This is a genomic window from Pseudomonas sp. HC1(2025) (assembly GCF_058742075.1).
The window spans coordinates 4,449,129-4,562,774 of sequence record NZ_CP196017.1 but is presented as its reverse complement, the minus strand read 5'-3'; the positions used below and the strand labels follow the sequence as shown (position 1 = coordinate 4,562,774).

Genomic DNA, 113,646 nt, shown 5'->3' with positions numbered 1-113,646 from the left:
TGCTGGCGCTGCTGGCCGACCCGCAATGGCAGCCCTACATCGTCTTTCCCGGCGAGTTTGTGGCGCCGCAGCGGGTGGTCAGCGAGGTGAAGGTGGCGCAGGGCAAGCGCCCGTTGTTTATCCTGCTGGACGGCACCTGGAGCGAAGCGCGCAAGATGTTTCGCAAGAGCCCGTATCTGGAGCACCTGCCGGTACTGAGCCTGGAGCCGGAGCAGCTTTCGCGCTACAAATTGCGCCGCTCCAAGCGTGATGACCACTTCTGCACCGCCGAAGTGGCCGCGTTGTGCCTGGAACTGGCCGAGGACCAGCAGGCCAGCGAAGTGCTGGACGCCTACCTGGATGTTTTCAGTACCCATTACCTGGCGGCCAAGTTCCAGTTGGCGTTGGATCCGACGGACAGTGTCCACACGCGTCTGGCACCTTATCTGTAGGACTTCGGTGTCAGATGACCTTTGCATGATGGCACTGCATCGCCTGAGCCGGCTAAAATGCCATCAAGCGTAACTGTTCGTGACAGCCGCTGGCTGGCACCTTGTACGTTGGCGAGCACTGAACCCATCGGTGCTCCCATAAAAAACAGGATCATTTAATAAATGGCCACATACGAAATCCTGATTGCCGATGACCACCCGCTTTTCCGCAGCGCGCTGCACCAGGCCGTCACACTGGGCCTGGGCCCGGACGTCCGCCTGGTGGAAGTGGGCAGCATCGCTGAGCTGGAAGCCCGCCTGACTGACAAGACCGATTGGGATCTGGTGCTGCTGGACCTGAACATGCCCGGTGCCTACGGGTTTTCCGGCCTGGTGCTGTTGCGCGGGCAATACCCGCAGATTCCGGTGGTGATGGTGTCGGCCCAGGAAGAGGCAGACGTCGTAGTGCGTTCCCGCGAGTTCGGGGCCAGTGGTTTTATCCCCAAGTCCAGCTCCATGGAGCAGATTCAAGCAGCGGTGCGCACGGTGTTGGACGGTGATGTCTCATGGCCGCCGCAGGCATTCGAAGAAATCAACGTGTCCGCCGAAGCCAAGGCCGCCCAGGAAGGGCTCGCCAGCCTCACGCCACAGCAGTTTCGTGTATTGACCATGGTCTGCGAGGGCTTGCTGAACAAGCAGATCGCCTATGAGCTGAGCGTGTCTGAAGCGACCATCAAGGCACACGTTACCGCGATCTTCCGTAAGCTGGGCGTGCGCACCCGCACCCAGGCGGCGCTGCTGTTGCAACAACTTGAGTCAATTTCCCACTCATAGGCCTGCTCGATTCACGCTTTTTTGACTTGGCGTGCTCTAGCTTCCTTCCATCTTTTTTGCTCAGTTGCCTACCTATGTCGCCTTTCAAGGGTCAAACCGGTATCAAACGTATCTTCAACGCCGGGGGCTATTCCCTCGATGGCCTGCGTGCCGCTTTCACCGGCGAGGCGGCTTTTCGTCAGTTGGTGTTGCTCAACGTTATCCTGATTCCGTTGAGCTTTTTCCTCAGCGTCAGCCGTGTAGAGCGCGCACTGTTGATTGCCGTGTGCTTGCTTGCGTTGATTGTCGAGTTGCTCAACTCGGCGGTGGAAGCGGCCATCGACCGGATCTCCCTGGATCGCCACCCCTTGTCGAAAAACGCCAAGGACATGGGCAGCGCCGCGCAATTCGTCGCGCTGACCATGATTACCGTGGTGTGGGCCGTGATCCTGATCTAGGCGATATTCGGCAGCACGATCTCGTCGCTGCGCTGCACCCCGGCGGTAAAGGCGCGGCACAGTTCGAGGAACTCGCGCATGGCCGAGGTCTGGTACTTCTGTTTATGCCAGATAAAGTAGAACTGCCGGGCCAGGTCCAGGTCCGGGGTCTCGACGGGCACCAGGCTGCCGCGCCGGAACGCATCCCGTAGCGCCAGGCGGGAAATGCAGCCAATCCCCAATCCCGACTCCACGGCGCGCTTGATTGCTTCGGTGTGCTCCAGCTCCAGGCGGATATTCAGCGCGCTGCGATGATGGCGCATGGCCTGATCAAACGTCAGGCGCGTCCCGGAGCCCTGCTCCCGCAGGATCCAGGCTTCATGGGTCAACTGCTCCATGCTCGCCTGGCCACGCAGGGCCAGGGGATGCTGGGGCGCACAGAACACCACCAGTTCATCCTCGACCCAGGTTTGCACCTCAATGTCCGGGTGGCTGCAGTCACCTTCGATTAGACCCAGATCAATTTCGTAATGCGCAACCTGATGCACGATATGCGCAGTGTTCTGTACATGCAGCTTCACCTGGCTCTCGGGATGCTGCTGCATGAAACTGCCGATCAGCAGTGTGGCCAGGTAATTGCCGATGGTCAGGGTCGCGCCGACTGCCAGGGAGCCGAAGCCGGACTTGCCGTTGAGCAGGTCTTCGATTTCCTTGGCCTGGTCCAGCAGCGCCACCGCCTGGGGCAGCAACTGATGACCCAGGGCGTTGAGGCTCAGGCGTTTACCGGCGCGGTCGAACAATTGGCAGCTGGATTGGCGCTCCAGCTCGGTGATCGAGGTGCTGGCGGCGGATTGAGATAAGGCCAGAAGGCCAGCAGCGCGTGACACACTTTCCTGCTGGGCGACGGCGACGAAGACTTGCAGTTGACGGAGAGTAAATCGCATATCGATATAACCGATAACCCTTATCTTAATAATCCAGTTAACAGATATTGTCGCCGCCATTAGAATACTGTGCAATTGCGCACCTATCATTTTGGCGCAGACCCATTTCCAGGAGTTCCCCGTACATGAGCAACATGAACCACGAGCGTGTCCTCAGTGTTCATCACTGGAACGACACTCTGTTCAGCTTCAAGTGCACCCGCGACCCGGGCCTGCGCTTCGAGAACGGTCAGTTCGTGATGATCGGCCTGCAGCAGCCCAACGGCCGCCCGCTCATGCGTGCTTACTCCATTGCCAGCCCGAACTGGGAAGAGCATCTGGAGTTCTTCAGCATCAAGGTCCCGGATGGCCCGCTGACTTCCCAATTGCAGCATTTGAAGGAAGGCGACGAGATCATCATCAGCAAAAAACCGACGGGCACCCTGGTGCTCGACGATCTGAAGCCGGGCAAACACCTGTATCTGCTCAGCACCGGTACTGGTCTTGCGCCATTCATGAGCGTGATCCAGGACCCGGAAACCTACGAGCGCTTTGAAAAAGTGATCCTGTGCCACGGCGTGCGTTACGTCAACGAAGTCGCTTACCGCGAATTCATCACCGAGCACCTGCCACAGAACGAGTTCTTCGGCGAAGCGCTGCGTGAAAAGTTGATCTACTACCCGACCGTGACCCGCGAGCCGTTCGAAAACGAAGGCCGCCTCACCGACCTGATGCGCAGCGGCAAGCTGTTCAGCGATATCGGCCTGCCGCCGATCAATCCTGAAGACGACCGCGCCATGCTGTGCGGTAGCCCGAGCATGCTCGACGAGACCAGCGAAGTGCTGAACAGCTTCGGCCTGAAGGTTTCGCCACGCATGCGTGAGCCGGGTGACTACCTGATCGAACGTGCGTTCGTCGAGAAATAAACGCGGTCAAAAAATGTGGGAGCTGCCCGGTGTAGGAGCTGGCTTGCCTGCGATATAGGCACCTCGGTGTATCAGTTACACCACAGTGATGCCATCGCAGGCAAGCCAGCTCCTACACCGGCCAGCTCCCATATTTGTTTTTGGCGTTTATTCGGCCGCAACCACTTCAAGCACACAAATCATCCCCGCCTCGGGATAGTGCCAACGCACATCCACATCCCAGAAGCGCACACCATATTCGCGCTCCGGCCCTGGCGTCTGATACGCCGGCCGTGGATCCTGCGCCAGACACTGCTCAATCAGCTCTACCAGCGGCTCGTCCAGGCGCTGGGCGTGGCTGTGAGCCTGGTGCAGGGCGGTCTTGAGCCACTGCACAGGAATCAGCGGTGGTGCGCTGCTGGCGATGCTGTTGGTGGCGGTGTCGATGATGTCGGCATAGGGCACATACGGCTTGATATCCAGGACCGGCGTGCCATCGAGCAGATCGATCCCGGAAATCCACAGCCGGCCCGGCTCTACCTTGTCCAGCTTGACCACTGACTGGCCAATGCCATTGGGGCGATGGGTCGCGCGGGTGGCAAATACGCCCATGGACGTGTTGCCGCCCAGGCGTGGCGGGCGCACTTTCAAGCGCGGCTTGTCTTCCAGGGCCTGATGAAACAGGAACAGCAGCCACACATGGCTGACCTGCTCCAGGCCCTGTACTGCCTCACCCTGGTCGAACGGCGCGACCAACTCCAACACGCCGCGGGCGGCGGGCGCCAGTTGAGGCTGGCGCGGGATGGCGAACTTCTCCTTGAAGCAGGAGCGTACGAAGCCGACGGGCGAGACGTTGTAACTCATGGTTTACGCGCGAACCCGCAGGGTCAGGCCCTTGAGGAAGTTACGCAGCAACTGGTCGCCACACGGGCGATAGTTGGTGTGGCCGAACTTGCGGAACAGCGCGCTCAGTTCCGGCTTGGACACCGGGAACTCGGCTGCCTTGAGGATGGCGTGCATGTCGTCTTCCTTGAGTTCGAAGGCCACGCGCAGTTTCTTGAGGATGATGTTGTTGGTCACCGGGGTTTCGATCGGCTGCGGTGGACGGCTTTCGTCCTTGCCGCGCTTGAAGATCACCAGGCCATCGAGGAAGTGCGCCATGACTTCGTCCGGGCAGAACACGAAGCCTTCTTCCTCGTCTTTCTTGAGGTAGGTCAGCAGGTCGTCCTTGGACACTTCCATGCCGCCGATCTTGATGATCTCGACCATCTTGTTGTCGCTGATGTCGAGCATGTAGCGCACGCTGCGCAGTACGTCGTTGTGAATCATGGTGGGCAATCCTGGTATTCGACTGTAGACCTCTCCCGGGCGGGCGAGGTCGAGAGATAGGGTGGCTTAGAACTTTTCTTTGCCGGACATGTAGCGCCACTGGCCGACCGGCACCTTGCCGATGGACACGCCGCCAATGCGGATGCGGCGAATGGCCACAACCTTCAGGCCAATGGCTTCGCAGAACAGGGCAATGATGCCGGGCTGCGGGTTTTTCAGGGCAAAGCGCAGGCGGTTCTCGTTCTGCCAGCTGGCTTTGACTGCAGGCAACTCCTTGCCTTTGTACATCAGGCCGTGGGCGAGGCGGTTCAGGCCGTGCTCGGCCACGTCGCCTGAGACTTCAACCACATACTCCTGCTCGATCTTGGCGGCGTCGGCCGTCAGCTTGCGCAGGATCTTCCAGTCCTGGGTAAACACCAACAGGCCGCTGGCCTTGGCTTGCAGGTCGGCGCTGGCGGTCAGGCGCAGGAAGTGGCCCTTGAGCGGGCGCTTGCTGAAGCGGTGCTCCTCGGACAGGGTCTCGGCGCTGAGGGACTGCATCGCGCTGTCGACGTCCATGCCGGCCGGCGCATGAAACAGGATAGTCACCGGCTCTGGAGCGGTGGCCTTGGCCTCGGGATCAAGTTCGACTTTTTGTGTCGTGACCTTGAACTGCGGTTCATCGATCACTTCGCCATCCACCGAGACCCAGCCGCCTTCGATGAACAGCTCGGCCTCCCGACGGGAGCAACCGACCAGTTCGATAAGGCGTTTGGAGAGGCGTATGGGGTCAGTCATGACAAGGGCCGTAACAAAAGGGGGCAGCTATTGTACCTGCCTGGAGCCGGTTAATCCCGGCCCCATTTCGCCGCAGTTGCTTTTTGTGGGAGGTGTCAGCCACTGCGTGTTTGCTGGGCCTGGCGCAAACGCATATGCAGCAACGGATAAGGCTGCCCCATGCCGTCATGCTCGGTGCGCCCGATCACTTCAAAACCCTGCTTGATATAGAAGCCCAGGGCCTGGGGGTTTTGTTCGTTGACGTCCAGTTCATCGGCATTCATCGAGGTAATGGCATAGTGCAGCAACTGCCGGCCCAGGCCCTGGCCCCGGTAGTGCGGGTCGATGAACAGCATTTCCACCTTGCCCGCCGCAACGCCGGCAAACCCGGTGATCCGTTGGCGCGCGTCCTTGGTGCAGATCAACATCACGGCATCCAGGTAGCGCGTCAGCACCAGGTGCCTGAGGCGTTCGATGTAGCTTTGCGGCAGGAAGTCATGGGTGGCGCGCACCGAGGCCTCCCAGATCCGGGTCAGTTCCGGGTAGTCGCTGGTTTTTGGGGTGTGGATGACCGAGTGCTGGCCCATGCCCGCTGCTCCTTGCTGCTTGTTGGCGTTGATGGAGCAAACGATAGACCTAAAAAAGCCCCGCATCTTGTTCAGAAGCAGGGCTTTTTCAATTTTTTACAGCTTAGTCGCGTTTTTGCGCCCAGAGGTCGTACTCGTCGGCGTCGGTGACCGTGCACCAGACCTTGTCGCCTGGCTTGAGGCCGCTGGCGTCATCGATAAATACATTGCCGTCGATTTCCGGTGCGTCGAAGAAGCAACGGCCGACCGCGCCTTGCTCGTCCACTTCGTCGATCAGCACTTCGATTTCCTTGCCGATACGCAGTTGCAGGCGGGCCGAGCTGATGGCCTGTTGATGGGCCATGAAGCGCTCCCAGCGGTCTTGCTTGACGTCATCCGGCACCACGGCCAGGTCCAGCAGGTTGGCCGGGGCACCTTCCACCGGCGAGTACTGGAAGCAGCCGACGCGATCCAGCTGGGCTTCAGTCAGCCAGTCCAGCAGGTACTGGAAGTCTTCTTCGGTTTCGCCGGGGAAGCCGACGATAAAGGTCGAGCGGATGATCAGCTCGGGGCATATCTGGCGCCAGTTCTTGATGCGCGCCAGGGTCTTGTCTTCGAAGGCCGGGCGTTTCATGGCCTTGAGCACTTTGGGGCTGGCGTGCTGGAACGGGATGTCCAGGTACGGCAGGATCTTGCCGGCGGCCATCAACGGGATCAATTCGTCGACGTGCGGGTAAGGGTACACGTAGTGCAGGCGCACCCACACACCCAGGCTGCTCAGGGCTTCGCACAGTTCGGTCATGCGGGTTTTCACCGGCGCGCCGTTCCAGAAACCGGTGCGGTACTTCACATCGACGCCGTAGGCGCTGGTGTCCTGGGAGATCACCAGCAGTTCCTTGACGCCAGACTTGACCAGGCGCTGGGCCTCGTCCAGTACATCGCCCACCGGGCGGCTGACCAGCTTGCCGCGCATCGACGGGATGATGCAGAAGCTGCAGCTGTGGTTGCAGCCTTCGGAAATCTTCAGGTACGCATAATGACGCGGGGTCAGCTTGATGCCCTGGGGTGGCACCAGGTCGATCAGCGGGTTGTGGTCCTGGCGCGGCGGCACTACCTCGTGCACGGCGTTGACCACCTGCTCGTACTGCTGCGGACCGGTCACGGCCAGCACGCTTGGGTGCACGTTGCGGATATTGCCTTCTTCCACACCCATGCAGCCGGTGACGATGACCTTGCCGTTTTCCTTGATGGCTTCGCCGATCACTTCCAGAGACTCTGCCTTGGCTGAATCAATGAAGCCACAGGTGTTGACCACCACCACATCGGCGTCCTGATAAGTGGACACGACGTCGTAGCCTTCCATGCGCAGTTGCGTGAGGATGCGCTCGGAGTCGACGAGCGCCTTCGGGCAACCCAGGGAAACAAAGCCAACCTTGGGGTTGGCTTTTGCGATGGTGGTGGACATGTCTAACCTCGGTATTGAATGACGCCGCCAGTCGGGCACGACAGGGCAGCGGACGGGCACTTGATGTGCCTCTGATCAAAAAGTGCGCAATTCTAGCGACGGGAAACGCACTTGACCAGCTTTATGCAGGGAAATACGACGAGTGCTGCGCTATGCTGCGCGCCGTTGCACCGGGGCTAGGTTGGTAGTCAACAAATAATCTGTTACCAGAAGTACAGCGGCACATGCTGTGTATAGCTTAGCTTTGGGCTTAAGTGTATAGCTGGGCTGTTTATAAAAGACCTCAGGTCAAAAGGGCAGGAGTGGTTGATGGGTCAGGTAAATAGTCAGGCGGCGGGTGCCGGGCATTCCAGCGCAAAGCCAATCGGCATGTTGGTGGCGGCGGTCGGGGTGGTTTATGGCGATATCGGCACCAGCCCGCTCTACACCCTTAAAGAGGTGTTTTCCGGCAGTTATGGGGTGCAGGTCAATCATGATGGGGTGCTGGGGATCCTGGCGCTGATCTTCTGGTCGTTGATCTGGGTGGTGTCCATCAAGTACATGTTGTTCGTGCTGCGCGCCGACAACCAGGGCGAGGGCGGCATCATGGCGCTGACGGCGCTGGCCCGACGGGCGGCGGGCAATCATCCGCGGCTGCGCAGTTTCCTGGTGGTGTGCGGCCTGTGTGGCGCGGCGCTGTTCTATGGCGACAGCATGATCACCCCGGCGATTTCGGTGTTGTCGGCCATCGAGGGCCTGGAACTGGCGTTCGACGGCCTTGAGCATTGGGTCGTGCCCGTGGCGTTGGTGGTGCTGGTAGGGCTGTTCCTGATCCAGAAACATGGCACCGACCGCATCGGCAAGCTGTTCGGGCCGGTGATGGTCACCTGGTTTTTGGTGCTGGGCGGCCTGGGCGTCTATGGCATCGTCCAGCACCCCGAAGTGCTCAACGCGATGAACCCGATGTGGGGTGTGCGTTTCTTCATGGTCCATCCGGGTATCGGCGTAGCAATCCTCGGCGCCGTGGTGCTGGCCTTGACCGGCGCCGAAGCGCTGTATGCCGACATGGGCCACTTCGGCCGCAAACCCATTGCCCGGGCCTGGTTCATCCTGGTGCTGCCGGCGCTGGTGCTCAACTATTTTGGCCAGGGCGCGATGTTGCTCGGTGACCCCGAGGCCGCGCGCAACCCGTTCTACCTGCTGGCGCCAAGCTGGGCCTTGCTGCCGCTGGTGGGCTTGTCCACCCTGGCCACGGTGATTGCTTCCCAGGCAGTGATTTCCGGTGCGTTCTCGTTGACGCGCCAGGCGATCCAGCTCGGCTACATCCCGCGCATGCATATCCAGCACACTTCCAGCGCCGAGCAGGGCCAGATCTATATCGGCGCGGTGAACTGGTCGCTGATGGTCGGCGTGATCCTGCTGGTGCTGGGCTTCGAGTCCTCGGGCGCCCTGGCCTCGGCCTACGGGGTGGCTGTGACCGGGACCATGTTGATGACCACCATCCTGGTTTCCGCCGTGATGCTGCTGTTGTGGAAATGGCCGCCGGTCCTGGCCGTGCCCGTATTGCTGGGCTTTTTGCTGGTGGATGGCCTGTTCTTTGCGGCCAACGTGCCGAAAGTGGTGCAGGGCGGTGCGTTCCCGGTGTTGGCGGGGATTGTGCTGTTTGTGCTGATGACCACCTGGAAGCGCGGCAAGCAATTGCTGGTGGAACGCCTGGACGAGGGCGGGTTGCCGCTGCCGATCTTTATCAGCAGCATCCGCGTCCAGCCGCCTCATCGCGTGCAGGGCACGGCGGTGTTCCTCACCGCCCGCCCGGACGCGGTGCCCCACGCCTTGCTGCATAACCTGCTGCACAACCAGGTGCTGCACGAGCAGGTGGTGCTGCTGACGGTGGTCTATGAAGATATCCCGCGCGTCCCGGCCCAGCGCCGCTTCGAAGTGGATTCCTATGGCGACGGCTTCTTTCGGGTGATCCTGCATTTTGGCTTTACCGATGAGCCGGACGTGCCCGAAGCCCTGAAACTGTGCCACTTGGACGACCTGGACTTCAGTCCTATGCGTACCACCTACTTCCTCAGCCGCGAGACGGTCATCGCCTCCAAGCTCGAAGGCATGGCGCGCTGGCGCGAGGGGTTGTTTGCTTTCATGCTGAAGAACGCCAACGGCAACCTGCGTTTCTTCAAGCTGCCGGTGAACCGGGTGATTGAGTTGGGGACCCAGGTAGAAATGTAACTCCAACAAAAAGCCCCCGTTGCCATGTGGCAGCGGGGGCTTTTTTGTGCCTTGGGAAACTGGCTGATCACCTTGAGGAGCAGGCAAGCCAGATCCTACCGTGATGGGGTATTACTCGGTCTTGACCTGGCGCTTCTCGATGATATCCACCAGGCGCTTGGCCAGTGCCGGGTAGTTCTCGTCGAAGTGATGGCCGCCCGGTAACTTCATGGCTTCGCCCACGGCGCTCTTGTCGGTGCAGCCGCTCTCGTCGACTTCTTCCTCGCCATAGATGCACACCACCTTGGCCGCCGGCAGCTTGGCCATTTCCGGGCCGGTGGCGGCTTCCTTGCCGGCATTGCCGAGCCAGCCTTCCACTTCGATCTCAAAGCTGCCCGTGCGGGCAAAGGCCAGCAGGATTATCGCGTCTACCCGTTGCTGTTCGGCTTCCGGCAGGCGGTTGTAGATGGCCGGCAATACATCGGCGCCGAACGAGTAACCCGTCAGCACAAAGCGCTTGGTGCCCCATTTCTGCCGGTAGTGCTGCATCAGCTCGGTCAGGTCCTTGGCGCTCTGCTCCGGGCTTTTGTGCTGCCAGTAATAGCGCAGGGTATCGATGCCGACCACGGGGTAGCCGATCTTGGCCATCTCGCCAGCCACGTCGCGGTCGAGGTCGCGCCAACCGCCGTCACCGGAAAGGAACAGGGTCACGGTGTCCTTGGCCTGGCCGGCCGGCACTTCCACCACCGGGATCGCCAGGCCGCCATTGTCCGAGCCCACCAGTTGCTTGCGCAGCTCGTTGTTCAGCACTTGCGGGTAATTGATGTCGTAGTCGCTGATGCTGGTGGTGGCGCGCGGGGTATCGCGTACGAAACTGGCGCTTTCGTCGTCAGGGTTATCGTTCCAGGCGACCAGCCAGTTGCCGTGGGCGGCGGTCTTGGGCAGTGGGTCCTTGCAGCCTTCCTGGACCAGGGCGAAGCCCACGGAGATGGCATTGGCCTTGTCGTCGTTCTGTGTCGCCAGCCAGCGCCAGGCGAGTGCCGCGCCAGGGCCGATGCCGCTGACCAGGGTGGCCGGGCCCTTGAGCTGGCCCAGGGCTGCTTGCAAGGCCTGCTCCTGCAGCTTGCAGTCGTCCTTGGGCAGGATCACTTGCACGATCTGTGCGCTGCCGCCCTGGCTCAGGGCAATCAGTTGGCTGTCGCTCAGGCTGGCGTCGGCCAGCACGGCGACGGCTACGCGAGCCTTGGGGGTGGTGCCAGGGGTCACACGGGTCAGGGTCGAGCCGTCGGCCTGGGGCAGTTGCTCCAGGGTCGGTTGGGGGGCGGGGCGATTCCAGTACCAGTAGCCGCCACCCAGGATCAGGGCCAGCACCACCAGACTTGCCAATACATACCGCCAGGAGCGTCGAATCATCAGCGTTTCACCAATCCAGTCAAGCCGCCCGCGATCAGGGCGGCGGTATCGGCCAGTGCCACCAGCGGATCAAGTCCTGCGGGCACGGCCATGTAACGAGGTTCCCAGTCAGGCTGGAACTTGTCTTTGAAGCGGCGCAAACCTTGGAAGTTATACAGCTGCTCGCCACGGCGGAATACCATCGAGCCCAGGCGCTGGGTCAGCGGTGCGCCACGGCGCGGTTGCAGGCCCGACAGCGGCACCATGCCGAGGCTGAAGCGTGCATAGTTGTGGCTCTTATAGTGCTGGATCAAGCCGACCATCATGAACTCCATGGTCAGCTTTGGCGCATCCGGGTGCGCACGCATCAGGTCCAGGCTGGCCAGGTCATGGCTGTAGGTCTCAAGCAGGTTGGCGAAGGCCACCGGCTGCCCCTCGAAGCGAATCACCGCAATGCGAAAATGCTTGAGGTACTCGTCGCTGAAACGGCCCAGGGAGAAGCCCTTCTCGCGCACGTTCTTGCCGGTCAACCAGGCATCGGAGATGACTTTCAAGGCATCCATCGGCGCCTGGCCCGGCTCGAAGATTTCCAGGGACAGGCCATCCCGGGTCCCGCGGTTCCAGGTGTAGCGCAGGTCCTTCATCTCCTTGCCCTTGGCTTCCAGGTCAAAGCGCTTGAGATCGACCCGGGCTTCTTCGCCCAGCTTGATCGCGGTCAGGCCGATATCCATATAGAAGGGCAGGTTCTCCGCACGTACCTGGTAGAACACCGGGCGGGCGTGGTGGATGTCGCACAGGTCGCGAAACTGCCAGATCATCTCGGCCCGTGGCTGGGTCGGGCCGATCGGGTCGTACAGGGCCACCAGGCTGCGGCCGCGCCGGGCGTACATCAGGAACGCTTCGTCGTTGGGGTGAAACAGCAGGGCCTTGTCGCCGGTCAGTGCCAGGCCGCCGTCGGGTTGCGAGGAGGCCATCAGGATCTTGGTGGCACGCTCCAGCTCATCGGCGGTCGGCAGGTGGATCACCGGGCGGGCGGTGCGCAACAACCAGGTCAGCGACACAATCACCAGCAAGATGGCGGCGCCCAGCAGCGAGCGCAGGCCACGCGGGGCGTTGGCGTCGAGGGTGAACTGCCACCACAGTTGATGGCTGTAAGGTACGTCCTGATAGGCGAACAGCAGCAGCCAGATCGACGCCCCCAGCACGCACACGCTGGCCACCAGATACAGCGGGGAAAACGGGAGTTCGGTCAGGCGGCTGGCGCGGTAGAACGAGCGCCGGAAGATTGCCAGCAGCACCGCAGTGATGGTCATCAGGCTGGCTTCTTCCCAGTCGAAGCCTTTGAGCAGTGAGAGCAGGGCGCCCACCAGCAACAGCACCATGGTCAGCATCCAGGCTGCCGACAGGCGTCGACGCAGGCCCTGGGCCAGCAACAGGCACAACACGCCGATCAGGCTGGCGCCAAAGTGCGAGGCGTCAATCAGGCGGTGGGGAATCAGGAAGCCGATGTTTTCCAGGCGTGAGTCGATTTCCGGGGTGGCGCCGGAGAACAGCAGCACCACCCCGGACAAAAAAACCAGCACGGCCAACACCGGTGCCGCGAGGCCCGAGGCCACCCGCAGGCTTTGCTGGGTCTGGAACAGGCGCTGGGCTTCGTTGATCAGCAGGAAGATGCACGCGATCAGCAATGGCAGCACCACGTAGATCATCCGGTACAACAGCAGCGCGGCGGCCAGTGGTGCGGCGCCGAGCTTGTCGGCAAACGCGGCCAGCAGGATCGCTTCGAATACGCCGACACCGCCAGGCACATGGCTGAGCACACCGGCCGCGAGCGCCAGCAGGTACACAAGCAGGAACGGGCCAAAGGGCGGGGCTTCTGGCAGCAACATATAAAGTACGGTAGCGGCGGCGGCGACGTCCAGGGCGGTGATGATCAGTTGCAGGAACGTCAGGCGGCGCCCAGGCAGGCGCAAGGTGCGGCGGCCGGCCTTGACCAGCAGGTTGTCGGGGTAGGGCTGCTCTGGCAGGCGCCGGCGATAAATCCCGATACACAATACGGCTGACAGCAGCAGCACCGCACCTGCGATGCCGCCGAGCAGCGCTGCGGGCAGATGCAGGGCGTTGGAGGCGGCGGGCAGGTTGCTCAACGTGGCCAGGGCGGCGAGTGGCGGTAAGGCGCAGCCCAGGGCCAGGCTGGCAAATACGGTCATATGGGCCACTTCCGAAGCCCCGATGCCATGCCGTGCATAAAGGCGGTAGCGCACCGAACCCCCGGACAGCATCGACAGGCCAATCGCATTGCCGATGGCGAATGCAGTAAAGCCGCCGTAGGCCAGGGTCTTGGCCGGTAGTTTTACCCCGGCGTAGCGTGCGCCGGAAAATTCGTAGCCCAATAGAATGATGAAACCCGCGATCGCGGCGGCAAAGGCGCCCAGCAGGGAAGGCTTCGGTACTTCCAGGATCGAGTCGTGCAGGGCGTATAGATCCAACTCTAGCAGCAGGTGGCGGCAGGCGATCAAGGCAATTGCAAACAGCAGCAGAGTGACCGCCAGCCCAATGGGTTGGCGATACTTGCTCAACAGATCCAGCCAGCGCAGGCGAGTGGGGGCGATCGGTTGTGTGGCTGTGACAGTGTCTTGTGGTTCAGACGAATTGGCGCGCATCAATCACCTCGTGGATTGTGCGCGACAGGATGGGGGTATCCAGCCAAGTTACCAATCCCTATGTACAAAATAATTACAAATAGTAACGCGGATCACCGGTCCCGGCGACAGCGTCCATTGGTCGCGCAAGGACGCGCTCGACACTTGAGCATAGCTTGCAAATGGATGGACTCTGAAACCCGCGGGCGGTTTCATGAAAGATGCCATGCCATTGTTTCAAAAGAACTTTTTCTGCGGATACAAAAAAGGCCACTCTTTCGAGTAGCCTTTTTTGATGTTTGGTTGCGGGAGCCGGATTTGAACCGACGACCTTCGGGTTATGAGCCCGACGAGCTACCAGACTGCTCCATCCCGCGTCTGTGGGCGGCATTCTACAGCGCAACGACGAGGTGTCAACCGTTAATGACATAAAGCGCAAAATAACTGCAAATTAGCCTAAGTGCTCGATTGAAAAAGACTTTTCACTGCCCTGGCGCATCGCCGGGAGTAGCAGGGCAAAAACCTGCACGCACAAAAAAGGCCACTCTTTCGAGTAGCCTTTCTTGATGTTTGGTTGCGGGAGCCGGATTTGAACCGACGACCTTCGGGTTATGAGCCCGACGAGCTACCAGACTGCTCCATCCCGCGTCTGTGTGTCGGCATTCTACAGAGGAATGGCAGTGTGTCAACTGCTGATTCCAAGAAAAGCGCTTGTGCTTCAATCGGTTAGCTCTCCAAGGCAAGGGCAGTATGGGGTTGCGGCCAGTCTAGCCGTGGCTTCCAGCTCTATTGGAGGGTGTTGTTCGATTGAAAAAATGAATTCATCCAGGTTTTTTCCTACCACTTTGTCAGATGATTCAAAGTACTGGTGCTATATACAGGTGTGAATGCGATACTGGCGATCCGTCTACTTATGTCCTGACCACGCCTCTCTTTATATGACGCAGCGCAAAATCATCCATGTCGACTGTGATTGCTTCTACGCTGCCATCGAAATGCGGGATAACCCGAGCCTGGCGCAAAAGCCCCTGGCGGTGGGTGGCTCGGCGGACCGGCGCGGGGTGATCGCCACCTGCAACTACGAGGCGCGAGCCTACGGTGTGCGTTCGGCGATGTCATCGCGCCATGCATTGAAGCTGTGCCCCGACCTGACCATCGTCAAGCCGCGCATGGATGCCTATAAAGAAGCATCGAAGGAAATTCACACGATTTTTTGCGACTACACCGATCTGATCGAGCCGCTGTCGCTGGACGAGGCTTACCTGGATGTTTCCGATTGCGCGCATTTCGGCGGCAGTGCCACGCGCATTGCCCAGGATATCCGCCGGCGCGTCTCCAACCAGTTGCATATCACGGTTTCGGCGGGGGTGGCGCCCAACAAGTTCCTGGCCAAGATCGCCAGCGACTGGAAAAAGCCCAATGGACTATTTGTAATCACCCCCGACCAGGTGGAAGATTTCGTATCGCAACTGCCGGTAAGCAAGCTGCATGGCGTCGGCAAGGTCACTGCCGACAAGCTGGCACGCCTGGGGATCGAGGACTGCCTGCAATTGCGCGAGTGGAACAAGCTGGCGCTGGTGCGGGAATTCGGCAGTTTCGGTGAGCGGTTATGGAGTTTGGCGCGTGGGATTGATGAGCGTGCGGTACACAACGACAGCCGCCGGCAATCGATCAGTGTAGAAAACACCTACGACGTCGACCTGCCGGACCTGCCCAGTTGCCTGGAAAAACTCCCGGAACTGATGGCGACCCTGGCCGGGCGCATACAGCGCATCGACAGCAGTTATCGGCCGGGCAAACCCTTTGTCAAAGTGAAGTTTCATGACTTTACCCAGACCACCCTGGAGCAGGCGGGGGCGGGGCGGGACCTGGAGAGTTACCAGCAGTTGCTGACCCAGGCGTTCAATCGTGGGGGCAAGCCGGTGCGGTTACTGGGGATTGGCGTGCGCTTGCTCGACTTGAACGTGGGGAATGAACAGCTGGAGCTGTCCTGGTAGATGGCTGGAGGTGGGCCTTATGTGGGAGCGGGCTTGCCCGCGATGGCAGTGGGTCAGTCGAATGTATCTAACCTGACACTCCGCTATCGCGGGCAAGCCCGCTCCCACACAAGTGCGCTCCTACATTGAGTGCTGCCTCAGCGGGTACCCGGATCCGCCACCAGCCGGCCGCCATCCTTGGTCAGCGCCTTGAGAAATTCCTGCTGCAATTCCGGATCATTGCGGGTCAGTTCAATCAGGCTTTGTTCCAGTTCGCTGGCTTCTTCTTCCAGGCCCAGTTCCGACAAGCGCTTGACCCGATGCACCCATTGGCTGACTTCGTCATCCTCCAGGTCGTCGTAGATCAAGGCGTGGGCTTCCAGCAGCTTGCCGCGCAAGGTCGTGCTGATGGCCAGGGATGAGTCCGAATGCACATCATCCTGGGCATCTTCAATGCTGATCCGCAAGGTGCGGACCTGGCTCAAATCCTGTTCGGCAAACGGGCTGTCCAACAGGTTCAGGCGCAGGACGCCGTTGCGATCGGTGGTCATTTCGTGGGTCTGCTTGCCGGCCTTGACCTGCACCGGTCGCTCACTCCACGGCAGGCTGGTGTACTCCAGGCGGCGGTCACGCTGGATTTCATCGATACCCGCCAGGTTCTGTTGCGCCCGGCCGTGGGACTGCACGTTCATGAACGGGTTGAGCCCGGCCACGCCGTAACTGATCCAGTCATGGGTCATGCTGTCCGGGAGGTTGCCCAGGGCAAAGATGTTCGCCACGTTGGCCCCGGCGCCCGCCACCACTGCCACCGCACCCAGCGGGATCTCGTAGAGTTCGCGCCAGGGTTGGTAGGGCGTGTAGCGATCATAGTGGCGCGTGACTTCAAACTCAGTGACTTCGAAAGTCCGCTGTTCATGAATGCGCACGCGGCGTTGCGGCAGTTCGAGCACCTTGGGTTCGCCGACATCGATCTGCAGGCTGTGGTCGAGCAACTTGCGCTCGATCCGTTCCTCGTGCTCGCTACGCTGCGACATCTGATTGGCGCAGCCGCTGACCAGCAGGGCGCCGCACAAGGCGGCGCCCCCCAGGGCTTTGGTGTTTCGCTTGAACATGACTTCTCTTGATCTGGTTTTCAGCGACGAATACGCGCCTGAAGGAAGGGCAGCACGTCAGCCACCGGCAACGGTTGGGCTTGGGCTTCGGTCCGGCTCTTGTATTCCAGATTGCCATCGGCCAGGCCGCGGTCACTGACCACGATCCGGTGAGGGATGCCAATCAGTTCCATGTCGGCAAACTTGATGCCCGGGCTGGTCTTCTTGTCGCGATCATCGAGCAGCACTTCGAAACCGGCGGCCGTCAGTTCGGCATACAGTTTGTCGGTGGCTTCGCGAACCTGCTCGGTTTCGTAGCGCAGCGGTACCAGGGCGATCTGGAACGGCGCCAGGGTGTCGCTCCAGATAATGCCTTTGTCGTCGTGGTTCTGCTCGATGGCAGCCGCCACCACGCGGGAAACGCCAATGCCATAGCAGCCCATTTCCAGGGTCACCGGCTTGCCGTTTTCGCCCAGCACTTCGCACTTCATCGCCTTGCTGTACTTGTTGCCCAGCTGGAAGATGTGTCCCACTTCGATGCCGCGCTTGATTTCCAGGGTGCCCTTGCCGTCCGGGCTTGGATCGCCGGCCACCACGTTGCGCAGGTCGGCCACGGTCGGCACCGGCAGGTCACGCTCCCAGTTGACGCCAAAGTAGTGCTTGTCGTCGATATTGGCGCCGATGCCGAAGTCGCTCATCAGCTCGACGGAACGGTCGATGATGATCGGCAATGGCAGGTTCAGCGGGCCCAGGGAACCAGCGCCGGCGCCAATGGCGTCACGCAGTTCGGCGTCCGAAGCCATGACCAGCGGGCTGGCCACGCCAGGTTGCTGGGCAGCCTTGATTTCGTTGAGCTCGTGGTCGCCACGGATAACCAGGGCGATCAGCTTGCCTTCTTCCTCGGCATGCACGATCAGGGTCTTGATGGTCTTTTCAATCGGCAGATTGAATTTTTCGACCAGGGTCGCGATGGTCTTGGTGTCTGGGGTGTCGACCAGGCGCAGCTCTTCAGCCGGCGCCGCACGGGAAGTTTCCCGTGGCACCGCTTCGGCTTTCTCGATGTTGGCGGCGTAGTCGGAGCCGTCGCTGAAGACGATATCGTCTTCGCCGGACTCTGCCAGCACGTGGAACTCATGGGAGCCCGCGCCGCCGATGGAACCGTTGTCCGCTTCGACCGGGCGGAATTTCAGGCCCAGGCGGGTGAACACGTTGCAATAGGCCTGGTGCATGCGGTCATAGGTGACCTGCAGCGAAGGCTGGTCGGCATGGAACGAATAGGCGTCCTTCATGATGAACTCGCGGCCACGCATCAAGCCGAAGCGTGGGCGGATTTCGTCACGGAACTTGGTCTGGATCTGATACAGGTTGAGGGGCAGCTGTTTGTAGCTGCTCAACTCGTTGCGCATCAGGTCGGTGATCACTTCTTCATGGGTCGGGCCTGCGCAGAAGTCGCGGCCATGACGATCCTTGAAGCGCAGCAACTCAGGGCCGTACTCTTCCCAGCGCCCGGATTCCTGCCACAGTTCAGCCGGCTGAGTGCTCGGCATCAATACTTCCAGAGAGCCGGCGGCGTTCATTTCTTCGCGAACGATCGCTTCGACCTTGCGCATCACCTTCAAGCCCATGGGCAGCCAGGTGTACAGGCCAGAGGCCAGTTTGCGGATCATACCGGCGCGCAGCATCAGCTGGTGGCTGATCACGACCGCATCGGAAGGCGTTTCTTTCTGTGTGGCGAGCAAATATTGACTGGTACGCATGGTAGGCCGTTGTCGGTTGCTTGGACTTGAAGTGACCTGGGATTGTACGGGCGGTCGCCGCCAGAGTACAGGCATCAGGTGCTGACGGGATTTCTGTGGGAGCGGGCTTGGCCGCGATGCCGGCGCCTGGCTGTGTCAGGCAAACCGCAGTGATGCTATCGCGGGCAAGCCCGCTCCCACAGGTATCAGCCTTCTTCGGGCGGGTTCAAACGGATCCGCCGGCTTTCCTGGTACCAATGCAAGGCAATCAGCAGCAGTGTCGGCACGCCGAGCAGCGCGGTGATCAGGAAGAAGTTGTGATAGCCGAACTTTTCCACCATGACCCCCGAGTACCCGCCGATCAACCGTGGCAACAGCAGCATGATCGAGCTGAGCAGGGCGTACTGGGTGGCGGAGAACTTAAGGTTGGTCAGGCTCGACAGGTAGGCGACGAACGCCGAAGTCGCCAGGCCCGAGCTGAAGTTGTCCAGGGAGATGGTGAAGATCAGCATCTGCAGGTCGGCGCCCATGTCGGCGAGCATCAGGAACAGCAGGTTGGTGCCGGCCGAGGTGATACCACCGATAAACAGGATCGGCAGGATGCCGAATCGCACGATCAACAGGCCGCCCATGCCGGCGCCGACCAGGGTCATGATCAGGCCGAAGATCTTGCTGACGCTGGCGATCTGGTCCTTGGTGAACCCCTGGTCGATATAGAACACGTTGGCCATCACGCCCATCACCGTGTCCGACATCCGGTAGGTAGCGATCAGCCCCAGCAGCAGCAGGGCCTGCCAGCGGTAGCGCAGGATAAAGTCGTTGACCGGTGTCAGCACCGGCGCCAGGCCCCGGCGGCCCATCGCCGAAAGGCACAGGGTGGTGAGGGTGATATAGAGGATGGCGCGCAGGAACGCGCGGTCTTCGAGCAGCAGGTCGAACAGGCTCACGCCTTCGAACAGCACGCTGGCAAAGTCAGTGTTGTAGAGCTGGGTGAACATCGCCGGGACCGACACCAGCAGGACGATCAACACGAATACCGACATCAGTTGGTGGGCAAACGTATAGCGCCCGGCCTGCAACTGGGTGCGCAACGGCACATCGGGTTCGCGCATGAAAAAGCTGGTGAGCAGGGCGGGGATCATCAGTACGCCGAACAGCACATAGGTGCCGGTCCACGCCGAATGTTTGTAGTTAAAGCCGGTGGAGCCAAAGCCCTCGGCAAAGAACAGCGCGCCGGCGGTGGCCAGCAGGGCGGCGATACGGTAGCCGGACATATAGCTGGCGGCCAGTGCGGCCTGGCGGCTGTCGTCGGCGATTTCCAGGCGATAGGCGTCTACCGCGATGTCTTGGGTGGCGGAGGCAAATGCCACGATAACGGCAATGGCGATCAGCCAGGACAGGTGTTTCTGCGGGTCGCAGAAGCCCATGCCGATCAAGCCGAGAATTACCAGGGATTGGGACAGCACCAGCCAGGAGCGACGACGCCCCAGCTTGCCCAATAGCGGCAGGCGCCATTGGTCCAGTAGTGGTGACCAGACCCACTTGAACGCATAGGCCAGGCCGATCAGGCTCGCATAGCCAATGGTTTCGCGCGCCACACCGGCTTCACGCAACCAGACCGAGAGCGTCGAGAACACCAACATGTAAGGCAGACCGGCGGCGAAGCCGAGCAGTAACAGCACTAACGTCGAGGGGCTGGCATAGGCAGCGAGCGCGGCGCGCCAGGTTTTACGGGGCATGGGCTGGAGTCTGCCTCAGATTTACGGAAACAAAGCGCGCACTCTAACCGCTGTGCTCTACCGGGCGCCAGCCATGACGCTGAATATCAACGCGATTGTTCAGGATACTGACACCTTCGCTGCGCAAACGCGCACGTTGTTCATCGCCCGAAGCGCTACCCACAGGCAGACTTATCCGACCGCCGGCGGCGACTACCCGGTGCCAGGGCAACTTGGAACCCTCGGGAAGCTGGCTCAGGGTGCGGCCCACGAAGCGTGCGGCGCGCCCCAGGCCGGCCAGGTGCGCCAGTTCGCCGTAGCTCACCACGCAGCCTTCGGGCACTTGGGCCAAGGTCAGGTACAGCGCGGTACGGCGCATTTCGGCCGGGTTTTGCGGGGTGTCGGCGGGCTCGTTCACTGTTCTGGCGGCTCGGTTGAAATTGGTCGTCGATATGTAAGAAACGTCTGTAAAAATGCCGTTGAGAATTGAACTCAATAGAAAACCTTGAGTCAGTCCTTGCTAAGACTTCAGCTACGCCGATAATGCCTCCTTTTTCGCCAAACTTGAGCCCCGTAACCGCTTATGTTGTCCAGAACCCTGTTGTGCCTCGCTGTCTTTACTGCTTCTACCCCTGTGCTGGCCGATACGGTCTGGTTGAAAAACGGTGATCGCCTGACCGGCAAGATCAAGGTTTTCGACGGCGGCAAACTGCTGATCCAGACTGAATACGCGGGTGCAATCCCGGTGGACTGGAAGCAGGTGAAAACCCTGGAAAGCGACCAGGAACTGCTGGTCAAGCAGGATGCCTACACCGGCGAGAAGGCCAAGTCCCTGCACCCGGCGGAGGATGGCAAGGTGGTCCTGGCCAACGGCGAGACGCCCAAGACGGTGGAGTTGGCCAGCATCCAGCAGATCATCAAGCCCAAGCCGGTGATCGAGGATCTGGTGTGGAAGGGCAACGTCGACGTGGCGCTCGACTACAAGCGTGCGGAAAAAGACACCGACGATTATGACATCGACTTCAAGACCACCGCCCGTCACGGCAAGTGGCGGCATATCGCTGAAGGCGAATACAACCGCGAATTCCAGAACGATGTGGTCACCACCGACAACTGGAGTGCCGAGTACGCGCTGGACCGCTTTATTACCGACCAGTGGTTCTGGCAGGGGCGCTTGACCTACAAGCACGACAAGGTTGAAGACCTGCGTCGCCAGCGCACCGTCGGTACCGGTCCGGGTTATCAGTTCTGGGATGATGAACTGGGCGCGTTCTCCCTCGGCTCGCTGCTCAACCGCACTGACTATGAATACCAGGACGGCGGCAAGGACAACTTCTATTCCCTGGCTATGAAGTGGGACTACAACCGCTACCTGATCGGCAAGACCGTGGAGTTCTTCACCAACGGCGAAGTGGGCAAGCCCCTGGCCGGTCCTGCCGACTACGCCCTCGATGCCGAAATGGGCCTGCGCTACAAAGTCACCGAATGGGCATCGCTCAATCTCAAGGCCGAGCGCGACATCATCAGCGGCGGTTCGGACAGCGACTTGAGCAAGACCCGTTACACCGCAGGTTTTGGCGTGACCTGGTAAGCCTGCCACGGTACGAATGCGGACTTTTAATGTGGGAGCGGGCTTGCTCGCGATAGCGATGTATCAGTCGACATATTCGTTAACTGACCAGTCTGCTATCGCGAGCAAGCCCGCTCCCACAGTTGTTTTTCGGCGTTGTTACAGGCGCAACCCCCCATCCAGCTCCAGGATGCGCCCGGTGTAATAGTCGTTCTCGAAGATATATCCCGCCGAGTGGGCGATTTCTTCCGGGCGGCCCATGCGCTTGAGCGGGATCCCCGACGTCATCTTCTCCAGCGCCTCGGGCTTCATGCCCAGGGTCATCTCGGTCTCGATAAAGCCCGGCGCAATGCCCGCCACGCGAATGCCATAGCGCGCCAGTTCCTTGGCCCAGGTCACCGTCGCCGACGCCACGCCGGCCTTGGCCGCCGAATAGTTGGTCTGGCCCACGTTACCCGCGCGGGAGATCGACGAGATATTGATAATGGCGCCCTGGTTTTTCAGCTCCACCATCTTCGCCGCCACTTCGCGGGTGCAGAGGAACACGCCGGTCAGATTGACGTCGATCACCGCCTGCCACTGGGCCAGGCTCATCTTGGTCATCTCGCCGTCCTTGACCTTGAGCAACAGGCCATCGCGCAGGATCCCGGCGTTGTTGATCAGACCGTGGATCGCGCCGAAATCATCGGCGATCCGTGCCACGGTGTAGGTCACCTGTTCTTCGTCCGCCACATTGCATAGATAGCTGCGCGCGGTGACGCCATGGGACTGGCATGCAGCCACTGCCGCATCGAGCTTTTCCTGATTGAGGTCCACCAGCGCCAGGTGGGCACCTTTACTTGCAAAATACTCGGCCATGGAACGGCCCAAACCCTGGCAACCGCCGGTGATAATGATTACTTTGTCGTTGATATGCATTCGCATGTCCTGTGAGCAGATTTAAGCGGTTGCCCAAGTCCGTTTTTTGACGGAATTTATCGAAGGAGTCATAAGTTGAGCGTCCACGTCGCCAAGAATGCCCGAGAACTACTGCTCAAGGAATACCGTGGGGCGCTCGCCACACACTCCAAAGCCATGCCCGGCTTCCCCTTTGGTTCGGTGGTGCCTTACTGCCTGGACGCCGAGGGCCGGCCGCTGATCCTGATCAGCCGTATTGCCCAGCACACCCATAACCTGCAAAAAGACCCTAAATGTTCGTTGCTGGTGGGTGAGCGTGAGGCGGATGACGTGCAGGCCGTCGGGCGCCTCACCTATCTTGCCGAAGCCGAAAAACTCGAGGACGAGGCGGCCATTGCTGCCGCCGCCGAGCGTTACTATCGGTACTTCCCGGATTCGGCGAACTACCACAAGGCCCATGATTTTGATTTCTGGGTCCTCAAGCCGGTGCGGCATCGCTATATCGGCGGTTTCGGGGCGATCCACTGGGTGGATCAACTGACCCTGGCCAACCCGTTCGCCGGCAAGGCCGAGTTGAGCATGATCGAGCACATGAACAGCGATCACACCAAGGCCATCGCCCACTATGTCGAACTGGCCGGCCTGCCGACCTTCGAGCCGGCGCAACTGGCCGGTATCGACAGCGAGGGCATGCATTTGCGCATCGGCCAGGGCCTGCACTGGTTGCCTTTTGCGGATACTTGCAACACTCCGACACAAGTGCGCGAGGCCCTGGTTTTCCTGGCCCATGCCGAGGCTTGGCCGAAAAAAGCCGTCACACACGCTTGAATTCACGAAAGAGCGACGTCATCTAAGGTCTAGTAGCAAGGCATTCTTGCGTTGAGGAACCATTTGATGCGCCCTTTTTTATTGCTCTTTCTGCTGTTTCCGGTGCTGGAGCTGTTCGTATTCGTCAAGGTCAGCGGGGCTATCGGGTTTTTCCCGGCGCTGTTGCTGATCATTCTCGGCTCGATGCTCGGCGTGTTCGTGCTGCGGATCGCCGGCCTGGCCACGGCACTGCGTGCCCGTGAAAGCCTGAACCGTGGCGAGTTGCCGGCCCAGACCATGCTCGAAGGCCTGATGATGGCCTTGGCCGGTGGCCTGCTGATCGTGCCGGGTTTTGTCAGCGATGTGCTCGGTTTGATCCTGCTGTTGCCATTCACCCGTCGGTTGCTGGCGGGCAAGCTGCGCCAGCGTGCCGAAGAAGCGGCGATCCGCCAGCGTGCCTTTGCCGACGACCTGCAACCCCGTGGCGGCCCGGCACCTCGCCAGCCGCTGGGGCGTGAAGGTGATGTGATCGAAGGCGAGTTCGAGCACCGCGACTCCAAGTAATACCCACCCTGGCATGGCCCCTGCTGGTGCCTTGCCGGAGTAAAAATTTTCACCGCTGGCCCTTGTAATAAGCATATACGCCCTTATGTAACGGTCACCGCAAGGTTTCTGGTGGCGACACCAGACAGACTTCCGCGTTTCGCTTGGCGAACCGCGACCGGCACCGCCGGACTACCACCAGCCGGTACTGATACCGGCCGATGAAACTTACAATTAGGAGAGATCGACAATGAGCAAGCTTCGTCCTCTGCACGACCGCGTCGTTATCCGTCGCAGCGAAGAAGAAAAGAAAACCGCTGGCGGTATCGTTCTGCCAGGTTCGGCTGCTGAAAAAGCCAACCACGGTGTGATCCTCGCAGTTGGCCCAGGCAAGACGCTGGAAAACGGTCAAGTACGTGAGCTGGCTGTGAAAGTGGGTGACAAGGTTGTATTCGGCCCTTACTCCGGCAGCAACACTGTGAAAATCGACGGCGAAGACCTGCTGGTGATGGCTGAGAACGAGATTCTCGCTGTACTGGAAGGTTGATTTTCCCGCTCATTTTCCCGTTACTACAAAGTATTTAAGGAATATCGATCATGGCTGCTAAAGAAGTTAAATTCGGCGATTCCGCCCGTAAGAAAATGCTCACCGGTGTCAACATCCTGGCTGACGCAGTAAAAGCGACCCTGGGCCCGAAAGGCCGTAACGTGATCATCGAGAAGAGCTTCGGCGCTCCGACCATCACCAAGGACGGCGTTTCGGTCGCCAAAGAAATCGAACTGGAAGACCGTTTCGAAAACATGGGCGCGCAGCTGGTCAAAGACGTTGCCTCCCGTGCCAACGATGACGCAGGCGACGGCACCACCACCGCCACCGTTCTGGCTCAGGCAATCGTCAACGAAGGCTACAAAGCCGTCGCTGCCGGCATGAACCCGATGGACCTCAAGCGCGGCATCGACAAGGCGACCATCGCCATCGTTGCTGAGCTGAAAAGCCTGTCCAAACCATGCGCTGACACCAAGGCTATCGCTCAGGTAGGCACCATCTCCGCCAACTCCGACAGCTCCATCGGCGACATCATTGCCGAAGCCATGGAAAAAGTCGGTAAAGAAGGCGTGATCACCGTTGAAGAAGGCACTGGCCTGGAAAACGAACTGTCGGTTGTAGAAGGCATGCAGTTCGACCGTGGCTACCTGTCCCCGTACTTCGTCAACAAGCCAGAGACCATGGTTGCCGAGCTGGACAGCCCGCTGATCCTGCTGGTCGACAAAAAGATCTCGAACATCCGCGAAATGCTGCCAGTACTGGAAGCCGTTGCCAAAGCCGGCCGTCCACTGCTGATCGTTTCCGAAGACGTTGAAGGCGAAGCCCTGGCGACTCTGGTTGTGAACAACATGCGCGGTATCGTTAAAGTCGCAGCCGTCAAGGCTCCAGGCTTCGGCGATCGTCGCAAGGCCATGCTGCAGGACATCGCCGTCCTGACTGGCGGTACCGTTATCTCCGAAGAGATCGGCCTGAGCCTGGAAAGTGCCACCCTGGAAAACCTGGGTAGCGCCAAGCGCGTGACCATCTCCAAGGAAAACACCATCATCGTTGACGGTGCTGGCGTGGAGCAGGACATCCAGGCGCGCATCACCCAGATCCGTGCCCAGGTTGCTGAAACCTCCTCGGACTACGACCGTGAAAAACTGCAAGAGCGCCTGGCCAAGCTGTCCGGCGGTGTTGCAGTGATCAAGGTTGGCGCTGGTTCCGAAGTTGAAATGAAAGAGAAGAAAGCCCGCGTTGAAGACGCCCTGCACGCAACCCGCGCAGCCGTCGAAGAAGGCGTGGTACCTGGCGGTGGCGTTGCGCTGATCCGTGCCCTGGAAGCCTTGGTCGGTCTGACCGGCGACAACGCTGACCAGGACGTGGGTATTGCTGTACTGCGTCGTGCTGTTGAAGCACCGCTGCGCCAGATTGCTGCCAACTCCGGCGACGAGCCGAGCGTTGTGGTCAACGAAGTCAAGAACGGCAAAGGTAACTACGGTTACAACGCTGCGACTGGCGTCTACGGCGACATGATCGAAATGGGCATCCTGGACCCTACCAAGGTGACTCGTTCCGCGCTGCAAGCGGCATCCTCCATCGGCGGTCTGATCCTGACCACCGAAGCTGCGATCGCTGATGCACCGAAGAAAGAAGGCTCGGCTGGCGGCGGTATGCCAGACATGGGCGGCATGGGTGGCATGGGCGGCATGATGTAAGCCAGCCTTACCCCTGATGCATAAAAGCCCCGCCTGAGTGATCAGGCGGGGCTTTTTTATGGGCGCTTTTCGAGTCAGCGCGCACTCATTTGAGGGGCGGCGTCTTTCGCGCCTTTCCAGGCTAACAGGTGTTGCTTGAAGTCATGACTGGCTGCCTGGTAGTAAGTGATCGCACGTTGGATCAACGGGTCATTGCTGTCTACCCGGGACTCCTGGCTCGCGCCCAGGGCCTGGTCATGGCGCCGCAGGCCTTGGCGGGGGCTGAGGATTGCCAGGTTGGTGCCGTCAAACAAGCCCAGGTGCTGATAGTTGCCGATCACTACGCGAGGAGGCAGCGGGTTGTCTTGCAGCAGGTTGCGTCCGAAAAACGTCGATTCATAGCTCAGGTTCAACAGACCCAGGAGTGTCGGGGCGAGGTCGATCTGGCTGGCCAGTTGCGCGCTTTCCCGGGCCTCGATCAATTTCGGCGCATAGATAAACAGTGGAATCTGGTAGTTGGCGACGGGCAAGTCTTCCTTGCCCGCGCTGCCGGCGGTGTGGTCGGCGACAAACACAAAGATCGTATTGTCGAACCACGGTTTTTGGCGCGCAGCCTGTAGGAATTGGCCGATGGCGTAGTCAGTGTATTTCACCGCACCGTCGCGACCGTTGCCGGACTTGATGTCGATCCTGCCGTCCGGGTAGGTGTAGGGGCGATGGTTGGAGGTGGTCATCAACTGCAGCAGGAACGGTTGCTGCTTGGCATAACCGGCATCCGCCAGCTTCAAGGTTTGCTTGAAGAGGTCTTCATCGGCCATGCCCCAGGCGTTTTTAAAGCTGATTTCGGATTCGGCGACACTGCTCTGATCAACCACCCGGTAACCGTTGCCGCTGAAAAACGCATTCATATTGTCGAAGTAGCCGCGGCCGCCATACACAAACACGCTGTCATAACCGATTGCACTGAGCTGCTGGCCCAGGCTGGCGAAGCCGCTTTCGCGACCAATCCGTTTGACGATGGAGCGCCCCGGAGTGGGCGGGATGGCCAGGGTAATGGCTTCCAGGCCTCGGTCGGTGCGGGTGCCGGTGGCGTAGAAGTTGCTGAAATACAGGCTGTGTTTGCGCAACTCATCAAGGTTGGGGGTCAGGTTGCGGTCGTCGCCATTGCTGCCCATGTATTTGGCGCTGAAGCTTTCGATGGTCACCAGCACGATATTGGGTTTGCGCAACGTGCCGGGGTTGTCGATGGCGCGGCGGATATCCAGTGGATCGGTGCCAATGAACCGGGCATTGGGTTCACTGAGTTCTGCCCGTAGCTGGCGGGCCACGATATCGCTCGGCAGGCTTTTGTAGAACTGGCTGTAGTCCAGTTCATTGTTGCGGAACGCGGCGAAGAATTGGTATGGGCCATTGCTGGCCAGTTCGTTGTTATAGGCGTTGCCACCCTGGGTACGCGGGCTGTCCTGGCTGACCAACTGCAGGCTCAGGCCGGCAACCACCAACAATCCCACGGCATTGAGTAAGCGCCCACGCATGGCCGGCAGCGGCGAGTCGAGTGCTGCGTTGAACAGCTTGCGCAAGGCCAGGCTCAGGACAATCGCCAGTATTGCCAACAGGCCCAACAGTTTGCCGATTGGGTAGGACTCCAGCAGGTTGTTCAACACCTCATCGGAATACACCAGATAGTCGACGGCGATAAAGTTGAAGCGCACGCCGAACTCATCCCAGAACAACCATTCGGCCACCGAGGTGAACAGCATGGCGAACAGGCTGACGGTCAGTACGCCTTGCAGGAACCAGCGGTGGCCGCGCCGCCGCCACAAAGCCGGTGGGCACAGCAGCAGGTACAGGCCCAGGGGCAGCGCGGCATAGGCCAGGAACCCCAGGTCGTAGAGCAGGCCCACGCCGAACACCGGCAGCAGGTTGCCGCCGACTTCATCCAGGTGGGTAATGAGCAGTACGCTGCGGGTCAACAGAAAAATAACCAGCCAAGCGCCGGTCACCAACAGCAAATAGCGCATTGGCGCAGTTTTGATAAAACCCATATCCAAGTTCCTTATATCAATGGGGGGCGATTTTCACTCTGGTACTGTAGTCAAGCTGTGAACCGATAGTGAAAAACTCGTTGCACCGGTCAATCAGTTGAAAAGACTAATAGGTCAGCCCCTCAGGCCTAGCGGTAAGCCCGGCTTGGCCTTAAGCTGCGCGAGCCAACACGGCCGTAACCGCGTACGGAGACACTGCCCATGCGAATTTTATTGGTTGAAGACAACCGCGATATTCTGGCCAACCTGGCGGATTACCTGGGGCTCAAGGGCTACACCGTGGACTGTGCGCAGGACGGTTTGTCAGGCCTGCACCTGGCCGCCACCGAGCATTACGACCTGATCGTGCTCGATATCATGCTGCCCGGCATTGATGGCTACACCCTGTGCAAACGCCTGCGTGAAGACGCGCGCCGCGATACGCCGGTGATCATGCTCACCGCCCGCGATCAATTGGACGACCGCCTGCAAGGCTTCAAGTCGGGTGCCGACGACTACCTGCTCAAGCCGTTTGCCCTGTCGGAGTTGGCCGCACGCATCGAAGCGGTGCTGCGCCGGGCCCAGGGTGGCGGGCGGCGGGAGCTGCAAGTCGGCGATTTGTCCTACGACCTCGACACCCTGGAAGTGACCCGCGAAGGGCGCCTGCTCAAGCTCAACCCGGTCGGCCTGAAATTGCTCGCGGTGCTGATGCAGAAAAGCCCTCACGTCCTGCGCCGCGAAGTGCTGGAAGAAGCCCTGTGGGGCGATGACTGCCCGGACAGCGACAGCCTGCGCAGCCACGTCCACCAACTGCGCCAGGTGATCGACAAGCCATTTGCCAAGCCATTGCTGCAAACCGTGCATGGCGTGGGTTATCGCTTGGCCGAGGGTCGTGATGGAGTTTAAGCAAAGCCTTGCCCAGCGGATCATCATCGCCTTTGCGCTGATGAGCGCGCTGGTAGCGGGGGCCTTTGCCATGGGCATCGTTGCCACGGTGCACCTGGTGGAAGAAAAACTGATTTCGGCGGGCCTGGGCGGCGACCTGCAACGCCTGCTGTTGATGGACAGTGTCGAAGACTGGCGTCACCGCCCCGAGCCGGACCAGTTGTTCTACTTCAGCGGCGGGCGTGGGGATTTCCAGCTGCCCAAGGACTTGCGGCACCTGGACGCCGGCTTTCACGAAGTGTTCCGTGATGCGCTTTCCTACCATGCGATGGTCGAAATCGTCGACGGCCGTCGGTATGTCCTATTGCAAGACCAAAGCGATTTCGAAGAGCGCGAGCGCGTGCTGTTTGCGGTGGTGTTGGTGGGGTTTGTCCTCAGCCTGGCGCTGGCGGTATTCCTCGGCTGGGTCCTTGCCCGCAAGGTGATGGCACCGGTAGTACGCCTGGCGCGCCAAGTGCGGCATCGTGACCAGTTGTTGGGCCTGGCCCCACCGTTGGCCCCGGACTACGCGGCCGACGAAGTAGGCGAGTTGGCGGTGGCCTTCGATGCGACCCTTGGCCGTTTGCGCCAGGCCCTGACCCGCGAGCGCCTGTTCACCAGCGATGTCAGCCATGAACTGCGCACCCCCTTGATGGTGCTGGCCAGTTCCTGCGAGCTGCTGCTGGAAAACCCGGCCATTGATTCACGGGGGCGCAAACAGGTCGAGCGCATCGCCCGGGCCTGCGAGGAAATGCGCGAACTGGTACAGACCTTCCTGATGCTCGCTCGTGCCCAGCACGATGACACCACGATGTCGCCCCAGGTCAGCCTGGCCGAGGTCGCGGAGGGCTTGCTGGGGATCTGGCGCGAACCCATCGAGCGCAAGGGCATCGAGTTGTTCTACCAGCCGGGCAACCCACTCGATACCCGCTACAACGCCACCTTCCTGCATGCGGTCATGGGCAACCTGCTGCGTAATGCCCTGCACTACACCGAGCAGGGGTTTATCCGCCTGACCCTGGAACCCACCGGCTTTGTGGTGGAAGACAGCGGCGTGGGGATTCCCGAAGACAAGCGCGAGGCCATGTTTGAGCCGTTTGTGCGCGGCAACGAAAAGCGCGGTGATGGCCTGGGCCTGGGTTTGTCGCTGGTCCAGCGCATCTGCGAAAGCCAGGGCTGGGTGGTCAGCCTCAGCACCATGGAGCCTAGCGGCTGCCGTTTCCATGTTGAATTGAGCCACGTCAAATCCTGATCCCTTCCTGCCCCTATCCTGGGGCAGACTCCTTCCTGTTCGACGAAGATGGCTTCCTGCCATGCTTTTTCCCTGTAAAACCTTGTAATTCTTTAGGGTTAGACGGGACGTTTTTTTCACAAAGGGTTGACCTGCGGATGACGTGCGACTGCTTAAGGTTGTAGGCATCAGTCCAGGAGACTCGTTGATGGCTACTCCGATCAAGCTTGAATTTTCCGCAAAGTACGACGACCGGCACGCTCAGCAATATTTGCACAAGCACCAGGACACTTTGGCGCGCCGGCTGTCCCACAAACGCGACGAACAATTGGCCCGTGGTGCGCTGGCGATGGCCGGCGAGCCCGGCCTGGTATTGGACTTGCCGTGCGGCGCCGGGCGTTTCTGGCCGCTGCTGGCCGAAAAGCCCAACCGGATCATTATTGGGGCGGACAATTCCGAGTCCATGTTGAACATCGCCATGGGGGCGCAACCGGCGGATGTGGTCAAGCAGGTACGACCCTTGCAGACATCTGCGTTTGATATCGATTTGCCAGATAACGCCGTGGACAGCATTTTTTGCATGCGCCTGTTGCATCACATCGGCGAGCCGGCGCATCGCATGGCGATATTGAAGGAATTTCAACGAGTTACCCGCGACAGTGTGATTGTTTCGTTGTGGGTGGATGGCAATTTCAAGGCCTGGAAACGCAAGCGCCTGGAAGTGCAGCGCCGCAACAAAAGTGAGCAGGACAGTTACCGAAATCGATTTGTGTTACCGGCTGCTACTGTTGAGGCTGAGTTTGAGCAAGCTGGTTTCCGCGTCCAGGAGTGTTTGGACTTCATACCGCTGTATGCCATGTGGCGAGTGTACGTATTGCGCAAGAGGTAGCAGGATGGTGGTTGAGTACGTAGCAGGCAGTCACGTAGCTCCTGAGGAGCGGTTCGATTATTTCTGGCGGCAGCAGGGCGAGTGGGTCGAGGAACCCAATCGACGTCGGGGTGGCGAAAGCGGCGTACAGCGGGTGATCGGTACCAATGGGCGCTTGCTCTACAGCAAGCGCCAGACAGGCCATACCTACCGCAGCTGGCTGCATCCCTTTGGGCGGCCTACGGTGCTACGCGAGCGTGATGCGCTCAGGGGCCTGCGCTTGCTCGATGTGGGTGTTCCGGAGCTGGTGTTCTGTGGTGCCCGTCGTGATCCGGACCACCAGTGGAAGGCCTTGCTGGTGACCGCTTCATTGGACGGATTCGTGGAAATCGACAACTGGTACGCCGCCGGCGGTCGCGAGCAATGCGGGGAGCTGGTGCATGAGCGCCTGCTGGCTGAATTGGCGCAGACCCTGGCGCGCATGCACAAGGGGCGCTGGCAGCATGGCTGCCTGTACAGCAAGCATATTTTTGTGCGGGTCAGCGGGGCGGGTGAGGGCGCGACGGTCGAAGTGGCGCTGCTGGATCTCGAGAAGTGCCGCCAACGCTTGACCGCCCGCCGGGCCGCCGCCCATGACATGCAGCAATTGCGTCGCCATTCGTCGTGGAATACCGCCGACTGGCAAAAACTCAGCTACTTTTACCAAGCGGCGTTTGGCAGCGCTATCAAGGGTTTAACCTAATGAAGCTAGAAATAGCACGAGGTTTGTTTCTGTTGGGGGCCTTGGGCATCGCATCCCTGGCCCTGGCTGCCTGGGAGCAGCCCCGTACAGAAGTCCTCAGCGCGGTACACAGTGGCGGGCAATGCCCGCTGCCACGGATCGCCAAGACCGCTGGGGTCACGCAGCCTGATCATCAGCTTTTGCTGTTTATGTTTGGGATGTCCCAAGGCATGAGGCCTGCGAGTTGAAGAGATTGACGCCCCGATAAAAGGCCTCGCATAGCGAGGCCTTTTTTTGTGGACCACGGCAGAGCCCGAGCGCGCAGCTACATCCCTTGTAGGAGCCGGCTTGCCGGCGATGACGCCAGTAAGAACACCTCGGGGATGTCAGGTATCCAACGTGATCGTTAACGACCATCGCCGGCAAGCCGGCTCCTACAGTGGGATGCGCACGCGTCAACGATCAGGTCAGTGCCGCTACCGCGGTACTCAATCAGCCAAGGGATCACGCTTGGCCAGCAACGTATACACACACGGCAATACAAACAAAGTAAACAAGGTGCCCACCGACATCCCCGTGGCAATCACCATTCCGATATCAAACCGACTGACCGCCCCGGCCCCCGTGGCAAAGATCAACGGCACCATGCCAAACACCATCGCCGCCGTGGTCATCAACACCGGGCGCAGGCGAATCGCCGCGGCTTCTTCTACCGCTTCTCGGGGTGTCAGGCCCTTGTCCTTGCGCAACTGGTTGGCAAACTCGACGATCAGGATCCCATGCTTGCTGATCAGACCGATCAACGTCACCAACCCCACCTGGGTGTAGATGTTCATGCTCGACCAGCCGAGGAACAACGGGATCAACGCGCCGCAGATCGACAGTGGCACTGTCACCAGTATCACCAGCGGGTCACGGAAGCTCTCGAACTGTGCCGCCAGCACCAGGAAGATGATCGCCAGCGCCAGGCCAAAGGTGATCCACAACGCGCTGCCTTCCTGGATGAACTGGCGCGAGGCGCCGCTGTAGTCGAAGGCATAGCCGGCCGGGGTTTCTTCGATGGCAATCTGGCGCACGGTGTCGATAGCCTCGCCCATGCTGACAATCGGGAAGCCCGAGATCAGCGCCGAGTTGAGTTGCTGGAACTGGTTCAGTTGGCGCGGGCGGGCACGGTCGCTGACGCTGATCAAGGTCGACAGCGGCAGCAGTTCGCCCTGGGTGTTTTTCACGTAGTAATTGTTCAGCCACTCGGGGTTGTCCCGGTAGGCCCGTTCCACCTGGGCGATCACCTTGTAGCTGCGCCCATCAATGGTGAACCGGTTGATCTCTGCCTCCGCCAGCAAGGTCGCCAGGGTGCTGCCCAAGTCCTGCATCGACACCCCCATCTGCGCCGCCTTGGCGCGGTCGATGTCCACCACCACCTCGGGCTTGTCGAACGCCAGGTCGATATCCACGAAGGCGAACTTGCCCGACTCCATGGCGCGCTTTTTCACACGGGCGGCCACTTGCAGCAATGACTCGTAGTCATTGGGTGTGTTGATCACAAAACCGAAGGGCAGGCCTTCGCCGGTGCCCGGCAGCGAAGGCAAATTGAAGCCGAACACCTGCAAGCCGGGGATCTGCTCCAGGCGTTTCTGCACCTCAGGCAGGATCTGCATTTGCGTGCGGTCGCGCTCGTTCCACGGCTTGAGCAGGAAGCCGCCGATACCCGATTGCACCCCGTTGAACCCATTGATCTGGAACGAGGAGTAGTACTCCGGGAAGTCCTTGAAGATTGCGATGAACTCGTCGGTGTAGGTGTTCAGGTAGTCCAGGTTGGTCGGCTGCGGCGCGCTGGCCATCATGAAGATGATGCCCTGGTCTTCGTCGGGGGCCAGTTGCGACTGAGTGAACTTGAGGAACACCGGGATCAGGCACAGCACGATCAAGGCAAACACAATCACCACCGGCCGGGTGTTCAAGGTGCCATGCAGCATTGTCTGGTAGCGGCGCTTGAGGCCCTCGAAGATGCGGTCCAGGCGGTGGCTCAGGCCGCTGGGGTTTTCGTCGTGGCGCAACAGCAGGGCGCACATCATCGGCGACAGGGTCAGGGCGACGATGCCGGAAATCACCACCGCACCGGCCAGGGTCAGGGCGAATTCCTTGAACAACGCCCCGGTCAGCCCCTCCAGGAAGCCGATGGGCGCGTACACCGCCGCCAGGGTGATAGTCATCGACACCACCGGCACGGCAATCTCCCGCGCGCCTTCCAACGCGGCGTCCAGCGGCGTCTTGCCGTCTTCTATGTGGCGGTGGATGTTTTCCACCACCACAATCGCATCATCCACCACCAGGCCAATAGCCAGCACCATCGCCAGCAGCGTCAGCAGGTTGATGGAGTAGCCCATCAATTGCATGAAAAACAGCACGCCAATCATCGACAGCGGGATGGTCACCACCGGGATCACCACCGAGCGCAGCGCCCCGAGAAACAGGAACACCACGACGATCACGATCAACACCGCTTCAAACAAGGTCTTGACCACCTCGTTGATGGAGGCCTGGATAAACAGCGTGGCGTCGTAGGCGATTTCTGCCTTGAGGTTGGGCGGCAACTGGGATTCCAGCTCCGGCATCAGTTTGCGCACTTCCTTGATCACATCCAGCGGGTTGGCGCTGGGCGTGGCCTTGATGCCGATGTACACCGAGGGCGTGCCGCCAAAGGAGCTGATGGCGTTGTAGTTTTCCGCGCCCATTTCCACCCGCGCCACGTCGCCGAGCAGCACCCGACTGTCGCCATCGGTCTTGACGGTGATGGCGGCGAAGGCTTCGGCGGTCTTCAGGTCGGTATTGGCGTTGATGCTGGTGACCACATACTCACCCTTCACTTCGCCGGCGGCGGAGAGGAAGTTGTAGTTGCGCACGGCATTGGTGACGTCGCTGGCGCTCAGGCCAAAGCCGGCGAGCTTGACCGGGTCCAGCCACAGGCGCATGGCAAATACCTGGTTGCCGAGGATCTCGGCTTCGGCCATGCCGGGCAGGGTCGCCAGCTTGGGCTGAATCACCCGCGACAGGTAATCGGTGATCTGCGGGTTGCTCAGTTGCTGGCTGGAGAAGCTGATGTACATCAGCGCCGAGGCATCCGCGGCCTCCTTGCTCAACACCGGGTCTTCGGCGTCCTGGGGCAGCTTGTTCTTGACCTCGTTGGCCTTGGCCAGCAGTTCGGTAAACAGCCGGTCGCTGTTGGCGCCGATCCGCGCATAGATGGAAATCACCGAGAAGTTCTGGCGACTGACCGAGGTCATGTAGTCGATGCCTTCGGCGCTCGCCAGGCTTTGCTGCAGCGGTTGGGTGATGTAGCCCTGGATCGTCTCGGCATTGGCCCCGGGGTAAGCGGTAGTCACCGTGATCAGGGCATTTTCCATGGACGGGTATTGGCGCAGCGGCAGTTTGCTGTAGGCCTGGAAACCCAGGAGCACGATCAGCAGGCTGACCACCATGGCCAGTACCGGGCGGCGGATAAACGTGTCGGTAAACGCCATGGCTCAGTTCCTTGAACCGTCGTTGCGCGGAGGTTGGCCAGGGCTGGCCGGCAAGTTTTTATCCGCCGTGATGGCGATGTGTGCGCCGCTGTCGAGCTTGATTTGCCCGGCGCTGACCACTTGCTCGCCACTGCTCAGGCCCTGGGTGACCCGCACCAGGCCGTCGCGTCGTTCGCCGGTCTCGATAAAGCGCCGCTCGGCGATCAGGATCGGTTGGCCATTGGCATCTTTTTCGAGGCTGCCGTCCTCGGTCTTTTTCTGCGCTACTACGTAGGCTGAATTGCCGTAGAGGGTGTAGGTAATTGCACTTTCCGGTATCACCACCTGGGTCTGCGGGTCGGGAAACAGTACCTGCAGGCTGCTGAACATGCCCGGCAGCAGTTTAGTGTCCGGGTTGGCCAGGGTCGCTCGAACCAGCACGTTGCGGGTGCTGCTCTCGACTTTCGGGTTGATCGCACTGAGGGTGCCGGGGAAGGTCAGTTTCGGGTAGGCCGAGACTTGCACCTGCACCCCCTGGCCCACGGCCAGCTTGGGCACCGACTGCTCGGGCACATAAAAGTCGACGTAGAGGCTGCTCAGGTCCTGCAAGGTGGCGATCACCGTGCCACTGGCCAGGTAGTCGCCCACATCGACCTGACGGATGCCGATAGTGCCGCTGAATGGCGCGACGATGTGTTTCTTGGCCAGGGAAGCCTTGAGCTGGTTGACCGTGGCCTTGTTTTTTTGCAGTTGCGCCGAGAGCCGGTCGAACTCGCCTTTGGAGATCGCCTGGCTGCCCACCAGTTGGCTGCCGCGCCCGTAATCGAGCTGGGCCAGGCCCAGGTCGGCCTGAGCGGTTTGCAGCAGGGCGTCTTCGACCGCGCTGTCGAGTTGCACCAGCGGTTGCCCGGCCTTGACCTTCTGGCCGGACTCGAACTGTACGTCCTTGACCGTTCCGGCAATCTCCAGGGCCAGGTTCACCCCCTGCAAGGCCTTGAGCGTACCCACCGCCGGCAGGCGCTGTTGCCAGGGTTGCTCGACCGCCGTGGCCACCGCCACGCTGATCGCCGGCTTGGGCGCGGAAAAGACCTGGATCTGCTGATAGATGGAAAAGGCTTTATAGCCCGCCAACAGCAGGACGATTAACAGGACAACGGCCAACATGATCAGCATGCGACGACGCAGCATATTCCGGTTCCTTGGAAAAAACTGAGGCAGACGAAGACGAACGATTGGGCACATTACTCCGAGTTTCGGCGCGATTCCAACTGGTAAATGCCGCCGCGTGCGCACAGGCTCAAGGGCAATGGTTTTGAGGCGCAGGGGAGTGGGAAAGGGGGGCAGGCCTTTCCCGCAGGAGGTCAGGGGGCGGGCGTATCGCGCTTGGCCAGCACCGTATACACGCAAGGCAGGACGAACAACGTGAACAAGGTGCCGATGGACATGCCGGTGGCGATCACCATGCCGATATCAAAACGGCTGACCGCCCCCGGACCGCTGGAAAACACCAGCGGGACCACCCCCAGTACGGTGGCGATCGTGGTCATCAGTACCGGCCGCAAGCGAGTCGCGGCGGCTTCCTCGATGGCGGCCCGCGCAGACAAGCCTTGCTCCTTGCGCAACTGGTTGGCGAATTCGACGATGAGGATGCCGTGCTTGCTGATCAGGCCGATCAGTGTGACCAGGCCTATTTGTGTGTAGATGTTCAGGGTCGACCAGCCGAGGAACAGCGCGATCAGCGCACCGCAGATCGACAGCGGCACGGTCACCAGGATCACCAGTGGGTCACGCAGGCTTTCAAACTGTGCCGCCAGCACCAGGCCGATGATCGCCAGGGCCAGGCCGAAGGTGCCCCACAGCGCATTGCCCTCCTGCACGAACTGGCGCGTGGCGTTGCTGTAGTCAAAGGTGTAGCCCGCCGGCGCCTCCTCCCGGGCGATGGTTTGCACGGTCTCCAGCGCGTTGCTCATGCCGACGATCGGATATGCCGAGACCAGCACCGAATTGAGCTGCTGGAACTGGTTCAACTGCCGTGGGCGTACCTGTTGGCTGGACACGCTGATCAGTGTCGACAACGGTAACAACTGGCCCTTGGCATTTTTTACGTGGTAGTGGCTCAGCCAGCCCGGATTGTCCCGGTAGCTGCGTTCGACCTGGGCAATCACTTTGTAGAGATTGCCATCGATCCTGAAACGATTGATTTCTGTCTCTGCCAGCAAGGTCGCCAGGGTCAGGCTCAGGTCTTCCATGGACACGCCCATCTGCGCGGCCTTGACCCGGTCGATGTCAATCATCACCTCGGGCCGGTCGAACGCCAGGTCGATATCCACGTAGGCAAATTTCCCTGAATCGATTGCCCGTTGCTTGACGCGTTCGGCCACCTCCAGCATCGATGTGTGGTCCTGCTGGGAGCTGATCACAAAACCAAAGGGCAGGCCCTCGCCGGTGCCCGGCAAGGACGGCAGGTTAAAGGCAAACACTTGCAGGCCGGGGATGCTGTCGAGCTTTTTGCGCAGGGGCGCCAGGACCTCCATCTGCGTACGCTTGCGCAGGTTCCAGGGCTGCAACTGGAAACCACCAACCCCTGAATGCACACCGTCCAGGCCATTGATCTGGAACGAGGCCTGGTATTCGGGCAGGGTCTTGAACTGCTCGATAAACGCCTGGGTGTAGGTATTGAGGTAGGCCAGGTTGGTCGGCTGCGGCGCACTGGCGAGGATAAAGATCAGGCCCTGGTCCTCATCGGGGGCCAGTTCCGAGAGGGTGAAGATGAGCATGGCCGGAATCAGGCCGAGTACCAGCAGGGCGAACACGATAACCACCGACTGTGCCCCCATGATCTGGTGCAGGCAGCGCTGATAGCGTTGTTTCAGGCTATTGAAGAACCGGTCGAGGATCAGCGCCAGGCCCTGTGGCTGTTGTTCCGGGCGCAGCAACAGGGCGCACATCATCGGTGACAGGGTCAGTGCGACGATGCCGGAAATCACCACGGCGCCGGCCAGGGTCAGGGCAAACTCCTTGAACAGTGCACCGGTCAGGCCCTGGAGAAAGCCGATGGGCGTATACACCGCCGCCAGGGTGATGGTCATGGAGATCACCGGCATACACACCTCCCTGGCACCCTTGATCGCGGCCTCGAGGGGAGATCGGCCTTTTTCGATATGCCGGTGGATGTTTTCCATCATCACAATGGCGTCATCGACCACCAGGCCGATGGCCAGCACCATGGCCAGCAGCGTCAGGACGTTGATCGAATAACCCATCAGTTGCATGAAAAACAGGCTGCCGATCAGCGACAGCGGAATGGTGATGACGGGAATCACCACCGAGCGTAACGAGCCGAGAAACAGGAACACCACCAGCACCACAATCAGGATGGCTTCCATCAGGCTCGACAGAACGTGCTCGATTGAGGCGTTGATATACAGCGTCGAGTCGTAGGCAATGTCCGCATGCAGTTGGGGCGGTAGTTGCGCCTGCAATAGTGGCATCAGGTCGCGCACGCGCTTGCCCAGCTCCAGCGGGTTGGCATCGGGGGTGGGCTTGATGCTGATATAGGTTGCGGGCAGGCCGTTGAAAGAGCTGAAGCTGTCGTAGTTCTGGGCGCCTAGCTCCACTCGCGCTACATCACCGAGACGCACCTGGCTGTCGCCGCTGGTTTTCAAGGTAATGGCCCGGAAGCCTTCAGCCGATTGCAGTTCGGTATTGGCCGTGACGCTGGTCACCACGTACTCGCCGGTGGCATCGCCGGCGATAGACTGCACGTTGTAGCGCTTGATGGCCTGGGTCACATCGCTGGCGCTCAAGCCAAACCCGGCGAGCTTCAGCGGGTCGAGCCACAGGCGCATGGCAAAGCTCTGGTTGCCGATGATCTGCGCCTCGGCCATGCCCGGTAACGTCACCAGGCGCGGCTGTACCACCCGCAGCAGGAAGTCGGTGATTTGCGCGTTGTTCATGGTGTCGCTGGAAAAGCTCAGGTACATCAGCGCGGTGTTGTCTGCGGCGACTTTGCTCAGGACCGGATCGTCAATATCCCGGGGCAGTTGATTGCGCACTTCATTGGTCTTGGCCAGCAGCTCGGTGAACAAGCGGTCGCTGTCGGCACCGACGCGGCCATAGATGGAAATAATCGACACATTCTGCCGGCTGGAAGAGCGCATGTAGTCGATGCCTTGCGCGCTTGCCAGGCTTTTCTGCAACGGTTGCGTGATATAGCTCTGCACGGTCTCGGCGCTGGAGCCCGGCGCGAGCGTGGTCACCGTGATCAGTGCACTTTCCATCTGCGGGAACTGGCGCAGCGGCAGTTTCCCGTAGGCCTGCCAGCCCAGCAGCACGATCAACAGGCTGACGACCAAGGCCAGCACGGGGCGGCGGATAAACAGGTCGGTGAAGGTCATTCGGCGTGCTCCGGAGGGGGCGCCAAGGGCGGTTCATCGGGTTGCGTGCGATCAATACTGATATGCACCGGGGTGCCGTTCTGCAGCTTGATCTGGCCCGCCGTGACGACCTGTTCGCCTTTGGCCAGGCCCTTGGCAATCACGATATCGCCATCGCGTCGCTCGCCCGTTTCAACCAGGCGTTGTTCAGCGATCAGGCCCCCTGGGCCCTCATTGCCGGTGTGGGGTTTCACGACGTATACGTACTGGCCGTATGGGCTGTAGGCGATCGCGCTTTCCTGGATCACGACATGGGAGGAGGGGGTGTCCAACAGCACCTGCAAATGGGCGAACATCCCCGGTAGCAGATATTTGTCCGGGTTGGCCAGGGTCGCACGCACCAACACATTTCGCGTGTTGTCGTCGACGATGGGATCGATGGCACTGATGCTGGCGCGACTGAAAAGCCCTGGCCGTGCCGAAACTTCAACCTGCACCGGCTGGCCGATCTTGATCAGTTGGACGGCCTGCTCGGGGACATGAAAGTCCACGTAAAGGCTCCGGGTGTCCTGCAGGCTGGCGATCACCGTGGAGCTTTGCAGGTAGTCACCGATGTTGACCTGACGGATACCGATAGTGCCGTCGAACGGCGCGACGATCTGTTTTTTTGCCAGGGCCCAGCGGCGCTGTGCAACCAGGGCCTTGTTGCGGTTGAGCTCGGCGGACAGGCGATCGAACTCGCCCTGGGAGATGGCATTGATACCCACCAGTTGGTGCCCACGCTGAAAGTTCTGCAGCGCCAGGCTGCGATCGGCCAGGGCCACGTCCAACTCGGCCTGTTCGGCCTGGTGTTCGAGCTGCAGCAGGGTTTGCCCGGCCTTGACCGCCTGCCCCGAGTCGAAGTGCAACTGAGTGACGACGCCGGGTACCTCGATACTCAGGTTGATACCTTGCAACGCCTTGAGCGTACCGGCCGCGGGCAACTGGCGCTGCCAGGGTTTTTCCACGGCATTGGCCACGGCCACGCTGACGGGGGGCTTGGGCGCATGCAGCAATTGCAGTTGCTGGTAAATCCAGAATGCCTTGTAGCTGGCAAGCATCAGCACGACCAAGAGGACGATGCTGAGCATGGTAATCATCCGGCGGCCCGGCATAGTTGCTTCCTTGTGAGGGTGACGTGGTGCGTGGGGCGCACGCAGGAGCGCCGCTGGCACGGTGAGCCACGCAGTCTTCACGAGAAAGGCGGGTGCTATAAGACGCAAAGTCGCGAGTGTGTGTGTGAAGTCTGCTCCCTCGTCGAGGGGCGTTTTCACAGGTCGCGTAGGATTTTTTCAGTGGGGCGGCTCCCAGGTATCAGCCCGGGAGCGCTGCGATGGCGTCAGATCAAATGCAGGTGGTTATCCCAGAACCCAGTTGGCAGATCCAGGGGCTTGGCCACCAGTTGAGGCTGGCGGCAATCGTAGAAACGGCAGCGGCCCTGGCCGGATGTCACGACAAACCCGTCCGCTACCGCACCCACGCCGGCACAGTCGGGCAACGGCCCGTCCAGGCGCAGTTCGCCGCTGTCCATGTCCCAGATAAAGAAGCGATTGCCCCGTGGCGCGGTCAGTGCCACCAGGCGCAGTTCACTGTGTACCGCCACGCTGGCGGTGTAGTGCCCCATGGCCTGCAACTGCTCGTCCGCCACCGGGAACGCCACGAACGGCTGGCCCGGACGCTTGATCGCCAGCAGCTCGGAACGCTCCTGTGACGGGCCCATGAACTGTTGCCCGGTGAGGATCGTGCCATCGCTGGCGATCCCCATATGGCGCACGCTGTTCATGGGTTGGCCGAGGGTTTCCTTGCTCAGTAGCGTGCCGTCGCGCTGCATCAGTACCAGGCTGGGTTCCATGGCGTTGAGGTTCATCTCGACCCGGCTTTCGGCCTCGGTGCGGATCCCGCCATTGGCCACGATCAGAGTCTCGCCATCGGGCATCCACGACACCTGGTGCGGGCCGATGCCGTGGGTGGAAAGCTCCCCACTGTGCACCAGGCGCTCACCTTCGAACCGGTACACCCCCAACAGGCCGCGACCGGGGTCGGTGGTGTCGTTTTCCGTGGCATACAGCCAGTCGCCACTCTTGTGGATCACCGCATGCCCATAAAAGTGCCGGTTGGCCTGGGACGTCACGGTTTGCAGCAGCGTGCCGTCGCGCAGGTCCACCAGGTAGCTCTCGGTGCCCGGGCGGCGGGCCACGAACAGCGCGATGGGCAGGCTCGGGTGGTTGATGATGTCGTGGCAACGCTGGCCAACCTGGGTGGCGAACACCTGGCTGCCATCCAGGCGATAGCCCACGGCGTAGTGCTTGCCGTCGCCATCATCCCGGGCCGACAGCAGCAGCGGGCTGTCGCCCTTGCGCTTGAACAGCGTCCAGCCGCCCAGGGTGATTGCACTGAGCAGCACGCTACCAATGGCCAAAGCCTGTCGCCTGAGCATCATCAGTCACCATCGTTGGCATTGAAGCCCAGTTGGATGCCCAGCGCCTTGGCCAGTTCGCCTTCGTGCAGGCGGTGGACCACGTTGAGGCTGTCGTAGATAGCGTTGAGTTGCTCGCGCCCGGCGTCGTCGGCCAGCAGTTCATTGAGCGAACGCTGGTTGCTGTCGAACAGTTTCAGGGAGGCTGCGTAGGCTGCGTCGATCTTCTCGGCCAGAGGCTTCTGGTCGGCAGGCAGCAGGCCGCGCAGGCCCTTGTTGTCGACCCCGACCCAAACGGTCTGGGCCGCCGCGAGGCTGGCTCGCAAGCCTTGCAGGGACGATTGGCTGCGCCACGCATCGGCCTGGAACGGCTGGGGGATGCCCTTGGACAGGCGACCCATCGGTGTGCCGAGTTTTTTCTTCAGGGTGTCCAGGGCCGTGACCTGCACGCGCAGCAGTTCGGCGATGGCTTCGTGGGAATCGGCGTAGCGCTGGTTAGGAAACTTGGTCATCTGCGCCAGCATGCCGTCGGTGCTGTTCCAACTGGCCAGAATCTCTTCGGCCAATTGCTTCTGGCGCTCGCCGATGGCGATCAGCAGCGGGCAGTAGCGGGCTTTCTGGGCGTCGTTGGCGATGTCGGTCTTGGCGTCATACAGGATGTATTCGTAGGCCGACAGGCCTTGCACCACAACGCTGGACTTGGCCAGGGCAGCGGCATCGATCTGCGGCTGGGCGGTGGCCAGTTGCTCGACCTGACGGCCAACGAGGTTTTTCTTGTCTGGCCAGAACTGCACCTGCCAGGCGCGATTGCCCTCGGCCAGCGGGCCGATCAGCAGCGGTTGCAACTCGGCCCAGGCTTTTTGCGCGTGGAGGAAGTCGGCGCGGGCGGTCTCCAGGGATTCCTTGCCTTGGCAGTAAGCCAGGGCGCTGACGGCCAACTGCCGGTCAGCTTCGACCCAGCGGCTGTAGGTCGGCAGGATCACTTGCTTGGCAATGGCCGCCGAGGTGACCGCTTGCGGATCCTGCGGCGCGCAGGCGCCAAGGGCCAGGGCGGCGAGGCTGGTGAACAACAACTTGGGACGGAACATGTCGAGCTCCCTTCAATAATTGGGGCAAAGCTTATAGAGAATTCAGGAACGCGAGCAATGCTGCTCGCTGCTGCGCATTAAAAGACAACACCTGTTGCTGCGCCGCCTGGGCTTCACCGCCGTGCCACAGCACGGCTTCAAGCAGGTTGCGGGCGCGGCCGTCATGCAGGAACTGGGTGTGGCCACTGACGTTTTGTGTCAGGCCAATGCCCCACAACGGCGGCGTGCGCCAGTCGCGGCCACCGGCCTTGAATTCGGTACGGTTATCGGCCAGGCCCTCGCCCATGTCGTGCAGCAGCAAGTCGCTGTACGGGCGGATGACCTGGTTGGCCAGCTCCGGCTCGGCGGCATTGCTGGCCGTGGTGAACGTGGGCGTGTGGCACGCCTGGCACCCGGCCTGGAAAAACAAGTTTTTGCCGGCCAGCACCTGTTGCGCATTGACATCACGGCGCGCCGGTACGGCCAGGTTGCGGGTGTAGAACAGCACCAGGCGCAGGATGTTATCGCTGACTTCCTGCTCGCCATTTTCGCCATTGCCGTTGGGCGCCTGCTTACAGGCAACCTGTGCGTCGGTGCAGTCGTCCATGGGCCGCAGGCGGGTGGTCAGGCCCATATCACCAGAGAACGCGTGAACATTTTGTTGATTGAGGTTCGGCTGCCCGGCTTTCCAGCCAAAGCGCCCGAGCACGGTTTTTTGCTGGGCATCATCCCAGACCCAGTTCGGGCGGCCGAGCACGCCGTTTTTGTCCGGGCGTTTGCTGGCGTTTTGCAGGATGTCCGCGTCGCTGATGGCTTCGAGCAAGCCCAGGCCGATCATCGGCGGTGCTACACGGGCGGAAAACCGCGTATCCGGGTGCATCGGCCCGTAGCCGAGCTGGGTGATCTGCAGGCTCGGCTTGCGCAACTCCACCACCGTGCCGTCCTTGAACGTGACGTTGACCGGGGTGTAGTCGACCCGCACCTTGCCTTCCGGGACCACGCCGGGCACGGCCATGTCCTGCAACTGCCCGCCATACACCGGCTCGGGCACGATCCCCAACTGTTCGATGACCTTGGCATAGGGCGGCGAATCCGGGATCGACAGGCGCACCAGCATGGACACCGCGTTGCTGGCCTCAGGCAAGGGCGGATGACCGCGGCCATCCTTGATATGGCAGTTCTGGCAGGCATTGGTGTTGAACAGCGGCCCCAGCCCATCACGGGCGGTGGTGGTGGCCGGGGCGATCACCCACGGATTGCGGAAAAAGCTGTTGCCGACGCTGAAGTCCAGGCGGCGCGTTGGCGCCAGGTTGGCCGAGGGCAGCGAAAAGGCATTCTGGTCGGTCTTCCTTACCGTCGTGCTGCCTCCCGAACGCGCCTCACCCGGCTCGGCCTGGGTAAACGTCGGCGGCGGGGCGTCATCGCAGGCACTCAGGCTCATGGCCATCAAGAGTGCAGACAGGCGAAGAGGCAAGCGGGGCATCGATAATCCTGGAAGACGGGCGACGGTGGATGAAATTCAGGGGGCAAAGTCTAACAGGGCGGGGCGGATTGAATAAGAGCAATTATCGTTTGCTCCAATCTGATGCATTCCCGCTAGAATGGCCGCACATTTTTCCTGGAGGTGGCCAATGCAGGCTCTCGACGCTTTGCTCAACCGTGTTTCCGTACCGCGCCTGCTGGAGCCGGCCCCCACTGCCGAGCAGCGCGAAGTGCTGTTCGCGGCAGCCATGCGTGCACCGGATCACGGCCAACTGCGGCCTTGGCGCTTCCTCACCGTGGAAGGCGCGGCCCGTGAGCAAATGGGCACCCTGCTGGCCGAAGCGGCCCGCCTGCAAGACCCCGAGGCCCCGCAAGCGGTGATCGACAAGGCGCAGAACGGCCCATTGCGTGCGCCGCTGGTGGTGGTGGTGATTGCCCGTCTGCAGGAACACTTCAAGGTGCCCAAGTCCGAGCAGTTGCTGGCGGCGGCCTGTGCGGCCCACGGTATTTTGCTGGCGGCGTATGCCCAGGGGATCGGTGCGGTGTGGCGCACCGGCGAGTTGTCGTATTCGGCGCATGTGGCCAAGGGCCTGGGGTTGAGCGCGGGTGAGGAAGTGATTGGCTTCCTTTATCTGGGGACCGCGCAGAACCCGCCGCGTACGGCGGCCAAAGAAGACATCACGGCGTTTGTCAGTGCCTGGACCGGTCTCTGACCCACCGCAAATCTATGTGGGAGCGGGCTTGCCCTAATGCCAGCCAGTCAAGCGCCGATCCCCTGTGGGAGCGGGCTTGCTCGCGAATGCGGTGGGTCAGTCAAAACATTCATTACTGACCCACCGCATTCGCGAGCAAGCCCGCTCCCACATTTGATCTTCACTGCTTTGAGCATTGCGTTCGCTTAACTGATCGGTATTAGGGCAAGCCCACTCCCGCAAGGGGTATTTCATTGTTTTCAGGACCTGGGCTTACACCCGGAACTGATCCATCAGTTTCATCTGCTGATTGGCCAATGCATTCAATTGGCTGCTGATCGCCGCTGATTCAGTGGCCTGGCCAGTCAACGTCTCGGTCACGGTACGGATCGCCGAAACGTTGCGGTTGACCTCTTCGGCCACGGCGCTCTGTTCTTCGGCGGCGCTGGCGATTTGCAGGTTCATGTCGCTGATCACCGTCACCGCATCGCTGATCTTGCCCAGGGCCTGGACCGCCTGCTGGATCTGCCCGGCGTTGTTCTGTGCCTGGCTCTGGCTCGAATGCATGGTGGTCACCACCCCACGGGTCGCACTCTGGATGCGTTCGATCACCAGGCGGATTTCTTCCACCGAATCCTGGGTGCGCCGCGCCAGGTTACGTACCTCGTCCGCCACTACCGCAAACCCCCGCCCGCTTTCCCCGGCGCGCGCGGCTTCAATCGCGGCATTGAGGGCCAGCAGGTTGGTCTGCTCGGCAATGCTGCGGATCACCTCCAGCACCGAGCCGATCTGCTCACTGTTGACCGCCAGGGCTTCGACTTCAGTCACCGCCTTGCTGACTTCTTCGGCGAGGGTGGTGATATCGCGGGTGCTGCGCTCGATAATCGCCAGGCCTTCGCGGGCCGATTGATCGGCGCCGCGCGCTGCACTGGCCGCGTTTGAGGCGCTGTTGGCCACATCATGGGCGGTGGCGCTCATCTCGTTGGAGGCGGTTGCCACCTGGTCGATCTCGCGGAACTGTACCTGCATGCCTTCGCTGGTCTGGCGGGCGATTTCCGAGGACTGGTCGGCGGTGCCGCGGGCTTCGGTGATGCTCTGCTTGATCTGGGCGATGGTCGGTTGCAGTTTGTCGAGGAAGCGGTTGAACCAACTGACCAGCTCCCCCAGTTCGTCTTTTTTCGTGTAGGCCAGGCGTTGGGTCAGGTCGCCGTCGCCGCTGGCAATGTCCTTGAGCATCGCCGCCACGCTGTTGATCGGGCGGGTCACGCCGGTAGCGGTCAGCCACATCAGCAGCAGGCCCAGCAGGCCGGCTACGGCGCCGACCAACAGCGCTTGCAGCGTGCCACGGGCCTGGGCCTCGTCGAGCACCCCTTGCAGCTTGACCGAGTCGGCCAGCAGCACGTCCTTGGGCAGTTTGATCACCACGCCCCAAGGCTTGGCATCGGCAATCGGCTTGACCGGATACACCGCGCGAATCGTATCGTCCTGCTCGCGGACCTTGCGCGTGTCACTGGCCAGCAGTTGCACGATCTCTTTGCCTTCGGCGCCGAGCACATCGACGATGCTCTTGCCGACCTTGTCCGGCTCGCCGCTGTAGCTGGCAATCAGGCCACTGCTGGAGAGGATTTCCATGATCCCGGCGCCGTCAAACAGCTCTTTTTGCGCGGTATTGGCCGCCGCTTGCAGGGCATCCAGCGCAATGTCGACGCCGATCACCCCAATGACCTTGCCGTCGGCCAGCAGCGGCAGGGAGATGGTGGTCATCAGCATCGACTTGCCGGCGACTTCATCGGCGTATGGGTCCAGCAGGCAGACGTTGCGGGTATCCCGTGGGCAGGTGTACCAGATATTGTAGGGCGTACCGCTGAGGTTGAGGGTGGTCTTGGTCAGGTCCGCTTCCACCATCACGGTGTTCAGCCCTTCGCCACCGGCACGGCTCCAGTAGCTGGAGAACCGCCCGGCCTCGTTGGAGGCGCGCAGCTTGTCGTCGATAAATTCGCTGTCCTTGCCATCCAGGCCGTTGGGTTCAAACGACAACCAGATCCCCAGCACCTTGGTATTGCGCTCGAACGCAGTCTTGATCCGCTGGTTGAGTTCCTCGCGCACGGTGGCCGCTTCCAGCGAACGCTTGGCGGCCATGTTGCGCAGGTCCTTGACCTGGTCGGCGAGGGCGGTGACCACCAACAGGCTCTCGCCGAAGGCTTTCTGCACCTGCACGGCCTGCTCGGCGGCCCTGGCCTGGAGCAGGTTCTCCACGCTGGCGGTGAGCATGCGCGAGCTGGACGCGCTGACCAGTTGGTCGTTCTGGTTGGACTGGTAGATATTCAGGCTGACAATCAGCGCAATCACCCCCAACAGGCAGAGACCGGACAGCAGCACGATTTTCAAGCGGATGGAGAGGGTGTCGAACATGGGCTTACTCGCGATTGGACTTGTTGGTGTGCAAGCAGGGCAACGGCCAAGTCCATTCGGCGCTATGCCCGGAACATCGGCACCGACGGGTAATTCATGAGGAATAGGCGATGAGCGGTAGGGCGCTCAGGCAGCGGTTCGCGCCAGGCGTTCGGGGCGTGACCAGATCCACAGGTTACCCAGGCTCATACCGGCGATGGCCAGGTAGATCGGCCAGCCGTGATCGAGCATCACCAGCATCAGGCCGGCACACAGCAACATGCTCACGGTGGCGCTGACCTTGGCTCGACGGGCGATGATCTTGCCATTGCGCCAGTTGAACAGGATCGGCCCGAACAGCCGGTGGTTTTCCAGCCAGGCGCTCAGGCGCGGCGAGCTCTTGGTGGCGGCCCAGGCGGCCAGCAGGATGAATTCGGTGGTGGGCAGGCCCGGCACGACAATCGCGATCAAGCCGATCCCCAGGCTGACATAGGCCAGCAGGCCGAACAGGATTCGGGCGAGTTTGGAGGAGGATTGGGCGGGGGCTGTCATAGGTACGATTTGTCAGGGTTTCGAAAAATCTGAAAATGGAGCGCGATCAACATGTGGGAGCTGGCTTGCCTGCGATGCAGACGCTGCGGTGTATCAGCTAGACCGAGGCGATGCTATCGCAGGCAAGCCCGCTCCCACACAACCCCGCTCTCACATTCATTGCATTCCAGCAGCGCGATCAGGCCAGTTCTGGGGCGCTAGCGTACGCCTGTTCCAGCAACACGGTGAAGCGTACAAACGCATCCACGGCACCTTTTTCTGCTGCGGCTTCTTCTTCGGCGCTCAGTTCCAGGCTGTCGAGGGTGCGGGTGAAGCTCTTCCAGCCTTCTGCACGACCACCGGCTGGCTCGCCCAGGTGACGGGCACCGAAGGTTTCGCTCAGGCCCAGGCCGACGGCACGCTTGATCAGGAACGCTGCGCCCAGCTTGGAACCTTCGGACACGAACAGCCAGCCCAGGGCCTGGGCCTTGCTCGGGTTCTGCACGGCACCGGCCACAGGGGCGGGTACTTCGGTTTCCAGGTCGGCCAGGTCCAGCTTGGCGGCTTCGGCGCGGCAGCGCTCGGCCAGGTCCGGCACCAGCTTGATCAGCTCGGGATCGTTGTACAGCGCCACCAGTTCCGATTGGAACAGGTACTGCGCCACCACGAAACGGGCGAAGTTGGCCTGGGTTTCAAACGGGGCGTGAGCCTTGACCAGGGCATCGAGCTTGGTGTGCGGCTCGTTGGTGATCTGGTTCAGGCGCTGGGAGCGCAGGCTTGCGCGTTCTGCGGTAGTGGAAGCGGTCATTGGATGTCCTTGAGAAGGAAAAGCGCCTTGTTGCCAGGCTGTTATTACTAGACGAACAAGAAGACGCGTCACAGTAAAAAATCCTCACCCCGGCGGCGATAAAACCGGCGAGGTGGGGCTGCATGGGTCAGATGTCCCAGATCAGGTTGATCGCAAAGTTGCGTCCTGGCTGGGTCAGGCGGTCCAGGCTGGCTGGCGACGTCACGCCGGCTTCGCCCACACCGTCGTAGCTGCGCACGTCATCCCAGTTCCAGTATTTCTTGTCGGTCAGGTTGTACAGGCCGCCGTTGACGGTCAGATCGTCGGTGACTTTGTAGAAGCCGGTCAGGTCGACGATGCCAAAGCCCGGGGTCTTGAACGGGCCATTGGCCTTGATGCCGGTCGGGGTAAAGAACGTGGCGCTGTCGACCCGGTTCTGTTTCTTGACCAGGGTCCAGCTGACCAGCGCACCGTAGGTGTCCTGGTCGTAGCCCAGGCCGAACACACCCTTGAGCGGGTTGACGCTGTTCAGCGGCTGGCCGGTTTCGTCGTTGCGCCCGTGGGCGTAGGCAATCGCGCCCTTGGTATACAGGCCTTGCGGTGCGCCGAAGGCGTCCAGGTTCAAGCGCCCTTTGACCTCCATGCCCTTGATGGTGGCACGCTTGATGTTGCCTGGCTGGAAGATGGTGCCGGTTGGGCCCAGCGCGGCGTTGTCCTCGTCGATGAAGTCGCGGTACTTGTTATAGAACACCGCGACGTCGAAATTGCCTGCGTCGAAGTTGCCACGGATCCCGGTTTCGTAGCTCTTGCTGGTTTCCGGCTTGAGGTTCGAGTTGGGCTCGACGACGTAGCCTTCGCCCAGGTTTTCAAAACGGCCATACAGCGCTTTGGCTGATGGCGTACGGAAACCTTCGGCGTACTGGCCAAACCAGGTGTATTGCTCGGTCAGTGCGTAGGTCACGCCCAGTTTTGGCGAGAAACGATGCCAGGTTTTGTTCGAGTCGTCGTGGGGGAACTTGCGGTCCGGGTCGGTGGTATTGAGGAACTCTTCGGTCAGCTTGGGTTTGAGCTGGATGTAGTCGTAGCGCACGCTCGGCAGGAAGGTCCAGTCATTCCAACTGATCTGATCCTGGGCGAACAGCGCGTAGCTGTTGATGGTCGGATCGGGGAAGTCGCTGGCTTTTTTCACGCTGTCGGCAGGGGTTGGGCTCGGTGCGCCAATGGCCGTGCAGCCCGCGCCTACAGCCAGGCAGGTCGCCGCACCTTCGCGCGAACCGGTGACTTTCTGCTGCTTGATCGTGGTGCCGTAGGTCAGCAAGTGATCGGTGTCGCCGATGACGAAGGCCTTGTCCAACTGCGCGTCGAACACCCACTGCTTTTCTTCGTAGAGGGTGTCGCGGGTCCGCAGCACGCGGCGGCCGGCCTGATAGATTTCGCTGGTGGCCTGGTCGGTCTTGGCGATCTGGTAGTTGAGGCTGGTCTTGATGTGATCGGCAATCGGCGAGTCGAGGGAAAACTTGTTTTCCAGGCCAAAGCGCTCGCGGGTGATGGTGTCGTTACCGCGACGGTCACGGTACATATTCATGCCCTGGCCTTCGAGGAAAATCCCGCCTACCGCGCTTTTCTGGTTGATGTCGCGGTCGTCCTTGTACTTCTCGTAGGTCAGGCCCAGGCGGTTGTCTTCGCCGTAGTTCCAACCCAGCTTGGCCAGCACGTTGGTGGTGCGCACGTCTTCCGGGTTGGCGCCGGTGCGGGCCAGGCCGGTGGCGTTGTTGCCGTTGTAGGACTCCATCTCGTGGCCATTGCGCTGGCTCAGGTGCAGCAAGCCGTCGAAGTCCTGCACCCGCCCGGCGACGGTGCCGGAGGTCAGCCAGCTTTCGTCCGCCGAGCTGTAGCCGGTCTTCAGGCGCGCGCCCACATCCTGGCCGGGTTTGATGATGTCGTCCGGGTCGAGGGTGAAGTAGCTGACGGCGCCGCCGATGGCGCTGCTGCCGTACAGGGCCGAGGCCGGGCCGCGGATAATCTCGACGCGCTTGACGATTTCCGGGTCGACATAGTTGCGGCGGGTCTTGGCGTACGGGCCGTTGAAGAAGTTGTCCGGCACCTCTACACCGTCCACCTGGGTGAGGATGCGGTCGCCGTCGATGCCGCGAATGTTGTAGCCGGAATTACCGGAGCGGGTGCCGGCGCCACCGACCGAGACGCCCGGCTCGTAGCGCACCAGTTCGCGGATGGTGTTGACGTTCTGGCGGTCCAGCTCCTCGCGTTCATGCACGCTGACGGTGCTGGGCACGCTATCGACCGCCTGTTCCGTACGGGTGGCGCTGATGGTCATTTGTTGCAGGGTGAGAGCGCTACCCGCCGTGCGCTTTTCCAGGACGATGTTGTTATTGCCCAGTTTGCGGTAGTTCAGGTTGGTCCCCACCAACAGCCGGTCCAGGGCTTTTTCCGGGGTCAGCGAGCCGCGCACGCCAGGGGAGGAAACCCCTTGGCCCAGTTCGGCGGGCAGGCCGATCTGCCAGCCGGTGACGGCGGTAAAGGCGTTGAGTGCCGAGACCAGGGATTGCTGCTCGATGCTGAAGGTGTAGTTGGCGTGGCTGCGCGCCGCGGGTTCGGCGGCAGTGGCCGTGAGGACCGGGCTGCCCGCCAGCAGGATGGCGGCGGTCAGCAGGCACAGCGTAGGCGAAGAGGACCGGCGGTTGAAACGAGAGGACATCGAGAGCGCTCCGAGGGACGAGTCTTATAGTTGCGAGCCTGAATCAAATAGGAATCAGTTGCATTGGCTAAGACGAGACGTACCAGCGGTGGCTATCGAGTAAAAATAATTATTCTCAGTTGAGAATCACTAGCGCAGGGAACTCCGAGAGTTTGGCCGAGGTGATGTGGGCCAGGGAACGCACCACGTCCAGCGGTTGGTCCAGACGGTAATTACCGGTCACGGCGACGCTGGCCAGTTGCTCGTTGGTATTGACGATCCAGCCCGGGTAATAGCGCCGCAGCTCTGCCAGCACCTCGCTCATCGGGCAGTTTTCAAAGACCAGCCGGCCCTGGACCCATGCCAGTTCCTTGGTGGCATCGAGCTTGGCCGGTTGGCCGAAACCCTTGGGGCCGACGCGAATGCTCTCGCCGGCACTCAGGCGCACCCGGTTGTTGCCGAAGGTGGTGCTCAGGTCGACATCCCCGCGTTGTACTTGCACCTGCGCCTCACCGTTGAGATAGCGCACGGCAAACGCCGTATCGCTGACGCTGGCGCGCACCGGGCCGGCGTCGATCTGCAGGGGCAGGCCACGGTTGGCCGCGACTTCAAAAAACGCCTCGCCCTGATACAGGCGGGCGATGCGCTGATGCTCGTCGATGGTGCTGGAAAACGCCGAGTTGGTGTTGAGCAGCACCTTGGAGCCGTCATCCAGTTGCAGGCGCTGGCGTTCACCGACCACGGTCAAATGATCGGCCTGCAGGCGCACCGGCAGGTTGCTGAAGCTGAACAGCCCCAGCAGCAACACCGCCGCCGTGGCCAAGGGCTTCCAGTGCGGCTTGATGCGCCGCCAGGCGCTGGGCTTGCGCGGCGCATTCAGGGCCACGGCGGCGCTGTGTACCGGCGCACCGCCCCAGGCGGCCTGGGCTTTGGCGAAGGCTTGGGCGTGACTCGGGTCGGCATCCAGCCAGGCCTGGAACTCGGCTTGCTGGCCAGGCTGCGGGCACTGCAAAGCGATCAGCCAGTCGAGGGCTTGGTCCATGGCCGCATGTTGCAACACCTCATGAGCCAGCTCATGGGGGTGCAGTTTGTTCGGGTCCGTCACGGTGTTCCTCGGGTCTTCGCCACGTTTTATTCAATAGCTTTTGTGACATTGCTGTCGGCTTGTCCCGACAAAGCTTAAGGGTGATCGAGCCGTTCGGCCACACCTATGCAGATGGCCATGATCAATTTCAGTTCCTTTTGCACGGTGCTCAAGGACACCTGCAACTGGTCGGCAATCTCCTGGTAGCTGCAACCGTGCAGGCGGCTGAGGATAAAGATCTGCTGCTGGCGAGCGCTCAACTGCCCGAGGCTGACGCTCAGGTGCTCCAGCAATTGCTCGGCGTGGGCGGCGTCTTCGGGCGTGGTGACTGGCGAGGCGACGCTTTGCAGGACATCCATCGGGACATCTTCCTGCAAGGTGCGGGACTGGATCCGACGCGAGCGCAGATGATCCAGGGCCAGGTTGCGCGCGGTCTGGAACACGAAAGGCTCGAGGTGATCAATCGGTCGTTCGCTGAGGGCCCGTGTGACGCGCAGGTAGGTTTCCTGCAACAGGTCCTCGGCGGTGCTGTGGTTATTCACCATCCGCTGCAAGGTGCGCAGTAGCACCACCCGTTGGGTGAGGAAGACTTGATTGAAGCGAGATAGGCTCACAGTGATACCGGACCGATTGGCAGTTAATGATAATGCTTATCATCAGCGCAAATGGCAAGTGGCTATTTCTCTGAACCCACGCAAGACAAATGTGGGAGCGGGCTTGCTCGCGAATGCGGTGGGTCAGTCAATACATTCATTACTGACCCACCGCATTCGCGAGCAAGCCCGCTCCCACAGGGGGGGGGGTTACTCGGCGTTACACAGCGCCAGGCAGTTATCCAGCATACGGTTGGAGAAGCCCCATTCGTTGTCGTACCAGGCCAATACCTTGAGCAGCTTGCCGCTGGACTTGGTGTGGTTGGCGTCGAAGATCGACGACAGCGGGTTATGGTTGAAGTCGCTGGAAATCAGCGGCAGGGTGTTGTAGCCGAGGATTTTCGAGTGCTGGCTGGCTTCTTTGAGCAGCGCGTTGACCTCATCGGCCGTGGCTTCTTTTTTCAGTTGCACGGTCAGGTCCACCAGCGACACGTTGATCACCGGCACCCGCACCGCCATGCCGGTCAGCTTGCCTGCCAGTTCCGGCAGCACCAGGCCCACCGCTTCGGCAGCGCCGGTCTTGCTCGGGATCATGTTCTGCGTGGCCGAACGGGCGCGGTACGGGTCGGTGTGGTAGACGTCGGTCAGGTTCTGGTCGTTGGTGTAGGCATGAATGGTGGTCATCAGGCCGCTTTCGATACCCAGCTCGCGATGCAGCACCTGGGCCACCGGCGCCAGGCAGTTGGTGGTGCAGGAGGCGTTGGAGATGATCTGGTGGGATTGGCGCAAAATGTCATGGTTGACCCCGTAGACCACGGTGGCATCCGCGCCCTTGGCCGGGGCCGAGATGATCACCTTGCGCGCGCCGGCGCTAATATGGGCGGCGGCCTTGTCACGGTCGGTGAACAGGCCGGTGCATTCGAACACCACGTCGATCTTGTGTGCAGCCCACGGCAGGTCGGCGGGGTTGCGAATGGCACTCACGGCAATCCGGTCGCCATTGACGGTCAGGCTTTCCTGATCGTGAGCGACCTCTGCATCGAAAGTGCCATGGACGGTGTCGTATTTGAGCAGGTGGGCATTGATCGAACTGTCGCCCAGGTCATTGATGGCGACGATCTGCAAATCCTGACGGTAGCCTTGGGTATAAAGTGCGCGCAGGACGTTGCGGCCAATGCGGCCAAAACCATTGATTGCAATTCGAAGAGTCATTTGAAAGCGCCTGTCGTCGATTTGTTGTAAGAATTACAAGATTATTCGCATAAAAATAGAAAACAAGCCTTTTTAGTGGCAATATTTTGTTCAATCTACAACGAGTGACCTGAATCAACTGGTCCGATTGGTCAAGTAACTCCCTGCCAACCTCTTCGCGGCGGGCTTTTGACCAGCATAGACACTCAGGTCGCCACATCCGTTAGCCTGGAGTTCTACACATGCATCCCCGCGTACTTGAGGTCACCGAACGCCTTATCGCCCGCAGCCGGGCAACCCGTGAGGCGTACCTTGCGCTGATTCGCGGCGCGGCCAGCGACGGGCCGATGCGCGGCAAGCTGCAATGCGCCAACTTTGCCCACGGCGTGGCCGGCTGCGGCACTGAAGACAAAAACAGCCTGCGCATGATGAATGCCGCCAACGTGGCAATTGTTTCGTCATATAACGACATGCTCTCGGCGCACCAGCCGTACGAACATTTCCCGGAACAGATCAAAAAAGCCCTGCGCGAAGTCGGCTCGGTCGGCCAGTTCGCCGGCGGCACCCCGGCCATGTGCGACGGCGTGACCCAGGGCGAGCCGGGCATGGAGTTGAGCCTGCTGAGCCGTGAAGTGATTGCCATGTCCACGGCGGTAGCGCTGTCCCACAACATGTTCGACGCCGCGCTGATGCTGGGGATCTGCGACAAGATCGTCCCCGGCCTGATGATGGGGGCCCTGCGCTATGGCCACCTGCCGATGATCTTCGTGCCCGGTGGGCCGATGCCGTCGGGCATCTCCAACAAGCAGAAGGCCGATGTGCGCCAGCGCTACGCCGAAGGCAAGGCCAGCCGCGAAGAGCTGCTGGAATCGGAGATGAAGTCCTACCACAGCCCCGGCACCTGCACCTTCTACGGCACCGCCAATACCAACCAGTTGCTGATGGAAGTGATGGGCCTGCACTTGCCGGGCGCCTCGTTCGTCAACCCGTACACACCGCTGCGTGATGCGCTGACCCGTGAGGCCGCGCACCAGGTCACGCGCCTGACCAAGGCCAACGGCAACTTCACGCCGATTGGCGAGATCGTCGACGAAAAATCCCTGGTCAACTCCATCGTCGCCCTCAACGCCACCGGCGGCTCGACCAACCACACCCTGCATATGCCGGCCATCGCCATGGCGGCGGGCATCATCCTCACCTGGCAGGACATGGCCGACCTCTCGGAAGTGGTGCCGACCCTGTCCCACGTCTACCCGAACGGCAAGGCCGACATCAACCACTTCCAGGCGGCGGGCGGCATGTCGTTCCTGATCCGCGAGCTGCTGGAAGCCGGCCTGCTCCACGAAGACGTCAACACCGTCGCCGGCCATGGCTTGAGCCGCTACACCCGCGAACCGTTCCTGGTGGACGGCGAACTGATCTGGCGCGAAGGCCCGATCGAAAGCCTCGACGAAAGCATCCTGCGCCCGGTAGCCCGGGCCTTCTCCCCGGAGGGCGGGTTGCGGGTGATGGAAGGCAACCTCGGCCGTGGGGTGATGAAAGTCTCGGCGGTGGCCCTCGAACATCAAATCGTCGAAGCGCCAGCCGTGGTGTTCCAGGACCAGCAGGACCTGGCCGATGCGTTCAAGGCTGGCCAGTTGGAGAAGGATTTTGTCGCGGTGATGCGCTTCCAGGGCCCGCGCTCTAATGGCATGCCGGAATTGCACAAGATGACGCCGTTCCTCGGCGTGCTCCAGGACCGAGGTTTCAAAGTCGCATTGGTGACAGACGGGCGTATGTCTGGCGCCTCGGGTAAAATCCCCGCCGCGATTCACGTCAGCCCCGAAGCCCAGCGTGGTGGCGCGCTGGCGCGGGTCAAGGATGGCGATATCATTCGCGTCGATGGCGTCAAAGGCACCCTGGAGCTTAAGGTGGACGCCGAAGAATTTGCAGCGCGCGCGCCTGCCACGGGCCTGTTGGACAATAACGTGGGGGCCGGTCGCGAGCTGTTTGCATTTATGCGCCTGGCCGCAAGCTCCGCAGAGCAGGGCGCCAGCGCCTTTACCTCTGCCCTGGAGACACTCAAGTGAAGCTTGCGCTGGTTGGTGATATTGGCGGTACCAACGCCCGGTTTGCGTTGTGGCGGGACCAGGCACTGCATTCGATCCGGGTGCTGGCCACGGCGGATCACGCCAGCCCCGAGGAGGCGATCCAGGTCTACCTCGCCGAGGAAGGTTTGGCGCCGGGGTCCATCGGCGCGGTGTGCCTGTCGGTGGCGGGGCCGGTGAGTGGTGACGAGTTCAAGTTCACCAACAACCACTGGCGCCTGAGCAAGACCGCGTTCTGCAAGGCGCTGCAAGTGGACGAACTGTTGCTGGTCAATGATTTCTCGGCCATGGCCCTGGGCATGACTCGCCTGCAGCCTGATGAATACCGCGTGGTCTGCGCCGGCACACCGGAGCCGTGGCGCCCGGCGGTGGTGATCGGCCCGGGCACGGGGCTGGGTGTGGGCACTCTGCTCGACCTGGGCGCCGGCCGCTGGGCTGCGTTGCCGGGGGAGGGCGGGCATGTCGACCTGCCCCTGAGCAGCCCACGGGAAACCCAGTTGTGGCAGCACATCTACAACGAAATCGGGCATGTCAGCGCCGAGACGGCCCTGAGCGGCGGCGGTTTGCCCCGCTTGTACCGGGCGATCTGCGCGGTGGACGGCCACCCGGCGGTATTGCAAACCCCGGAGGCGATTACCGCTGCGGGCCTGGCTGGCGATCCGGTGGCGATGGAGGTCCTGGACCAGTTCAGCATCTGGCTGGGCCGCGTGGCCGGCAATAACGTGCTGACCACCGGTGCCCGGGGTGGTGTGTATATCGTGGGCGGGGTGATCCCGCGGTTTGCCGAGTTCTTTATCAACAGTGGTTTTGCCAAGAGCTTTGCGGACAAAGGCTGCATGAGCGACTACTTCAAAGGTATCCCGGTGTGGTTGGTGACGGCGCCGTATTCCGGGTTGACCGGGGCGGGCGTGGCATTGGAGCAGGCATTTGCGTAGGCAGTGATGGCCTTATCGCGGGCAGGCCCGCTCCCACATTTGATTGTGTTCACAAATCAAAATCTGGGAGCGGGCCTGCCCGCGATGGGGCCCTAGAGAGCACCCCATAACAACAAGGAGGCCCCCGTGAGCGTAATCAGTAAATCCATTCTCCTGGTCGACGACGACGAGGAAATCCGCGAGTTGCTGCAAACCTACCTCAGTCGCGCCGGCTTTCAGGTGCGGGGCGTGCCCAATGGCGCGGGGTTCCGCCAGGCCATGGACGAGGCCCCATGCGACCTGGTGATCCTCGATGTGATGCTGCCCGACGAAGACGGCTTCAGCCTCTGCCGCTGGGTGCGCCAGCACCCGCGCCAGGCCCAGGTGCCGATCATCATGCTCACTGCCAGCTCCGACGAAGCCGACCGGGTCATCGGCCTGGAACTGGGCGCCGACGATTACATCGGCAAACCCTTCAGCCCGCGGGAGTTGCAGGCGCGCATCAAGGCCCTGTTGCGCCGCTGCCAATTTGGCCAGGAGCGTACGGGCGGCGATGTGCTGGTGTTCGATGAGTGGCGGTTGGACATGATCAGCCATCGGCTGTTTCACGTTGATGGCGAGGAAGTCATCCTGTCCGGTGCCGACTTTGCCCTGCTCAAGCTGTTCCTCGATCACCCACAGCAAATTCTTGATCGCGACACCATTGGCAACGCCACCCGTGGCCGTGACCTGATGCCCCTCGACCGTATTGTCGACATGGCTGTCAGCCGCCTGCGACAACGCCTGCGTGATACCGAGAAACCTCCACGGCTGATCCGCACCGTGCGCGGCAGCGGTTACCAACTGGCGGCCAGTGTGGTTGCCAGCAATGCCCACTGAACGCCGGCGCATTCCGGTCCCGCGTTCATTGCTGGGGCGCATGCTACTGCTGACCCTGTTGGCGGTGCTGTTTGCCCAGGCGTTATCCAGCGTGATCTGGGTCTCGCAACTGCGCGCCACCCAGCTTGAAGGCCTGGTCACCAGCGCCCGCAGCCTGGCCCATTCGATGACCGCCAGCGTTAGCTATTTCCGTTCGCTGCCGGTGGCTTATCGGCCGCTGGTGCTCGACCAGTTGCGCAGCATGGGTGGCACGCGTTTTGTGGTGACACTCAACGACAAGCCGCTGGATATGCAGATCTTGCCGCAAACCCCGCGCAAACAGGCGGTGCTCGGCGCGGTGGACGAAGTGCTGCGCCAGACCCTGGGCAGTGACGTGCATTTTTCGGTGGAGTTTGTCAGTGCCGAAGACCTGCGCATCTTCAATGCCGGCCTGAAACTCGATGAATTGCCACGCTCCTGGGCGCATTACGCCCTGACCCTGGAGCCGGTCAACCCGCCGGTACTGGTGACGCAGATCGAGTTGGGCGTCGGCGAATGGCTGTATATCGCCTCGTTGTTGCCCGAGCCCTACACCAGCCTCGAAGAACAGGGCCTGCCTTCCCAGCAGGTGTGGTTTATCGTGCTGACCAGTGGCTTTCTGTTGCTGTTTATCGGCTTGCTGGTGCATTGGCAGAGCCGGCCGCTCAAGCGCCTGGCGCGGGCGGCGCGGGACCTGTCCCTGGGCGCCGACGTGGAACCGGTGGCCGAAGGTGGCGGCAGCGAAGTGGTGGAAGTGGGCCGTGCGTTCAATGCCATGCGCGAGCGGATCAGCCGCTACCTGACTGAACGCAGCCAGTTGTTCAGTGCAATTTCCCACGACCTGCGCACCCCCATCACACGCCTGCGGCTGCGGGTAGAATTGCTGGAAGACGAAAAGCTGCAAGCCAAGTTCGGCCGCGACCTGGATGAGCTGGAACTGCTGGTCAAGGGCGCGTTGCAGTGCGTCAAGGACACCGACATCCACGAGAACATCGAGCCGGTGGACCTCAACCATGTGCTCGACTGCCTGGTGGAACCGTATCTTGCGCCCAACGGCAATGGCCGGGTGACCCAGCATGGCCGGGCGTTGACGGCCTATCCGGGCAAGCCGCTGGCGCTCAAGCGCTGCATTGGCAACCTGATCGATAACGCCCTGAAGTACGGGCAGAACGCCCATCTGCGTATCGAGGACGATGGCGCGCAGTTTATCCTGCATGTGGATGACGAGGGCCCCGGGGTGCCGGAGCAGCGTCTGGAGCAGGTCTTCGAACCGCACTTTCGCCTGGCCGGGCAGCAACAGGGTTATGGCCTGGGGCTGGGGATTGCACGCAATATCGCCCACAGCCATGGCGGTGAAGTCAGCCTGCAAAATTTGCGTGAAGGTGGCCTACGGGTGACCTTGCAACTGCCCCGGACCCTGGACTAAACAACACCGCGTCACCCTGTAGGAGCTGGCTTGCCAGCGATAGCGATACATCAGTCACATTTGCAGTACCTGACCTACCGCAATCGCTGGCAAGCCAGCTCCTACAGACGGGCGTTGGGTCAGATGCTCTGGCGTAGCCTGGCCAAGTCGCGCAACGGCGGCGCGCCAAACAACCGGCTGTATTCCCGGCTGAACTGCGACGGGCTCTCATACCCCACCCGATACCCCGCCGCCGAGGCTTCCAGGCCTTCGGCGATCATCAGGCGCCGGGCCTCCTGCAAGCGCAACTGCTTCTGGTACTGCAACGGGCTCATGGCGGTGATGGCCTTGAAGCGGTGGTGCAGGGTCGACACGCTGAGATTCACTTCCTTGGCCAGATCATCGATGCGCAGCGGTTGTTCATAGTTGCCGTTCAACCAGGTGATCGCCCGGCTGACCCGATGGCTCTGGCTATTGGCCACGGCAATTTCGTACAGGCGATAGCCCTGTGGCCCACGCAGTAGTCGGTAGAGAATCTCGCGATTGATCAATGGCGCCAACATCGCGATATCTTTGGGCGTATCCAGCAGGCGTGCCAGGCGCAATACGGCGTCGAGCAACTGGCTGTCGATCCGGTCGACATACATGCCGCGTGCGGTCGGGCGCGTGGGCACGCCCATCGGCCCGGCTTCGGCAATCAGGGCGGTCAGTTGCGCCGGGTCGATATTGATGCGCACCGACAGGTTGGGGTCTTCGACCGTGGCGTCGATGACTCGCCCGGCCACCGGCATCGCGACCGAGAACACCAGGTAGTTGAGGGGGTCGTAGGCAAAAATTTCGTCGGCCAGGCGCACTTCCTTGCTGCCGTTGGCGAGAATGCACAGCGCAGGTTCCACCAGCACCGGCATGAAGTCGCGTGGCGTGTTGTGGCGGTTCAGGTACAGCGAGGTGATCGCTGTGCCGTAGGAACCGTCTTCCCAGGTATGCCGGTGCACAATGCTGGCCAGTTCGGCGCGCTGTTTTTCCATCTCGGCATCGAGGGGAATGGACTGCTGTTCGGGCGACGACATGGGGCGTCCTCTGCATGCTTCTTTGATGGGCACAGCTTAGCGGTGGCGGTGCAGCAGCGTTATGTCGATTCTGCACAATCCTTGCCTGATCCTGCGGCGCGTCTTCAATCAGGCAAGCACACAGCCTGTCATCTGCCTGAAACAAGGCGCCAACCCCTGCAATAAAGCCTGACGCCAAACCCTGGGTCTACGCTTCTGGCAGGATTGTGCAATAAGCCGGCAGGAATCGACTAACCGCGCTGGGGCCTGCGCCCGTATCTTTGACCCTGTGGCAACACGCCCCCACAGTGCTTGCCGAGCATCACTTCTCAACGGGAGAGTCGAACATGTCCACCCCCATTCCCGCGAGCCATATGGCCTTTATTCGCGCCCGCAGCGGGTGCAGCACCGAACTGGGTGCACGCTTGAGCAGTTTGATCGAACCGGGCCGCCAGGCTCAGGGTTGCCTGCAATTCTCGTTGCAGCACTCCCAGGTTGACCCCGATGTATGGCTGGTTTCAGGTTTCTGGAGCAGCGAACAGGCGATGAGCGCTTATTTCAGCTCGCCGGCCCTGATGCTGTTTACCGAGCTGTTGAACGATATGGTCGTGCGCAGCATGGACTTCCAGACCTTCACCGACGCATCCGCCGCCAATGCCTACGGCGAGTACCTGCAACTGGCAGGTTAAGGTTTAGAATGGCCGACTTTCCATTGGCCAGGACCTGCAACATGGCACGTAAAGAGTTTGCCCACCACGAAGCTGTTTCCGCCCTTGTACGCGAAGACCAGGGTGGCTATAGCGCCGCCATCGCCGTCAAGGCACTGGACGGCATGAGCGCACCGCGCTTTCACAAGATCCTCGATGGCCAACTGTTCAAGACTGCCGACGACGCCGACGATGCGGCGGCCCAGCAATTGGAGCGCTTGATCGCTATCGATGAAGAGGGCCAGTTGGCCTGGGCAACTGCAGCAAACTAAAGAACACCACCGACCCAATTGTGGGAGCGGGCTTTGTGTGGGAGCGGGCTTGCTCGCGAAAGCGTCATGTCAGCCAGCCAATTTGGAACTGATCCACCGCTTTCGCGAGCAAGCCCGCTCCCACACAAGCCCGCTCCCACATTTTTGACTGCATTGCATCCAATCAGGGTTTGGTAGCACCTGGTCGGTACATCTTGAACAGCGCTTGCGGCCCCAGCTGGAAATAATCCGCCGGGCCGCCGCCCCGCAGAATCGGCTCAGCCGCTGCGGTGTCGTACACCCCATCCTTGAGCAGCCATTTGGCGATGTGCACCGCGACCACTTCGCCAAGTACCAGCCAACTGGGCACCAGCTCCTTGTCGGCCCGCTGCAACTGAATGATCTGCGTGACCTTGCACTCGAACGACACCGGGCTTTCGCCGACCCGTGGCACGGCAATCACCTTGGACGCCACTGGCGTCAGCCCGGCCAGTTCAAACTCGTTGACCTCTGGCGACACGGCGGCGCAGCTCTGGTTCATCTGCTCGGCCAGCGGGCGCGTGGCCAGGTTCCAGACAAACTCGCCGGTCTGTTCGATGTTATTCAGGCTGTCTTTACGCCCGACACTGGAAAAACCAATGATCGGCGGGATGTAGTTGAAGGCATTGAAAAAACTGTAGGGCGCCAGGTTCAGGCGGCCTTCGCGGTCCTGGGACGAAATCCAGCCAATCGGGCGCGGGCCGACGATGGCGTTGAACGGGTCATGGGGCAGGCCGTGGCCGTTGGCGGGTTCATAGAAATGGATATCGTCAGGCATGGACGGCGGTTCCTGCGGCGGGGAAAGCGCAATAGTGCAGGCCCAAGGGCAGGATTTCCACCGGATTGGCGCTGCCCTATGGAATTTTCATCCATCGCCCACCTATTTTTCACAGCTGCACGGCCAGTCTGCACGCCAGGTCGATACCCCCCCATGAGTCGGCCTTTCGAGACTGAACTCTGGAGCCTTCTGCACAATGAACAAACTACCTCAGATTACCCTGGCGTTCTGGGTCATGAAGATCTGTGCGACCACCCTTGGCGAAACCGCCGGGGACTTGTTGTCGATGACCCTGAATGTCGGCTACGCCATCAGTTCGATGATCCTGCTCAGCGTGTTCCTCATCACGTTGCTGACGCAGTTATGGTCGAAAACCTACAACCCGGTGCTGTACTGGATCGTGATCCTGTCGACGAGCACGGCGGGCACCACCATGTCCGATTTTATGGACCGTACCCTGGGCCTGGGGTACGCCTCCGGTTCGATGATCCTGATTGTCCTGTTACTGATGGTGTTCGCCCTCTGGCACCTGAGCGGCAATTCGCTGAACGTGAACAAGGTGCAGACCCCGCGCGGCGAGCTGTTCTACTGGGTGGCAATCCTGCTCTCCAACACCCTGGGCACGGCCCTGGGGGACTTCCTGGCCGACGACTCGGGCCTGGGCTTTGCTGGCGGTGCGATGTTGATCGGCGCGAGCATCCTGCTGGTGGTGGCGCTCAAATACTGCACGACGGTTTCGTCGGTGGTGTTGTTCTGGGTAGCGTTTGTGTTGACCCGGCCCTTTGGCGCGACCCTCGGGGACTTCCTGACCAAACCCCATGAAAAGGGCGGCCTGGACTTTGGCACTGTCGGCTCATCGGCGGTGCTGGCGGCGGTGCTGCTGGTGATGATCGCCGGTGCCTGGTATGTACAGCGCCGGGATAACCGCCAGCCGCTGGCAGAGCTGTCCTGACGGGATAAAAAAGGGGCCATGTCATTTGCATGACATGGCCCCTTTTCTACACCTGGCGAACGCTTAGTCCGTGGTGATCCGCGAATGCTTGCGGGTGTCTTTCATGGTGATGTAGACCAACAGCGATACGGCAATACACGCGGTGACGTACCAGTAGTAGCCGGTTTCCATGCCGATGCTCTTGAACCACAGCGCGATGTATTCGGCGGTGCCGCCGAAGATCGACACGGTCAGTGCGTAAGGCAGGCCTACACCCAGCGCACGGATTTCGGTGGGGAACAACTCGGCCTTCACCACGGCGTTGATCGAGGTGTAGCCGCTGACGATGATCAGCGCCGCCATGATCAGGAAGAACGCGCCCCACCAGGTCTGGACAGTGTGCAGGGTGGTGAGGATCGGCACGGTGAACAGGGTGCCGAGGATGCCGAAGGCGATCAGGATCGGCCGGCGACCGACCTTGTCGGACAGGCCGCCGACAATCGGTTGCAGGCACATGAACAGGAACAGCGTGGCCGCAGAGATGGTGGTGGAGTCGGAGATGCTCATGCCGACGGTGTTCACCAGGTACTTCTGCATGTAGGTGGTGTAGGTGTAGAAGGCCAGGGTGCCGCCCATGGTCAGGCCGACCACGGTCATCAGTTCCTTGGGGTGGCGCATCAAGGTGCGCATCGCGCTTTCCTTGGCTTTTTCCTTCTTAGTGAACGACTCGGTTTCTTCCATGCCACGTCGCAGGTACAGGGCCACCACCGCGCACAGGGCGCCGATGGCGAACGGGATACGCCAGCCCCAGGCATACAACTCTTCAGTGGTGAGGAGCTGTTGCAGCACGATCAGTACCGCCAACGCGATGAGCTGGCCGGAGATCAGGGTCACGTACTGGAAGCTGGAGAAGAAGCCGCGACGTTCCTTGGTCGCCATTTCACTCAGGTAGGTGGCCGAGGTGCCGTATTCGCCACCTACCGACAGGCCTTGCAGCAAGCGGGCGAACACCAGCAGGATCGGCGCGCCGACCCCGATGGTTTCATAACCGGGGCTCAGGGCGATGATCAGCGAGCCGAAGCACATCAGCAGCACCGACGCCATCAACGCGGCTTTACGGCCTGCGCGGTCGGCGTAGAGGCCCATCAGCCAGCCGCCAATCGGGCGCATCAAAAAGCCCACGGCAAAAATCGCGGCGGTGTTGAGCAGTTGGGCGGTGGTGTCGCCTTTTGGGAAGAAGGCTTTGGCGAAGTACAGCGAGAAAGCGGCGTAGACGTACCAGTCATACCACTCGACCATGTTGCCGACCGATCCGCTGAAGATCGACTTGATACGGCTGGAAGTGGTGCGTTCTTGCGCCGGCGCAGCCGCCGACCCCAGAGGCAGGGAATTGGAGTTATCCATTGAAGGATCCTTCATGTCATTGTTTTTGTGGAGCGCGCGTCAGCGCAGCCTGGTTGCAGCTATAGCAGGAGCTGTGCCAAGCAGGGGGAGGCCCGGTCTAGAAGGGTTGCGGGATTTTTTTGAGCGGAAAGCCGCTGATGGTTTTTTGGTGATGAGCGGAAATCCGCTTATGGCGGCTGTCCTCATCGCAGGCAAGCCAGCTCCCACACTTGAATGTATTCGCAAATCAAAATGTGGGAGCTGGCTTGCCTGCGATGAGGCCCTAAGGGGCCTTCTCAATCGGGCGACAGAAACATTTCCCGGGTCAGCCCATGGCGCTGCAGCTTTTCATTGAAGGTCCGCCGTGGCAGTTGCAGCTCGGCCAGCACCGCCTTGATATCGCCCTTGTGCCGGGTCAGCGCAGCTTTCAGGCAATGGGCTTCGAACGCTTCCTGCTGGGCCGCCAGGGATTGCCCGGCCTCGATGCCTTCCGGCTCCGGCTCGCCGAGGCCCAGCACCTGGCGTTCGGCAACGTTGGCCAGTTCGCGCACGTTGCCCGGCCAGTCATGGCTGAGCAGCCGCCCCAATTGCGGCCCGCTGAGGGGCGCGGCCTCACGGCCCAGGCGTTCGGCGGCGCTCTGGGTGAAGTGGTCGAACAGCAGCGGGATATCTTCGCGGCGCTCACGCAGCGGCGGCAGGCGCAGTTGCGCCACGGTCAGGCGGTAGGCCAGGTCTTCGCGAAAACGTCCGGCGCGGGCTTCGTCCAGCAGGTCGGGCTTGGTCGCGGCAATGATGCGCAGGTCGACCTTGATGCTCTGGTTCGAGCCCAGGCGCTCCAGCTTCTGTTCCTGCAACACCCGCAGCAGCTTCACCTGCTGGGCCAGGGGCATGCTTTCGATCTCATCGAGAAACAGCGTACCGCCGTCGGCGTACTCCAGCTTACCGATGCGCTTGCCCTGGGCGCCGGTGAAAGCGCCGCTTTCATGGCCGAACAGTTCGGCTTCAAACAATTGCTCGGGAATCGCTGCACAGTTGAGCGCGACAAAAGGTTTTTTGGCCCGTGGCCCGAAGTCATGCAGGCAGCGGGCGACCAGTTCCTTGCCGCTGCCGGTCTCGCCACGGATCAGCACGTTGACCGGCAAGGCGGCGAGGTCCAGCACCTGGCGGCGCAAGTTCTGCAGGCTGCGCGACACCCCCAGCAGGCTCGACTCCAGTTGGGCGCGATGATCGGCCTGTTGGTGCAGGCGGCGGTTCTCCAGGATCAGCCCGCGCTTGTCCAGGGCCCGGCGCAGGCTGGCGAGCAGGGCGTCGGGGCTGAAGGGCTTTTCCAGAAAGTCGTAGGCACCGTCGCGCATGGCTTCGACGGCCATCGGCACATCGCCATGGCCGGTTAGGAGGATCACCGGCAGGTCGGCATCGCGCCGTTGTACTTCGGCCAGCAGCTCCAGGCCGCTGAGGCCCGGCATGCGCACATCGCTGAGAATCACCCCGGGAAAGTCCCTGGGCAGGTGGGCCAGGCAGTCCTCGGCGCGGCTGAACAACTGCACCGCGAACCCGGAGAGGTTCAGCCACTGTTCCACGGCCGTGCGGATGCTGGCCTCGTCATCAACCACGATCACCGCGTTCAGCATAGGTCCGGCGCCTCCAGCGCGATGGGCAGGGTCAGGGTGAAGACGGCGCCGTCGCCCTGATTGGCCGCACTCAGGCGTCCGCCCAGTTCATGCACGATAGCGTAGGACACCGCCAACCCGAGCCCGAGCCCGTCACCCACCGGCTTGGTGGTGAAGAACGGGTCGAACACGTTGTTCAGGTGTTCCTCGGCAATGCCGCCGCCGCTGTCGCTGACGCTCAGGTGCCACAGTTGTTGATCGGCATGCAGGCGGATTTCCAGGCGCTTGCGCGGTTTGTCGGCCATGGCATCCAGGGCATTGCGCAACAAGTTGATCAGCACTTGCTCCAGGCGAATGGCATCGCCGCGTACCCAGGCCGGGCGAGTCAGGTCGAGCACGGTGCCGATGGCTTCGTCGCGCAGGCGTGCGTCGAGCAAGTGCAGGGACTGGTCGACCACGGTTGCCAGGTCCAGGCGTTCGCGCAGGCCGCTGGGGCTTTTGCGGGCGAAGGTCTTGAGGTGGCCGGTAAGGGCGGCCATGCGAGTGAGCATGTCGTCCAATGGCGTCAGCGCCTGGTAGGCGTCATCGATGCGCCCGTGATCGAGCAGCAGGCGCAAGGTAGCCAGTTGCATGCGCTGGGTGGTCAGCGGCTGGTTGATTTCATGGGCCAGGGCCGCAGACATCTGTCCCAGCGCCGCCAGCTTGGCCGATTGCACCAAGCCATCCTGGGCGGTGCGCAAGGCGCGGGTGCGTTCTTCCACCAGGCGCTCCAGCTCTTCGCGGCTGCGCTGGCGCAAGCGGGCCAGGCGCCAGCGCTGGCTGAGGAACAGCACCAGGAACACCAGGGTCAACCACAGGCCCGCTGCGGCGAGGCCGGCGTTGCGTTGGTCTTCAAAGGCCACCTGGGGTTTGCGCAGCAGGTGCAGGGTCCAGCCTTCGGCTTTGAGGGGCAGGGACTCCCAGATGTAGTTGGCGTTGCCTTCGGGCCCGGCCACGCGCACCAGATGACTGTTCTCGTCAAAACGCTGCAAGGTCTGGGTGTCCAGGGGCTGCAATTGCTTCTTGTCGTATTGGCGCGTGGCCTTGAGTTCGGCCAGATCGTTGGCCGACAGTGGGCGCAGGTTGCGGTAACGCCATCCGGGTTTATTGGCGATAAACACGATGCCCCGGGCATCGCTGACCAGCAACAGGTCGTCGCCCTGGGCCCATCCGCGCTCCAGCTCCGGAAACTCCAGTTTCACCACCATGGCGCCGATGAACTGCTCCTGCTCATCCACCACCGCGCTGGAAAGGAAGTACCCCGGAATCCCGGTGGTCACCCCCACCGCATAAAAACGCCCGGTGCCCTGGCTGCGGGTCTGGCTGAAATAGGGGCGGAACGCATAGTTATGGCCGACATAACTGCTGGGCAGGCGCCAGTTGCTGGCGGCCACCGCCAGGCCGGTGCGGTCCATCAGTTCCAGGGTCGATGACTGCGCCGCACCGTTGATGCGCTCCAGTTTGTGGTTGAGCACCTCCTGGGTCGCCGGATCCAGCGGGCCTTTCAGGGCGCGGATCATTTCCGAATCCAGGGCCAGCACGGCGGGCAGGGCGCGGTAGCGTTCGATCAAGGTGTGCAAGGAGTTGGCATACAGCGCCAGTTGCTGGTTCGCACGGCCGGCATCGTCCACCAGGGACTGGCGTTCCGCCTGGCGCATGGCGACTGCGGCGGCCAGGACGGCACCGGCAATAATCAGCAGGGAGTAGAAGGTCAAACGCAATGGGCGAGGGATCGCGATCATACGAGAATGAACAGCTGCAGTAGGGGGCGAGCACCATAACATGCAGCAGGACGAGCGCAGTACTTGTGGGAGCGGGCTTGCCCGCGATTGCATCGACGCGTTCTGCTGCCAGACCGCAGTGCCTGCATCGCGGGCAAGCCCGCTCCCACAAAATCGCCGGTCATAAAAAAGGCGACTGTGGCATGGGGCCACAGTCGCCTTTTATCCTTGCGGGGACGTGCTTACTGCACTTCTACCGCCAGGCTTTCACTGATCTTTTGCTGCCAGATGGCGGGACCTGTGATGTGGACCGACTCGCCCTTGCTGTCGACCGCAACAGTGACCGGCATGTCCTTGACGTCGAACTCGTAGATCGCTTCCATGCCCAGTTCGGCGAAGGCCACCACGCGCGACTTCTTGATGGCTTGCGCCACCAGGTAGGCCGCACCGCCGACTGCCATCAGGTACACGGCCTTGTGGTCCTTGATCGCTTCGATGGCGGTCGGGCCGCGCTCGGATTTGCCGATCATGCCCAACAGGCCAGTCTGCTCGAGGATCTGGCGGGTGAACTTGTCCATCCGCGTGGCGGTGGTCGGGCCAGCCGGGCCAACCACTTCTTCGCGCACCGGATCTACCGGGCCGACGTAGTAGATGAAACGACCCTTGAGGTCTACCGGCAGGGTTTCACCCTTGTTCAGCATCTCGACCATGCGCTTGTGCGCCGCGTCGCGACCGGTGAGCATCTTGCCGTTGAGCAGTACGGTTTCTCCCGGTTTCCAGCTTTGCACGTCTTCCGGGGTCAGGGTGTCGAGATTGACGCGGCGGGCCGACGGGCCGGCTTCCCAGACAATTTCCGGGTAGGCGTCCAGCGGCGGCGCTTCGAGCGAGGCCGGACCGGAACCGTCGAGCACGAAGTGCGCGTGACGGGTGGCGGCGCAGTTGGGGATCATGCACACCGGCAGCGAAGCGGCGTGGGTCGGGTAATCCATGATCTTCACGTCGAGCACGGTGGTCAGGCCACCCAGGCCCTGGGCGCCGATCCCCAGTTGGTTGACCTTCTCGAACAGCTCCAGGCGCATCTCTTCGATACGGTTGGACGGGCCGCGCTTTTTCAGCTCGTGGATGTCGATGGATTCCATCAACACTTCCTTGGCCATGACGGCGGCTTTCTCGGCGGTACCGCCGATGCCGATGCCGAGCATGCCCGGTGGGCACCAGCCGGCACCCATGGTCGGAACGGTCTTGAGCACCCAGTCGACGATGGAGTCGGACGGGTTGAGCATGGCCATTTTCGACTTGTTCTCGGAACCACCGCCCTTGGCGGCCACGTCCACTTCCACGGTGTTACCCGGGACGATGGAGTAGTGGATCACGGCCGGGGTGTTGTCCTTGGTGTTTTTGCGCGCGCCGGCCGGGTCGGCGAGGATCGAGGCACGCAGCACGTTTTCCGGCAGGTTGTAGGCGCGACGCACGCCTTCGTTGATCATGTCGTCCAGGCCCATGGTGGCGCCATCCCAGCGTACATCCATGCCCACGCGTACGAACACGGTGACGATCCCGGTGTCCTGGCAGATCGGGCGGTGGCCGGTGGCACACATGCGCGAGTTGATCAGGATCTGGGCCATGGAGTCACGGGCGGCCGGCGATTCTTCGCGCAGGTAGGCTTCGTGCATTGCCTGGATGAAGTCAACGGGGTGGTAGTAGGAAATGAATTGCAGGGCGTCGGCAACGCTCTGAATCAGGTCGTCTTGCTTGATCACGGTCATGAGTCGCGCTCCTCTATAAGGGAACATTCAATAAAGGTGGCTTCAGATGGGTGTATCGGTCGCTGAAGCCACCTTTTCCAAGGCACGCCGGGTAGTGCTGGCGCGACGCTAAAAAGGCGCGGCAGTATAACCCGGCGCGATGGCCGATACACCCGACGATGGTCAAACTCTCCCGAACACCCTAGGAGCCGGCTCCTGCAAAAAGCAGTTACAGTGATCGCACATTTTGATTCGAGGCCTTTCATGCCTGAACTGCACGTCGGCGAACGCCAGTGGTCGGTCTCCACCGGCAGCAATCTGCTGGATGCCTTGAACCAGGCCGGTGTGGCCGTGCCTTACAGTTGCCGCGCGGGCAGTTGCCATGCCTGCCTGGTGCGTTGCCGGGGTGAGGTCGAGGACAAGCAGCCCGACGCGCTGAGCCCGGCCCAGCGCCAGGACGGTTGGCGCCTGGCCTGCCAGTGCCAGGTCACAGGCGATGTACAGGTCGAGGCCTTTGACCCCTTGCGCGACGGCGCGGCGGCAACGGTGCTGAGCGCCGATTGGCTGAACCCGACGGTGTTGCGCCTGCGCCTGCAACCCCAGCACGGGCTGCGTTACCGGGCCGGGCAGCACCTGGTGTTGTGGGCGGGGACGGTGGCGCGGCCTTATTCCCTGGCCAGCCTGCCCCAGGAAGATCCGTTTTTGGAGTTCCACCTCGATTGCCGCCTGCCCGGCGAATTCAGCGATCGTGCCCGCCGGCTTGAGGCCGGTGACCCATTACGCCTGGGCGAATTGCGCGGCGGGGCGTTGCATTACGATCCGGACTGGCAAGCGCGGCCGCTGTGGCTGCTGGCATCCGGCACGGGGCTGGGGCCGCTGTGGGGCGTGTTGCGCGAAGCCCTGCGCCAGGATCACCAGGGCGCTATCCGCGTGATTCACCTGGCCCATGATACGGACGGGCATTATCTGGCCGAGCCTCTGGCCCAGCTTGCCGCCAGCCACGGCAACCTCACCATCGAACTGTGGACGGCGGCGCAGTTGGCCGGTGCCTTGGCGCAACTGCGGCTTGTTTCCCGGCAAACCATGGCCTTGCTCTGCGGGCACCCCAGCAGTGTCGAGGCGTTTTCCAAGCGCCTGTTCCTGGCTGGCTTGCCGCGTAATCAACTGCTGGCCGATGCGTTCTTGCCCCGTGGTTGAGCGCTGATGGCTATCTGCGAGAACTCACCGTGTGCATTTGAAATGCATTGCAATGTGGGAGCGGGCCTTTGCAGTCAATCAATCACCCTCCCTTGGAATGCAAAAGGCCCTGGCATTCACATGCCAGGGCCTTTGCTTTGAGCAGGTCAGTCACTCAGACCATTGGGTCGCCAACGTGCAGGATCTTCATGCCGTTGGTGCCACCGATGGTGTGGTAGCTGTCGCCCTTGGTCAGGATCACCCAATCGCCTTTCTCGACTACGCCACGCTTGAGCAGTTCGTCGATGGCAGCCTGGCTGACTTGCTCAGGCGGCAGCGACGCCGGGTCGAACGGTACGGTGTAGACGCCACGGAACATGGCCGCGCGGGCCTGGGTTTCGCGGTGCGGGGAGAACGCGTAGATCGGGATCGAGGAACGGATGCGCGACATGATCAACGGCGTGTAGCCACTTTCGGTCAGGGCGATGATCGCCTTTACGCCCGGGAAGTGGTTGGCGGTGTACATGGCGGCCAGGGCGATGCTCTGGTCGCAGCTTTCGAACACTTTGCCGATGCGGTGGCTGGAGGTCTTGCTGGTCGGGTGCTTTTCAGCGCCGACGCAGATACGCGCCATGGCCTGGACCGCTTCCAGCGGGTACGGGCCGGCAGCACTTTCTGCCGAGAGCATCACGGCGTCGGTGTAGTCGAGCACGGCGTTGGCCACGTCGGACACTTCGGCACGGGTCGGCATCGGGTTCTGGATCATCGACTCCATCATCTGGGTCGCAACGATCACCGCTTTATTGTGGCGGCGTGCGTGCAGGATGATTTTCTTCTGGATGCCGATCAGCTCCGCGTCACCGATTTCCACGCCGAGGTCGCCACGGGCAACCATCACTGCATCGGACGCCTTGATCAGGCCGTCGAGGGTTTCGTCGTCGGCCACCGCTTCGGCGCGCTCGATCTTCGCCACCAGCCAGGCAGTACCACCGGCTTCGTCGCGTAGTTGGCGGGCGTATTCCATGTCGGCGGCGTCGCGTGGGAAGGACACGGCGAGGTAGTCCACTTCCATTTCGGCGGCGAGCTTGATGTCAGCCTTGTCTTTTTCGGTCAGGGCCGGTGCAGTCAGGCCACCACCGCGACGGTTGATGCCTTTGTGGTCGGACAGCGGGCCGCCGATGATCACGGTGCAGTTGAGCTCGGTGACGGTGGCGGTGTCGACACGCATGACCACACGGCCGTCGTCCAGCAGCAGTTCGTCGCCGACGCCGCAGTCTTTCACCAGGTCCGGGTAGTCGATACCCACGACTTGCTGGTTGCCTTCGGTCAGCGGATGGCTGGTGGAGAAGGTGAATTTGTCACCGATCTTCAGCTCGATGCGCTTGTTGGCGAATTTGGCGATACGGATCTTCGGACCTTGCAGGTCACCCAGCAGCGCGACGAAGCGGCCATGCTTGGCGGCGAGGTCACGTACCAGCTTGGCGCGAGCCTTGTGCTCGTCCGGGGTGCCGTGGGAGAAGTTCAGACGGGCAACGTCCAGGCCAGCCAGAATCAGCTGTTCGAGGACTTCCGGCGAGTTACTGGCCGGGCCAAGGGTGGCGACGATTTTGGTACGACGGACGGACATGCACGGACTCCTGAGTTCTAGCGCTGGGGAAGGCTACTATGCTCTTTGGCTGTAGTCATTGTTCGTTTGCACTACTTATTGTCGATTCGCTTGTTTTCACTCTATGACGCCAGACGAACAACCTTGAAGATTTTCGCCCAAGGGTCGATACACTGCTCAAGACAGGAGAACACCCCATGCGAGTTTTGATCATTGCTGCCCTGGCCGTCAGTGTTGTCGGCTGTACCCGTTGGTCGATGGACCATCATTTGAACAATGCCTACCGTGCCTACAACGTGGGCGATTGTGAGCGGGTCACCCTGGAATTGTCCCAGGTCGACCGTGAAAGCCGGTCCCGTCGCTACGTGCAGCCGGAAGTCTCGATGCTGCGTGGGCAGTGCCTGGAACGGCAGAAGTTGTTTGTGGATGCGGTGCAGACTTATCAGTTCATCATTAGCCAGTACCCATCGAGTGAGTACGCGTTCCGGGCCCGTGCACGCCTGGATACGCTGCAACAACTGGGGCATTACCCTGGCGCAAGTGCAGCGCGCGCGCGACCTGCAGCCTTGTGATGATATACGCCATTTAATTGCTGGCCTCTTGCCAGAGTTGGGCTATTCTTTTGAAGTACGTTTGTATAACTTTCAATTCAAACAGACACAAAAACAGGATTCGGTGGTTGTAGAGTGACAGGGCAGGGGCCGCTGTTGCACCGGGATCCAGGAGAGCGGGGGGGCATGTAGCTTCCCGGCCCGAATCACAGCAACGGCCACAGTCTTGGCCATTGGACGGCGATCTGATCATGTTGACTGACCGACGGATTGAGCGGCACCAGTTGCCCTATTTTTTAGAGGTGTTCAATCGCTTCACAGGTAAGCCCATCGGTTACTTGGGTAATATTTCCAGTGAAGGGCTGATGCTAGTCAGCCAATTACCCATGATGGTCAACGTGGATTTTGATCTGCGCTTGAAGATTCCAGGTCCTGAGGGTGATATGCACACCATTGATTTCACTGCGACCTGCCTGTGGAGTCGTGAAGATATCAACCCCAGGCATTACGACTCGGGGTTTTGCCTGTTGGAGGCGCCCGCGGAGTACGGTCAGCTGATTGTTGCGCTGTTGCAGTACTTCAGCTTTGACCCCTTGCAGGCTTCGGCCTAGCGTCACACACCATTCATAGAGCGCCGGCTTTTTTCCAGCCCAGGTATCGGGTTACCAGGTCGGCGCCCAGCTCAGAGGGATGGGCATCCATTACCATCAGGCCCTGCGCCTTGAGGCGGTCATGAAGTTCTTCCCGTGCATTGAGGTAATCGACGCTGCCACAGTAGGCCAGCGCCTGCGCCAAGGTCTGCACGGGAGCCTGGCGCAATTGATCCAGCACTCCTTCGCGCAGGCTCGCCACCAATACCCGGTGCTGGCGGCTGATGCGCTTGACGGCCGTCAGTAGTTCCTCATCGTCCTCATCGCGCAGGTTGGTCACTACGATCACCAGCGCCCGCCGTTTCTGGCGGGCCAGCAGCTGATTGGCGGCAGCCTGGTAATCGGCCGTGCGCCGGGTGCTGTCCAGGTCGTATACCGCGTTGAGCAACTGGTTCAACTGACCGCTGCCCTTGACTGGTGCCAGGTAGCGCGGCTGGTCGCAGGCGAAGGTACACAGGCCCACGGCATCGCCCTGGCGCAAGGCCACATAGCTGAGCAGCAGGCAGGCGTTGAGGGCGTGGTCGAAATGTGACAGTTCGCCGTCCTTGCTGCGCATCCGTCGGCCGCAATCGAGCATGAACATAATCTGCTGGTCGCGCTCATCCTGGTATTCCCGGGCAATCGGCGTGCGTTGCCGTGCCGTGGCCTTCCAGTCGATCTGGCGCAGGCTGTCGCCCTCGCGAAATTCGCGCAGCTGATGAAACTCCAGGCCCAGGCCGCGACGCTGGCGCTGGCGTACACCCAGTTGGCTGAGCCAGTTGTCTACCGCCAGTAACTGCGCACCGTACAGGCGGGCAAAGTCCGGGTAAACCCGGGTTGCATCCTTGACCGATACCTGGCGTTTTGCGGTCCACAATCCCAGGGGGCTGGGCAGATGCACCTCACAGCGCTCAAAGCTGAAATGCCCACGGCTCAAGGGGCGCAGGCGGTAGCCCAGGTCACTGTGTTCACCGGGGCGCAGGGCGATGAACTGCGGCAGGTTCTGCACGCTCAAACCATCCGGTACGTGATCAAACACCTTCAGCGTCAATGGCTGTGTGTAGTCATGCTCCAGGGTGATCCGCACCTCGCTCCAGCGTCCTAGCGCCAGGCTGCCTGGCATGTGCCGCCGCAGGCGTGGCGAGGGACGGCGTTTCAGACGGGCAGCATCGAGCAATGCCAGCAAAAGCAGCGCCAGGAGCAGGCCCCAGGCCACGGAGTGCAGGGCGGCCGGCACCTTGAATTGCAGGGCCATGGCCGTTCCGAGGGCGATGTTCAGGCCCAGCAGCACCGCGAGCCAGGCCAGCAACAGGCGAGTAGGTCTCATGGGCATGTCACTGGCGTGGCGCCGGCACTTGGTCGAGCAGTTGGGCCAGCACCTGATCTACTTCCAGGCCTTCGATATCCAGCTCCGGGGCGATGCGTACGCGATGGCGCAACACTGCCAGCGCGCAACTCTTGATGTCGTCCGGGGTCACGAACTCGCCACCGCGCAGCAGAGCCCGGGCACGGGCACCACGTACCAGGGCGATGGAGGCGCGAGGCCCGGCGCCAAGGGCCAGGCCGGGCCAGGTGCGGGTGGTCCGGGCCAGGCGCACGGCGTAGTCGAGTACCTGGTCATCCAACGGCAGCTCACTGGCGACCTGTTGCAACAGCAGTACATCATTGGCTTGCAGCACGGTGCGCAATGGCTGTACGTCGAGCATGTCGGCGCGGGAGGAACGAGTCACTTCGCGCACCATATCCAGCTCTTGCTGCGCTTCTGGGTAGTCCATGCGTACCTTGAGCATGAACCGGTCGAGTTCGGCCTCCGGTAGTGGGTAAGTGCCTTCCTGTTCGATGGGGTTCTGGGTGGCCAGCACCATGAACGGCTGGCCGATGGGCAAGGCTTCACCCTCGAGAGTGACCTGTCGTTCCTGCATGGCTTCGAGCAGGGCGGCCTGGGTTTTCGCCGGGGCCCGGTTGATCTCGTCCGCCAGGAGCAAATGGGTGAACAACGGCCCTTTGCGCAGCTTGAATTGCTCGGTGTGCAGGTCGTACACCGCATGGCCTGTGACATCGCTGGGCATCAGGTCCGGGGTGAACTGGATGCGTGCGAAGTCGCCGTCAAAGCAGCGCGCCAGGGCCCGTACCAGCAAGGTCTTGCCCAGGCCGGGTACGCCTTCAAGCAGCACATGGCCGCCGGCGATCAACGCGGTCAGTACGTCATCGATCACCGCATCCTGGCCAATCACTGCCTTGCGCAACTCGGTGCGCAGCGCCTGGGCGAGTTGGGTGGCGCGCCCGGTGTCGAGGGTATTGGGTAAATCCACTGGAGAATCGCTCATAGGGCATTCCTGAGGGTTTGCAGGCAGGCCACCTGGCGGCTGAAATCGGCGCTGGAAAGCCGTTTTGCCGGGAGTGGGCCCAGGGCCTGGCTGATAATTGAAGCGGGTTGGCGGGTCAGGCGTTCAAGGGCCTGCCATTGTCCTGCGGTATCCAACTGTTCGAATCCGGGGTGGCGGCGACGTGCGGTACGCAGGATGTCGCGCTGCAAGGCTTGCAACAGGCTGTTTTGCCCGCTGCGGCGCAGCAGGAAGTCGGCACTGGCATTCAGGTGTTCCTGCAGCTGACGGCGGGCTTTCGGGGCTGGCGCCTGGATGGGCCCCTGGCGTACGCTGGCGCGCCACAACCCCAGTAGAATCAAGGCGGCCAGTGCTACCAGGGCCTGGGGAAAATACCGCAGCACCAGACTGAACAGGTTTTCGACGTCCGTGTTAGATAGCAGGGTGACATCGCTGCCCTGGGTCAGGTACCACAGCAGCCAGGCGTTGTCGTGCAAGCCGATGGCCGGGGTCTTCCACAGCTCTCTGTCGGTGATCACCGTTACACGACCCAGCCCGAGATCGAGTTGCATCAGGTGGCTGGACTTGGCGCTGTTGGCCGAAAACTGTGCCAGGTGCCTGGGGTCGATCAGGGTGAAGTCAGTGTCGAAACTGAAAAACGCCGGCGCGGTTTCGTTATCGACATACAGCCGTGTCAGGTCCGGTTTCTTGTTCTTGCGGGCGGGGGGCGGCAGGTCAAAGTCATCGCTGAAGGCCTGGCGCAACTGCAGGCGATCGAGCAGCAGGTCGCCGCTGTCCTGGGTTTCTTCATCCCATATGGCTTCGGCCACCAGCAGCAGATGGCCGCCAGCCTTGGTCCACTCCAGCAACTGGTCAACCTGGCGCGGGGTCATGTTGCTGCGTTCGCTGAGCAACAGCAGGCTGCCGCTCTTGGCGGGCAGGGTGGCCAGGCGTTCCAGGCTGCGGGCATGCTCGACGGCCAGGCCTTGCTGGCGTAGGAAGTGTTCCGCCGCCAGGTAGGGGTTGGCCTGGGCTTCAGGTGAGGGCCCGCGGTCAACCACTTCTTCGTAGGGAATCGCCTTGTGCCAGGCATAGAAGCTCCCGGCCGTCAGCAGGCAAGCCAGGATCAGTCCAATCCAGATCAGTGGCCGGTTCATCGCGCGGCCTCGCTGTCGAACAAGCGGCGCCAACCGGCGCAGAGCTGTTGCTGGGCCAGGGCAGGCGGTATGCGATGGCCGTAGGCGAGGTTTTGCCAGTGCCGGGTCAGGTCGTCGCTAAAGGCCAGCAATTGCGGCTGTTGCAAGTGGCGCACCCGTTCCAGGACCTGGCCTTCGGTATCGGCGTTTTTCAGTGGCAGGTGGAAGTCATGCAGCAGCCGGCTCAGCAGGCCGCGATACAGCAGGCCAAGGGCCTCACGGGGCTGTGTGGCCCACAGTTGTTCGGCGGCACCGGCAATATCCTCGGGCAAGGTCTGCACGCCCATGTCCAGGCCGAACAGTTGCGACGGCACGGGCTGCACGGCCTTGGGGCGTTGGACGCGGCGACGACTGACAAAGGCGTGCAGCCAATCACGATAACGCCAGGCAACCAGGGCAATGCCGGCGATCAGCAGGCCCCAGAGCAGCACCTCCATCACCAGGGCCAGGGGCTTGAAGGTGTCGCTGTTGAGATTGTCCAGCAAGGATTTGAGCCAGGCCGGCAGATGGGCACCTCCCGGGGACTTGGCGTTGCTGCTGCTCTTGTCCTCGCCGAAACGGTAGCGGGTAACGGTTTGCGGATTCTTGAACGGGGGTTGTTCCAGCAGGCGCTTGATCGATTGACTGGCTTGCGGCGTGCTCAACGGTTTTGAGTCGACCGGCGGGTTGGCCATGGCCTGGGGAGTTGGCGCGATCACTAGCAGGCCGACAGCCAGCAACAGGGCGGCCACTGCCGACCCCAGGCGCTGGCGCAGGCGGCGGAACACCAATTCCAGGTCCCAGGCTTCAAGCACGGTACGCCGGTTCAGGTAGAGGCTGAATCCACATGCCACGTAGATCGGTTCCCAGAACACCAGGATCAGGGCGTAGAAGGCATTGCTCAGGTGCTCCAGCCAGAGCCAGTCCTGGCTGCTGGCCAATGCCAGTTGCTGCCAGTCCCAGTCCAGCTCTACCTGTTGCGGCAGGAACAGGTAGAACAGCGCCATCAAGCCGATCCACAGCGCCGTTTCCAGGTGCATGCCGATCAGCGTCAGCCAGCGCGCCGCGCCGGCATTGCGTTGCAGCAGCACACCCAGCCGTTGTTGGCGGGCCAGGCCGCCGAGGCCCTCAAGTTGCATCACGGGCATGGCAAAGCTGCGACTGAGGCTAAAGCGCCGCCAGGTCAGGCTGGCCAGCAGTTGCCCCTTGAGCAGCCGTGGCCATTGGCGCAGCGCCTGTTTGAGCGTCGGCGTCTCGCCAAACAGCGCTTTGGACAGGATATACAGCGGCAGGCGCTCAAAGGCCGGTTTCAACCACCAGAACAACAGCACGGCAACGGAGGGGTAGTCCCACAACACGACGCTGATCAGGATAAAAATCGGCAGGCTGACCAAGGCCCAACTGCTCATCAAGAGCACGCGGTGCTCACGGGCGAGCAACACTCCGAGGTCCATGGCTTCCCACGAGGAGCGGGGGCGAATCACCACGCTGGCGTCACTCAGGCGCATGATGACTCCTGCCGGCGAACAGCAGATAGGCGATCACCATCGCCCAGAGCGCCGCGCCCACCAAGTATTTGCCCCAGGGCTCCACGGCCGTGGTGGAGGACCAATAGGCTTCTATAAAGGCCGCGATCAGCAGGAACAGAATCACCCCGCAGATCATTTGCACGCTTTTACTGGCTGCCAGGCGCAGTGCTTCCCCCCGGGGCAATGCTCCCGGTGCGATCAACGCCCAGCCCAGTTGCAGGCCGGCCGCACCGGCCAGGGCGATGGCCGTCAGTTCAAACGCGCCGTGGCCGATGACAAAGGACCAGAAGGTTTGCCCGTAGCCGATTTCGGTCAGGTGCCCGGCGATGGCCCCGATCATCAGGCCATTGAAAAACAGGAAGAACACGCTGCCCAGGCCAAACAGCAGGCCGCCGGCAAAGGTCTGGAACGCGATGCCGATGTTGTGCATCACGTAGTAGCCGAACATCATCCAGTCCTCACTCGAGGCCCGCTCGGCCGCGCGCCCCAGGCGACTGGCGTCGGGGTCGTACATGGTTTGCATCTCGGTCACTTGCTGGGTACTGACGATGGTGTAGATCAGGTCGGGGAACAGATAGACCAGCAGGGCAATGCCGACCAGGCTGCCAAAGAACAGCAGGCTGGCCACCAGCACGAAGCGCCATTGTTCGCGGACCGTGCGGGGAAAGTCGGCCAGCAGGAAGCCCAGGACCTTGGCGCCGAGCTGGCTGCGATGGCGATACAGCTGCTGATGGCCGCGCAGGGCCAACTGTTGCAACGGGTCTACCAGGTAGCTGCTGTAGCCACGCTCCTGCGCCAACGCCAGGTGCTGGCACAGGCGTCGGTAATCATGGGGGAAGTGCGTCAGCTCCTGGGCCTTGCCTTGCTCAAGCAATGCCAGTTGCGCGGCAAAGGCTTCCCAGTGCGGCTGGTGACGGCTTTCGAACAGGCTCTGTTTCATGTCGGCCCCAGCAGGCCGCGGGCCACGCCATTGAGCTGGTCCACGGCGCGTGCCGGGGAAACCTGCAAGGGCGTGGCCAGAATCGCCGCCAGCTCTTGGGTGCGCTCGGCGGACAGTTCACCCTGGCGCTCGGCAAAACCGAGGATCGCGCGCTGCTCGTTCAACGCCAGGGCAAAGGGCAGGCGCAATGCCGGGGCCTGGGGCAAGAGAGGGCGGGCCACGGGCTGTTCGCGGTAAACCACCAGGGTCCCGGCTGCGATGTCGCCCAGGCGTTTGAAGTGGGGATGTTGCAGGCAACTGATGGCGCCGAGGAAATAGCCGAACGGCAACATATCGACAAAACGCAGCAGGTTGCGGATCAAGGAGGCGGACCAGCCAATGGGCGTGCCGTCATCTTGTACCACGCGCAGGCCCATGATCTGCTTGCCCGGTGAACAGCCCTGGTTGAGCACTTCGAACAGCACCATGTACCACCAACTGACGAGGAACAGCAGGATCGAGCCCAGGCCGATGCCCAGGTCGCCGAGAAACGCTAGGGCGATGAACAGGATGCCGAGAATCAGGCCGCGCAGGCCCAGGTCGAAGCCGAATGCCAGCGCCCGGGGCATCAGCCCGGCGGGGCGCAAGGGCAGGTCGATGCCTTCCGGGGTCTCGATCTGGTAGCGAGTGTCCAATGGGGCGGTGGGCATTGCGTTCCCTGGCAGTGCGGCGTGGCTGGGCATGGGCAACCTCATCGGGCGGCCGGCGAAAATGAGAGGTCGATGCTAGCAGTGTCATCGCTGCAAGTAACACCTGAAAATGCGCCAAGGTTTCACTGAATGTTTATCCAGTGCACATGGCGCTGGCCCCGGGCGGCGTCCAGCGCCTAGACTTTGTCGGTCTTCAGCACAGGAATAGCCCGTGACCTCGATCTTCTGGTACGACTATGAAACCACCGGCATCAACCCGCGCAGCGACCGTCCGCTGCAGGTTGCGGGAATTCGCACCGACCATGACCTCAACGAGGTAGGGCCGCCGGTCAACCTCTATTGCCAGCCCAGCGACGATATCCTGCCGCACCCGGCGGCTTGCATGATCACCGGCATTACCCCTGGCCAACTGGCGGAAAAAGGCCTGGCCGAAGCCGACTTCATGACGCGGGTGCATGCTGAGCTGGCGGCCCCCGGCACTTGCGGCGCGGGTTACAACACCCTGCGTTTCGACGACGAAATGACCCGCTACAGTTTGTACCGCAATTTTTTCGACCCCTATGCTCGGGAATGGCAGGGCGGCAACAGTCGTTGGGACTTGATCGATGTGCTGCGCACGGCCTATGCCCTGCGCCCAGACGGAATCGTCTGGCCCGAGCAGGACGGGCGCGTGACCCTCAAGCTGGAGCGCTTGACCCAGGCCAACGGGATCGACCATGGCCAGGCCCACGAGGCCTTGGCCGACGTGCGCGCCACCATTGCCCTGGCGCGATTGGTCCGGGAAAAACAACCCAAGTTGTACGACTGGTTGTTTCAACTGCGCAGTAAACAGCGGGTCATGGATCAGATCCGCCTGTTGCAGCCCATGGTGCATATTTCCGGGCGTTTTTCTGCCGAGCGTCATTACCTGGGAGTGGTCCTGCCGTTGGCTTGGCATCCGCGCAATCGCAACGCGTTGATTGTCTGTGACCTGGGGCTCGACCCACAGGGCCTGCTGGACCTGGATGCCGAAACCCTGCGCCGGCGCCTGTACACCCGGCGCGATGAGTTGGCCGACGGCGAATTGCCGGTGCCGCTCAAATTAGTGCATATCAATCGTTGCCCGGTGGTCGCGCCGCTGAGTGTATTGCGCGCGCAAGACCAGCAGCGTTTGAACCTGGACATGCCTGAATATCAGGCCCGGGCGCTGCGGCTAACTGACGCACAGGAACTTTGGCGGGATAAATTGCCGGCGATTTATGCCGAAGAAGATTTCGCCGCCAGCGCTGACCCGGAGCAACAGCTCTACGATGGTTTTATTGGTGATCGGGATCGGCGGTTATGTGAACAAGTCCGCACTGCCGAACCTGCGCAACTAGCGCGCCAGCAGTGGCCTTTTGATGATCATCGTTTGCCGGAATTATTGTTTCGCTATCGTGCCCGTAACTTTGCGTACACCTTGGACGATGAAGAGCAACAACGCTGGAAATTGTTCTGTCAGCAACGCTTGTCAGACGCGGATTACGGTGCCCCCAATACCCTCGAGAGTTTCAATAAGGCCAGGCTTGAATTGGACGTTAGTGCTACATCGTTTCAGCGCCAGGTACTGGATGAATGGCAAGAATATGTTGATGCTTTACGCCGGCGGCTGAGCCTGTAATCGACCTTTGATAAACAGTGGGCAATAAAAAACGCCAGCGAACTGGCGTTTTTTATTGTGTCGCGAATCAGGTGGCGACCTGGCGAGCCTTAGCCCAGCAGGGTAGCCCAGCCTTCAACCACGTCACCGCCCCACTTGGCTTTCCACTCTTTCAGAGTTTTGTGGTTGCCACCTTTGGTTTCAATCACTTCGCCGTTGTGCGGGTTTTTGTACTGCTTGACCTTACGCGCGCGCTTGGTGCCGGTAACTTTTACCGCGCCGCGTGGTGCTTTAACTTTCGATTCCGGATCCAGCAGCGCAATGATGTCACGCAGGGACTTGGAGTATTCACCCATCAGGGTGCGCAATTTGCCTTCGAATTCCAGCTCGGTTTGCAGTTTGTCGTCTTGGGACAGATTCTTCAAACGGGCTTGCAGCTCTTTGATAGCTTCTTCGGTGGCACGGTATTCGTTGATCAGGGACATGTGGACTACCTTATGCGGGGCGCTGAGGGACAGGGATAGTGGCCTAATAATAGTCAGACAGTTTCCCCAAGTAAACATTTAAGCTCGGTTTTATGTAATTTACTTTGAATGTTTGTAGCCAGAGGCTCGGAGTGCATTATTTAGTGCGCTCGAGCGGCTAAAGATATTCTCCTTAGATCTTGGGTAATTGTGGTAACAGATGCTTGTACACACATAACGCCCAGGTAAAAACCGTACTCTGTTTAGGGACACCACAAGGAATTGCGCGAATAAGCGTTGAGGAATACTGCAGTTTTTCTACGGTATCGCTAGAATGGCGGCCTTTGCGAAGTTCTGGAGTTTGCCCCTAATGCGCACTTTTCGTCTGGTGATTGCCTGCCCGGATCGGGTTGGTATCGTCGCTAAAGTCAGTAACTTTCTGGCCTCTCACAACGGCTGGATCACCGAAGCGAGTCATCACTCGGACAATCTCAGCGGTTGGTTTTTCATGCGCCACGAAATCCGTGCCGACACGCTGCCCTTTGGCCTGGAGGCATTTCGCGAGGCATTTGCACCGATCGCCGAAGAGTTCTCGATGACATGGCGCATCACCGACACCGAGCAGAAAAAGCGTGTGGTCCTGATGGCCAGCCGCGAGTCCCATTGCCTGGCGGACTTGCTGCACCGCTGGCACAGCGATGAACTGGACTGTGAGATCGCTTGCGTGATTTCCAACCACGATGACCTGCGCAGCATGGTCGAGTGGCACGGCATTCCGTACTACCACGTGCCGGTCGACGCGCAGAACAAACAGCCAGCCTTCACCGAAGTCTCGCGCCTGGTCGAGCAGCATGAAGCGGACGTCGTGGTGCTGGCGCGCTACATGCAAATCCTGCCGCCGGAACTGTGCCGCGAATATGCAGGCAAGGTGATTAACATCCACCACAGCTTCCTGCCGTCGTTTGTCGGGGCCAAGCCGTACCACCAGGCGTCCCTGCGCGGTGTGAAGCTGATTGGCGCAACCTGCCACTACGTCACCGAAGAGCTGGACGCAGGTCCCATCATCGAGCAGGACGTGGTACGCGTCAGCCATAGCGACAGCATTGAAGACATGGTGCGCTTCGGCCGCGATGTCGAGAAGATGGTCCTGGCCCGTGGCCTGCGCTATCACCTGGAGGACCGCGTGCTGGTACACGGCAACAAGACTGTAGTGTTCTGATAAAGCAAAAAGGGCCTGGGCGTTAAATCACCCAGGCCCTTTTTATTTGTGTCAGCTATGAGGGTCGAACGATGAGTGATCCCCTGGATAAAGCCACCTCCAAGGCACCCGCCACCTTGGGCGAGGGTTGCTTGAGCCGCTACGATCCGGATGCCCTGGATGCCGAGGACGGCACGGATTTCCCCGACGCCGCCCGTTTGTGGGAGCAATTGCAGGAAGAGTCAGAGCCGCACGACAAGCCCGGCCCTGGTAAACACAACGCAGATTGAATGTAGGAGCTGTCGAGCCTGAGCGAGGCGGCTCCTACAGTTGATTTGCGATGTCCTCGGGTTTAGATACGGAAGCTCCCCACCAGTTGTTTCAAGCGTGCCGCTTGCTGCTCCAGGTCAGAGCAGGCGCGCAAGGTGGATTGCAGGTTTTCCACGCCTTCCTGGTTGAGCGTATTGATCTCGGTGATATCGATGTTGATCGACTCCACCACCGAGGTCTGCTCCTCGGTGGCGGTGGCCACCGATTGGTTCATGCCGTCGATTTCCCCGATACGCTGGGTCACGCTGCTCAGGCGTTCGCCCGCCAGGTTGGCGATTTCTACGCTGTCGAGGCTGTGGCGCTGGCTTTCGCTCATGGTGCTGACCGAATCCCGGGCGCCGACTTGCAGCTCCTCGATCATCTTTTGCACCTGTTGCGCCGACTCCTGGGTGCGATGGGCCAGGTTGCGCACCTCGTCGGCCACCACCGCAAACCCGCGTCCGGCTTCCCCGGCGCGCGCCGCCTCGATGGCCGCGTTGAGCGCCAGGAGGTTGGTTTGCTGGGAAATACTGGTGATCACTTCGAGGATCTGCCCGATATTCACGGTCTTGCTGTTGAGCGCCTCGATATTGCTGCTGGAGGCGCTGATCATTTCGGACAGTTGCGTCATGGCCTTGATGTTGCGCTCCACCACTTGCTGGCCATCTTCGGCCAGGTGGCGGGCATCGCTGGCCTGGTGCGAGGCCTGCGCGGCATTACGGGCAATTTCCTGGGCGGCGGCGCCCAACTGGTTGATCGCTGCCGCGACACTGTTGGTGCGGTTGGCCTGTTCGTCGGAGTTGACCATCGACGAGTTGGAGGCGCTGACCACGCGCAACGCCACTTCATTGACTTGGCCGGTGGCGGAGGACACTTCGCGAATCGAGGTGTGAATCCGTTCCACAAAGCGGTTGAAGGCTTTGCCGAGGATGCCGAATTCGTCATGGTTCTGGATCGTCAGGCGGCGCGTGAGGTCGCCTTCGCCATCGGCGATGTCTTCCATGGCCCGGGTCATTACATGCAGCGGTTGCATCAGCACGCGGATCAGCATACCCAGCAACGCAATGATGATCGCCACGGCAATCACGGTGGCAATGATGGCCGAAGTGCGGAATTCGCTGAGCATGGCGAAGGATTTGTCTTTATCTACTGACAGACCGATATACCAGTTCACCGACGGCAAGCCCTTGATCGGGGCGAAGGTGACGATGCGGGTTTTGCCATCGACCTTGATTTCGCTGAAGTCAGCACTGATCTTGACGGTCTGGTTTGGGTACGCCTCGCCCAGGGTCTTCATCACCAGGCTTTTGTCCGGGTGCACCAGAATCTTGCCGTCGGCACTGACCAGGAACGCATAGCCCATGCCGCCGAAGCTCAGGGCACCGATGTTGTCCACCAGGGTTTGCAGGCTCAGGTCACCGCCCACCACGCCGACGCTTCGCCCGGCCTGGCTGCTGGGGGTGGCGATGGAAATGATCAACTGGCCGGTGGCCGCGTCGATATAGGGTTCGGTCAGGGTCGAGCCATTGCTGGCCTGGGCGCCTTTGTACCAGGGACGTGCACGCGGGTCGAAGCCGTCGGGCATCTTCGCGTCGGGGCGAATGGTGAAGCCGCCTTTGCTGTCACCCAGGTAGGTTGCCATGAACGATGACGTCAGGGCTTTCTGCTCGAGCAGGTTGGCGACCACACTCGGCTCGGGATTGATGGCGATGTTCTGGGCGGCGTTTTCCACCAGGACAATACGCCCGGCCAGCCAGCTCTGGGTATTGCTGGCGGTGACGCCGCCCATTTCATGCAGGTAGCTGTCGAGGTCGTCGCGAATCGCGTTTCGTTGCAGGTAGTCGTTGTACAACGTGAACAACGCAAATGCGGCAATGACGATAAGGGCGGCTGCAAGCAGGATTTTGTGGCTGAAGCGCAGATTTTTATTCATGGCTCGTCGTGTCCGCTAAGGTCTTAATGTCCGAGGCGCGTCTTTTATGGAAACGCACAAATGGCAGCGTTAAATAAAGTGTGATATTTCCATCTGCTCCTGCAGGAATTATCCGGTCTAACTTTTTTAGACTTTTTGGGTCTCTCGCTTTGTCTGTATCGACCGTGCAGCGCTAAAGATTAACCATGGGTGACAAAATGCCTGACTCCTCGCAACTTCTTATTGGCGCAGACCTTGAAGGCCAGCCCATTGCCCAGGCCATGCGCCTGGCTAATCGCCATGGCCTGATTGCCGGCGCCACCGGCACCGGCAAGACCGTGACGTTGCAGCGGCTGGCGGAGGCGTTCAGTGATGCTGGCGTCGCGGTGTTCGCCGCCGATATCAAGGGTGACCTGTGTGGCCTCGGCGCCGCGGGCAACCCCCAGGGCAAGGTGGCCGAGCGGATTGCCGGCATGCCTTTCCTGAATTACGCACCTAAGGCATATCCGGTAACTCTGTGGGATATCCACGGTCAGTCTGGTCATCCACTTCGTACAACCTTGAGCGAAATGGGCCCACTGTTGCTGGGCAGCCTGCTGGAGTTGACCGACAGCCAGCAGTCGACCCTCTATGCAGCGTTTAAAGTGGCAGACCGCGAGGGCTTGCTGCTGCTGGATCTCAAGGACCTCAAGGCCCTGCTCAACCACCTCAAGTTCCATCCCGAGCTGCTGGGCGATGACGCTGCCCTGATGACCACTGGCTCCAGCCAGGCTTTGCTGCGGCGCCTGGCCGTGCTGGAGCAGCAGGGCGCCGAAGCCCTGTTCGGTGAACCGGCGCTGCAACTGGAAGATATTCTGCAACCGGCCAGCGATGGGCGAGGGCGCATTCATCTGTTGGATGCCAGCCGCCTGGTGCACGAGTCGCCCAAGGTCTATGCGACCTTCTTGCTGTGGCTGCTGGCGGAGCTGTTCGAGCAGTTGCCGGAGCGCGGGGATGCCGATAAGCCGCTGCTGGCGCTGTTTTTCGACGAGGCGCATTTGCTGTTTGCCGATACGCCCAAGGCCTTGCAGGACCGCCTGGAACAAGTGGTGCGGCTGATTCGCTCCAAAGGCGTGGGGGTATATTTTGTCACCCAATCGCCGGGCGACTTGCCGGACAACGTGCTGGCCCAGTTGGGCTTGCGGATCCAGCATGGCCTGCGCGCATTCACCACCAAGGAACAAAAATCCCTGCGGGCGGTGGCCGATGGTTTTCGGCCGAACCCGGCGTTTGATGCGCTGGCGGTGTTGACCGAACTGGGCACGGGTGAGGCGCTGGTGGGCACGCTGCAGGAAAAAGGCACGCCTGAGGTAGTCCAACGGGTGCTGGTGGCACCGCCGCAATCACGGATCGGGCCATTGACCGCCGCCGAGCGTACGGCCTTGATCGCCAGTTCGTCGCTTTTGGGGCGCTACGACAAGCCGGTTGATCGTGAGTCGGCCTATGAAGTGCTGATGGCACGCAAGGAACTGGGACCTGCGGCAAGTGCTGCGCCTGCCGCTGAAGAACCGAGCTTCACCGACAAGGCCGGCGCGTTCCTGGGAACCACCGCGGGCAAGGCCCTCAAGTCTGCGATGCAGCAGGCGGCCAACCAGATGGGCCGCCAGTTGGTGCGCGGGCTGCTGGGGTCCTTGCTTGGCGGTAGCAAGCGTAAGTAGCCTTCAAGGTCTATACAACCCATTGTGGGAGCGGGCTTGCCCGCGATTGCGGTGTATCAGTCGATACATGTGCCGGCTGGCACGCCGCAATCGCGAGCAAGCTCGCTCCTACTTGGGGTTGTGCAGTGTTCAGGCCTTGGGCTTGCCATGACTGGCCAGCCGCTCCAGCGCCGCACGCAGCTTTGGATCGCTAATCCCGTCCGCCGTCGCCTGGATGGTTTCGGCGGCATTCACCGACAAATCCATGGTATGCCCCACCGCACCTTGCTGTACGGTCGGTGGCTGGACCTTGAACTGAATGCGCAGCAGGCTGGCAAACACATCAAACGCCTGTAACTGGCGCTGCAAGCGTTTTTGCTGGTAGCGCAGGCGGGTCGCCCAATGCCCATCGGTGACGATCAGCAGTAGCGTGCCTTCACGCCATGACGCCACATGACAGTGCTCGCGGGCCGCAGGTTGTAGTTGGGTTTCCAGAAGGCGTTGCAGGTGGCCCAGGCGTTGCGCATGGCCAAAGATGGCTTTTAACGGCTTGGCTTCGCGCAGCAACACGGCGGGAGCACGGGCCGTAAGAGGGCGAAATGCCATGATCTAGACACCTTAGGTAACAGAGCGGCCATGGTAGCAGAAAGCGTGTGCGGCACCTTGGTCATTGCTTTGTCAGCAGTTTATCCATTAAATCAATAAGTAACTTCTCGCTCGAATGGGTTGAAGTTCAGCAAAAAGCCCTTATTTTAAACAAGCCCTCCCGTAACGCTGTGTCTGCATCGTGGAACAACGCCACTTTCCTCACCCTCGTTTCCGGGTAGAATGCTCGTTCGCATGCGGCCGTGAGGGCTGCTCGGGCGACTTACGGGGCGCCCCTTCATCCCTAATGTGTGGAAGAACCTGCCGATATGTTTGCGCCTTTGTTAAAGAAACTTTTTGGAAGCAAGAATGAGCGCGAAGTCAAACGCATGCTCAAGACGGTGCAGCTGGTCAATGCCTTCGAAGAGCAGATGGTTGCTTTGTCGGACGAGCAATTGCGCGCCAAGACCGAAGAGTTCAAGGCCCGCATAGCCAAAGGTGAAACCCTCGACAAACTGCTGCCCGAAGCCTTTGCGGTCGCCCGCGAAGCCGGTAAGCGGGTGATGGGCATGCGCCACTTCGACGTCCAGTTGATCGGCGGCATGACCCTGCATGAAGGTATGATCGCCGAAATGCGTACCGGTGAAGGCAAGACCCTGGTAGCAACCCTGGGTGTTTACCTCAACGCACTGTCCGGCAAGGGCGTGCACGTTGTGACGGTGAACGACTACCTGGCCCGCCGGGACGCCAACTGGATGCGCCCGCTGTATGAATTCCTCGGCCTGACCGTCGGCGTGGTAACGCCGTTCCAACCGCCGGAAGAGAAGCGCGCCGCCTACGCCGCCGACATCACCTACGGCACCAACAACGAATTCGGTTTCGACTACCTGCGCGACAACATGGCGTTCAGCATGGAAGAAAAATTCCAGCGCGAACTCAACTTTGCCGTGATCGACGAAGTCGACTCCATCCTCATCGACGAAGCCCGTACCCCGCTGATCATCTCCGGCCAGGCCGAGGACAGCTCGCGCCTGTACACCGAGATCAACAAGCTGATCCCGCGCCTTGAGCAACATATCGAGGAAGTGGAAGGCGTGGTGACCAAAGAAGGTCATTACTCCATCGACGAGAAGACCCGCCAGGTCGAGCTCAACGAAGCCGGTCACCAGTTCGTCGAAGAGATGCTGACCCAGATCGGCCTGCTGGCGGAAGGCGAAAGCCTGTACTCGGCACACAACCTGGGCCTGCTGACCCACGTGTATGCCGGCCTGCGCGCCCACAAGCTGTTCCACCGCAACGTTGAATACATCGTCCAGGACGGCCAGGTGGTACTGGTCGACGAACACACCGGCCGTACCATGCCCGGTCGTCGTTTGTCCGAAGGCCTGCACCAGGCCATCGAAGCCAAAGAAGTGCTCAATATCCAGGCCGAGAGCCAGACATTGGCCTCGACCACCTTCCAGAACTACTTCCGCCTGTACAACAAGCTGTCCGGCATGACCGGTACCGCTGATACCGAAGCGTTCGAATTCCACCAGATCTACGGTCTGTCGGTGATGGTCATCCCGCCGAACAAACCGCTGGCGCGTAAAGACTACAACGACCTGGTGTTCCTGACCGCTGACGAGAAATACGCAGCCATCGTCGCCGACATCAAGGAGTGCATGACCCAAGGCCGTCCGGTCCTGGTGGGTACTGCGACCATCGAAACCTCCGAGCACATGTCGAACCTGCTCAACAAGGAAGGTATCGAGCACAAGGTCCTCAACGCCAAGTTCCACGAAAAAGAAGCCGAGATCATTGCCCAGGCCGGTCGCCCTGGCGCGCTGACCATCGCTACCAACATGGCCGGTCGTGGTACCGACATCTTGTTGGGCGGCAACTGGGAAGTGGAAGTGGCTTCCCTGGACAACCCGACCCCTGAGCAGATCGCCCAGATCAAGGCCGACTGGCAGAAACGCCACCAGGCAGTACTGGAATCCGGTGGTTTGCAGGTGATCGCGTCCGAGCGCCATGAGTCGCGCCGTATCGACAACCAGCTGCGTGGCCGTGCCGGTCGCCAGGGCGACGCCGGTTCCAGCCGCTTCTATCTGTCCCTGGAAGACAGCCTGATGCGTATCTTCGCCTCGGATCGGGTGAAGAACTTCATGAAGGCCCTCGGCATGCAGTCCGGTGAAGCGATCGAGCACCGCATGGTGACCAACGCCATCGAAAAGGCCCAGCGCAAGGTCGAAGGCCGCAACTTCGACATTCGTAAGCAACTGCTGGAGTTCGATGACGTCAACAACGAACAGCGTAAAGTGATTTATCACATGCGTAACACGTTGCTGGCCGCCGACAACATTGGCGAAACCATCGCCGACTTCCGTCAGGACGTGCTCAACGCCACCGTCAGCGCCCATATCCCGCCACAGTCCCTGCCTGAACAGTGGGATGTTGCCGGCCTGGAAGCGGCGTTGAAGAGCGACTTCGGTGTCGATCTGCCGGTCCAGCAATGGCTCGACGAAGACGACCACCTGTACGAAGAAACCCTGCGCGAAAAACTGATGGCCGAACTGCTGGCCGCGTACAACGAGAAAGAAGAGCAAGCCAGCGCCGAAGCACTGCGCACCTTCGAGAAGCAAATCGTTCTGCGTGTGCTGGACGACCTGTGGAAAGACCACTTGTCGACCATGGACCACCTGCGTCACGGCATCCACCTGCGTGGCTACGCCCAGAAGAACCCGAAGCAGGAGTACAAGCGCGAGTCGTTCACGCTGTTCTCCGAGTTGCTGGATTCGATCAAGCGCGATTCGATTCGTGTGCTGTCCCATGTTCAGGTGCGTCGCGAAGACCCGATCGAGGAAGAAGCCCGTCTGCGTCAGGAAGCCGAAGCCCTTGCCGCGCGCATGCAGTTCCAGCATGACGAAGCACCAGGCCTTGAGTCGCCGCAAGTGTTGGGCGAAGAGGTCGATGTGGCCCTGGCACAGGCGCCGGTACGCAATGAGCAGAAGCTGGGCCGCAACGAGCCGTGCTGGTGCGGTTCGGGCAAGAAGTTCAAACACTGCCACGGCGAAATCAATTAAGATTTTTGCCTGAAGCTGCAATACCCCGCGCCGCGACCGGCATCAGCCGTCGCGGCGTTTTGCCATTTAATCACCGTCGACGACGACGGTGCAGACATCACATCGTTAAGGAGCGCATTCATGGCTGTTGGTCTTGGTCCTTTGCCCACGTTGCACCCGGTTGCCGGTTTTGAACTCGGTATCGCTTCGGCCGGTATCAAGCGCCCCGGGCGCAAGGACGTGGTAGTGATGCGCTGTGCCGAAGGTTCGACCATCGCCGGCGTGTTCACCCTGAACGCGTTTTGCGCGGCGCCCGTGATCCTCGCCAAGCAACGTGTCGAAGGCCCGGTGCGCTACCTGTTGACCAACACCGGCAATGCCAACGCCGGCACCGGCGAGCCTGGCTTGGCCGCGGCTGCGCGCACCTGCGCCAAGCTGGCGGAGTTGACCGGCGTGGACGCCAGCCAGGTACTGCCGTACTCCACCGGGGTGATCGGCGAGCCGTTGCCCGTGGAAAAAATCGAAGGCGCACTGCAAGCCGCGCTGGACGACCTGTCCGTGGATAACTGGGCGGCCGCGGCCACCGGGATCATGACCACCGACACCTTGCCCAAGGGCGCCAGCCGCCAGTTCGTGCATGAAGGCGTGACCGTCACCGTGACCGGCATCAGCAAAGGCGCGGGCATGATCCGCCCGAACATGGCGACCATGCTCGGCTACATCGCCACCGACGCCAACGTCTCCCGGGACGTGCTGCAAAACCTGATGCTCGATGGTGCGAACAAGTCGTTCAACCGCATCACCATCGACGGCGATACCTCGACCAACGATTGCTGCATGTTGATTGCCACCGGCAAAGCCAACCTGCCGCAAATCACCTCGTCCAACGGCCCGCTGTTCGCGGCGTTGAAGCAGGCAGTATTTGAGGTGTGCATGGAAGTGGCTCAGGCCATCGTGCGTGACGGCGAGGGCGCGACCAAGTTCGTCACCGTTGAAGTCAACGGCGGCGGCAATCACCAGGAATGCCTGGACGTCGGCTACACCGTGGCCCACTCGCCGCTGATCAAGACCGCGCTGTTTGCGTCCGACCCGAACTGGGGCCGGATCCTCGCCGCGGTTGGCCGTGCCGGCGTGCCGAACCTGGATGTGAGCAAGATCGACGTGTTCCTCGGCGATGTGTGCATCGCCAGCCGTGGCGCCCGTGCCCAAACCTACACCGAAGCCCAGGGCTCGGCGGTGATGCAACAGGAAGAAATCACCATCCGTATCGAACTGGGGCGCGGTGAGTGCAGCGAAACGATCTGGACCACCGACCTGTCCCACGAGTACGTGAAGATCAACGCCGAATACCGCACCTGATACCTGTTCGGGGCATTGGCAATGCCCCGGCAGGCGCCGGCTTAGAGGACGTAATACCGTGAAACGAGTTCATGTAGCAGCCGCAGTCATTCGCGGTACCGATGGCCGGATTTTGCTCGCGCGTCGTGCAGACACCCAGCACCAGGGCGGCCTATGGGAGTTTCCAGGAGGCAAGGTGGAGGCCGATGAATCGGTTTTTGCCGCACTGGGCCGAGAGCTGCAGGAGGAACTGGGTATCCAGGTCACTACCGCACGGCCGTTGATCCAGGTTCAGCATGATTACCCGGACAAGCAGGTGCTGCTGGATGTCTGGGAGGTTTCGGCGTTTACCGGCGAGCCCCATGGCGCAGAAGGGCAGCCTCTTGAATGGGTGGCGCCACGGGACTTGCAGAGCTACGAGTTTCCAGCGGCCAACGCACCAATCGTCGCTGCTGCCCGCCTGCCCGCCGACTACCTGATCACCCCAGGCGAACTGGAAACCCCGGTGCTGTTGCGCGGTATCCAGAAAGCCATTGCCGGTGGCACCAAGCTGATTCAGTTGCGCGCGCCCAATGGCTACGACCCCAAGTACCGCGACCTGGCGGTGGATGCAGTGGGATTGTGTGCCGGCAAGGCGCAGTTGATGCTCAAGGGGCCTTTCGAATGGCTCGGCGACTTCCCTGCGGCGGGATGGCACATGACTTCGGCGCAACTGCGCAAATACGCCAGCAAAGGCCGGCCGTTGCCCAAGGACCGCTGGTTGGCGGCGTCTTGCCACAATGCCGAAGAACTGGCATTGGCCGAATTGATGGACGTGGACTTCGTCACTCTGTCACCGGTGCAGCCGACCCAGACTCACCCTGATGCACAGCCGTTGGGTTGGGAGCAGGCGGCGCAGTTGATCAAAGGCTTCAGCAAGCCCGTGTTTCTGTTGGGTGGGGTCGGGCCTGACGAGCGGGAGAAGGCCTGGGAGAGCGGGGCGCAGGGTGTTGCGGGGATTCGGGCGTTCTGGCCTGAGGTGTGAGTCGTCAGTGCTGGCCCTATCGCAGGCAAGCCAGCTCCCACATTGGAGTGTATTCAAAAATCAAAATGTGGGAGCGGGCTTGCCCGCGATGAGGCCCCGTCAAACAATACAAAACCCCGCAGAATCTCAGCGCGGCCTAGCCGCCTGCCACAAAATCTCCCACATTGAAATGTATTCACAAATCAAAATGTGGGAGCGGGCTTGCCCGCGATGAGGCCCGCTCAAGCAATACAAAATCCAGCATTAACCTCGGTGCGGCCTAGCCGCTTGCCACAAAATCTCCCACATTGGAATGTATTCACAAATCAAAATGTGGGAGCGGGCTTGCCCGCGATGAGGCCCGCTCAAGCAATACAAAATCCAGCATTAACCTCGGTGCGGCCTAGCCGCTTGCCACAAAATCCCCCACATTGGAGTGTATTCACAAATCAAAATGTGGGAGCGGGCTTGCCCGCGATGAGGCCCGCTCAAGCAATACAAAATCCAGCATTAACCTCAGTGCGGCCTAGCCGCCTGCCACAAAATCTCCCACATTTGAATGTATTCACAAATCAAAATGTGGGAGCGGGCTTGCCCGCGATGAGGCCCGCTCAAGCAATACAAAATCCAGCATTAACCTCAGTGCGGCCTAGCCGCCTGCCACAAAATCTCCCACATTTGAATGTATTCACAAATCAAAATGTGGGAGCGGGCTTGCCCGCGATGAGGCCCGCTCAAGCAATACAAAATCCAGCAATAACCTCAGTGCGGCTTAGCCGCCGCCTGCCACAAAACCTCTGCAACCCCTTGCCGCCTGGCAATCACCCTTGCTGCCACAAACAGCAAATCCGATAGCCGGTTGATGTACGCCAAACCTACCCCCTCCAACGGCTCCAGTGCATTCAATTGCTGGCAGCGCCGCTCGGCGCTGCGGGCCAGGCTACGGCACACATGGGCCTGGGCAATCAGCGCCGAACCACCGGGCAGGATGAAGTTTTCCAACGGCCCCACTTCTTCATTCCAGCGATCAATCGCCGCTTCCAGCCGGTCCACCTCGCCCGCATTGAGCGCCTTATAGACCGGCATCGCCAATTCGCCACCCAGGTCAAACAGTCGATGCTGGCAGGGTGTCAGTACCTCGATCACATCCTTCAACGCCGGATGCTGGCCGCTTTGCTCCTCAAGCCCGGCCAGCAGCAGGCCCAATTGGCTGTTGAGGCTGTCCACCTCTCCGATCGCCTCCACCCGGGGGTGATCCTTGGGCACGCGGCGGCCGTCACCCAGGCCGGTTTCGCCTTTGTCGCCGGTACGGGTGTAAATTTTCGACAGGCGAAAGCCCATGGTCAGTGCTCCAGTTGAGTCAGTTCGTGGGGGGCAAGCTGGCTGCCGGCCAACGGCAGGCGCAAGGTGAAACAGGTGCCCTGGCCCAGGGTGGAGTGAACCTCCATCTGGCCCTTGTGATTGTTGGTGATGATGAAGTACGAGACCGACAGGCCCAGCCCTGTGCCCTGGCCGATTTCCTTGGTGGTGAAGAAGGGCTCGAAGGTGCGCTTGCGCACGTTCTCACTCATGCCGATGCCATTGTCCTCTACCTGGATCTCGGCCCATGGTGGGTTGAGCCGGGTGCGCAGGATGATGCGCCCCGGCTCGCTGTCGTCTTCGCGCAGGTGGATGGCCTGGGCGGCGTTTTTCAGCAGGTTGAGCAGCACCTGCTCCAGCTCGTTGGCGGTGCCAGGCACCGGGCCCAGCAAAGGATCGAACTGGCGGATGATTGCCTGGCCCTTGAAGTCGAAGCCGATGGCCAGGTCGAAGTCGTTACCGGCAATTTCTACCGCTTGGTCGATCAACGCTGGCAGGTCGCAAGGTGCCATCTGGCGATTGCTGCGGCGGCTGAAACTGAGCATATGGGTGACGATTTTTGCCGCACGGGCCCCGGCTTGCTGGATGCCGTCGAGCAGTTGCGGTACTTCGCGGCTTTGCAGGTAGCGGTTGACCGTCTCCAGTTCCACGCCCACCTGTTCGGCGTGCTCCTGGTTTTTCGGGAGGTCCGCCGACAGCCGCCGCCGGATGTTTTGCACGTTATGCAGGATCGCCCCCAGGGGGTTGTTGATCTCGTGGGCCATGCCCGCTGCCAGCCCGCCGACCGACAGCATTTTTTCCGACTGCACCATCATCTCTTCCAGGGACAGACGCTGGGTGATGTCATCGATGCGGATCACCACCCCGCGCCCGGCGCCGCCCATCAGCGGGTAAAAGGTCAGGGCATAGTGCTTGGGCTCGTCGTCCTTGACCCAGGTGACACGCTCGATGCGCTCCACCGTGTGCTGTTCCACCGCGGCCTTGAGCTGCGGCAGGTAGGGCTTGAGCGGCTCGAAGGCAAGGAAGATCGGCTGGTTCAGGGCTTCGCCCAGGCGTGTGCCGGACAGGGCACTGGCTTCCTGGTTCCATTGGGTGACATAGAGCTGCTCGTCCAGGGCGATCAAGGCAGATGGCATGGAGTCGATGATGCTGTTCAGATAATTCTGGAAACCGGTGAGTTTTTTCTCGATTTTGCTGCGCACCTGGACTTCCAGCTCCAGCTTGCGGTTGGTATGCCGTGTTTCCTCGGCCAGGCCCTGGGCCTGGTCATAGGCGGCCTGGGAGTCGTCCCGCGCACGCTTGAGCTGCTGCTCGCGGGCTTCGATGCGTGACAGCATGGTATTGAACGCTTCGGCCAGGCTGCCGATTTCGTCATGGTTGCCGCGCCCGGCCCGCAGGGCGTAGTTCTCCTCGCGGGTGACCTGGCGCGACAATTCTTCCAGCTCATGGATGGGACGGGTAATCAGGCGCTTGATCTGTCGGGCGATCACCAGCCACAGCAGGATGCTGAAAATCAGGATGCCGAGGCTGGCGGTCAGGGTTCCGGTGTAGAAGGCGACCGGCAGTTCGCTACTGGCCACCAGCAGCAAATGCCCCGAGGGCAAGCCGGGGCGGGGCAGGGTGATGATTTGATTGCTGCGAAATTCGGTGACCCGCCAGGCTTCAATGTCGCGGTAGTGTGCCGGCAGTTGCAAGCGGTCGCCGTGTTGCAGCTGCGCCAGGCGACTGCCTTCACCGTCATACAGGGCCGCCGCCCGCAGTGGCGAATAGCTGGTCAGCTCGTTGAGCAGGGCGTCGGCCTTGGCGGGAGAATCCAGGGCTTGCGCGGCGAGGGCCGGGTTGGAGACCAGCCGGCCAATAGCCTGCAAGGCTTGCGGGGCCATGCTTTCCTGGGAGATCCAGTAGGCGGCGCTGATAAAGGTCAGGTTGGCCACCAGCAGCACGGTGGTCAGCAGTACCAGCAGGGCCGCCAGCAGTTTCTGCCCAACGGGGAGATTTTCGAGACGCTGGCGCAGTGGCATCAGGTTGTTCGCAGGCAAGGATCAAGTCGGCAGGGTAGCGCGTGCCTCAGTCGCGGGGCAATCCGCGTGCGTCCAGGTAACCGGCCAGGCGCACCTGCAGTTGTTGCAGGTGTGGCAAGCTCAGGCGATGGCGCAAGGCCGCCTGGCAGGCATGGCCGAGCAGATAGCTGATCTCGGTGCGCCGCCCGTTGGCCACATCCTGGTACATCGACGAGAAGTTCGCCGCCGTCGCCTGGATCACCCGCTCCACTTCGGTTTGCAAATCCTGGGCTGCCGCCGGCTGGCCGCAGCACTCCAGCAGCTCGGCGAGTTCGGCGCACAAGGTCGCTACTTCGCATTGATGCGCCTGTAGTCCGCCATTGCGGCATTGATAGAGCACGGTCAGAGGATTGATCGCACAGTTGAGTGCCAGTTTTCGCCACAGGCGCGTGAGGATATCGGTGCTCCACTGGTGGGGAATGCCGGCGGCTTGCAAGTCGTCCAGCCACAGCGGCGCCGTGGGATGGGTGGCGTCACCCAGCCAGGTAAAGCCATGGCCGGCGAACACTACGCTGCCATCGTTCTGGCGAAACGCACCCTCGGTGCTGGAAGCGAAGATGCAACGCGCCTGGGGCAGTTGCGCGGCAACCGCGTCCTGGCTGCCTAGGCCGTTCTGCAGCAGGATCACCTCGGCGTTGGGTGTCAGGCGTTGGGCCAACTGAGCGACGGCGCCAGGTGCGTCGTAGGCTTTACACGCGACCAGTAGGCGATCAATCGGCTCGGGGCTGTCGGATGTTTGTGCCGTCACCGGATAAGTCTGGGCATGCCCTTGCTCGACCAGGATCAGCCCCGGCGCTGCCCGGTAGCGGGCCAGGCGCGTCTGGTCTCGCAGGATCAGCGTAACGGGCAGGCCTGCGCGGGCCAGGCGTGTGGCCCATAATGTGCCGAGACTGCCTGCGCCGAGGACATGCCAGGTGGTGGACATCAATTTTGCTCCGTAAGCCGCTGGGTGAGCCAAGCAGCTCAGGGTAAAGAGTCGTTATAATGCCCCGGCATTTTACCCGCAAGCCAGGCGTGCTCCATCTCTACTGAGCCGCGCCCCTTTTTTATTGGAGAAACTACATGCCGTCGTTCGACGTGGTATCTGAACTGGACAAGCACGAAGTCACCAACGCCGTCGAGAACGCCGTCAAGGAGCTGGACCGTCGTTATGACTTGAAAGGCAAGGGCAGCTTCGAGTTCAAGGAAAAGGAACTGACGGTCAACCTGACCGCTGAAGCCGATTTCCAGCTCGAAGCGATGATCGAGATCCTCAAGCTGGCCCTGGTCAAGCGCAAAATCGACGTGCAATGCCTTGAAGTCAAGGATGCCTATGCGTCGGGCAAGTTGATGAAGCAGGAGGCCGTGCTCAAGGAAGGTATCGACAAGGAGCTGGCGAAGAAGATCGTCGCTCACGTCAAGGATGCCAAGCTCAAGGTCCAGGCCGCAATCCAGGGCGAGCAGGTGCGTATCACTGGCAAGAAGCGCGACGACTTGCAGGAGGCAATTGCCGCCCTGCGCGCCAAGACCTTCGATATGCCGCTGCAGTTCAATAACTTCCGCGACTGATCCGGTTTTGGGGAACCCGCGGGGCTTTTCGACGTCCCACGCCCCAGAACCTGCAGAAACGATTGAGCCCTTCGGGGCTCAATTGCTGTGGCGACCTTTATTTGCGGTGCTAGACAGGAGAATCTAGATGGATTTGAACGCTGAAGTGGATCAATTGATCAAGGCTTCCCAAGCCTGGGTCCCGATGATCATGGAATACGGCAGCCGCGTATTGCTGGCGGTATTGACCCTGGCCATTGGCTGGTGGCTGATCAACAAGCTGACCCACAAGGTAGGGCGCCTGCTGGCCCTGCGCAATGCGGACCTGGCGTTGCAGGGCTTTGTGACCAGCCTTGCGAACATCGTGCTCAAGGTGATGCTGATCGTCAGCGTAGCCTCGATGATCGGAGTCGAAACCACCTCGTTTGTCGCCGCGATCGGTGCCGCGACCCTGGCCATTGGCCTGGCGTTGCAAGGTAGCCTGGCCAACTTTGCCGGTGGCGTGCTGATTCTGCTGTTCCGCCCGTTCCGTATCGGTGACTGGATCGAAGCCCAGGGCACGGCGGGTACCGTCGATAGCATCCAGATCTTCCATACGGTGATCCGTACCGGCGATAACAAGACGGTCATTGTGCCTAACGGCATCTTGTCCAACGGCATCATCACCAACACCAATCGCCAGCCAACTCGCAAGGTGGTGTTTGACGTGGGGGTCGATTACGAAGCCGATTTGCAGAAAGCCCGTCAAGTGCTGCTGGAATTGGCCAAGGATCCACGGGTTCTGGCGGATCCCGAGCCTGTCGCAGTGGTTTCGACCCTGGGTGACAGTTCGATCACTGTTTCCCTGCGTGTATGGACCAAGACTGCGGATTATTGGGACGTGATGTTCATGTTCAATGAACTGGCGCGGGACCGTTTGAAAGCGGCCGGAATTGATATCCCGTTCCCGCAGCGCGTTATTCGCGTGATGCAAGAAGCGCCTGCCAAATAAGAACGGGTGCAGGGATTTAACTTGGCTGAAGAGTCAGGTTTTGTCTCGATAATAAACTTGATAGTTAGCTTGCTAGTTATCAAGGTCGCAGAAATAAAAGTGCAATAAAAAAGCCGCTCACTGGTTAAAAGTGAGCGGCTTTTTCATTAAGGGCCGAAGCCCTCGGGCATCTTTGATTACAAGATGTTCAACGGGTATTGCGCAATCAGACGCAGTTCATCGATGGACGAAGAACCGTAGTAAACGCCATCAGACGAACGATAAGTCGCTTGGCGAATACGCAGGCTCAGGTCTTTGGCCGGGCCGCTCTGGATCACGTACTTGGCTTCAAGATCGCGTTCCCATTCTTTACCGTTCGAGGTCAGGGCGGTGTTGGCGCCGCTACCGGTGACGTACGCAGCCAGGAAGCTCAGGCCAGGTACACCGAAGGTGGCCATGTCGAGGTCGTAACGGGCCTTGAAGGATTTCTCGCCTTCGGCGTTGAAGTCGGAACGTGCAATGGAGTTGGCCAGGAACACTGTGCCGCCGCCGTCGATGCCGTAGCCGTAGTCGCCGTCACCGGTAACCTTCTGTGCCGCCAGGGTGAAGGTGTGTGCACCGATGGTGTAGGCACCCTGCAAGCTGAATGCGCGGTTGTCGAGTTTGGTAACGTCGTCTTTGTAGGCGCGTTGCAGGCCGGCACCGTCGCTCTTGGTGTCGTAGATGTTGAAGTCTACGGCCACCGACTGGTCATCGCTCAGGGCGTGGGTCCAGTTGACGTTGGCGTAGTATTTGCGCCAGTAGTCTTCGACTTTCGAGTAGTAGAGGCTGGTGGTGAACTCAGGCGTCCAACCGTAGGTGCCGCCTACGAAATTGGCTTGCTTGATGCCTCGGGAAGTTTCAGGGAAGTCGAGGATACTGTCCTTGAAGGTCTGCGCCTGGGCAACGCTGGAAGTGAAGTGACCGGCTTCCAGCTTGAGGTCCTTGATCTCGTTACTGACGATCGAGATACCTTGTGGCAGCTCTGGCAGCAAGCGACTGTCGTCGGATGCGAATACCGGTGCGGTGGTGTACTGGTCGCCGACTTTCAGCACGGTATTGGAGAGGCGGAACTTGATGGCGCCGCCGCCCTTGGAGTATTCATCCTCTGAGCGGCCATCCGAACCTTCCGGGAACAAGCCAGTGCCATTACGGCCTCTGCCGCTGTCCAGTTTCACGCCGAGCAGGCCGATAACGTCAACACCCACACCGATGGTGCCCTGGGTGAAGCCCGACTGGTACAAACCGTTGAAGCCCAGGCCGGTTTCCCGGGTGTAGCTTGTGCCCGACTTGTTGTTGCGGTTATCTCGGCTGAAGTACAGGGTGCGGGTATTGATGCTGAAGGTACTGTCTTCGACAAAGCCCTTGGCATCGTCTTGGGCGGACGCCATTGCGAACTGTGAGGTGCCTGCTGAAACAGCGAGGGCGATCATGCTCCACTTCATCACGCGCATCGTGATTTGCTCCTTTGGTTTTAGGAAGAGTACTGCCGTCCCACCTATATTTTTGTCTGGGCGGCTCTTTCTTTTTTGTGACAGCGCAAACTTATAGCACGCTGGCAATAATTGGCGATACTTGCACATCTGTCCTTTCAGCTTCTTTACGAGGCTGTCGTAAATTGCTAGATCCATGTCGCAAATCTACAGTCTGCTTGTAACCAGACTGACAACTTCAATACTGTTTTTAATACCCTGGACAGAGGTGCAAAGTACCCTGTTCAAAGTTTAAAACTTCCTGTTTTTGTATTGACTCACTGTTGTTTTTATCGTGAAGCACTGCCTTCCTGGCAGGTGCCGTTGTCGACGATAGGGGAGTGAATGCAACAAGCGTGCTCAAACCGTCGGGCAGATGTCATTTTTTCGTGAAAAATGTGCTGGGTCTGTGAAAACCGCCTGGGCACGGGGCTTTTGCGTGGTTTTTTTTGGAATTCAGGGCCTCGGCTGTGCGGGATTTCGAACGGATAAAAATGTGTTTCTGTCAGAAATGTTACCGGTTCACCCTGCACGGTGAGTAATCGGCGGATAGGCCCTGCCCGATGCGGGGCATAAAAGACTCATTTTGGTGCGTCGGTGCCCGGTCGTGAGATTGCCCATGGCGCGCGCGCGGATTGCCCCGTGAAGCAGCCGCCATTCGCAGGTATGCTGGGCGCCTGAAACTGACTAGCCGAACGGAGTGCCTGCGGTGTTCGCCTTGGATCCACGTCTGCAAAACGACACCTTGCCCATCGGGGAATTCCCCCTGTGCCGGCTGCTGCTGTCCAATGACTCTAACTACCTCTGGCTTATCCTGGTGCCGCGCATTGCCGGTATCAGCGAAGTGTTCCAGCTCGACGCGGACGACCAGTCCCGCCTGTGGCAAGAAACCACGACGTTGGCGCGGTTGCTCAATGACGGGTTTGGCGCCGATAAAATGAACATTGGCGCCCTGGGTAACGTGGTCAACCAGCTGCATGTGCACGTGATTGTGCGCAAACGCGACGATGCGGCTTGGCCTGCCCCCGTCTGGGGCAAGCACCCGGCGGTGCCTTATACCGACGCTCAGGTCGCGCTGATTCGTACGCGCCTGCGCGAGCTGTTGCCGCCCGAATTCACTTTTGCCCAGGACTGAACCATGGACCTGCAAGACCGCGTGATGGACCTTGAGAGCCGCCTGGCTTTCCAGGACGACACCATCGAGACCTTGAATGACATCCTGGTTGCCCAGCAACGAGCGGTAGAACGCCTGCAATTGCAGATGACGGCCTTACTCAAGCGTCAGGAAGAAATGGGCGGGCAGTTCGAATCCTCCGAGGAAGAAGCGCCGCCGCCTCATTATTAAGGGGGCGGGTAAACTCCCGGCGATAAAAAACCGCGATGCAGTATCAACTGCATCGCGGTTTTTTTTTCGGGCCTGTTCTGGGATCAGCGACGCGGCAGGGCGGCGATCACGTCTTCAGCTTGCAGGCCTTTGTCACGATTCATCACGGAGAACTCCACGCGCTGGCCTTCCACCAGGACACGATGGCCTTCGCCGCGAATGGCTCGGAAGTGGACGAAGATATCGTCGCCCGAATCCCGGGAAATAAAACCGAAGCCTTTGGAGGTGTTGAACCACTTGACGGTCCCGGTATCCCGGTTGGTCATATCGTAGTTTTGCGAGGAGGCCGGGGCAGACGAACGGTAGAAGCTGATGGCCAGGTGAAGAACGATAGCGACTACGGCAATGGCCAGGCTGAGCAGGATGGCTGGATGGCCACCGACTTCAGGCATGGGGGCCAGGAGGGTGAGGGTTTGTACGACGACAGTCAGCACCAGCAGTGCGCTGACCAGGTTTTGCAGTTGATGGCGTGTGCCTTTGTTCCAGTAGGGGATCACTGGCGCCAGCGTCAGGTTGAGAAGGCCGAACAGAGCCAGGTACAGCGCGTCGTGTTGTTGCAGGTACGGCAGGCTTTCTGGTTGCAGGCTCGGGATAAAGGACAGCAGCAAAGCTGCAGCGCCCGTTAGCAGGTGGACGATTTTCAACATTTTGATTAACTCACGTTAAGACGGATCACGAAGGAAGAGCTGACTGGCACGGTTCGCTTCTGAACAATGGGAGGCGTTGGACACGTGCGCGATTATTCAGCCTATGCCGCTTGCCGCAGGAAATAGCGGTGGCGACACGCTGCCTATTTAACAGCAAAGCCTGTGCCTTCTCAAATCAAGCGTTTCAAGGCGTTGCGAAGATCATGGCATTTATGCGGCAAACCCTTGTCCTAGACAGGTGCGGGTGTTTTTCACCGCGCCAGGCCTTGCCGCTCGTGGTCGAGCGGGTTGCAAAGGGGCGATTTGCCGCAGGCCGAGTGCGGCGGCAGGGCTGCGCAAGGCGAGCACTCTTGCTAGAGTGGGTAAGCACCTGATCAATGAATATTCATCAATTGAAGGGAATAGACATGGCAATCGATATCGGTATCAGTGAAGAAGATCGTAAATCCATTGTTGACGGACTTTCACGGCTGCTTTCAGATACCTATGTACTGTATTTGAAAACCCATAACTTCCATTGGAACGTTACCGGGCCGCAATTTCGCACATTGCACTTGATGTTTGAAGAGCAATATAACGAACTGGCGCTGGCAGTTGACTCCATTGCCGAACGTATTCGTGCCCTGGGCTTTCCAGCGCCGGGTGCTTACTCTATCTATGCCCGTCTGTCTTCGATCAAGGAAGAAGAAGGCGTACCCAGCGCTGAAAACATGATCAAGCAACTTGTCGATGGGCAGGAAGCGGTTACCCGCACTGCACGCGGGATCTTCCCGTTGCTGGATAAAGTCAGCGACGAGCCGACCGCGGACCTGCTGACCCAGCGCATGCAGATCCACGAAAAAACCGCCTGGATGCTGCGCTCGCTGCTCGAAGGCAAGTAAGCCCTGCAGGCCAGTGGTGCCCGGCAGGCGCCGCTGGCTGCACCTGATTGCTTCCTGATATATGCGTTGGCTTGTCCTACGAGCCGCGACTCTCCGTCTTCTGGCTGCACTTGCCTGCTTGATGTTTTATAGGCTCAACGGCCAATAACAGCCGTGTATTCAAGAGCCGTTTGGCAAGGGAGTGTCAAGTGTATGTCGCGTAGTATGAGTAAAGGTGTGCTGGAAACTTCCGGGGTCTACAAGACAAAGATCGATCCCTTCGTCAAAGGGTTCGATATGGCGTTGGCCCGGCCATTATCACGTTCTGTCCGGTTGAATGGTTTTTCGACATGCCTGCGGCTTGAAGAAGTCTATTGGAACATTCTTGGTGAAATAGCCAGGATCAATACCTGTTCGGTCAGTGCGCTGCTGTCCTATGTGGATCGCGAGGTGCACTTGCGTTATGGCGGGGTCAAGAATTTCAGCGGCCTGGTCAGGGTGGTCTGTGTGGTTCATGCGTTGAAAGGGCAGGTATGCGCCGCAGATCAGGCTGGCGTGATGTAGGCCGGTTGTCCCGTATCAGGGGGGGCAGAGGTGTTGGTCTAAGTGGGCTGCACGTTGCCACGGCTGCACAGCCTCGATTTAACGGATATAATCTCGCCCTTTGCTGCGCATACCGGCTGGTACGGAGCGTGGCGCAGCAGTGACGTGATCGCCGAGATATTCCATGCCCATGTACGATTACCAATGCGCTTCCTGTGGTCATCAGTTGGAAGCCATTCAAAAGATCAGCGACGCGCCGTTGGTCGATTGCCCTGCTTGCCAGGCGCCCGAGCTGAAAAAAATGTTGTCGATGCCGGGCTTTCGCCTGAGCGGTAGCGGCTGGTACGAGACGGACTTCAAGACCGGCGCCAAGAAGAATCTGGCGGGCGGCGACAAAGCAGACTGAGTTGAACTCTACGCGCGAGCTCCTGCATTATCCGTGGCCTGACTTAATAGGTGCGGTGTCCGAGCAGGAACTCCACCGAATTTCGAATTACGAGAAGTGAAACCACTACCATGATGCGCAGCCACTATTGCGGCCAACTGAACGAGACCCTGGAAGGTCAGGAAATCACCCTTTGCGGATGGGTTCACCGTCGCCGCGACCATGGCGGGGTGATTTTCCTCGATATCCGTGATCGTGACGGTCTGGCCCAGGTGGTATTCGACCCGGATCGCGCCGAGAGCTTCGCCGCCGCTGACCGCGTGCGCAGCGAATACGTCGTGAAAATCACCGGCAAGGTTCGCCTGCGTCCGGCCGGTGCCACCAACGCCAACATGGCGTCGGGCATGATCGAAGTCCTGGGCTACGAGCTGGAAGTGCTTAACGAGTCGGAAACCCCGCCGTTCCCACTCAACGAGTTCTCCGACGTTGGCGAAGAAACCCGCCTGCGTTATCGCTTCCTCGACCTGCGTCGTCCGGAAATGGCCGAGAAGCTGCGCCTGCGCTCGCGCATGACCACCAGCATCCGTCGCTTCCTCGACGAGAACGGCTTCCTCGACGTCGAGACGCCGATCCTGACCCGTGCTACGCCAGAAGGCGCACGTGACTACCTGGTGCCAAGTCGTACCCACGCCGGTAGCTTCTTCGCCTTGCCGCAGTCGCCGCAGCTGTTCAAGCAACTGCTGATGGTCGCTGGCTTCGACCGCTACTACCAGATCGCCAAGTGCTTTCGCGACGAAGACCTGCGCGCCGACCGCCAGCCGGAATTCACCCAGATCGACATCGAGACCAGCTTCCTCGATGAAAAAGAGATCATGGGCCTGACCGAAGAAATGATCCGCAACCTGTTCAAGGAAGTGCTGGACCTGGAATTCGGCGAGTTCCCGCACATGACCTTCGAAGAAGCCATGCGCCGCTACGGTTCCGACAAGCCAGACCTGCGCAACCCGCTGGAGCTGGTCGACGTTGCCGACCAGCTCAAGGAAGTCGACTTCAAGGTATTCAGCGGCCCGGCCAACGACCCGAAATGCCGCATTGCCGCACTGCGTGTGCCAGGCGGGGCGAGCATGCCGCGCAAACAGATCGACGACTACACCAAGTTCGTCGGCATCTACGGCGCCAAGGGCCTGGCTTACATCAAGGTCAACGAGCGCGCCAAGGGTGTTGAAGGCCTGCAGTCGCCAATCGTCAAGAACATCCCGGAAGACAAGCTCAATGTGATCCTCGATCGCGTTGGCGCAGTCGATGGCGATATCGTGTTCTTCGGCGCCGACAAGGCCAAGATCGTCAGCGAAGCCCTGGGCGCGCTGCGGATCAAGCTGGGCCACGACCTCGACCTGCTGACCTGCAAGTGGGCACCGATGTGGGTCGTCGACTTCCCGATGTTCGAAGAGAACGACGACGGCAGCTTCAGCGCCCTGCATCACCCGTTCACCGCACCCAAGTGCACGCCGCAGGAGCTGGAAGCCAACCCGGCTGGCGCCCTGTCCCGTGCCTACGACATGGTGCTCAACGGCACTGAGCTGGGTGGCGGTTCGATCCGTATCCACCGCAAAGAGATGCAGCAGTCGGTGTTCCGCCTGTTGGGCATCAACGAAGCGGAACAGGAAGAGAAGTTCGGCTTCCTGCTCGACGCCCTGAAGTACGGCGCTCCACCCCACGGCGGCCTGGCCTTCGGCCTTGACCGCCTGGTGATGCTGATGACCGGTGCCCAGTCGATCCGTGAAGTGATTGCCTTCCCGAAAACCCAGAGTGCTGCGGACGTCATGACCCAGGCTCCAGGTGTGGTGGATGCCAAGGCACTGCGCGAGCTGCACATCCGTCTGCGCGAGGCGCCGAAGGCTGAGTAAGGCTGCGGCGTGAAAGCGCGATAAGGTTGTACGCAGTCAAAAAGGCGCATCTTCGGATGCGCCTTTGCGTTTAAAAGAGGGAAATCTCGCCTGGGGCGGGATTGAAAGGTTTCTAGAGAATTTCGGAGTTGTGTTATGGCTGGCCATTCCAAGTGGGCGAACATCAAGCACCGCAAAGAGCGTCAGGATGCCAAGAAAGGCAAGATCTTCACCAAGTGGATTCGTGAACTGACTGTCGCTGCCCGCCAGGGCGGCGGTGATCCTGGCTCCAACCCACGCCTGCGCCTGGCGCTGGACAAGGCCCTGGGCGCCAACATGAGCCGCGACATCATCGACCGCGCCGTGGCCCGCGGGGCCGGTGCGGCCGATACCGACGATATGGTCGAACTGACCTATGAAGGCTACGGCCCGGGCGGCGTTGCGGTGATGGTTGAGTGCATGACCGACAACCGCAACCGTACCGCGGCGGCCGTACGCCATGCGTTCAGCAAGTGTGGCGGCAACCTGGGTACGGATGGTTCGGTAGCCTATCTGTTCGAGCGCAAGGGCCAGATTACCTTCGCGCCGGGCACCGATGAAGACGCGCTGATGGAAGCTGCGATGGAGGCGGATGCCGACGATGTGGTGACCAACGAAGACGGCTCCATCGACGTATTCACCTCGTTTGCCGGCTTCTACGCGGTGCGTAACGCCCTGGAAGCGGCGGGTTTCAAAGGCACCGACGCGGAAATTGTCATGCTGCCGACCACCAGCGCCGAACTGGACCTGGACGGCGCGCAGAAGGTGCTCAAGATGCTGGACATGCTTGAAGACCTGGATGATGTGCAGAACGTCTACTCCAACGCCGACATTCCAGAAGACGTGGCCGCACAGCTAGTCTGAAGGCTGGTGTAGACCATAATGTGGGAGCGGGCTTGCTCGCGAAAGCGGTTTGTCAGTCAGTACATGCGTTGACTGAAACACCGCTTTCGCGAGCAAGCCCGCTCCCACATTGGATCTTCGCTGTATCAAAAAATGTGTTTACCCAACCTGCAGGCGTTATGACTTTAATCCTAGGTATCGACCCCGGTTCGCGCATCACCGGCTTTGGCGTGGTGCAGCAGACCCCGCGTGGCTGTATCTACGTGGCGTCGGGATGTATCCGTACCGGCGCCGGGGAGCTGGCCGAGCGTTTGCAGATCGTCTATCGCGGCGTGCGTGAAGTGATCCAGACCTACGGGCCGGTGACCATGGGCATCGAAAAGGTATTCATGGCCAAAAATGCCGACTCGGCCCTCAAGCTGGGCCAGGCCCGCGGCGCCGCCATCGTCGCCGGAGCGGAGGAGGGGATGGAAATCGCCGAATACACCGCGACCCAGGTCAAGCAGGCGGTGGTTGGCACCGGCGCGGCGAATAAAGAGCAGGTGCAGATGATGGTCATGCATATGCTCAAACTCACCTCCAAGCCACAGATCGACGCTTCTGACGCCCTGGCCATCGCCATTTGCCATGCCCACACCCGCTCCAGCCTGCTGCCTCACGGCCTTGGCACGGCACGCAGTCGTGGCGGGCGCCTGCGTCTCTGATAGCATCAGCGCAATCGTTATGGTCGGGCCTCGATCTGACCTCAAGCTTTAAGGATCTGAACCGTGATTGGACGCTTGCGCGGCACCCTGGCTGAGAAACAGCCGCCGCACCTGATTCTGGATGTAAACGGGCTGGGGTATGAGCTGGAAGTGCCCATGACCACCCTGTACCGCCTACCGTCGGTCGGTGAACCGATAACGTTGCACACCCATCTGGTGGTGCGCGAAGACGCGCAACTACTCTATGGTTTCATCGGCAAGCGCGACCGCGACTTCTTCCGCGAGCTGATCCGCCTCAATGGCGTTGGCCCGAAACTGGCCCTGGCCTTGATGTCGAGCCTGGAAGTGGACGAGTTGGTACGTGCTGTTTCGGCCCAGGACACCTCGGCGCTGACCAAGGTGCCGGGTGTCGGCAAAAAAACCGCTGAGCGCCTGCTGGTGGAGCTCAAGGATCGCTTCAAAGCCTGGGAAGTGGTGCCAAGCATGTTTGCGCTGGTGCCAAACCAGCCGGATATGCCGGCGGCCCAAGTCGCCAGCGCCGAAAGTGACGCCGTCAATGCGCTGATCTCCCTTGGCTACAAGCCACAGGAGGCCAGCAAGGCAGTGTCGGCCATCAAGGACAAGAACCTGAGCGCTGAAGACATGATCCGCCGAGCCCTGAAGGGAATGATTTAAGTGATTGAAGCTGATCGTCTGATTGCAGCCACCGGCCCTCGCGACCGTGAAGAGGTCCAGGACCGGGCCATCCGCCCCCTGAGCCTTGCCGATTACATTGGCCAGCCCACCGTGCGCGAGCAGATGGAGCTGTTCATCCAGGCGGCACGTGGGCGTGCCGAGTCCCTGGACCACACGCTGATCTTCGGCCCGCCGGGGCTGGGCAAGACTACCCTGGCCAACATCATCGCCCAGGAAATGGGCGTGTCGATCAAGAGCACCTCCGGCCCGGTGCTGGAGCGCCCGGGCGACCTGGCTGCGTTGCTGACCAACCTTGAACCCCATGACGTGCTGTTCATCGACGAAATCCACCGGTTGTCGCCCATCGTCGAAGAAGTGCTATACCCGGCCATGGAAGATTTCCAGCTGGATATCATGATTGGCGAAGGGCCGGCCGCGCGCTCGATCAAGCTCGACCTGCCGCCGTTTACCCTGGTCGGCGCCACCACCCGTGCCGGCATGTTGACCAACCCGTTGCGAGACCGTTTCGGCATTGTTCAACGTCTAGAGTTCTATAGCACTGCTGACCTTGCGACGATTGTCAGCCGTTCGGCGGGGATTCTCAGCTTGCCGCTCGACCCGGAAGGCGCCTTCGAGATTGCCCGCAGGGCCCGTGGCACACCGCGGATTGCCAACCGTTTGTTGCGCCGGGTGCGCGATTTTGCCGAGGTGCGGGCCAAGGGCCATATCACCAAGGCTGTGGCCGACCTGGCGTTGAACCTGCTGGACGTCGATGAACATGGCTTCGACCATCAGGACCGGCGCCTGCTGTTGACCATGATCGAGAAGTTCGATGGTGGGCCGGTGGGCGTGGATAGCCTGGCCGCCGCCATCAGTGAGGAGCGCCATACCATTGAGGATGTGCTGGAGCCGTACCTGATTCAACAGGGTTACATCATGCGTACGCCAAGGGGGCGGGTGGTCACGCGCCACGCGTATCTGCACTTTGGGTTAAACATTCCGTCACGATTGGGGGAGATGCCTGTGGTAGACGAATTCCTCGATGCAGTGGACGATTAAAAAGGCATGGCGGGTCGATTTATTCGGCGTTTGTGCTGTCCTAGTGGCTGGCGTCGTCATTCTTTCGTTAGAAATACTGCAGAGAATGAAAAACAGTTGCCTGGCCGGATTGGCAACCTGAGGAGTAAGCACTAGAGTATGCGCGCGCAAAACGGGGATCAGTCGTTCGCACATCGCTGTCGCGTTTATTACGAGGACACCGATGCGGGCGGCATCGTGTATTACGTCAATTATCTAAAGTTCATGGAGCGGGCTCGAACCGAGCGGCTACGGGAGCTGGGCTTTGCCCAATCCCAGCTGGCAGGGGAGGACCTGTTATTTGTCGTGCATTCCAGCGAGGCCCGTTACTACGCGCCGGCGCGACTGGACGATGAATTGCTGGTCAGCGCGCAAGTAATCGAATTGAACCGTGCCAGCCTGCGCTTTAAACAGCAGGTCAGGCGGGCAACGGATGCAACGCTGCTCTGTGAGGGGCAGTTCCTGGTGGCGTGTGTGCGCACCAACAGTTTGAAACCCAGGGCCATTCCCGAAACTCTACGTGCGGCCTTTGCCAACGTGAGCGGCGCGGGTCAACAATCAAAGCAGGAGATTTAGCGTGGAACCTACCGTCGTCGACCATTCCTCCATGTGGAGCCTGGTCAGCAATGCCAGTGTCGTGGTTCAACTGGTCATGCTGACCCTGGTAGCCGCATCGGTTACCTCATGGGTCATGATTTTCCAGCGCAGCAACCTGCTGCGCGCCGGTCGACGCGCCCTGGAGAGCTTCGAAGAGCGCTTCTGGTCGGGTATCGACCTGTCCAAGCTATATCGCCAGGCGGGCAGCAACCCGGACCCGGACTCGGGCGTCGAGCAGATCTTTCGTGCCGGCTTCAAGGAATTTTCCCGCCTGCGCCAGCAGTCCGGCGTCGACCCTGAAGCGGTCATGGAAGGCGTGGCCCGTGCGATGCGCGTAGCGATCTCCCGTGAGGAAGAAAAGCTCGAGCAGAGCCTGCCGTTCCTGGCCACCGTCGGTTCGGTCAGCCCGTATATCGGCCTGTTCGGCACCGTATGGGGCATCATGAACTCCTTCCGTGGCCTGGCAACGGCCCAGCAAGCGACCCTGGCCACCGTGGCCCCGGGTATCGCCGAAGCGCTGATCGCCACTGCCATCGGCTTGTTCGCTGCAATCCCCGCAGTAATTGCCTACAACCGTTTCGCCGCCACCAGCGAAACCCTGATTGGCCGTTACTACACCTTCGCCGATGAATTCCAGGCGATCCTGCACCGTAAAGTGCACACCAGCGAAGAATAAGCAGGTAATTCCCAATGGCTTTAATCGCTCGAGCTCGCAAAAAGCGCAAGCCGGTCGCCGAGATGAACGTAGTGCCTTACATCGACGTGATGCTGGTGCTGCTGGTGATCTTCATGGTGACCGCGCCGATGCTCAATCAGGGGGTGAAGGTTGATCTGCCCAAGGTTTCCAGCGAAGCCTTGCCGCAGGACAACAACACCCAGGTCCTGACCATTTCGATCAAGGCTGACAAGACCTATTACTGGAATCTTGGCAGCGAAGTCGACACCCAGAAGCAACAGGACAAGGCCATGACCTTGCCGCAGATGACCGACGCCGTGACCAAAATCATCCGCGCCGGCAATGAAGGCGGCAAGCACACCCAGGTGTTCATCCGCGGTGACAAGTCGGTCGACTACGGCTCCGTCATGGGCGCCATGGGCGGGCTGCAGAAGGCCGGGGTCGGTAATGTTGGCTTGATTACCGAGGCGCCCTGATGCAGCAACAGCGAGAGCCGTCCGCCTCGGAAAGCTTCTTCTGGCCTAGCGTCTGGGCGATTGCCCTGCACGTTCTGGTGTTTGGCATGCTGTTTGTCAGCTTTGCCATGACCCCGGAGCTGCCGCCAGCCAAGCCGATCGTGCAGGCGACCCTGTATCAGCTGAAATCGAAAAGTCAGGCCACCACCCAGACCAATCAGAAGATTGCCGGTGAGGCCCAGAAGTCGGCTGCGCGCCAGACTGAAGTCGAACAGATGGAACAGAAGAAGGTCGAGCAGGAAGCGGTGAAGGCTGCTGCGGAACAAAAGAAAGACGAGGCGGCTCAAAAGGCCGAAGAATCGAAAAAGGCTGACGAAGCGAAGAAGGCCGACGAGGCGAAGAAGGCCGACGAGGCGAAAAAGGCTGATGAAGCCAAGAAAGCCGAGAAAGCTGCCGAAGCCAAAAAAGCCGAAGAGAAACAACTGGCTGATATAGCCAAGAAGAAATCTGAAGAAGAAGCCAAGAAAGCGGCTGAAGAAGAGGCCAAGAAAAAGGCCGCTGAAGAAGCCAAGAAAAAGATAGTCGAAGACGCGAAGAAGAAAGCCGCCGAAGACGCCAAGAAAAAAGCTGAAGCAGACGAGGCGAAGAAGAAAATCGCCGATGATGCGAAGAAGAAAGCTGCCGCCGACGCCTCCAAGAAAAAGGCCCAGGAAGCAGCACGTAAATCCGCCGAAGATAAAAAGGCCCAGGCCTTGGCAGATTTGCTTTCCGACACGCCGCAACGTCAGCAGGCCTTGGCCGATGAACGTGGTGACGAAGTCGCGGGCAGTTTCGACGATCTGATTCGCGCTCGCGCAGCAGAAGGCTGGACACGTCCACCTTCGGCACGCAAAGGCATGACAGTCGTGCTGCAGATCGGCATGTTGCCAGACGGTACGGTGACTTCGGTCAGCGTGGCCAAGTCCAGTGGCGACGGTTCGTTCGACAGTTCAGCGGTTGCAGCGGTCAAGAATATTGGCCGGTTGACCGAGATGCAGGGAATGAAACCAAGCGACTTCGCTCCCTATCGTTCATTCAAGATGACATTCACACCTGAGGATCTAGCCTTGTGAGAAACCTTCTTCG

General features: G+C 60.8%; 99 protein-coding genes, 2 tRNA genes and 2 pseudogenes (1 of these 103 cut by a window edge). 50 read left to right on the top strand and 53 right to left on the bottom strand.

Annotated elements, in window-relative coordinates; translation table 11 throughout:
• The 3 genes from ACSSVH_RS20395 to ACSSVH_RS20385 all read left to right on the top strand — a co-directional run.
• Window positions 1-431, top strand: partial view of a tRNA-uridine aminocarboxypropyltransferase gene (locus ACSSVH_RS20395; RefSeq protein WP_169954593.1) — the 3' portion only. Its footprint begins 280 nt before the window's first position; the window shows 431 of its 711 coding nt (coding positions 281-711); the start codon falls outside the window, past its left edge; the stop codon is at window positions 429-431.
• Window positions 432-593: 162 nt separating this feature from the next.
• A complete protein-coding gene (gene erdR / locus ACSSVH_RS20390; protein WP_169954594.1) occupies window positions 594-1,244 on the top strand; it encodes a response regulator transcription factor ErdR in 651 nt (216 codons plus the stop codon).
• A 74-nt stretch (window positions 1,245-1,318) separates the two neighbouring features.
• Window positions 1,319-1,681 carry a diacylglycerol kinase gene (locus tag ACSSVH_RS20385; RefSeq protein WP_169954595.1) on the top strand — a complete coding sequence of 121 codons (363 nt, stop codon included), beginning with the start codon at window positions 1,319-1,321 and terminating at the stop codon, window positions 1,679-1,681.
• Here ACSSVH_RS20385 and ACSSVH_RS20380 read toward each other — a convergent pair.
• On the bottom strand, window positions 1,678-2,604 hold the full coding sequence (locus tag ACSSVH_RS20380; protein WP_169954596.1) for a LysR family transcriptional regulator: 927 nt from the start codon (window positions 2,602-2,604) through the stop codon (window positions 1,678-1,680). The two genes, ACSSVH_RS20385 and ACSSVH_RS20380, sit on opposite strands and share 4 nt — an antisense overlap.
• Before the next feature lie 125 nt (window positions 2,605-2,729).
• Here ACSSVH_RS20380 and fpr point away from each other — a divergent pair, with 125 nt between their 5' ends.
• A complete protein-coding gene (gene fpr / locus ACSSVH_RS20375) occupies window positions 2,730-3,509 on the top strand; it encodes a ferredoxin-NADP reductase (RefSeq protein WP_003172178.1) in 780 nt (259 codons plus the stop codon).
• A gap of 147 nt (window positions 3,510-3,656) precedes the next feature.
• Here fpr and tsaA read toward each other — a convergent pair whose 3' ends face one another.
• The 5 genes from tsaA to rimO all read right to left on the bottom strand — a co-directional run bounded on the left by tsaA (window position 3,657) and on the right by rimO (window position 7,604).
• Window positions 3,657-4,352, bottom strand: a complete 696-nt coding sequence (tsaA, locus tag ACSSVH_RS20370) for a tRNA (N6-threonylcarbamoyladenosine(37)-N6)-methyltransferase TrmO (protein ID WP_170041857.1) — start codon at window positions 4,350-4,352, stop codon at window positions 3,657-3,659.
• Window positions 4,353-4,355: 3 nt separating this feature from the next.
• Complete coding sequence (locus tag ACSSVH_RS20365) at window positions 4,356-4,817, bottom strand: YehS family protein (RefSeq protein WP_057439364.1); 462 nt, start codon at window positions 4,815-4,817, stop codon at window positions 4,356-4,358.
• A gap of 66 nt (window positions 4,818-4,883) precedes the next feature.
• Complete coding sequence (locus tag ACSSVH_RS20360; protein ID WP_492633650.1) at window positions 4,884-5,594, bottom strand: rRNA pseudouridine synthase; 711 nt, start codon at window positions 5,592-5,594, stop codon at window positions 4,884-4,886.
• Between the two features lie 95 nt (window positions 5,595-5,689).
• A complete protein-coding gene (locus ACSSVH_RS20355; protein WP_169954599.1) occupies window positions 5,690-6,160 on the bottom strand; it encodes a GNAT family N-acetyltransferase in 471 nt (156 codons plus the stop codon).
• 103 nt (window positions 6,161-6,263) lie between these two features.
• Entirely contained in the window at window positions 6,264-7,604 is a 1,341-nt protein-coding gene (gene rimO, locus ACSSVH_RS20350) for a 30S ribosomal protein S12 methylthiotransferase RimO (protein WP_029295337.1), read from the bottom strand.
• A gap of 309 nt (window positions 7,605-7,913) precedes the next feature.
• Here rimO and ACSSVH_RS20345 point away from each other — a divergent pair, with 309 nt between their 5' ends.
• Window positions 7,914-9,815: a potassium transporter Kup gene (locus ACSSVH_RS20345; protein WP_170041859.1), complete on the top strand. Its 1,902-nt coding sequence runs from the start codon at window positions 7,914-7,916 to the stop codon at window positions 9,813-9,815.
• A gap of 111 nt (window positions 9,816-9,926) precedes the next feature.
• Here the strand turns inward: ACSSVH_RS20345 and ACSSVH_RS20340 are convergent, their stop codons facing one another.
• The 4 genes from ACSSVH_RS20340 to ACSSVH_RS20325 all read right to left on the bottom strand — a co-directional run bounded on the left by ACSSVH_RS20340 (window position 9,927) and on the right by ACSSVH_RS20325 (window position 14,476).
• Window positions 9,927-11,207 (bottom strand): virulence factor family protein, encoded by a 1,281-nt coding sequence (locus ACSSVH_RS20340; RefSeq protein ID WP_492633649.1) that lies wholly within the window; start codon window positions 11,205-11,207, stop codon window positions 9,927-9,929.
• Window positions 11,207-13,849: a bifunctional lysylphosphatidylglycerol flippase/synthetase MprF gene (mprF, locus tag ACSSVH_RS20335; RefSeq protein ID WP_169954602.1), complete on the bottom strand. Its 2,643-nt coding sequence runs from the start codon at window positions 13,847-13,849 to the stop codon at window positions 11,207-11,209. Before mprF ends, ACSSVH_RS20340 begins: the two co-directional genes overlap by 1 nt.
• A 279-nt stretch (window positions 13,850-14,128) precedes the next feature.
• Window positions 14,129-14,205: transfer RNA gene (locus tag ACSSVH_RS20330), tRNA-Met, on the bottom strand.
• Between the two features lie 194 nt (window positions 14,206-14,399).
• Window positions 14,400-14,476: transfer RNA gene (locus tag ACSSVH_RS20325), tRNA-Met, on the bottom strand.
• A gap of 290 nt (window positions 14,477-14,766) precedes the next feature.
• On the opposite strand from ACSSVH_RS20325, the gene dinB reads away from it, so the two are divergent.
• On the top strand, window positions 14,767-15,825 hold the full coding sequence (dinB, locus tag ACSSVH_RS20320; protein WP_492633648.1) for a DNA polymerase IV: 1,059 nt from the start codon (window positions 14,767-14,769) through the stop codon (window positions 15,823-15,825).
• 137 nt (window positions 15,826-15,962) lie between these two features.
• On the opposite strand, the gene ACSSVH_RS20315 is transcribed toward dinB, so the two are convergent.
• The 4 genes from ACSSVH_RS20315 to ACSSVH_RS20300 all read right to left on the bottom strand — a co-directional run bounded on the left by ACSSVH_RS20315 (window position 15,963) and on the right by ACSSVH_RS20300 (window position 20,767).
• Window positions 15,963-16,916 carry a hypothetical protein gene (locus tag ACSSVH_RS20315; RefSeq protein ID WP_169954604.1) on the bottom strand — a complete coding sequence of 318 codons (954 nt, stop codon included), beginning with the start codon at window positions 16,914-16,916 and terminating at the stop codon, window positions 15,963-15,965.
• A gap of 20 nt (window positions 16,917-16,936) precedes the next feature.
• Window positions 16,937-18,652 carry a proline--tRNA ligase gene (locus ACSSVH_RS20310; RefSeq protein ID WP_172311980.1) on the bottom strand — a complete coding sequence of 572 codons (1,716 nt, stop codon included), beginning with the start codon at window positions 18,650-18,652 and terminating at the stop codon, window positions 16,937-16,939.
• Between the two features lie 185 nt (window positions 18,653-18,837).
• Window positions 18,838-20,370: an AmpG family muropeptide MFS transporter gene (locus ACSSVH_RS20305; protein WP_169954606.1), complete on the bottom strand. Its 1,533-nt coding sequence runs from the start codon at window positions 20,368-20,370 to the stop codon at window positions 18,838-18,840.
• Between the two features lie 43 nt (window positions 20,371-20,413).
• Complete coding sequence (locus ACSSVH_RS20300) at window positions 20,414-20,767, bottom strand: MGMT family protein (RefSeq protein ID WP_169954607.1); 354 nt, start codon at window positions 20,765-20,767, stop codon at window positions 20,414-20,416.
• A gap of 165 nt (window positions 20,768-20,932) precedes the next feature.
• On the opposite strand from ACSSVH_RS20300, the gene ACSSVH_RS20295 reads away from it, so the two are divergent.
• Window positions 20,933-21,940: a DUF481 domain-containing protein gene (locus tag ACSSVH_RS20295; RefSeq protein WP_492633647.1), complete on the top strand. Its 1,008-nt coding sequence runs from the start codon at window positions 20,933-20,935 to the stop codon at window positions 21,938-21,940.
• 138 nt (window positions 21,941-22,078) lie between these two features.
• Here ACSSVH_RS20295 and ACSSVH_RS20290 read toward each other — a convergent pair whose 3' ends face one another.
• Window positions 22,079-22,837, bottom strand: coding sequence for an SDR family oxidoreductase (locus ACSSVH_RS20290; RefSeq protein ID WP_492633646.1), 759 nt, complete (start codon window positions 22,835-22,837; stop codon window positions 22,079-22,081).
• A 75-nt stretch (window positions 22,838-22,912) separates the two neighbouring features.
• Here ACSSVH_RS20290 and ACSSVH_RS20285 point away from each other — a divergent pair, with 75 nt between their 5' ends.
• From ACSSVH_RS20285 to groL, 4 genes are all read left to right on the top strand, one after another.
• Window positions 22,913-23,644, top strand: a complete 732-nt coding sequence (locus tag ACSSVH_RS20285) for a HugZ family pyridoxamine 5'-phosphate oxidase (protein ID WP_170056827.1) — start codon at window positions 22,913-22,915, stop codon at window positions 23,642-23,644.
• A 66-nt stretch (window positions 23,645-23,710) separates the two neighbouring features.
• A complete protein-coding gene (locus tag ACSSVH_RS20280) occupies window positions 23,711-24,187 on the top strand; it encodes an FxsA family protein (protein ID WP_057439377.1) in 477 nt (158 codons plus the stop codon).
• A gap of 229 nt (window positions 24,188-24,416) precedes the next feature.
• Window positions 24,417-24,713 (top strand): co-chaperone GroES, encoded by a 297-nt coding sequence (locus ACSSVH_RS20275; RefSeq protein ID WP_170041865.1) that lies wholly within the window; start codon window positions 24,417-24,419, stop codon window positions 24,711-24,713.
• A gap of 50 nt (window positions 24,714-24,763) precedes the next feature.
• Entirely contained in the window at window positions 24,764-26,410 is a 1,647-nt protein-coding gene (groL, locus tag ACSSVH_RS20270; protein WP_169954612.1) for a chaperonin GroEL, read from the top strand.
• 74 nt (window positions 26,411-26,484) lie between these two features.
• Here the strand turns inward: groL and ACSSVH_RS20265 are convergent, their stop codons facing one another.
• On the bottom strand, window positions 26,485-28,434 hold the full coding sequence (locus ACSSVH_RS20265; RefSeq protein WP_170041866.1) for an LTA synthase family protein: 1,950 nt from the start codon (window positions 28,432-28,434) through the stop codon (window positions 26,485-26,487).
• 201 nt (window positions 28,435-28,635) lie between these two features.
• On the opposite strand from ACSSVH_RS20265, the gene colR reads away from it, so the two are divergent.
• From colR to ACSSVH_RS20240, 5 genes are all read left to right on the top strand, one after another.
• Window positions 28,636-29,319, top strand: a complete 684-nt coding sequence (gene colR, locus ACSSVH_RS20260; protein ID WP_029295378.1) for a two-component system response regulator ColR — start codon at window positions 28,636-28,638, stop codon at window positions 29,317-29,319.
• Window positions 29,309-30,589, top strand: coding sequence for a sensor histidine kinase (locus tag ACSSVH_RS20255; protein ID WP_169954614.1), 1,281 nt, complete (start codon window positions 29,309-29,311; stop codon window positions 30,587-30,589). Before colR ends, ACSSVH_RS20255 begins: the two co-directional genes overlap by 11 nt.
• Before the next feature lie 187 nt (window positions 30,590-30,776).
• Entirely contained in the window at window positions 30,777-31,457 is a 681-nt protein-coding gene (locus tag ACSSVH_RS20250) for a class I SAM-dependent methyltransferase (RefSeq protein ID WP_169954615.1), read from the top strand.
• Window positions 31,458-31,461: 4 nt separating this feature from the next.
• The gene (locus ACSSVH_RS20245) at window positions 31,462-32,178 is read left to right on the top strand and encodes a lipopolysaccharide kinase InaA family protein (RefSeq protein WP_169954616.1); all 717 of its coding nucleotides are present in this window, start codon (window positions 31,462-31,464) and stop codon (window positions 32,176-32,178) included.
• On the top strand, window positions 32,178-32,405 hold the full coding sequence (locus tag ACSSVH_RS20240; protein ID WP_262376938.1) for a hypothetical protein: 228 nt from the start codon (window positions 32,178-32,180) through the stop codon (window positions 32,403-32,405). Before ACSSVH_RS20245 ends, ACSSVH_RS20240 begins: the two co-directional genes overlap by 1 nt.
• Before the next feature lie 240 nt (window positions 32,406-32,645).
• Here ACSSVH_RS20240 and ACSSVH_RS20235 read toward each other — a convergent pair whose 3' ends face one another.
• The 7 genes from ACSSVH_RS20235 to ACSSVH_RS20205 form a co-directional block, all read right to left on the bottom strand.
• Window positions 32,646-35,678 (bottom strand): multidrug efflux RND transporter permease subunit, encoded by a 3,033-nt coding sequence (locus ACSSVH_RS20235; protein WP_492633645.1) that lies wholly within the window; start codon window positions 35,676-35,678, stop codon window positions 32,646-32,648.
• A 3-nt stretch (window positions 35,679-35,681) separates the two neighbouring features.
• Complete coding sequence (locus ACSSVH_RS20230; protein WP_492633644.1) at window positions 35,682-36,845, bottom strand: efflux RND transporter periplasmic adaptor subunit; 1,164 nt, start codon at window positions 36,843-36,845, stop codon at window positions 35,682-35,684.
• 173 nt (window positions 36,846-37,018) lie between these two features.
• Entirely contained in the window at window positions 37,019-40,054 is a 3,036-nt protein-coding gene (locus tag ACSSVH_RS20225) for a multidrug efflux RND transporter permease subunit (RefSeq protein ID WP_492633643.1), read from the bottom strand.
• Window positions 40,051-41,187: an efflux RND transporter periplasmic adaptor subunit gene (locus tag ACSSVH_RS20220; RefSeq protein ID WP_170041870.1), complete on the bottom strand. Its 1,137-nt coding sequence runs from the start codon at window positions 41,185-41,187 to the stop codon at window positions 40,051-40,053. The genes ACSSVH_RS20225 and ACSSVH_RS20220 overlap by 4 nt, the downstream gene beginning before the upstream one ends.
• A 224-nt stretch (window positions 41,188-41,411) precedes the next feature.
• Window positions 41,412-42,509 (bottom strand): DUF1513 domain-containing protein, encoded by a 1,098-nt coding sequence (locus ACSSVH_RS20215; RefSeq protein ID WP_169954700.1) that lies wholly within the window; start codon window positions 42,507-42,509, stop codon window positions 41,412-41,414.
• A gap of 2 nt (window positions 42,510-42,511) precedes the next feature.
• Window positions 42,512-43,576, bottom strand: coding sequence for an imelysin family protein (locus tag ACSSVH_RS20210; protein WP_169954621.1), 1,065 nt, complete (start codon window positions 43,574-43,576; stop codon window positions 42,512-42,514).
• Between the two features lie 31 nt (window positions 43,577-43,607).
• The gene (locus ACSSVH_RS20205) at window positions 43,608-45,038 is read right to left on the bottom strand and encodes a di-heme oxidoreductase family protein (protein ID WP_170041872.1); all 1,431 of its coding nucleotides are present in this window, start codon (window positions 45,036-45,038) and stop codon (window positions 43,608-43,610) included.
• Window positions 45,039-45,186: 148 nt separating this feature from the next.
• On the opposite strand from ACSSVH_RS20205, the gene ACSSVH_RS20200 reads away from it, so the two are divergent.
• Window positions 45,187-45,750, top strand: a complete 564-nt coding sequence (locus ACSSVH_RS20200) for a nitroreductase family protein (RefSeq protein ID WP_169954623.1) — start codon at window positions 45,187-45,189, stop codon at window positions 45,748-45,750.
• A gap of 252 nt (window positions 45,751-46,002) precedes the next feature.
• Here ACSSVH_RS20200 and ACSSVH_RS20195 read toward each other — a convergent pair whose 3' ends face one another.
• The 8 genes and pseudogenes from ACSSVH_RS20195 to gap form a co-directional block, all read right to left on the bottom strand.
• Window positions 46,003-46,758, bottom strand: coding sequence for a methyl-accepting chemotaxis protein (locus ACSSVH_RS20195; protein ID WP_373323108.1), 756 nt, complete (start codon window positions 46,756-46,758; stop codon window positions 46,003-46,005).
• A 102-nt stretch (window positions 46,759-46,860) separates the two neighbouring features.
• Window positions 46,861-47,868 (bottom strand): annotated as a pseudogene (locus ACSSVH_RS20190) (methyl-accepting chemotaxis protein); the annotation flags it as partial.
• A gap of 399 nt (window positions 47,869-48,267) precedes the next feature.
• Entirely contained in the window at window positions 48,268-48,672 is a 405-nt protein-coding gene (locus ACSSVH_RS20185) for a YbaN family protein (RefSeq protein ID WP_170056837.1), read from the bottom strand.
• 178 nt (window positions 48,673-48,850) lie between these two features.
• The gene (locus tag ACSSVH_RS20180; protein ID WP_169954626.1) at window positions 48,851-49,459 is read right to left on the bottom strand and encodes a biliverdin-producing heme oxygenase; all 609 of its coding nucleotides are present in this window, start codon (window positions 49,457-49,459) and stop codon (window positions 48,851-48,853) included.
• A 127-nt stretch (window positions 49,460-49,586) separates the two neighbouring features.
• Window positions 49,587-52,154 (bottom strand): TonB-dependent receptor, encoded by a 2,568-nt coding sequence (locus ACSSVH_RS20175; RefSeq protein WP_492633642.1) that lies wholly within the window; start codon window positions 52,152-52,154, stop codon window positions 49,587-49,589.
• Between the two features lie 115 nt (window positions 52,155-52,269).
• On the bottom strand, window positions 52,270-53,238 hold the full coding sequence (locus tag ACSSVH_RS20170; RefSeq protein ID WP_169954628.1) for a FecR domain-containing protein: 969 nt from the start codon (window positions 53,236-53,238) through the stop codon (window positions 52,270-52,272).
• A 74-nt stretch (window positions 53,239-53,312) separates the two neighbouring features.
• Window positions 53,313-53,831, bottom strand: a complete 519-nt coding sequence (locus ACSSVH_RS20165; RefSeq protein WP_169954629.1) for an RNA polymerase sigma factor — start codon at window positions 53,829-53,831, stop codon at window positions 53,313-53,315.
• A gap of 189 nt (window positions 53,832-54,020) precedes the next feature.
• Window positions 54,021-55,022, bottom strand: a complete 1,002-nt coding sequence (gene gap / locus ACSSVH_RS20160; protein WP_492633641.1) for a type I glyceraldehyde-3-phosphate dehydrogenase — start codon at window positions 55,020-55,022, stop codon at window positions 54,021-54,023.
• A gap of 221 nt (window positions 55,023-55,243) precedes the next feature.
• On the opposite strand from gap, the gene edd reads away from it, so the two are divergent.
• The 4 genes from edd to ACSSVH_RS20140 all read left to right on the top strand — a co-directional run bounded on the left by edd (window position 55,244) and on the right by ACSSVH_RS20140 (window position 60,325).
• Window positions 55,244-57,070 (top strand): phosphogluconate dehydratase, encoded by a 1,827-nt coding sequence (edd, locus tag ACSSVH_RS20155; protein ID WP_170041877.1) that lies wholly within the window; start codon window positions 55,244-55,246, stop codon window positions 57,068-57,070.
• Window positions 57,067-58,023, top strand: a complete 957-nt coding sequence (locus tag ACSSVH_RS20150; protein ID WP_169954631.1) for a glucokinase — start codon at window positions 57,067-57,069, stop codon at window positions 58,021-58,023. The genes edd and ACSSVH_RS20150 overlap by 4 nt, the downstream gene beginning before the upstream one ends.
• A gap of 126 nt (window positions 58,024-58,149) precedes the next feature.
• Window positions 58,150-58,881 carry a response regulator gene (locus ACSSVH_RS20145; protein ID WP_169954632.1) on the top strand — a complete coding sequence of 244 codons (732 nt, stop codon included), beginning with the start codon at window positions 58,150-58,152 and terminating at the stop codon, window positions 58,879-58,881.
• Window positions 58,871-60,325 carry an ATP-binding protein gene (locus tag ACSSVH_RS20140; protein ID WP_172311959.1) on the top strand — a complete coding sequence of 485 codons (1,455 nt, stop codon included), beginning with the start codon at window positions 58,871-58,873 and terminating at the stop codon, window positions 60,323-60,325. The genes ACSSVH_RS20145 and ACSSVH_RS20140 overlap by 11 nt, the downstream gene beginning before the upstream one ends.
• Window positions 60,326-60,444: 119 nt before the next feature.
• Here ACSSVH_RS20140 and ACSSVH_RS20135 read toward each other — a convergent pair whose 3' ends face one another.
• Complete coding sequence (locus tag ACSSVH_RS20135) at window positions 60,445-61,374, bottom strand: AraC family transcriptional regulator (RefSeq protein WP_169954634.1); 930 nt, start codon at window positions 61,372-61,374, stop codon at window positions 60,445-60,447.
• A gap of 326 nt (window positions 61,375-61,700) precedes the next feature.
• Between ACSSVH_RS20135 and ACSSVH_RS20130 the strand changes: the two genes are divergently transcribed.
• A complete protein-coding gene (locus tag ACSSVH_RS20130) occupies window positions 61,701-62,042 on the top strand; it encodes an antibiotic biosynthesis monooxygenase family protein (RefSeq protein ID WP_024077189.1) in 342 nt (113 codons plus the stop codon).
• 8 nt (window positions 62,043-62,050) lie between these two features.
• Window positions 62,051-62,332 (top strand): hypothetical protein, encoded by a 282-nt coding sequence (locus ACSSVH_RS20125; RefSeq protein ID WP_169954636.1) that lies wholly within the window; start codon window positions 62,051-62,053, stop codon window positions 62,330-62,332.
• 163 nt (window positions 62,333-62,495) lie between these two features.
• On the opposite strand, the gene ACSSVH_RS20120 is transcribed toward ACSSVH_RS20125, so the two are convergent.
• Window positions 62,496-63,128 (bottom strand): flavin reductase family protein, encoded by a 633-nt coding sequence (locus ACSSVH_RS20120; protein ID WP_170041879.1) that lies wholly within the window; start codon window positions 63,126-63,128, stop codon window positions 62,496-62,498.
• Window positions 63,129-63,324: 196 nt separating this feature from the next.
• Between ACSSVH_RS20120 and ACSSVH_RS20115 the strand changes: the two genes are divergently transcribed.
• Window positions 63,325-64,080 carry a COG4705 family protein gene (locus tag ACSSVH_RS20115; RefSeq protein ID WP_169954638.1) on the top strand — a complete coding sequence of 252 codons (756 nt, stop codon included), beginning with the start codon at window positions 63,325-63,327 and terminating at the stop codon, window positions 64,078-64,080.
• A 63-nt stretch (window positions 64,081-64,143) separates the two neighbouring features.
• On the opposite strand, the gene ACSSVH_RS20110 is transcribed toward ACSSVH_RS20115, so the two are convergent.
• From ACSSVH_RS20110 to ACSSVH_RS20095, 4 genes are all read right to left on the bottom strand, one after another.
• A complete protein-coding gene (locus ACSSVH_RS20110; protein ID WP_169954639.1) occupies window positions 64,144-65,463 on the bottom strand; it encodes an MFS transporter in 1,320 nt (439 codons plus the stop codon).
• 275 nt (window positions 65,464-65,738) lie between these two features.
• A complete protein-coding gene (locus ACSSVH_RS20105) occupies window positions 65,739-67,073 on the bottom strand; it encodes a sigma-54-dependent transcriptional regulator (protein ID WP_169954640.1) in 1,335 nt (444 codons plus the stop codon).
• Window positions 67,067-68,833, bottom strand: coding sequence for an ATP-binding protein (locus tag ACSSVH_RS20100; protein ID WP_169954641.1), 1,767 nt, complete (start codon window positions 68,831-68,833; stop codon window positions 67,067-67,069). Before ACSSVH_RS20100 ends, ACSSVH_RS20105 begins: the two co-directional genes overlap by 7 nt.
• A gap of 221 nt (window positions 68,834-69,054) precedes the next feature.
• Window positions 69,055-70,578 carry a fumarate hydratase gene (locus ACSSVH_RS20095; RefSeq protein ID WP_131062231.1) on the bottom strand — a complete coding sequence of 508 codons (1,524 nt, stop codon included), beginning with the start codon at window positions 70,576-70,578 and terminating at the stop codon, window positions 69,055-69,057.
• 243 nt (window positions 70,579-70,821) lie between these two features.
• On the opposite strand from ACSSVH_RS20095, the gene ACSSVH_RS20090 reads away from it, so the two are divergent.
• Window positions 70,822-71,754, top strand: coding sequence for an iron-sulfur-binding ferredoxin reductase (locus ACSSVH_RS20090; protein ID WP_492633640.1), 933 nt, complete (start codon window positions 70,822-70,824; stop codon window positions 71,752-71,754).
• Between the two features lie 154 nt (window positions 71,755-71,908).
• Here the strand turns inward: ACSSVH_RS20090 and pyk are convergent, their stop codons facing one another.
• Window positions 71,909-73,360, bottom strand: a complete 1,452-nt coding sequence (pyk, locus tag ACSSVH_RS20085; protein WP_029295454.1) for a pyruvate kinase — start codon at window positions 73,358-73,360, stop codon at window positions 71,909-71,911.
• Window positions 73,361-73,536: 176 nt separating this feature from the next.
• Between pyk and ACSSVH_RS20080 the strand changes: the two genes are divergently transcribed.
• Window positions 73,537-73,911: a tol-pal system YbgF family protein gene (locus ACSSVH_RS20080; protein ID WP_170041883.1), complete on the top strand. Its 375-nt coding sequence runs from the start codon at window positions 73,537-73,539 to the stop codon at window positions 73,909-73,911.
• Between the two features lie 230 nt (window positions 73,912-74,141).
• Window positions 74,142-74,501, top strand: a complete 360-nt coding sequence (locus ACSSVH_RS20075; RefSeq protein ID WP_169954701.1) for a PilZ domain-containing protein — start codon at window positions 74,142-74,144, stop codon at window positions 74,499-74,501.
• Window positions 74,502-74,514: 13 nt separating this feature from the next.
• Here the strand turns inward: ACSSVH_RS20075 and ACSSVH_RS20070 are convergent, their stop codons facing one another.
• The 6 genes from ACSSVH_RS20070 to ACSSVH_RS20045 are packed head-to-tail and all read right to left on the bottom strand — an operon-like array spanning window position 74,515 to window position 81,176.
• Window positions 74,515-75,846, bottom strand: coding sequence for a DUF58 domain-containing protein (locus tag ACSSVH_RS20070; RefSeq protein ID WP_170041884.1), 1,332 nt, complete (start codon window positions 75,844-75,846; stop codon window positions 74,515-74,517).
• Window positions 75,847-75,853: 7 nt separating this feature from the next.
• Window positions 75,854-76,846 (bottom strand): AAA family ATPase, encoded by a 993-nt coding sequence (locus ACSSVH_RS20065; protein WP_170041885.1) that lies wholly within the window; start codon window positions 76,844-76,846, stop codon window positions 75,854-75,856.
• Window positions 76,843-78,000 (bottom strand): DUF4350 domain-containing protein, encoded by a 1,158-nt coding sequence (locus tag ACSSVH_RS20060; protein WP_492633639.1) that lies wholly within the window; start codon window positions 77,998-78,000, stop codon window positions 76,843-76,845. Before ACSSVH_RS20060 ends, ACSSVH_RS20065 begins: the two co-directional genes overlap by 4 nt.
• Window positions 77,997-79,526 carry a DUF4129 domain-containing protein gene (locus tag ACSSVH_RS20055; protein WP_492633638.1) on the bottom strand — a complete coding sequence of 510 codons (1,530 nt, stop codon included), beginning with the start codon at window positions 79,524-79,526 and terminating at the stop codon, window positions 77,997-77,999. The genes ACSSVH_RS20060 and ACSSVH_RS20055 overlap by 4 nt, the downstream gene beginning before the upstream one ends.
• On the bottom strand, window positions 79,513-80,487 hold the full coding sequence (locus ACSSVH_RS20050) for a stage II sporulation protein M (protein ID WP_492633637.1): 975 nt from the start codon (window positions 80,485-80,487) through the stop codon (window positions 79,513-79,515). Before ACSSVH_RS20050 ends, ACSSVH_RS20055 begins: the two co-directional genes overlap by 14 nt.
• The gene (locus tag ACSSVH_RS20045) at window positions 80,484-81,176 is read right to left on the bottom strand and encodes an RDD family protein (RefSeq protein ID WP_170041889.1); all 693 of its coding nucleotides are present in this window, start codon (window positions 81,174-81,176) and stop codon (window positions 80,484-80,486) included. The genes ACSSVH_RS20050 and ACSSVH_RS20045 overlap by 4 nt, the downstream gene beginning before the upstream one ends.
• A gap of 211 nt (window positions 81,177-81,387) precedes the next feature.
• Here ACSSVH_RS20045 and sbcB point away from each other — a divergent pair, with 211 nt between their 5' ends.
• Entirely contained in the window at window positions 81,388-82,815 is a 1,428-nt protein-coding gene (sbcB, locus tag ACSSVH_RS20040) for an exodeoxyribonuclease I (protein WP_170041890.1), read from the top strand.
• Between the two features lie 89 nt (window positions 82,816-82,904).
• On the opposite strand, the gene mvaT is transcribed toward sbcB, so the two are convergent.
• Window positions 82,905-83,279: a histone-like nucleoid-structuring protein MvaT gene (gene mvaT, locus ACSSVH_RS20035; RefSeq protein WP_029295469.1), complete on the bottom strand. Its 375-nt coding sequence runs from the start codon at window positions 83,277-83,279 to the stop codon at window positions 82,905-82,907.
• Window positions 83,280-83,628: 349 nt separating this feature from the next.
• Between mvaT and purU the strand changes: the two genes are divergently transcribed.
• A complete protein-coding gene (gene purU / locus ACSSVH_RS20030) occupies window positions 83,629-84,477 on the top strand; it encodes a formyltetrahydrofolate deformylase (RefSeq protein WP_169954651.1) in 849 nt (282 codons plus the stop codon).
• 71 nt (window positions 84,478-84,548) lie between these two features.
• Window positions 84,549-84,746 carry a hypothetical protein gene (locus ACSSVH_RS20025; protein WP_169954652.1) on the top strand — a complete coding sequence of 66 codons (198 nt, stop codon included), beginning with the start codon at window positions 84,549-84,551 and terminating at the stop codon, window positions 84,744-84,746.
• A gap of 62 nt (window positions 84,747-84,808) precedes the next feature.
• On the opposite strand, the gene ACSSVH_RS20020 is transcribed toward ACSSVH_RS20025, so the two are convergent.
• Entirely contained in the window at window positions 84,809-85,573 is a 765-nt protein-coding gene (locus tag ACSSVH_RS20020) for a methyl-accepting chemotaxis protein (RefSeq protein WP_371923390.1), read from the bottom strand.
• A 93-nt stretch (window positions 85,574-85,666) separates the two neighbouring features.
• Window positions 85,667-86,698, bottom strand: a pseudogene (locus ACSSVH_RS20015) (cache domain-containing protein); the annotation flags it as partial.
• A gap of 197 nt (window positions 86,699-86,895) precedes the next feature.
• On the opposite strand from ACSSVH_RS20015, the gene ACSSVH_RS20010 reads away from it, so the two are divergent.
• The gene (locus ACSSVH_RS20010) at window positions 86,896-88,374 is read left to right on the top strand and encodes a helicase HerA-like domain-containing protein (RefSeq protein WP_170041960.1); all 1,479 of its coding nucleotides are present in this window, start codon (window positions 86,896-86,898) and stop codon (window positions 88,372-88,374) included.
• A 129-nt stretch (window positions 88,375-88,503) separates the two neighbouring features.
• On the opposite strand, the gene ACSSVH_RS20005 is transcribed toward ACSSVH_RS20010, so the two are convergent.
• On the bottom strand, window positions 88,504-88,959 hold the full coding sequence (locus ACSSVH_RS20005; protein ID WP_169954654.1) for a DUF721 domain-containing protein: 456 nt from the start codon (window positions 88,957-88,959) through the stop codon (window positions 88,504-88,506).
• 308 nt (window positions 88,960-89,267) lie between these two features.
• On the opposite strand from ACSSVH_RS20005, the gene secA reads away from it, so the two are divergent.
• From secA to ACSSVH_RS19990, 3 genes are all read left to right on the top strand, one after another.
• The gene (secA, locus tag ACSSVH_RS20000; protein WP_169954655.1) at window positions 89,268-92,003 is read left to right on the top strand and encodes a preprotein translocase subunit SecA; all 2,736 of its coding nucleotides are present in this window, start codon (window positions 89,268-89,270) and stop codon (window positions 92,001-92,003) included.
• A gap of 120 nt (window positions 92,004-92,123) precedes the next feature.
• Window positions 92,124-93,341: a bifunctional glutamate N-acetyltransferase/amino-acid acetyltransferase ArgJ gene (argJ, locus tag ACSSVH_RS19995; protein WP_169954656.1), complete on the top strand. Its 1,218-nt coding sequence runs from the start codon at window positions 92,124-92,126 to the stop codon at window positions 93,339-93,341.
• A gap of 58 nt (window positions 93,342-93,399) precedes the next feature.
• Window positions 93,400-94,344 (top strand): Nudix family hydrolase, encoded by a 945-nt coding sequence (locus ACSSVH_RS19990; protein WP_170041893.1) that lies wholly within the window; start codon window positions 93,400-93,402, stop codon window positions 94,342-94,344.
• A gap of 741 nt (window positions 94,345-95,085) precedes the next feature.
• Here ACSSVH_RS19990 and ACSSVH_RS19985 read toward each other — a convergent pair.
• Genes ACSSVH_RS19985 through ACSSVH_RS19975 form a run of 3 tightly spaced genes read right to left on the bottom strand, consistent with a single transcriptional unit; the run spans window position 95,086 to window position 98,667 of the window.
• Window positions 95,086-95,664 carry a cob(I)yrinic acid a,c-diamide adenosyltransferase gene (locus ACSSVH_RS19985; protein WP_169954658.1) on the bottom strand — a complete coding sequence of 193 codons (579 nt, stop codon included), beginning with the start codon at window positions 95,662-95,664 and terminating at the stop codon, window positions 95,086-95,088.
• 2 nt (window positions 95,665-95,666) lie between these two features.
• On the bottom strand, window positions 95,667-97,703 hold the full coding sequence (locus ACSSVH_RS19980; RefSeq protein WP_170057090.1) for a sensor histidine kinase: 2,037 nt from the start codon (window positions 97,701-97,703) through the stop codon (window positions 95,667-95,669).
• A 46-nt stretch (window positions 97,704-97,749) separates the two neighbouring features.
• Entirely contained in the window at window positions 97,750-98,667 is a 918-nt protein-coding gene (locus ACSSVH_RS19975; RefSeq protein WP_492633636.1) for a putative 2-dehydropantoate 2-reductase, read from the bottom strand.
• 137 nt (window positions 98,668-98,804) lie between these two features.
• Here ACSSVH_RS19975 and ACSSVH_RS19970 point away from each other — a divergent pair, with 137 nt between their 5' ends.
• The gene (locus ACSSVH_RS19970) at window positions 98,805-99,290 is read left to right on the top strand and encodes a YajQ family cyclic di-GMP-binding protein (protein WP_007933288.1); all 486 of its coding nucleotides are present in this window, start codon (window positions 98,805-98,807) and stop codon (window positions 99,288-99,290) included.
• A gap of 127 nt (window positions 99,291-99,417) precedes the next feature.
• Window positions 99,418-100,260 (top strand): mechanosensitive ion channel family protein, encoded by an 843-nt coding sequence (locus tag ACSSVH_RS19965; RefSeq protein WP_170041896.1) that lies wholly within the window; start codon window positions 99,418-99,420, stop codon window positions 100,258-100,260.
• Window positions 100,261-100,436: 176 nt separating this feature from the next.
• Here ACSSVH_RS19965 and ACSSVH_RS19960 read toward each other — a convergent pair whose 3' ends face one another.
• On the bottom strand, window positions 100,437-101,732 hold the full coding sequence (locus ACSSVH_RS19960; RefSeq protein WP_169954661.1) for an OprD family porin: 1,296 nt from the start codon (window positions 101,730-101,732) through the stop codon (window positions 100,437-100,439).
• A 727-nt stretch (window positions 101,733-102,459) separates the two neighbouring features.
• Here ACSSVH_RS19960 and ACSSVH_RS19955 point away from each other — a divergent pair.
• Both ACSSVH_RS19955 and ACSSVH_RS19950 read left to right on the top strand, forming a co-directional pair.
• Entirely contained in the window at window positions 102,460-102,885 is a 426-nt protein-coding gene (locus tag ACSSVH_RS19955; protein ID WP_492633635.1) for an HIT domain-containing protein, read from the top strand.
• Between the two features lie 3 nt (window positions 102,886-102,888).
• Window positions 102,889-103,095, top strand: a complete 207-nt coding sequence (locus ACSSVH_RS19950; RefSeq protein ID WP_057441383.1) for a SlyX family protein — start codon at window positions 102,889-102,891, stop codon at window positions 103,093-103,095.
• An 83-nt stretch (window positions 103,096-103,178) separates the two neighbouring features.
• Here ACSSVH_RS19950 and ACSSVH_RS19945 read toward each other — a convergent pair whose 3' ends face one another.
• On the bottom strand, window positions 103,179-103,781 hold the full coding sequence (locus tag ACSSVH_RS19945) for a cold-shock protein (RefSeq protein WP_169954663.1): 603 nt from the start codon (window positions 103,779-103,781) through the stop codon (window positions 103,179-103,181).
• Window positions 103,782-104,188: 407 nt separating this feature from the next.
• Between ACSSVH_RS19945 and ACSSVH_RS19940 the strand changes: the two genes are divergently transcribed.
• The 12 genes from ACSSVH_RS19940 to tolA all read left to right on the top strand — a co-directional run bounded on the left by ACSSVH_RS19940 (window position 104,189) and on the right by tolA (window position 113,633).
• On the top strand, window positions 104,189-104,662 hold the full coding sequence (locus tag ACSSVH_RS19940; protein WP_029300319.1) for a Dps family protein: 474 nt from the start codon (window positions 104,189-104,191) through the stop codon (window positions 104,660-104,662).
• Window positions 104,663-104,854: 192 nt separating this feature from the next.
• Entirely contained in the window at window positions 104,855-105,205 is a 351-nt protein-coding gene (locus ACSSVH_RS19935) for a ribbon-helix-helix domain-containing protein (protein ID WP_169954664.1), read from the top strand.
• Between the two features lie 163 nt (window positions 105,206-105,368).
• Complete coding sequence (locus ACSSVH_RS19930; RefSeq protein WP_057441377.1) at window positions 105,369-105,590, top strand: FmdB family zinc ribbon protein; 222 nt, start codon at window positions 105,369-105,371, stop codon at window positions 105,588-105,590.
• Between the two features lie 110 nt (window positions 105,591-105,700).
• Window positions 105,701-107,476 (top strand): aspartate--tRNA ligase, encoded by a 1,776-nt coding sequence (aspS, locus tag ACSSVH_RS19925; RefSeq protein ID WP_029300316.1) that lies wholly within the window; start codon window positions 105,701-105,703, stop codon window positions 107,474-107,476.
• A 135-nt stretch (window positions 107,477-107,611) separates the two neighbouring features.
• The gene (locus ACSSVH_RS19920) at window positions 107,612-108,358 is read left to right on the top strand and encodes a YebC/PmpR family DNA-binding transcriptional regulator (protein WP_038442836.1); all 747 of its coding nucleotides are present in this window, start codon (window positions 107,612-107,614) and stop codon (window positions 108,356-108,358) included.
• Window positions 108,359-108,516: 158 nt separating this feature from the next.
• Window positions 108,517-109,041, top strand: a complete 525-nt coding sequence (gene ruvC / locus ACSSVH_RS19915) for a crossover junction endodeoxyribonuclease RuvC (protein ID WP_005790910.1) — start codon at window positions 108,517-108,519, stop codon at window positions 109,039-109,041.
• A 63-nt stretch (window positions 109,042-109,104) separates the two neighbouring features.
• Window positions 109,105-109,716, top strand: a complete 612-nt coding sequence (gene ruvA / locus ACSSVH_RS19910) for a Holliday junction branch migration protein RuvA (protein ID WP_003193868.1) — start codon at window positions 109,105-109,107, stop codon at window positions 109,714-109,716.
• Entirely contained in the window at window positions 109,717-110,775 is a 1,059-nt protein-coding gene (gene ruvB / locus ACSSVH_RS19905) for a Holliday junction branch migration DNA helicase RuvB (RefSeq protein ID WP_169954665.1), read from the top strand.
• 138 nt (window positions 110,776-110,913) lie between these two features.
• Window positions 110,914-111,369 carry a tol-pal system-associated acyl-CoA thioesterase gene (gene ybgC, locus ACSSVH_RS19900; protein WP_169954666.1) on the top strand — a complete coding sequence of 152 codons (456 nt, stop codon included), beginning with the start codon at window positions 110,914-110,916 and terminating at the stop codon, window positions 111,367-111,369.
• A 1-nt stretch (window position 111,370) separates the two neighbouring features.
• Window positions 111,371-112,066 carry a protein TolQ gene (gene tolQ / locus ACSSVH_RS19895; protein ID WP_029300305.1) on the top strand — a complete coding sequence of 232 codons (696 nt, stop codon included), beginning with the start codon at window positions 111,371-111,373 and terminating at the stop codon, window positions 112,064-112,066.
• 23 nt (window positions 112,067-112,089) lie between these two features.
• The gene (tolR, locus tag ACSSVH_RS19890; protein ID WP_162473200.1) at window positions 112,090-112,542 is read left to right on the top strand and encodes a protein TolR; all 453 of its coding nucleotides are present in this window, start codon (window positions 112,090-112,092) and stop codon (window positions 112,540-112,542) included.
• Window positions 112,542-113,633, top strand: a complete 1,092-nt coding sequence (gene tolA / locus ACSSVH_RS19885; RefSeq protein WP_492633634.1) for a cell envelope integrity protein TolA — start codon at window positions 112,542-112,544, stop codon at window positions 113,631-113,633. The genes tolR and tolA overlap by 1 nt, the downstream gene beginning before the upstream one ends.
• Window positions 113,634-113,646 lie beyond the last annotated feature (13 nt).

What these genes read in the sequence shown, in the direction of transcription:
- ACSSVH_RS20230 (WP_492633644.1), bottom strand. Translation starts at nt 36,845, where the DNA reads ATGCTGCGTCGTCGCATGCTGATCATGTTGGCCGTTGTCCTGTTAATC.
- ACSSVH_RS20140 (WP_172311959.1), top strand. Translation starts at nt 58,871, where the DNA reads ATGCCCACTGAACGCCGGCGCATTCCGGTCCCGCGTTCATTGCTGGGG.
- ACSSVH_RS20265 (WP_170041866.1), bottom strand. Translation starts at nt 28,434, where the DNA reads ATGGGTTTTATCAAAACTGCGCCAATGCGCTATTTGCTGTTGGTGACC.
- ACSSVH_RS20315 (WP_169954604.1), bottom strand. Translation starts at nt 16,916, where the DNA reads ATGTTCAAGCGAAACACCAAAGCCCTGGGGGGCGCCGCCTTGTGCGGC.
- groL (WP_169954612.1), top strand. Translation starts at nt 24,764, where the DNA reads ATGGCTGCTAAAGAAGTTAAATTCGGCGATTCCGCCCGTAAGAAAATG.
- ACSSVH_RS19960 (WP_169954661.1), bottom strand. Translation starts at nt 101,732, where the DNA reads ATGCGCGTGATGAAGTGGAGCATGATCGCCCTCGCTGTTTCAGCAGGC.
- dinB (WP_492633648.1), top strand. Translation starts at nt 14,767, where the DNA reads ATGACGCAGCGCAAAATCATCCATGTCGACTGTGATTGCTTCTACGCT.
- ACSSVH_RS20355 (WP_169954599.1), bottom strand. Translation starts at nt 6,160, where the DNA reads ATGGGCCAGCACTCGGTCATCCACACCCCAAAAACCAGCGACTACCCG.
- ACSSVH_RS20110 (WP_169954639.1), bottom strand. Translation starts at nt 65,463, where the DNA reads ATGGATAACTCCAATTCCCTGCCTCTGGGGTCGGCGGCTGCGCCGGCG.
- ACSSVH_RS20045 (WP_170041889.1), bottom strand. Translation starts at nt 81,176, where the DNA reads ATGCCCACCGCCCCATTGGACACTCGCTACCAGATCGAGACCCCGGAA.
- ACSSVH_RS20275 (WP_170041865.1), top strand. Translation starts at nt 24,417, where the DNA reads ATGAGCAAGCTTCGTCCTCTGCACGACCGCGTCGTTATCCGTCGCAGC.
- ACSSVH_RS20005 (WP_169954654.1), bottom strand. Translation starts at nt 88,959, where the DNA reads ATGGCATTTCGCCCTCTTACGGCCCGTGCTCCCGCCGTGTTGCTGCGC.
- ybgC (WP_169954666.1), top strand. Translation starts at nt 110,914, where the DNA reads ATGCGCGCGCAAAACGGGGATCAGTCGTTCGCACATCGCTGTCGCGTT.
- ACSSVH_RS20050 (WP_492633637.1), bottom strand. Translation starts at nt 80,487, where the DNA reads ATGAAACAGAGCCTGTTCGAAAGCCGTCACCAGCCGCACTGGGAAGCC.
- ACSSVH_RS19945 (WP_169954663.1), bottom strand. Translation starts at nt 103,781, where the DNA reads ATGTTGAAAATCGTCCACCTGCTAACGGGCGCTGCAGCTTTGCTGCTG.
- ACSSVH_RS20305 (WP_169954606.1), bottom strand. Translation starts at nt 20,370, where the DNA reads ATGCCCCGTAAAACCTGGCGCGCCGCGCTCGCTGCCTATGCCAGCCCC.
- ACSSVH_RS20130 (WP_024077189.1), top strand. Translation starts at nt 61,701, where the DNA reads ATGTCCACCCCCATTCCCGCGAGCCATATGGCCTTTATTCGCGCCCGC.
- tsaA (WP_170041857.1), bottom strand. Translation starts at nt 4,352, where the DNA reads ATGAGTTACAACGTCTCGCCCGTCGGCTTCGTACGCTCCTGCTTCAAG.
- ACSSVH_RS20245 (WP_169954616.1), top strand. Translation starts at nt 31,462, where the DNA reads ATGGTGGTTGAGTACGTAGCAGGCAGTCACGTAGCTCCTGAGGAGCGG.
- ACSSVH_RS20105 (WP_169954640.1), bottom strand. Translation starts at nt 67,073, where the DNA reads ATGCTGAACGCGGTGATCGTGGTTGATGACGAGGCCAGCATCCGCACG.
- ACSSVH_RS19965 (WP_170041896.1), top strand. Translation starts at nt 99,418, where the DNA reads ATGGATTTGAACGCTGAAGTGGATCAATTGATCAAGGCTTCCCAAGCC.
- ACSSVH_RS20025 (WP_169954652.1), top strand. Translation starts at nt 84,549, where the DNA reads ATGAGTGATCCCCTGGATAAAGCCACCTCCAAGGCACCCGCCACCTTG.
- ACSSVH_RS20360 (WP_492633650.1), bottom strand. Translation starts at nt 5,594, where the DNA reads ATGACTGACCCCATACGCCTCTCCAAACGCCTTATCGAACTGGTCGGT.
- ACSSVH_RS20090 (WP_492633640.1), top strand. Translation starts at nt 70,822, where the DNA reads ATGCCTGAACTGCACGTCGGCGAACGCCAGTGGTCGGTCTCCACCGGC.
- ACSSVH_RS20345 (WP_170041859.1), top strand. Translation starts at nt 7,914, where the DNA reads ATGGGTCAGGTAAATAGTCAGGCGGCGGGTGCCGGGCATTCCAGCGCA.
- ACSSVH_RS20220 (WP_170041870.1), bottom strand. Translation starts at nt 41,187, where the DNA reads ATGCCGGGCCGCCGGATGATTACCATGCTCAGCATCGTCCTCTTGGTC.
- ACSSVH_RS20135 (WP_169954634.1), bottom strand. Translation starts at nt 61,374, where the DNA reads ATGTCGTCGCCCGAACAGCAGTCCATTCCCCTCGATGCCGAGATGGAA.
- ACSSVH_RS20010 (WP_170041960.1), top strand. Translation starts at nt 86,896, where the DNA reads ATGCCTGACTCCTCGCAACTTCTTATTGGCGCAGACCTTGAAGGCCAG.
- purU (WP_169954651.1), top strand. Translation starts at nt 83,629, where the DNA reads ATGCGCACTTTTCGTCTGGTGATTGCCTGCCCGGATCGGGTTGGTATC.
- ACSSVH_RS20070 (WP_170041884.1), bottom strand. Translation starts at nt 75,846, where the DNA reads ATGAGACCTACTCGCCTGTTGCTGGCCTGGCTCGCGGTGCTGCTGGGC.
- ACSSVH_RS20125 (WP_169954636.1), top strand. Translation starts at nt 62,051, where the DNA reads ATGGCCGACTTTCCATTGGCCAGGACCTGCAACATGGCACGTAAAGAG.
- argJ (WP_169954656.1), top strand. Translation starts at nt 92,124, where the DNA reads ATGGCTGTTGGTCTTGGTCCTTTGCCCACGTTGCACCCGGTTGCCGGT.
- ACSSVH_RS20255 (WP_169954614.1), top strand. Translation starts at nt 29,309, where the DNA reads ATGGAGTTTAAGCAAAGCCTTGCCCAGCGGATCATCATCGCCTTTGCG.
- ACSSVH_RS20120 (WP_170041879.1), bottom strand. Translation starts at nt 63,128, where the DNA reads ATGCCTGACGATATCCATTTCTATGAACCCGCCAACGGCCACGGCCTG.
- ACSSVH_RS20100 (WP_169954641.1), bottom strand. Translation starts at nt 68,833, where the DNA reads ATGATCGCGATCCCTCGCCCATTGCGTTTGACCTTCTACTCCCTGCTG.
- ACSSVH_RS20115 (WP_169954638.1), top strand. Translation starts at nt 63,325, where the DNA reads ATGAACAAACTACCTCAGATTACCCTGGCGTTCTGGGTCATGAAGATC.
- secA (WP_169954655.1), top strand. Translation starts at nt 89,268, where the DNA reads ATGTTTGCGCCTTTGTTAAAGAAACTTTTTGGAAGCAAGAATGAGCGC.
- ACSSVH_RS20200 (WP_169954623.1), top strand. Translation starts at nt 45,187, where the DNA reads ATGCAGGCTCTCGACGCTTTGCTCAACCGTGTTTCCGTACCGCGCCTG.
- colR (WP_029295378.1), top strand. Translation starts at nt 28,636, where the DNA reads ATGCGAATTTTATTGGTTGAAGACAACCGCGATATTCTGGCCAACCTG.
- ACSSVH_RS19935 (WP_169954664.1), top strand. Translation starts at nt 104,855, where the DNA reads ATGTCGCGTAGTATGAGTAAAGGTGTGCTGGAAACTTCCGGGGTCTAC.
- ACSSVH_RS19920 (WP_038442836.1), top strand. Translation starts at nt 107,612, where the DNA reads ATGGCTGGCCATTCCAAGTGGGCGAACATCAAGCACCGCAAAGAGCGT.
- ACSSVH_RS20365 (WP_057439364.1), bottom strand. Translation starts at nt 4,817, where the DNA reads ATGATTCACAACGACGTACTGCGCAGCGTGCGCTACATGCTCGACATC.
- aspS (WP_029300316.1), top strand. Translation starts at nt 105,701, where the DNA reads ATGATGCGCAGCCACTATTGCGGCCAACTGAACGAGACCCTGGAAGGT.
- tolA (WP_492633634.1), top strand. Translation starts at nt 112,542, where the DNA reads ATGCAGCAACAGCGAGAGCCGTCCGCCTCGGAAAGCTTCTTCTGGCCT.
- ACSSVH_RS20195 (WP_373323108.1), bottom strand. Translation starts at nt 46,758, where the DNA reads ATGCAGGTACAGTTCCGCGAGATCGACCAGGTGGCAACCGCCTCCAAC.
- ruvC (WP_005790910.1), top strand. Translation starts at nt 108,517, where the DNA reads ATGACTTTAATCCTAGGTATCGACCCCGGTTCGCGCATCACCGGCTTT.
- ACSSVH_RS19950 (WP_057441383.1), top strand. Translation starts at nt 102,889, where the DNA reads ATGGACCTGCAAGACCGCGTGATGGACCTTGAGAGCCGCCTGGCTTTC.
- ACSSVH_RS19940 (WP_029300319.1), top strand. Translation starts at nt 104,189, where the DNA reads ATGGCAATCGATATCGGTATCAGTGAAGAAGATCGTAAATCCATTGTT.
- ACSSVH_RS20380 (WP_169954596.1), bottom strand. Translation starts at nt 2,604, where the DNA reads ATGCGATTTACTCTCCGTCAACTGCAAGTCTTCGTCGCCGTCGCCCAG.
- gap (WP_492633641.1), bottom strand. Translation starts at nt 55,022, where the DNA reads ATGACTCTTCGAATTGCAATCAATGGTTTTGGCCGCATTGGCCGCAAC.
- mvaT (WP_029295469.1), bottom strand. Translation starts at nt 83,279, where the DNA reads ATGTCCCTGATCAACGAATACCGTGCCACCGAAGAAGCTATCAAAGAG.
- ACSSVH_RS20020 (WP_371923390.1), bottom strand. Translation starts at nt 85,573, where the DNA reads ATGGTCAACTCCGACGAACAGGCCAACCGCACCAACAGTGTCGCGGCA.
- ACSSVH_RS19970 (WP_007933288.1), top strand. Translation starts at nt 98,805, where the DNA reads ATGCCGTCGTTCGACGTGGTATCTGAACTGGACAAGCACGAAGTCACC.
- ACSSVH_RS20175 (WP_492633642.1), bottom strand. Translation starts at nt 52,154, where the DNA reads ATGTCCTCTCGTTTCAACCGCCGGTCCTCTTCGCCTACGCTGTGCCTG.
- ACSSVH_RS20225 (WP_492633643.1), bottom strand. Translation starts at nt 40,054, where the DNA reads ATGACCTTCACCGACCTGTTTATCCGCCGCCCCGTGCTGGCCTTGGTC.
- ACSSVH_RS20295 (WP_492633647.1), top strand. Translation starts at nt 20,933, where the DNA reads ATGTTGTCCAGAACCCTGTTGTGCCTCGCTGTCTTTACTGCTTCTACC.
- ACSSVH_RS20060 (WP_492633639.1), bottom strand. Translation starts at nt 78,000, where the DNA reads ATGAACCGGCCACTGATCTGGATTGGACTGATCCTGGCTTGCCTGCTG.
- ACSSVH_RS20250 (WP_169954615.1), top strand. Translation starts at nt 30,777, where the DNA reads ATGGCTACTCCGATCAAGCTTGAATTTTCCGCAAAGTACGACGACCGG.
- ACSSVH_RS20290 (WP_492633646.1), bottom strand. Translation starts at nt 22,837, where the DNA reads ATGCATATCAACGACAAAGTAATCATTATCACCGGCGGTTGCCAGGGT.
- ACSSVH_RS20215 (WP_169954700.1), bottom strand. Translation starts at nt 42,509, where the DNA reads ATGCTCAGGCGACAGGCTTTGGCCATTGGTAGCGTGCTGCTCAGTGCA.
- mprF (WP_169954602.1), bottom strand. Translation starts at nt 13,849, where the DNA reads ATGCGCGCCAATTCGTCTGAACCACAAGACACTGTCACAGCCACACAA.
- edd (WP_170041877.1), top strand. Translation starts at nt 55,244, where the DNA reads ATGCATCCCCGCGTACTTGAGGTCACCGAACGCCTTATCGCCCGCAGC.
- ACSSVH_RS20185 (WP_170056837.1), bottom strand. Translation starts at nt 48,672, where the DNA reads ATGACAGCCCCCGCCCAATCCTCCTCCAAACTCGCCCGAATCCTGTTC.
- ACSSVH_RS19975 (WP_492633636.1), bottom strand. Translation starts at nt 98,667, where the DNA reads ATGTCCACCACCTGGCATGTCCTCGGCGCAGGCAGTCTCGGCACATTA.
- ACSSVH_RS20280 (WP_057439377.1), top strand. Translation starts at nt 23,711, where the DNA reads ATGCGCCCTTTTTTATTGCTCTTTCTGCTGTTTCCGGTGCTGGAGCTG.
- rimO (WP_029295337.1), bottom strand. Translation starts at nt 7,604, where the DNA reads ATGTCCACCACCATCGCAAAAGCCAACCCCAAGGTTGGCTTTGTTTCC.
- pyk (WP_029295454.1), bottom strand. Translation starts at nt 73,360, where the DNA reads ATGTCCGTCCGTCGTACCAAAATCGTCGCCACCCTTGGCCCGGCCAGT.
- fpr (WP_003172178.1), top strand. Translation starts at nt 2,730, where the DNA reads ATGAGCAACATGAACCACGAGCGTGTCCTCAGTGTTCATCACTGGAAC.
- ACSSVH_RS20065 (WP_170041885.1), bottom strand. Translation starts at nt 76,846, where the DNA reads ATGAGCGATTCTCCAGTGGATTTACCCAATACCCTCGACACCGGGCGC.
- ACSSVH_RS20075 (WP_169954701.1), top strand. Translation starts at nt 74,142, where the DNA reads ATGTTGACTGACCGACGGATTGAGCGGCACCAGTTGCCCTATTTTTTA.
- ACSSVH_RS20055 (WP_492633638.1), bottom strand. Translation starts at nt 79,526, where the DNA reads ATGCGCCTGAGTGACGCCAGCGTGGTGATTCGCCCCCGCTCCTCGTGG.
- ACSSVH_RS20210 (WP_169954621.1), bottom strand. Translation starts at nt 43,576, where the DNA reads ATGTTCCGTCCCAAGTTGTTGTTCACCAGCCTCGCCGCCCTGGCCCTT.
- erdR (WP_169954594.1), top strand. Translation starts at nt 594, where the DNA reads ATGGCCACATACGAAATCCTGATTGCCGATGACCACCCGCTTTTCCGC.
- ACSSVH_RS20080 (WP_170041883.1), top strand. Translation starts at nt 73,537, where the DNA reads ATGCGAGTTTTGATCATTGCTGCCCTGGCCGTCAGTGTTGTCGGCTGT.
- ACSSVH_RS20235 (WP_492633645.1), bottom strand. Translation starts at nt 35,678, where the DNA reads ATGGCGTTTACCGACACGTTTATCCGCCGCCCGGTACTGGCCATGGTG.
- ACSSVH_RS19930 (WP_057441377.1), top strand. Translation starts at nt 105,369, where the DNA reads ATGCCCATGTACGATTACCAATGCGCTTCCTGTGGTCATCAGTTGGAA.
- ACSSVH_RS20310 (WP_172311980.1), bottom strand. Translation starts at nt 18,652, where the DNA reads ATGCGTACCAGTCAATATTTGCTCGCCACACAGAAAGAAACGCCTTCC.
- ACSSVH_RS20205 (WP_170041872.1), bottom strand. Translation starts at nt 45,038, where the DNA reads ATGCCCCGCTTGCCTCTTCGCCTGTCTGCACTCTTGATGGCCATGAGC.
- ACSSVH_RS19985 (WP_169954658.1), bottom strand. Translation starts at nt 95,664, where the DNA reads ATGGGCTTTCGCCTGTCGAAAATTTACACCCGTACCGGCGACAAAGGC.
- ACSSVH_RS20385 (WP_169954595.1), top strand. Translation starts at nt 1,319, where the DNA reads ATGTCGCCTTTCAAGGGTCAAACCGGTATCAAACGTATCTTCAACGCC.
- ACSSVH_RS20240 (WP_262376938.1), top strand. Translation starts at nt 32,178, where the DNA reads ATGAAGCTAGAAATAGCACGAGGTTTGTTTCTGTTGGGGGCCTTGGGC.
- ACSSVH_RS20095 (WP_131062231.1), bottom strand. Translation starts at nt 70,578, where the DNA reads ATGACCGTGATCAAGCAAGACGACCTGATTCAGAGCGTTGCCGACGCC.
- ACSSVH_RS19980 (WP_170057090.1), bottom strand. Translation starts at nt 97,703, where the DNA reads ATGCCACTGCGCCAGCGTCTCGAAAATCTCCCCGTTGGGCAGAAACTG.
- ACSSVH_RS20180 (WP_169954626.1), bottom strand. Translation starts at nt 49,459, where the DNA reads ATGACCGCTTCCACTACCGCAGAACGCGCAAGCCTGCGCTCCCAGCGC.
- ACSSVH_RS20340 (WP_492633649.1), bottom strand. Translation starts at nt 11,207, where the DNA reads ATGATTCGACGCTCCTGGCGGTATGTATTGGCAAGTCTGGTGGTGCTG.